Source organism: Nibribacter ruber (genome assembly GCF_009913235.1).
Lineage (GTDB): Bacteria > Bacteroidota > Bacteroidia > Cytophagales > Hymenobacteraceae > Nibribacter > Nibribacter ruber.
In genome coordinates, this window is sequence record NZ_CP047897.1 from 3,969,802 (window position 1) to 4,085,144 (window position 115,343).

A 115,343-nucleotide genomic window follows, 5' to 3' on the forward strand; every position below is an offset into this window, starting at 1 on the left:
CAAAGAATTGTAATATTTGAATATGTCTATTTAGAGCCGCCCGAAGAAGGGGAAGAGTCAATAATGTCATTGACCGGCGAGGTGGCCGGTATGGTGTCTTTCACGCCCTCAATCAACTCTATGGCCTCTTCATGGTCTTCCTGGTCCGCCACAGGCACATCATGCTCATCTGCTTCCAGGGGTTCATAGTTTAACCTGATGAAAATAGGGAAGTGGTCTGATCCAAACTTGGGCAGGCGTTGCAACCTGATTAACCTAAACGCCGGGTCATAGAAAATATGGTCCAGGGAGTACCTGAAAAAAGGAATCAAGGCATTGTAGGTGTTATAGAAACCACGGCCTATGCGCGGGTCCAACAAACCACTGATTTTTCTAAAGAGATTGGTAGAATAAGACCACGCTACATCATTCAAATCACCGGCTACAATGCTGGCCCATGGCGAGTCTTTTGCCATCTTGGCCACGGTCAACAATTCGGCCTCGCGGGTGTCTGTGTCCTTGTCAAAATGCGGGGGCTGCGGGTGCACCGTGAACAGGTCAAACTTCTTGCCGGTAGGCAGTTCCACTAAGGCATAAAAAGAAGGAATGCCTTCCTCTACCAGAAACCTGATGTCTACGTGACTCAACGGAAACTTGCTGAAGAACATCATGCCGTACGTGTTCTCCAAAGGCTTCTTGATGGCATACGGGTAGCGGGCGTCTAGCTCACTGAGCGCATCTGCCCACCGCTGGTTGGGTTCATTGATGAGCAGCATGTCTGGGTCTGTCTGCTTCACCAGTTTCAGGAAGCGTTCATAGCGTTTGTTGGACATGCGCACATTGGAAATCATAAACCCGAACGAGTTCTTGGGTGCCTTTATCTTAGACCGCAAGGCCTGCACCGGCACAAACGGCGTGTACCGGTACACGTGGATGATCTCATTCACAATGCCCAGCACCAGCAGCCCCGCAAACAGCTTGGCTGCTGTAGTCTCATACCCATAAAAATACCCGTACGCGCCCAGGATGAACGTGCTGAATAAGGCAATCTGTACACGTGGAAAGTCCAGTACCCTGATCCACCAGTAGGTGCTTTTAACCAGGGTGAGCAAGGAGGCTAGAATAAAGAAACCTCCGAAGAGTTCAAGGACGAATTTCATACGCAGGGCATTGATAGAGTCGGTACAAATACTCAGAAAAGCACAGGAAAGTTGCCCCCTGGAAAACACCAGAAAAGCCAACCCACCGCGAGGGGCGTTTTTAGCCTGTTTTCCGGAAAAATGACCAAAAACGAGGCTCGCGTTTACCTGTTAAAATTTATACGGCGCTAATGGGAGAGGGATAGAATTAAAAAGAAACCACCAGCGCTGAAAGCCAGGAAAGAAACAAAGTCCCATGAAAAAACCTCCGTTTTTGGCCTGAAATCTGGAAATCAGGCCAAAAACGGAGGTTGTAGAAATTTGTCAGTTTATTTACTGTGCGGCTTTCTCTACGCGCACGCCAATGGCCATGATGGAAGGCAACGGGTCCTGGCGCATGTACTGGCTTACCTTGAGCTTGTATTGGCCGGGCTTGGCAAACTTCACGCTCTTCAAGGCCCTGAACTGGTGGTCAAAGATATCACCGGCGCCGTTGCCTCTGGGTTCACCGGTTTTAGGGTCCATGAGGTACATTTCATGCAGCGCCGAACTGATCTGCTTGCCGTCTGGACCAACTAAATAATGCCGCAAGTACAGGTTATAGAACTGGTAGCCTATGGTATTGCGCACGTTAAAGAAGACATTGTACTGCTGCGTAGTGTCTGTGATCTCAAAGGTGAACGTGGGCGTGAGCTTGACCGGCCAATGGTTGTTGGGCAGGTCCTGGTTTTCTTCATACACCCGGTTGGCGTCACAGCTGCCCAGCGTCCAGCTTAGGCACAACAGCACCACTACGGTCAATAAACGGTTCAGGGTCATGAGGCGTCTGCGTTAGAAGGTCCAGATGGCGTGTCACCGCCTCCGTTGGGTTTGCGGTTACGGTTGTTTCTGTTGCGGTTGCGTCTTGGGCGGTTCTGGCCTTCTGGTCTGGGGCCGCGATCTTCTGGCGTACCCGTTGCCGCTGCTACCGGAGTTCCTTCTGCCGGAGTGCTACCCCCAGCGCCCGCCTGGGGCTGCGGACGAGGTTCGCGTTCGCCTTGGTTGAGACGTGGGCCACGCTCCTGTCTAGGCGGTCTGCCGCCTTCTGGCCGCGGTGGCCGGTTGCCGCCTTCGCGTTCAGGTCTGGGAGCCCGTTCTTCTCTTGGCGCACGGTCTTCTTGCGGGCCAGCCACTCGGTTTTGGTCGCGCTCTGGGCGGTTTCTGCCCTCAGGACGGTTGCCGGTTCTTTCTGGTCTGGCTGGTCTTCCTTCGCCTGAATTTCTTTCTGGTCTTCCCTGTCTTTCTGGGCGGCTGGTGGCTGTTCCGGCTTGCCCCGACGGGCGGTCACGGCGCACTTCTGGAGTTGGAGCGGCGTTGGCCAAAACCTCACCCGCCGTGGCTTCTGTGCCAGAGCCGCCTTTCTTTTTCTTTTTGCGTTTCTTTTTGCTTTTGCTGTATTGGTCGTCCAGGCGGTCCAAGTTGCCTTCCAGGGCTTCTACAAAGTCCACTACTTCTGGCTGCTGCTGCTTCACCTCTTCGGCCAGGTTCTCGGGCATCTCGCCGGCGGCGTTCATCTTCAAGACTTCATGCACGCGGTCTACGGTCACCGGGAACCAGTTGCTGTCGCCGCGGTACCCAAACCACATGATGCGTCTGAAGATGTCTGTCTTTTGCAAGAAAGCGTCTCCGGCCTTGGTCTGCAACGGGCGGTTCACGTTAGGAATGTCTTTGAGGGCATCCATGTACGTTTCCAGCTCATAGTTAAGGCAGCATTTGAGGCGTCCGCACTGACCAGAAAGTTTGCTGGGGTTCAAAGACAGGTTCTGGTAGCGCGCCGCCGTGGTGGAAACGCTCCTGAAATCGGTGAGCCAGGTAGAGCAGCACAGTTCGCGGCCGCAGGAGCCAATGCCACCTAAACGGCCAGCCTCATGGCGCAGGCTAATCTGGCGCATCTCAATCCTGATCTTGAACTCCTCGGCTAACTTTTTGATAAGTTCCCTGAAGTCCACGCGGTCATCCGCTGAGTAGAAGAAGGTGGCTTTGGTTTTGTCTGCCTGGTACTCTACGTCAGAGAGTTTCATTTTGAGCTTAAGCTCCTGGATGATGGCTCTGGCGCGGTACATGGTGGTAGATTCCTGCTCCCGGGCATGGTTGAACTTCTCCATGTCCTTCTCGGTGGCTACGCGGTAGATACTGCGGATCTCGTCGTTGTTCTGAACCTTCTTTTTGTTCATCTGCAGGCGCACCAATTCGCCTTTCAAAGACACGTGGCCAATGTGGTGGCCGTTGGGTACGTCTACTACCACGGCATCGCCGGTGATGAGGGGCAGGTGGTTTACGTTTCGGAAGAACTCTTTCCGTCCGCCTTTGAATCTTATTTCAACTATGTCAAACTCTTTAAACGACACGGGTATTTCCATGTCTGAGAGCCAGTCAAATACATTTAATCGGTTGCAGCCTCCCGTGCTACACCCGCCGTTGCTTTTGCAGCCCGCAACTACCTCTGTGCCATCTGCACTGGTCGTCTTGGTGCCGCAGCCGCCACTAGAACATGAACTACATCCCACAGGTAAATTCCTTTATATAGATAATTCTTGTTTTCAAACTATTGGTCTCCCTTGCACTTCGGCAACGCACGCCTTCCCAAACTAATCAGTGATTTTTTGCCTGACGGTGAAATGATGACAGCCCCAGGCAGTGGGGAAGGTAAGACAATCCGGTCCTTATACGGCCATTCCGGAGACCCTAATTAACAAATATAATAACTTAATCCGAATAGGCAGGCACTCTTTTGCTACTTATCCACAGGCCGTTTTTGGCTTGTTTTCTGGAAAATAGCCCAAAAACCAACTCTGAAGGACAGGGGTATCCGCTTGATTATCAGGATGACAGCCGCTCTTTGATTTGGATAATTACGTTTCTTTTATTTATTTTATATTATGAATATGTTAAGGTCTGTTTGGATTATCCCAGAAGATGAAAACAAACTGCCTTTACTACCAAAAAGGAATCTCTTTCTAAGTAGCGTCTGCTTATCCCGCTTGGGACTTTTCTCTTTTTCGCGTTCACTTTTCGCTTACCTGCCGTAGGTTGGTGCCCCAGTTTTTCTCCTGACGGCGGCATGTGAGGTTTTCGCAGGTACCCTACCTGCTTCCATTAATAGTAACCAAACCTGAATTCTATGAAGATAAAATTTACTCTAACCCTTCTTTTCTGTTGGCAGGTGCTGTATTGCGCGGCGCAGATAGGTTCTTTCACGGCAAAGAAGTCTTTGGGAAATGACATGATTGCCCGAGAGGCTGCCAGCATGGTTTCTCTCAACAACAAGCTCTACATTTTAGGAGGGTATAACACCTCTGGAGGTCCCAAGGATTTAACCGAATACAACCCGGCCACGGGCGAATTGAAAAAGCTGAAAAACCTGGGTACAGGTCCCTCCAATCCGCTTAGGGAGAAAACAATGTTCCTGGTAAAGGGCAAACTCTATAATTTTAGCGGCTATGGAACGGGAGTTTCTATTTATGACCCGGGCCAGGATATTTGGTCTGTAGCTCACGCTCAGTTAGTCCCTGGCCTTATTCCAGATGCGGGCTTTGTCATCAATGATACCATTTTCATAACCTCGCAATCCAGCAACAACTTTTATTCTTATAACATTGTCTCTAATACTTTTACCAAGAGAGCCGCTTTGCCCGGACCAACCAGTAGGAGAGGGGCTGTTGCGTTTGAGATTAACGGCAAGGGATACTGGGGTACGGGCACCAACGGAGGTACAGACTCTTGTCCGCAGGCCGGGTGTTTCTTTAATGATTTCTATGAGTATGACGCGGTAGCCAATTTATGGACCGCCAAAGCTCCTTTGCCAACTGGTTTCAAATATGGGTCAGGAGCCAGCGTAAATGGCAAGGGCTATGCTGGGCTGGGCGAAGGCTATTATGATAACTACATGCCCAGAAACATGCAGTATTGGTATGAGTACAATCCCACTACCAATGCCTGGACCAAAAAGCAGAACCTGATGAACGTAAGCGATGCCACTCTTGCTTCGCCATACCATATCAAACAAGCTGCAGTTGCCTCTTTAGGGGGTGACCTTTATTTGTTTGGCGGAAACAGAAGTGCCCTCTCAACCGTGTATACAGACGACCTTTACAAATACAACCCTGCCTCTAACACCTGGACAGTGGTGGACTCAGACCTGGGGAAAAACAGAACGTCTGCAGTTGGTTTCTACAGTAATGGGAAAATCTATGCCGGCGGCGGCAATGACAGCGAGCCTCTTCGAGACTTCTGGCAATATGATTTGTCCACAGACACTTGGTCACCAAAGAGCGGCTTTTCAAGCACGTACAGTGAGCGAGCGGCAGTAGAAATAAATGGGAAAGGTTACACGGTAGGAGGTTATGATGCTACAATGCCAGCCGGCTCTACCTACAATAACTATACAGACTCTTTGCTGGAATACAATATTGCTGCTAACCAATGGACCGTAAAATCCCCTTATCCAGGAGGTAAGAGAAGAAGTATGGTAGCAGTGGCCTATAATGGTAAATTGTATGCGGGAGCAGGTGTCAACGCTAACGGCCATGGAAACAATAAAGATTTTTACGAGTTCAACCCGGCCTCCAATGCCTGGAAAAAGTTGGCAGACTTCCCAACGGACTTTAATTTAGCCAATGAAATCAAAAGTTTTGTAGTAGGTGACACCGCCTATTTGTTTAATGAGATTTACAGCAATTGGATGGTCTACAAATATGCTTTTGCCACCAATACCTGGACCCAGAAAGACATACCGGACGGCATGTCCATTCACCAAGCTTTTACCTTTAAGGGTAAAGGGTATGCGGTTTATTATACTGCGTTCACATATGGCATCTACGGGAATTTAGCTGAGTTTAGCCCTGCTACCAACACCTTCAAAGACATACTTACCTTCCCCTTTGAAACGGTAGGTCAATTGGTAGTACCCACTGACAACAGCATTTACTTTGGCTTTGGGCAATACAACTTCACGCAGACAGGAGCGTCTAGGAGCAACGTATGGATGGAGCTCAAGTTTGATGCTGATGTCTCTAAGCAAACAGGTACCTACACATCTAAGTCGCAGAACACAGACAACACCTGCGGTCCCTTTTTAGGAGCTAATGTCTTCCAGAGCTTATATGACCAAGAAGGTAAACTATTTGCCAGCCTCAATACAGGGAATAGCAGCTCTACCAGAAGTCTTTGTATGGAAGTAAACTCATTGGATCCATTACAGCCTTACAGAACCGCTGTAGGAAAATTTGGCCAACTCTACAATGAGAAGGTCATGTTCTTTAACCGAAGCCTTTTGATAGATGGCGGAGTGCAAGGAGGTGGGGGAAGAATCTTCACCACGGCGGCAGAACTCACCAGATTTGTCCAAGCCTTTAACACAGCGCACGGCACCAATAAGACTCTCAATGACATAAGAATCATCAGTTATTTTGAACACCTAAAGAATGATCATGATCCTTTGAACAACATCAACTCCTCTGAATACTATGACGTGTTAACCCCAACCGTTCACACGTATGGTGCAGACAGGTACTTAGAGTTTTTCAACACCGCCAATGAGTCGGCCAGAGGCGAAATCTACATCACCCTTTCCATAGACGCCACGCCGCCGGCGCCTACAGTGACTTCACAGGTCATCCTATGCCAGAACCATACGGCCACTGCCTTAACGGCTACTGGCACCAGCCTGAAATGGTATACCAGCGCCACCAGTGGTACCGGTTCAAGCACCGCCCCTGTGCCTAATACCAATACAGTGGGTACTACTTCTTACTGGGTAACGCAAACCAAAGACAATACAGAAAGTGCCCGGGCCAAGATTGACGTGACAGTGAATCCGCTTCCGGGCGCGTTGACAGGCTCCAATACCTGGCCTTCTACTATGCCACACAACGTAGCCACTACCTTTGCCGTGAATGCGCAGGTAGGCGCCACCAGCTATACCTGGACCGTGCCTACTGGTTTTGTGATCAATGCAGGGCAGGGCACTACGTCCATACAAGTGACGGGCTCATCACCGGGTGCGTCAGGTGAAATCTCTGTAAGGGCAGGGAATGCGTGTGGTCAGGGTCCGGCGCTTTCTAAAATGATTACCGTGGGCAAAGCAACCCCAACGGTAACCTTTAACAATGTGACTAGAACCTATAGTCCGGGTGCTTTTACCCTGGCGGCCACCAGCAACTCTACCGGGGCCATTACCTACACTCTTGTAGAAGAACTGACCACCACCTATCCAGGCAACATCACCCTCTCCGGCACGGGCAATGCTACGGTGCAAGTGGTCAAGTCTGGTAAGGTTAAAGTAAAGGCCACCGTGGCCGAGGATGGCGCGTATGTTGCGGGTTCTAAGGAGATGGAACTGACCATTACCAAAGCCGCCGGCACCGTTACGCTGTCTAACTTGGAGCAGGCGTACAACGGCCAACCTAAACCAGTATCGGTGACTACAAATCCGGCCGGGCTACAGGCTACAGTCAAGTATGACGGCTCTGCCACCGTTCCCAGCGCCGTGGGTACCTACGCCGTGACCGCCAGCATTCTAGATGACAACTATACCGGCGAAGGCTCTGGAACCCTGGTCATCAAAAACCTGACTGCCGCCCCTGATGAGGTGATGCTCCAATCCATTAGCCTTTTCCCCAATCCTACCACCGGCAGAGCCATGCTAGACGTGAAGAACGGACTGGTGGTACAAGTGAGCATCACAGACCTTGCCGGCCGGATGGTGATGAGCCAAACCTTGGTGAAAGGCAAGATGGAAGTGAACCTGGAAGGCAAAGCGCCCGGCGTGTACCTGGTGAAAGTGCACTCAGAAAGCAGAGGTACGCTCACCTTTAAACTGTACAAGCAATAGAAACCTATCCTTGACCACCTGCCAAAAGAGCCGCCCTTGAGAACTTTCAAGGGCGGCTCTTTCATATTCTGGCAGGTTAATAAAAGTTCACCTGATGCCTAAGAAGATATAGGGTTTGCTTCGTTTTTAGCCTGTTTTGGGGGAAATAGGCCAAAAACGGGAGGAGTTCTGCTATTTCAGCTTACCCTTCTTAAAAACCAGCGATAGAATCCTGGGAATTGTAGTCTTGTCTTCTTCATCAAAAAACTCTTGCAGGGAGTCTACTACCAGCCCGTGCTGTTTGGCTGCGTTGGTGAAGTCTGACAAATGGTGGGTGAAACAGGTTAGTTCCGTCGTGCCTTCTTCAGAATCAAATCTGGCCTTGGTGCCTTTGTATTGTTTGAAAGGGTGCAGCTCTCCCACGTAAATGCGTCCGTTGGGCGCCAGTGCTTGGTTGGCTTTCTCAAAAATGGGAGACAACTGCTCAATATGCTCCAAGACTAGGCTAAAGGTAATCAGGTCATAGGCGTAGGTGGCAAAAGACCAGGGATGGGTAATGTCTGCCTGATGGAACTGGACGTGGTCTGCGGGCACCTTGGCTTTCGCTTTGGCCAGCATCTGTTCTGAGAAATCTACCGCCGTGACCTGTTGCGCACGTGTGGCTAACCATGTGGTGTTCTTGCCCGTGCCACAGCCAATTTCTAAACATCTTTTAAATTGGATTGGCTGTGTTATTTCCTGCAATGCCAACGCCTCTAAGTCTCTGGTTCTGTTTTTATTGGTGTCGTATTGGGCAGACCAGAGATTATAGGCTTGTTGAATGTCCATGGGAGATTATGGGAGCGGCTAATAAAATCTTGGTTTGGGACTAGCGTTAAGGTGTTTATGAAATTGTGGTCTTTGTAAAACGTCGGTTTCAATTAACCACAAAAGCAAAATAAGGTTTAAGCTGAAAGCTTAACGTAGAGCTACAAGGTTATAAACATTGTTAGTTGCCGCCGTTACTTAGGCAATTGATGAATAGTAATTATATACACTGTCCGAAAGTCAGTAGATTGTTATCTGGGTCCAGCAACGCAAATTCTTTTTGTCCCCATGGTTTTGTCTCTAATGCTCCATTCGGGTGAATGCTTATTTTATTGTCCAACAATGATTGATACAAATTGTCAATGTTGTCGGTTCTGATATAGACACCTGCATAGTTTTCTTTTGAATCAATTTCTTTAAACTCAAAAAAGTGGATTTCTATGCTGTCTTTTTGAACCATCAAATAGCCGTCATAGTCAGAAGTTCCTACATTCTGAAATCCTAACTTGTTTACATAGAAATCTTTTGTTGCGGTCTTATCCCGCATTGGCAATTTTGGGTTTACGTTTGTCAGCATATCTTCTTTTTTCTTACTAATTAAGGATTTTGCGCATCTATTCTGTGTCTAATTGTTACTCTTACCAAGGGTGGTGGTGTTACACATGGTTCCAACCAACGGCTGGGCTAAACGGCGGCGGAGGCCGTCGGCCGAGGGTGGCGTTTAGCTGTTGTTAGCTATAGAATTTTTATAAAAGGCCGTTAGCTATTGCATATTCCCTATCTTCTTTTACAAAGTCTGGCTCTTTATAATATTCATTGTTTCTTTTTAAAACATCAAGTTCATAGACAATTGGCTCGTCAATGTACTTATCTATGTCCTTTAGATTAATTTTAATAGTATCGTTTACCCTATTTCTGAAATCTGGGCAAAAGATAAGGAGTTCATCTTTATAAACTTCTATATCGGCTATGTAGGGAGATGAGTAGGATTCGAAAATCAGATCTTTGTTATTTTCCCCATCTTCAGAATATTTGATAAGCCATCTGCATGAGGTAGTTGCGCCCCCGTCTAATACTTCCCAAGAAATACGGTTATTGTTCCAGGTAATTTCTTTTAGTATCTCAGGTTCACTGCATGATATTAACAATATCAAAATCCATAAATACCATAATTTCATAAATTATTTTACAGCTAACTAGTGGCTAAACGAAGTTATTCGGTTTATATGCACTATGTGCGGAGTCAGACATACGGTTTATTGTCGTTTTTGACAGACAATCGTACCTAGACTACGAATATACTATGTAGAAATTCCTTAATGGAATGATTCCTTTTTTGGCTTCTTTTCCACAAAACAGCCCAAAAACGGCTACTTGCCCAGCCACTCCTTGAAGGCGTGGGCGCGCTCACTGCTAATGATGATTTCCTTATCAGTAGTAGGGCGAACGTAGACTTTTAAGCGGCCTTTCATGTAAGGGTGTATCTCGTCTATGGCATGAATGTGCGAGATGAACTGCCGGTTGAGGCGGTTGAAGTATTCTGGGTTGAGGATTTCCTGGAGCGTGTCTAGCGTGAAGTCTGTGATGAAGCGCTGGCCGGTGTTGGTGACCAGAAACACGATCTTGTCCTCGGCATAGAAATAGGCAATCTCTTCAATGGACACAGACCGTATTTTCTGGCCGCTCTTTACCAGAAAACGGTTCTTATAGACCGGGGCCGCCTGAGTGTTACCGCGGTGCAGCATGGCCATGACGGTTTCCATATCCAGCAACGGGGCGGCGGGTTGCTCCAACTGTCGGCGCAGAGATTTGAACTTGTCCATGGCCGCCGCCAGGTCCTCATTGCTGATGGGTTTGAGCAAGTAGTCAATGCTGTTCACCTTAAACGCCTTCACGGCGTACTCATCATAAGCCGTAGTGAAGATGATGGGGCATTTCACCTCTACCTTCTGGAAGATCTCAAAACTGTTGCCATCTGAAAGGTGAATGTCCAGAAAGGCCAGGTCTGGGGCCGGGTTGGTCTCAAACCACTTCACCGCGTTCCGGATGGAGTCTATGGTGCCCACAATCTTGATGGCGGGGTCATAGCGAAACAGTTGGGCTTCCAGTTTTTCTACGGCCAGGTACTCGTCTTCAATGAGGAGAATGTTCATGCGGAGCGGTTTACACGTTTCTTCTGCGCTGCCAACAGGTTATTAAAAGTCCTGTCTTGGCAATTTTCTCTAGTCATAGGTCGGCTAGGCGGTTTAAAAAACGCTTGGCCAGAACCTTATGCTTTTTGCTATCGCTTGCCAATCAAAATTGGAGGCAGGCGCTTAGGCAGCGTTGGTTAGAAGCGGTAATTTGGCAATAAAATTGGCATCTGTCACCTCTACATTCACTTTTTTATCTGTAATGAACTTGTAACGGTTGATGATGTTTTTCAAGCCCACGCCGGTAGACTCTTCGCGGCTCTCGCGCAACTGCAGGTTGTTCTTGATGATGATGTAGTCGCCTTCTACAAACACGTCTATGAACAGGGGCTCGTCCCGGCTGACGATGTTGTGTTTGATGGCGTTTTCCATGAGCAGTTGCATGGTCAAGGGCGCCACCATGTGGTTGAGCAGCTCATCGGGGACTTGTATGTTCACCCGCAGATTCTCCCTGAAGCGTATCTTGAGCAGGAACAGGTAGGAGTAGATGAAGTCAAGTTCCACGTGCAGCTGTACCAGTTCCTTGTCTTTGTTCTCCAACACATAGCGGTACACCTTTGACAGCTGCTCCACAAACTTGGCCGCCAGGTCCTGGTCTTTGTAAATTAGCGATGAAAGGGCATTTAAGCTGTTGAATAAGAAATGCGGGTTCACCTGCTGCTTTAAAGACTCAAACTGTACCTTAATGGTCTCTTTCTTGAGTTTTTCTGACTGCACCAGGTAGCGGTGCCACTGGTTGTAGAAGTAAATGCCTGACCGGATGAAGTGCACAAACAGCAGGATGATGGACCCGAATACAAACGCGGCCTTGATGTCACGGGAGGCCTCAGCGTCTGTGAAACTGTAAGACACCTGGCCCAGGATCAGGCGCGGCACAATCTCAAACAGCACCATTACCAGCAAGATGTAGGCCTGCACGGCAATCCACTCATAGACAAAGCGTCGCAGGCCATACTCGCGCCAGTCATACTTTTTGCTCAGGCGCTTGGCAATGCGACGGGTGCCTTCCAGAATCACGTTCACCATCACAGAGGTGTACATGAGCCGGAAGACGTCTGTGGGTTCAAAATCCTTCAGGCCGGTTCTATGGATGAAAAAGAACGTCCAGAACAAGACGAAGGCAATGCCGGTGTTGGCGGCGTAACGAAGCATCCGTTTGTGCTTCAGGTAAAAGGGTTTCTTCATATGGGGCAGCTGATGCGTCAGCCGGTCATGCGCTAATTCAGGAAGAAGGTACGTCATATTCGTTTTTGGCCTGTTTTCTGGAAAAGAAGCCAAAAACAGGGATGGGGCGGAGGTTAAAACCTACCAAACTTGGCGGTGAGCGTGAGGGCGGGGGCGCTTAAATCCTGATCGGTGGACTTGGGGAGTTGCACCCCGTACGTGAACCGATAGCTGAACGCCAGGCCCAACCGCATGAACCTGGCTAGGTTGAGTTCGGCCTGCAAGCCGGGTTCTATGACCAGGAACGTGTCTGTGTGGTAAATTTCATAGCTGTAGTTGCCGGTGTTCTGGTTGTCTGAGAAGTTGTCTGTGTAGGCCGCGCCGCCTATGCCCATGATCAGGGGAAAGGTTACGTGCAGCAATTGGTTGGGCTTGGGAATGTACTCCAGCAAAGCCCCGCCGTAGCCTACCTGCAGAAACGCGTTGTTGGTCTCGGGAATCTCGCCAATGTTGTTTTGGGTGGTGAGGGCGTATCCGGCCACGCCCAAGGCTACTTTGTGGTTAAGCAGCCAGGCCCCTCTGCCGCCCGCCAGAAATCCAGAGGTACCCTGAAACCTGGACAGCTGCAAAGACGGCGCCAGGTAAAAGCCGTGGTTCACCTCGCCCTCAAACACCACCTGCGGACTTTGCGGAAGCTGACCCGTATCCTGCGCCCAGGCGCCTAGCAGACACATAAAAAACAACAAAAACGCAAAAACCGTTTTTACCATAAGCGGGCAGCGGCAGGATGTCTCTAAAAAATGAACGAAGTTCTTTGCCTGCAAGTAAACGTTTTAGCTGTTGCTACACAAGCATTTCCTGACCAGAGCGGTAGAAGCCTCGCTGAAGTGGTTAACTTGCTCCTTGAAACCGATGTACCCTTTTACACTTTCTCTCTATGAACACTGCCTGGATATACCTGATATTGGCTGGTCTTTGTGAAATCGGCTGGGCCTTCGGCCTGAAATACAGCGAAGGTTTTTCCAAGCTGTGGCCCAGCGTCATTACCGTGGTGGTCATGATTCTAAGTTTCGTACTGCTGGCCCAAGCCATGAAAACGCTTCCCCTTGGTACGGCCTACGCCTCCTGGACGGGCATTGGCGCCGTGGGTACCGCCATCCTGGGCATTGTCCTACTTGGCGAACCCAGAGACGCCGTCCGGTTGATTTGCATCGGGTTGATTATTGCCGGGGTGCTGGGGTTGAAGTTTTTAGCGAAGGAGTAGGGAAGAGGGCTCTGTCCTTGCCTTGGCGTTTTTGGCGTGTTTTTCAGGAAAAGAGGCTAAAAACGGTTAGCGCCAGTGATAGGCGGTTAGGCCTTTGGCAGTAAGCAGGTACAAGAACCGGTTACCTACCAGAGCCTGAGTGTAAGGAGTAGGAGACTCTGGAAGAGTGACGGTGCGCTCTTTAAGGGTGTAGAGGTGTTGGAAGTGAAGTTGACCATCAGCCAAGTAGTACAATTCATCGCCTATAAAACCCACGTAGCCAAGATTGGGAAGCGGCAGGCGCTGTTGGTAGTTGCCTAGGTTGTCAAAGACGTAAATACCTGAAAGGCGGTCTACCATGTACAATCTGCCTTGGTACTCGCGCAGGAACCGGATGTCATGCTGCCGGCGGTCCAGCGTAAGCTCCAAGGCTGTTTCATGGGTAATGCGGGTAAGGCGCGTGTCAATCTTGAGCAGCCGGAAGGTGCTTTCATCAAAGAGCCACAAGCGGTCATCAGAAGCCAGAGTGGCGGCTCTGATGGTGCCGTCGGTGTAATCGCGGAGGTCTGCCAGGCCCAAAGGCGTCAGAAAGCGATCCAAGAGTTGAATGCGCTGTCGGTCATCATAAAAGGCCATGATCTTGGCCATGCTCCAGGCTTCCACGCTGGCTAAGCGGCCTTGCACCGTAGGCGAGAACCTGTTGAGGACTTTGCCCAGGGTGTCTAGCTGCAGAATGTTCTGCTTGGCATCTGCCAGATACACGCGGTCAAAACGGTCAATGGAAAGCAGGGCATGGTCCGGTGCCGGCAAAGTAAACGCTACCGGCAGTGGGGGGGGAGTCTGGGCCTCTGCACTAACCGCCAGAAGCAGCCATGCCAGGGCAACAACCAAGAAGTTAGGCGTCAGCTTTCTCAAAATACAGCAGGTTGAGTTCCTCTCCATCATAAACGGCGTATGAGCAAAAATTGACCCACTCTCCCAGGTTCAGGTAACGGCTGCGCTCGCCAATAGGTAAGTCTAAGGGCAGATGCCGGTGCCCGAACACGTAAAAATCATGGTGCTGGCGTTGTTCTACCCGGTTGCAGTAATGTACCAGCCACTCGTCATCGCCTAGAAACACCTCATCTGTACCTGTATTCTGCAACCTGCTTTTCCTGGACCAGAAATTTGCCAGGCCAATGCCCATGTTGGGGTGAAGGCGGGCAAACAGCCATTGGCTCACGCGGTTGGCGAAGATGCGTTTGAGTACTTTGTACGTGTAATCTTTGGGGCCAAGCCCATCGCCGTGGCCAATGAAAAAGGTATGCTTGCCAACCTGGGTAGAAATAGGTTTCCGGATGATGGGAATGTTGAGCTCCTTGGGGAAGTAGTCAAACATCCACATGTCATGGTTGCCCGTGAACAGATAAATGGGAATGCCGCTGTCGGCTATCTCGGCTAGTTTGCCTTGTAGCCTAATGAACCCTCTGGGAATGGCATGGCGGTATTCAAACCAGAAGTCAAAGATGTCTCCCAGGAGGTAGATGGCGTGGGCGTCTTCTTTCACTTGATCAAGCCAGCGCACAATCTTCTTTTCGCGGGCCAGGCTTTTGTCTGGGGTTGGTACTCCCAAATGAAAGTCAGACGCGAAATAAATCTTTTTCCCCGCCGGGAGCTGCTCAATCGGTGTGATCATCAATGAGGAAGAGGATTAATTCTTTAGGGCCGTGAGCGCCCATCACCAAGGTTTTTTCAATGTCGGCGGTGCGGCTGGGGCCGCTCACCAGAGAGATCATGGAAGGAATGCGCTTGCCGTACTTTTCGTCCATGAGGCGCAAACCGTCTTTGATCTCAGGTACCAGCTGTGAGAGTTTAGCTACCACTAAATGCATGGCCGGGTACACTGAAAGGCGGCGTCCGCTGCCCGTGGCCGAGGAAACCAATACGCTTCCCGTGCGGGCAATCAGGGCCTCGCAGGTAGTCAAAGCCGCCTCTGCTTTGCCAATGAAATCTTCCTCTGCACCGTTGAAATTGATACCGCCGGCGTGCAGTATTTTCTTAAGCGCCGACTCCCAGACATACAGATTGTCCAGGCTGCGTTCCCGCTTGAACTCAAAGAGCTGGTCAAAGAAGTCTTCCTCGCTCTCGCAGTAGATGAAGGTACCCGCATTTCTTATGAAGGTTTCTGCAAACTGCACAGACAGTTCCTCCAGCAAGGGGCCGTGCACAGACGTGGTAAAGTCTGGGGTAGGAGGCAGAAAAGGCGCTGACATAGCCAGCGCCTCTCTTACTTTGCGGAGCACAATCTCTTTGGATTTCGCTTCGTACATGAGAAAATTCTAAATGTTGGCCGGTAGTCCGGCAAGATACTAAGAATTAAACGTAGTACCCTCTCCCAAATTGGAGCTTGGTCTGCCGTCTGGCTCAGCGGCCGTAGGCGTGTCTTCCTGATTCTCCTGTGCCCCGGTGGGAGTCACAGTATGGGTTTCAGTGGCCACTTCGCTCTGGGTTTTGCTACGGTCTGTTCCGGCAGTGTGGGCCTGGTACGTTGTCAAGCCTTCAAACGGACGCTTGCCCACCAAACGCTCCAGGTCGTTCTGGAAGATGATTTCCTTCTCCAGCAATTCCTGGGCTACAATTTCCAGTTCATGGCGCTTCTCCGTCAACAATTGAATGGTACGGTTATACGCATCACTTACCAACAGGCGCACTTCAGAGTCAATGGTCTCTGCGGTGGCTTCTGAGTACGGTTTGGTGAACGCGTTGTCTGGCTGCTTAGAGTCATAGAAAGACAAGTTGCCGATGCGGTCGTTCATGCCATACATGGTGACAATGCTGTAGGCCATTTTGGTAATACGCTCCAAGTCACTCAAGGCACCGGTAGAGATTTTTCCGAACACGATCTGCTCAGCGGCACGTCCACCTAAGGCCATGCACATCTCATCTATCAACTGCTCTGTGTTGTACAGGAACTGCTCTTTTGGCAGGTACTGCGCATAGCCTAGAGCGGCAACGCCCCGTGGCACAATACTCACTTTCACCAATGGGTCACAGTGCTCCAAGAACCAACCCGCAATGGCGTGACCTGCTTCATGGTAGGCTACAATTTTCTTCTCTTCTGGGGAGATGATCTTGTTTTTCTTCTCCAAGCCCCCAATCACGCGGTCAATGGCGTCATTGAAATCTTGCATCTCAATGGCTTTTTTATTGCGGCGGGCGGCAATCAGAGCGGCTTCATTACACACGTTGGCAATCTCAGCACCGGCAAAACCAGGCGTCTGGGCGGCTAGTTTCTTGGCATCCACGTCTTCGGCTAAGGTCAAGGGACCCAAATGCACGTTGAAGATTTGCGTACGACCGTTTACGTCTGGCTTGTCAATGCTGATCTGGCGGTCAAAACGACCTGGGCGCAGCAAGGCAGAATCCAGAATGTCAGGACGGTTGGTGGCAGCCAGGATGATCACCCCAGAGTCAGTGGCGAAACCATCCATCTCTACCAAGAGGGAGTTCAAGGTATTTTCACGCTCATCATTTCCACCCGGCATTTGTCCGCGGCTACGGCTACGGCCAATGGCGTCAATCTCATCAATGAAGATGATACACGGCGCCTTGGCTTTGGCCTGCTTGAACAAGTCACGCACACGGGCTGCGCCCACGCCCACAAACATCTCTACGAAGTCTGAACCAGACAAAGAGAAGAAAGGAACGTCGGCCTCGCCGGCAACGGCTTTGGCTAATAAGGTTTTACCGGTACCCGGAGGGCCTACCAGCAAAGCACCCTTCGGGATTTTACCGCCCAAAATGGTGAACTTGGTAGGGTTCTTCAGGAACTCTACAATTTCTTCAATTTCTTCTTTGGCTTCCTCTAGACCGGCCACGTCTTTGAACGTGATTTTTACCTTGTTCTCAGCGTCAAATAGCGCGGCGCGTGACTTGCCAATGTTGAAGATCTGGCCGCCGGCTCCGCCACCCGCCATGCGGCGCATCAGGAACCAGAAGCCCACCATCAATAAGATGAAGAACGGCCAGCCCATGAGAATCTCCATTAAACCGGCACGTTTGGCCGTGTCTAACGGCAGACGCTGTTCTCTGGGAACGTTGGCTTGCAGTTTGTCAAAGTCTTCTTTGAAACTCTCAGCAGAGATGATGTCAAAGTGGTAATGAGGACCCGTGTTGGTGGCAAACGTGCCGCGGTTCTCTAACTGGCCTTTGTACTTGTCATTGTTGAGGGCCTCCTGCTTAAGGGTTACCTCTACCATGTTGTTGTTTACAACGGTCACCTTGCTCACGTCTTGGGCCAGCAGCATGTCTTCAAAGGCAGCCTGCTTAATCTCTACCGTAGAGTTAAGGTTGTTGTAATAGGTGAGACCAAAGATAAACAGCACCAGCGCGGCCAGAACCCACATTTGCATAGAGGGTTTAGGAGGCGTGTTCGGGATAATCTTGCGTCTCTTATTCTTATTGTCTGGTTTCTCAGTCATGGATTGTTTCTTCAATAAAAAGTAAACTTCCGGTAGGGGATTATGTTTACGCCACCGCCGTACTGCCGCTCTCCTCAGAGGCGACCTGCGTAATTTCCGCGTCTCCCCAGAGCTCTTCCAGGGCGTAGAAACTACGTTTTTCTTTCAGGAATACGTGGGCTACTACGTCTACGTAGTCCAATACCACCCATTCACGGTTGGTACGGCCTTCGCTCTGCCAAGGATACTCCTTGGTGAGTTTAAAAACTTCATCTTCAATGGAAGTGGCAATGGCATCCAGTTGCGTATCTGAACTGGCAGAAGCGATTATAAAATAGTCTGCAACGGCATTCTTCAAGGATTTCAGGTTTAAAACCACCACATCGGCTGCCTTTCTTTCCTGCATTCCTTTCACTACCAGCTCTGCCAATATGTCGGATTTATCCTGAATCGTGTTTTGTTTCATCTGGGAAATATAAATTTGATCTTCAATTATACGAATGTCTTTGCAAAATCTTTCGCTGAACACCCTGTTTGTAGGGCAACAACTGCTGTTTTTGCCTGAATGTGCCTCTACCAACACCGTGGCACACGAGCTTGTTAACAAAAATAACGCCACAGACGGTTCTGTCATAGTTGCTGGCGCCCAAACTACCGGACGCGGCCAACGTGGCAATACCTGGGACGTGGAACCTGACAAAAACATCACATTGTCTGTGTTTCTCAAGCCCACCTTTCTGGAAGCCAGCCGCCAGTTTGCCCTCAACATTGCCGTGTCACTGGCCGCGCTGGACCTGCTCAAGGCCAACCTGCCAGAGGGCTGCAAACTCAAATGGCCCAATGATCTTTACCATCAAGACCGAAAGGTAGGGGGTATCTTGATAGAAAACGCCATAAGTGGCAGATTCTTGCAACACAGCATTGTAGGACTGGGCATAAATATCAACCAGGTGTCCTTCCAGCATGAGCGGGCCGCCTCCTTTGCCTTGCTGACGGGCAAAGAATTCCATCTGGCAAGCATGGTGGCACAACTGCTGGAAAACATAGAGCGCCGCTACCTGGCCCTGCGCGCCGGTGGCCATGACCAGCAGAAGCAGGAATACCTGCAGCAATTGTACCGGTACCAGGAGTGGCATCCCTTTGAGGTGGAAGGCCAGCGGGTGATGGGACAGATTGCCGGTGTAGACGCCGTAGGGCGCCTGGCCGTCATTGTGGAACAGAAGTTGCAGTTCTTCCAGTTCCAGGAAATCAAATACCTTTTCTAGCGTCCGTTTTTGGCCTGTTTTCTGGAAAACAGGCCAAAAACAAGGCCTTGACAGACAGGCGTTTGCCGCTGCGTTAAGGAGATGTTAAATGTGGTTTTTTTGGTTTCTTTTATTTGGTTTTAACAATATAGGCGGTATATTTGACCAATTCAGGAATTAATCTACCCAACTGGAAGCACATATGGTATGAAAATTTTTACTCGCGTACTTTTAGGGTTTTTAGCGTTCTGCATGGTTTTTGGAAGCCAGGCGGTAGCTTTTGGGGTAGCTCCTGGGGTATTGCCCACAGGCGCAAAGTCGGTGGATGCCTCTAAATCAGATACGTTGCAGTTGAACTGGCGCAGCGGCGGCAGCCTGACCGTGATGGATTTTGGTATTTCTACGGCCCTTAACCTGCCTTCTTACAATCCTAACGCGAAGAAATATTCACCTTTCCTGCACGTTACCAGCAAAAAGAACAAGTCCTTTGCCATTAAGCCCAGCGTGCGCAACGTGGCCGCCTACAAAGCCCGCTTAAACCGAACGGTGAGCGCCAGCTTAAAAGAGCAGAAGGTGGTTCCTTCTTTGAGTGCCTACCCCAATCCATCCAACAGAATCATTAACTTTTCCCTGAACCCCGTAGGTGATGATAATTACAAGGTGCGCATTTCCAACACCATTGGCAAAGTGATCAGAACCTATGAGGTGGGCCAGCAGTCGTCGCTGCCGCCGGTAGATTTGTCTGAACTGCCCGCCGGCATCTATTTCTACAGCCTGCTGGTGAATGACAAAATGGTGGAGACCAAACGCCTGATCTTGCAATAGACCTTTCTTGACAACCGCTATACTTGAAGAGCCAGCAGACGCTGGCTCTTTTTTTTAATAATTGCCGGCACCACACGCTAGGCTTTCAGAAAATTGCTAATTTCGAGGGTTCAATCAATTACACATCATGCTTCAATACAAACGGATTAACAATCTGGTGGGATGGCTGGTATTTGCAGTGGCTACCATTGCGTACGTACTCACCCTGGAACCCACGGCCAGTTTCTGGGACAGCGGCGAATTCATAGCCTGTTCCTATAAGCTATTGGTGCCCCACCCGCCGGGAGCGCCTTTCTATTTATTGCTGGGCCGCATGTTCTCTCTGTTTGCCTTTGGAGACGTGACCCAGGTGGCCTGGTGGGTGAACATGCTGTCTGCCTTGTCCAGCTCGTTCACGGTGCTGTTCCTGTTCTGGACCATTACCATTCTGGCCCGCAAGCTGTTGGTGGCAGACAAAGATGTAGCGCCTACCTTGGGGCAGACCATTGCCATCATGGGCAGCGCCGCCGTTGGTGCCCTGGCCTTTACCTTCTCTGATTCTTTCTGGTTTTCTGCCGTAGAGGCCGAAGTATATGCCATGTCTGCCTTCTTCACCGCTTTTGTGGTGTGGGCTATGCTGCGCTGGGAAAGCCACGCCGACAGCCCGGCCTCAGACAAATGGTTGATTTTGATTGCCTACATGGTGGGCCTCTCCATTGGCGTCCATTTGCTGAACCTGGTGGCATTGCCTGCCCTAGCCTTCATCTTCTTCTTCAGACTTAAAAAATACTCTACCAAAGGGGCCATCTTGACCATGGTGGTGAGTGCTTTGGTGTTGGGCATCATCTTAGTGGGTGTCATCCCTGGCTTGCCGTCTATTGCGGGCAAGTTTGAGGTGCTGTTTGTGAACAGCTTCGGGTTGCCGTTTGGGGCAGGAGTGATTTTCTTTGTGGTGTTGTTCATTGCCTTGTTGGTATGGGCCATCAAATTTGCCACCCGCAAAGGAAACCGCACGCTGCACACTTCCCTGGTGTGTTTTGTGTACATCTTGATTGGGTACTCTTCATACCTTATCATTCCCATCCGGTCTGGTTATGACCCTACCATTGATGAGAACGACCCAGAGAACATCGTAAGCTTTGTTTCTTATTTAAAGCGCGAGCAGTACGGTGACCGTCCTTTGCTGGTTGGCCCGCAGTACAACGCCGAGCCAGTGGACCAGGAGACGGGTGCTGCCCAATACATCAAAGGCACAGACAACTACATTGAAATTGAGCCGAAGGTAGACCCGGTTTACAACAGCGCTGACAAAGTGTTGTTGCCGCGCTTGTACAGCAACGCGCCCGGGCACTTACAGCAGTATCAGAAATGGGTAGACGTGCAGCAAGGCCAGAAGCCAAGCTTTGGCGCCAACATGGAATTCCTGTTCAAATACCAGATGGGCCATATGTTCTGGCGCTATTTTGGGTGGAACTTTGTAGGCCGTGACGGCGACATCCAGAACTCTGGAGTGCTGTGGCCTTGGGAAGACAGCAACGGCCTGCCTGAGCGTGTAGCCGAAAGCAAGGCCCGAAACAACTTCCTGATGCTGCCTTTGATCCTGGGTATTCTGGGCTTGATCTACCAAATCAGACGCAAAGAGCGCGATGCCTTCATCATTGGCTTATTATTCTTCTTTACCGGTCTGGCTATTGTCATTTACCTGAACCAGCCGCCGGTAGAGCCGCGTGAGCGTGATTATACTTTCTCGGGAGCGTTTTACGCCTTCAGTGTCTGGATTGGATTGGGCGTGCTGGCTGTGGCTGACTTCCTTCGCCGAATCATGAAAGCAGACGTGGCCGCCGGTGCCCTGGCTTCGCTCTTGGGCTTGGCCATACCAGGCGTCATGGCGGCCCAGGGTTGGGATGATCATGACCGTTCAGACAGATACCATTCCGTAGACTCGGCGAAGAACCTGTTAAGCTCCGTGGCACCCAACGCCATCCTGTTCACCAACGGCGACAATGACACCTTCCCGCTGTGGTACGCCCAGGAGGTGGAAGGCTTTAGAACCGATGTGCGGGTGGCCGTTTTGAGCTACATGAACACTGACTGGTACATTGACCAGATGAAGCGTCAGGCCTATGAGTCTGCACCGTTCCCTATGATTCTGGAGAATGCCAACTACCGCCAGGGCATCAATGACTACCTGCCGTACATGGAGCGCCCGGAAGTGGCCGCCGGCATGGACCTGAAACAGTACATTGAGCTGGTGAAGGCCAACCATGAAGCCCTGCAGATTGGGGACCGCTCTGGCAGAACCTACCTGTCTTTCCCAACCAAGAATTTCTTCCTGAACGTGGATAAGCAGGCCGTCATTTCCAACAACGCCGTGGCCAAGGAATACCAGGACTCCATTGTGAGCCGCATGGCCTGGACGGTGAACCAGAACGGACTGGAGAAAAAACACCTGGCCATACTGGATTTGATTGCCAACAACAACTGGAAGCGTCCTGTCTACTTTTCTACCACCGCAGACAACTCAGACTTTGTGGGTCTGGAGAATTACCTGCAGCTAGAAGGCCTGGCCTACCGCGTGGTGCCTGTAAAGAGCGCCAACAAAGAGAACATGGGCTACATTGCCAAGAACATCATGTATGACAACATGATGAACAAGTTCTCCTGGCGCAACATGGACCGCGAAGACATCTTCTATGATGAGAACTACCTGCGCTTCCCGGCCAACGCCCGTGACAAGTACCACCAACTGGCCGTAGAATACCTGAAGGCAGGAGACACCGCAGCCGCCAAGAAGATTCTGTTGTACTCACTTGCCAAACTGCCAGACAACGCCATTCCGTATGACTACTATATACCGCCGTACGTGGTGCCTTTGTACCAGCTGGGAGAGCAGAAGAAGGCCCAGGAGATTGTGGAAGTGATGTCTAAACGCTCTGATCAGGCCTTGGCCTACTACTTCAACCAAGAGGCCCTGTTTGACTCAGAGATCAGAATCAACCTGTTCATCATGCAGCAGCTCATGCAGGTGGCCAAGCAGATTGGCATGAATGAGAAAGCCGCCCAGATTGAACAAAGCTTTATGCGCTACTACAGCCAGATGGGTAAATAACCTGTCACATTTTAATCATTTGAAAGAGAGGCCAGCTTTTAGTAGCTGGCCTCTCTTTTTTTACCGGTTCCTCATGCGATTTGGGTGAAGCGTCGTTTTTGGCCTGTTTTCCAGAAAATAAGCCAAAAACGGGCATTTCATTTTACGGGAAGAATGGATAGCAGGGAAGCCTGCTGGTTCTTAATTCCACGGGCCTGCCAGGCTCCTTTGCCGAAGTTTAAAGAAATCCCTCTACCTTTGCTGCCGCAGCCATGCCTTGTTTGAGGTATGCCGTAAGAAAAGACATTCATGGAGAACAGAAATTACAAAGATAGAGACGGGGGCAGACGCCCTAACTTCCATAAGCAGCCCAAAGTGGACAAGATGGAGATGGTGTTTGGCTTACGGCCCATCTTAGAGGCGCTCCATGCGGGCAAGACCCTGGAGAAAATCTACCTGCAGAAAGGCGTCAACCATAGCATTAGCCAGGAGATCAGTGAACTGGCGCGGGCCGCCGGGGTGCCTATCTCCATTGTGCCGCCAGAAAAGCTGGACCAACTCACGCGCAAGAACCACCAGGGCGCGGTGGCCTACCTGTCTTCGGTGACCTATCTGCCCCTGGATGAGATTGTGGCTTCCATCTTTGAGAAGGGCAAAGACCCGTTGCTGTTGGTGCTGGACCGTATCACAGACGTGCGCAACTTCGGGGCCATTGCTCGTAACGCCGAGTGTATGGGCGTAGATGCCATTGTCATCCCTAGCCGCGGAGCCGCTCAAATCAACGCAGATGCCTTGAAAACCTCTGCCGGTGCCTTGAACCTAATTGCCGTTTGCCGTGAGAACAACCTCAAAGACACGCTCCATTTCTTGAAGCAGTCTGGTATACGCGTAGTGGCCTGTACTGAGAAAGCCGAAGAAGAACTTACCGATGCCTCTGTAGACCTAACCGGACCTCTGGCCATCATGATGGGCAGCGAAGAGGACGGCATCTCCCCGGAATACCTGAAGAAGGCAGACGTACGCGTAAAAATCCCGATGACGGGCCAAATTCAGTCCCTGAACGTGTCTGTAGCCAGCGGCATTGTTTTATATGAAACATTAAGACAACGCAGCAAGGCCTAAACCACCAAGCCTTATACAACGGAACGGCCCGCTATCTCAACAATAGCGGGCCGTTCCGTTTTTAGCCTGTTTTCCGGGGAATAGCCCAAAAACGGCTTAGATGTATTGGTTGCCTTTTTGAGACTTGGCATCAGAGACAAAGTCCTTCACCTTCTGCTCGTCCTCGCGGCGGCAGATCATGAGCACGTTGTCATGTTCGGCAATGATATAATCTGTGAGGCCCTGCACTACCACCAGTTGGTCTTTGGGTGTTTTGATGATGCAGTTGTTCACGTCATATAGCAGAATATTGCCGTCTACCACGTTACCCTCAGAGGTTTTGTCTGTCACGCTGTAGAGTGAATTCCAACTGCCCAGGTCTGACCAGCCAAAATCGCCTTCAATCACAAACACGTTGTCGGCCTTCTCCATGATACCGTAGTCAATGGAGATGTTGCGCGAATGGGAATAAGCTCTATTGATGAAAGCTTCTTCCTTGTCTGTGTTCAACACGGCGCGTCCTTCTTCAAAGGTGTCGGCTAGTTCACCTAAATGCTCTTCAAAAGCCTGTACAATGGCCTTTACGTTCCAGATGAAGATACCAGAGTTCCAGACAAACTCGCCGCTGTCAATAAACATCTGGGCAATCTCCAGGGAGGGCTTCTCGGTAAAGGTTTTTACCTTTTTGAGGTCATCCTGGTGGTCATTGTCAAGGAACTGAATGTAGCCGTAGCCGGTGTCAGGACGAGTGGGTTTGATGCCCAGCGTTACCAGAATGTCTCGGTTTTTGGTGGCTTCCAGCGCTTGATTGATGCATTTCTTGAAAGACTCCTCGCGCAGGATCACATGGTCTGCCGGGCTCACCACAATATTGGCGTTGGGGTCTTTGGCCAGAATCTTATAGGTGGCATAGGCAATGCATGGCGCCGTGTTGCGGCCAATGGGCTCTAGCAGCAACTGCTCCTCTGCCAAATTGGGCAAATGCTCTTTTACCAGCGATGCGTACTCTTTATTGGTCACCACATAGATGTGCTCTGGCGGGCAGATGCCTTCAAACCGCTTAACGGTTGACTGCAACAGGCTTTCGCCAATGCCCAGCACGTCATGGAACTGCTTAGGGTGATTGATGCGGCTAAACGGCCAAAAACGGCTGCCAATGCCGCCGGCCATGATCACCACGTAGGTATTCGCGTTCATGTCTAAATTAATCCTTCTTTCAGCAAATCGTGCAGATGCACAAACCCCACAAAGGTACCAGATTTAGTGACAATGAGCTGCGTAATGTTTTTTTGTTGCATAATGGTCAACGCTTCGGCGGCGTACGCGTCTACGTCAATGGTGAGAGGAGAGGGCGTCATGATGTCCTGGGCATGAATTCCTTTAAGGTCTTCATGGTTGGAAAGCATGCGGCGCAAATCTCCATCGGTAATAATGCCTACCAATTCTCCCTGCGCGTCTACCACGGCTGTAGCACCAAGTCGTTTGGAAGAAATTTCAATGATGATTTCTTTTAGCGCTGCGTCTACCAACACTTTGGGAGCGGCGTTCAACAAGACTAAGTCATCTACTTTCAAATACAGGCGCTTGCCTAAGGATCCGCCCGGGTGTAAAGCGCCAAAATCTTCACTGCTAAAGTTTCTTGCTTCTAACAAGCAAACGGCCAACGCATCTGCCAAGGCCAGGTGGGCCGTGGTGCTGGTGGTAGGCGCTAAATTGTTAGGGCAGGCTTCTTTCTCAATGGTGGCGTTCAGGACGAAATCTGCCTGTTGGGCCAGGTAAGAATCTATGTTGGAGACAAGAGCCGCCAGCTGGGCACCCTTGCGCTTGAGGAGCGGCACCAGCACTTTTATCTCTGGGGTGTTGCCGCTTTTGGAGAGGCAGATGACAAAGTCCTCAGATTGTATCATACCAAGGTCACCGTGAATGGCGTCTGCCGCGTGCATAAACAGCGCAGGCGTTCCGGTGGAGTTGAGGGTGGCCACAATTTTGGTGGCAATGTTGGCGCTTTTCCCTATTCCAGTGACCACTACCCGGCCTTTAATGGCCAAAATAGCCTGCACACAGGCTTCAAACTCATCATTAATATAGTCTGCCAATTTTAACACCGCAGCCGCTTCTTGTTGCAGGACATTTTTTGCGATGTTTTTGATATTTTTCGTGATATTCAAGTTAAATTTGTATTAGACAAGACAACAAAAGACAGTTTACCAGAACCTGGTTTATAACACAGGAAACTCACATGTTAGTGAAACAAGACAATTTTTTAAAAAACAAATTAAAGGAAGTTTTTGGCTATAGTCAATTCAGGGGCAACCAAGAAGCTATAATTGAGAACATCATGGCAGGCAAGAACACGTTTGTGATCATGCCCACCGGCGCCGGCAAGTCGCTTTGCTACCAGCTGCCCGCGCTGGCTATGGAAGGGACGGCCATCGTCATTTCGCCTTTAATTGCCCTGATGAAGAATCAGGTGGACCAATTGAATGCCTTTGGGGTGAACGCACAGTTCTTGAATTCTACCCTGACCAAGGCAGAGATTAACCGCGTAAAGAGGGAGACCATCAATGGAGATGTGAAGTTGCTGTACGTGGCACCAGAATCACTAACCAAAGAAGAGACCCTGGACTTTTTAAAGCAGGCCAACATCACCTTCGTGGCCATTGACGAGGCGCACTGTATTTCTGAGTGGGGCCATGACTTCAGGCCAGAGTACCGCAAAATCAGAGGCATCATTGACAGCATTGGCAACCTGCCCATCATTGCCCTTACCGCCACGGCCACGCCCAAGGTGCAGCTGGACATCCAGCGCAACCTGCAAATGGACGACGCTTCTGTGTTCAAGTCTTCTTTCAATAGAACCAACCTGTACTACGAGGTGCGCCCTAAGCACCAGACCAAAAAGCAGGTCATCAAATACATCAAGAAAAACAAAGGCAAGAGTGGCATCATCTACTGCCTCAGCCGCAAGAAGGTAGAAGAGATTGCCGAGCTGCTGAAGGTAAATGACATCAAAGCCCTTCCGTACCACGCCGGTCTGGACGCCCCCATCAGGATGGCGAACCAGGATGCGTTTCTGAACGAAGAAGCCGATGTGATTGTGGCCACCATTGCCTTTGGCATGGGCATTGACAAACCAGACGTACGCTTTGTAATCCATTATGACACGCCTAAGTCCATTGAGGGCTACTACCAGGAGACGGGCCGGGCCGGACGTGACGGACTGGAGGGTAACTGCCTCATGTTCTACAGCTATGATGACATTGTCAAGCTGGAGAAGTTCAGCAAGGACAAGCCGGTGACGGAGCGCGACAACTCCAAGTTGTTGCTGCAGGAAATGGCCTCGTATGCAGACTCAGCGGTGTGTAGAAGAAGACAGCTGTTGCATTACTTCGGGGAGATGTACAACAAGGATTGTGGCTTCTGTGACAACTGCGTGCACCCTAAAGAGAAGTTTGAAGCCGAGAAAGAGTTAATCCTAGCCATTAAAGCCGTGCAGCAGACCAAGGAGCGCTTCCCGATGGACCACTTGGTACACGTGCTCATGGGCATGAAAGACCAGTACGTGGAGAGCTACAGCCATGACCAGCTGGAGGTCTACGGAGCCGGCAAGGAGCATGACGCCGCCTACTGGACCTCGGTGCTGCGCCAGGCCTTGTTGTTTGACTACCTGGAGAAAGACATTGAGAACTTCGGGACGGTGAAAATCTCTGCCAAAGGGGCAGAGTACCTCAAGAAGCCGCATCCCATCAAATTCGCGAAAGACCATAACTTTGAGGAAGAGGTACAGCAGGAAGAAGAGAAGGTAGAAACCCAGGCCGCGGCCGGGCATGATACCGTGCTGTTTGATATGCTCAAGTCCCTGCGCAAGAAAATGGCGAAGGAGCTAAGCTTGCCGCCGTACGTGCTCTTCCAGGATCCGTCCATCAAGGAAATGGCCACAACCTATCCCACCAACAGAGAAGACCTGGCGCACATTGCCGGGGTGGGCATGGGCAAGGTGCAGAAGTTTGGCAAGCCGTTCCTGGACCTCATTACCAAATACGTAGAGGAGAACGACATTGTCACCGCCGCCGATGTGGTGGTGAAGACCACCGTCAACAAGTCCAAGCTCAAGATTTACGTGATTCAGCAGATTGACAAGAAAATGGACCTGGAGGAGATTGCCTCTACCAAATCCATCACCATGGCCGAGCTGATTGAGGAGATTGAACACATCTGCTACTCGGGCACCAAGCTCAACCTGGACTACTACATCAACGGAGTTCTGGACCAGGAGCGTCAGCAGGAGGTAATGGACTACTTCATGCACGCCACCACAGACAACATGGCCGAAGCCATGAAAGAACTGGGCACCGATGATTACACCGAGGACGACCTGCGTTTGATGCGCATCAAGTTCTTGTCTAAATATGCCAACTAAGGCAGACCGTAAGCAGAAAAAAGAAAAAGCAGGTGGGAGTCACCTGCTTTTTTTGTTTCCTTTGTGGAGCACTTCGTTTTTGGCCTCTTTTCTGGAAAACAAGCCAAAAACGGAACAGGCTTCATTGTGTACCAAGCCTGGGCGGTTGCGCTCAGGTGCAAACTAAACGTGTATGAATGTCCTTATCATTGGGTCTGGCGGCCGCGAGCATGCCCTTACCTGGAAACTTCAGCAGAGCCCTTATTGTGAGAGAATCTACGTGGCGCCCGGAAACGCCGGCACGGCCCAGCTAGCCACCAACGTAGACATCTCCATCACCAACTTTGAGGAACTGGCCAAATTTGCCACAGACTTTAACATCATGATGGTGGTGGTAGGGCAGGAGGCCGCTCTGGTAGAAGGCATTCATGATTACTTTCAGGCGCAGGACTACCTCCGGCACATTCTGGTGGTAGGGCCGTGCAAAGCCGGTGCGCAGCTAGAAGGCAGCAAAGACTTCTCCAAGCAGTTTCTGCTAAAATACAATATTCCCACCGCCCAATACCAGACCTTTACCGCAGACACCATTGACCAGGGCCTGGCCTATCTAGAAAGACAATCTTATCCCATCGTCCTGAAAGCCGACGGGCTGGCCGCCGGAAAGGGCGTAGTCATTGCCAAGGATTTGGAAGAGGCCAGCTTCACTTTGAAGGGCATGCTGTTGCACAACAAATTTGGGAGCGCCGGTAACAAGGTAGTGATAGAAGAGTTTCTGCAGGGCATTGAAATGTCGGCGTTCATTCTCACAGACGGCAAGGAGTACGTGATGCTGCCCGAGGCGAAGGACTACAAGCGCATAGGGGAGGAAGACACCGGCCTGAACACCGGCGGCATGGGCGCGGTCTCCCCGGTGCCGTTCGCCAAGGAGGCGTTCATGGACAAAGTGCGCACGCGCGTGATTGAGCCCACGCTGGCGGGCCTGCAGGCAGAGAACATCCCGTACTCGGGCTTCCTGTTTATTGGCCTCATGAACGTGAACGGTGACCCCTACGTGATAGAATACAACGTGCGTTTAGGAGATCCAGAGACCGAAGCCATTTTGCCGCGCATCCAGTCAGATCTGTTTGAGTTGTTCAAAGCCCTGCATGATCATGAGTTGGGCCAGTACAATCTGCAGATGGATCCGCGCGCCGCCACCACCATCTTTCTGGTGAGCGGAGGATACCCAGAAGATTACGAGAAGGGCAAGGAGATTCAAGGCCTGGACAAAGAGCTGCCAGAGGACGTGTATTGTTTCCATGCAGGCACCAGGCAGAATGAGCAAGGCCAGGTAGTGACAGACGGCGGCCGCGTGATGGCCATCACCGCCTTAGGTTCAGACATGGAAGAAGCTTTGAAGAAGGCCAACCTGGCCGCCTCGCATATCAAGTGGCCGGGCCGCTACTTCCGGCAAGACATAGGCTTTGATTTAAGGAAATATGCAGCCGAGCGTTTTTAGGCTCTTTTCCCGGAATTACGCCAAAAATGACGAAGGCTAGCCGTTGGGCTGGCCTTTGTCATTTCCTGCAGGCAACGCCGTGGTAATTTTGCCGTTGGGTAAGAAGGTTCTTACACCCAATTCCGCACGTGCCATGATCAAATCCACAGAATACACCACCGCCGAAGAAGCCGTCAAACTCATAAAATCCGGGGACCGCGTGTTTGTGCACGGGGCCGCCATGACTCCGCTACGCCTGGTGAACGCCGTTTCTGCCCGCGCCTCAGAACTCCGGGAGGTAGAGTTCATCCACATCCATACCGAAGGCCCCGCGCCCTACACCTACCCAGAGAACGCCAAGAGTTTCAAGACCAACGCGTGCTTTGTGGGCGGCAACATACGGCAGGCCCTCAATGACGGCCACGCCGACTATATTCCCATTTTCCTGAGCGAGATATCCTTTCTGTTCAGAAGAAATATCCTGCCCTTGGACGTGGCCCTGGTACAAGTCTCTCCGCCAGACGCTCACGGTTACTGCAGCCTGGGAGCCTCTGTAGACGTAGCCCTGTCTGCCGTGGAGACCGCCAAGATTGTGATTGCCGAAGTGAACCCGCAGGTGCCCCGTTCCCATGGCGACGGCGTGGTGCACATGAAACGATTCCATGCCAAAGTATGGGTAGACGAGCCCCTGCCTGAACACCTGGGCAAACACACCGGCAGCGTAGAATTACAGATAGGCAGAATGGTAGCCGAACTGGTGGAAGACGGAGCTACCTTGCAGATGGGCATTGGCGGCATTCCAGATGCGGTGCTGGCCCAGCTCATGCACCACAAAGACCTGGGCATCCATACCGAGATGTTCTCAGACGGAATCATTCCGCTGGTGGAGAAAGGCATCATCACGGGTGCCAAAAAGCGCATCCTGCCCCATAAGATTGTATCCTGTTTTGTGAATGGCTCCCAGAAGGTGTTTGATTTTTTAGACGATAATCCGGGCGTGGTTTTGAAAGAGGCCATTTACACCAATGACACGTCCATCATAAGAAAGAACCCCAAAGTGACGGCCATCAACAGTGCCATTGAGGTGGATTTGACCGGCCAGGTCTGCGCCGACACCATTGGCACCTACCAGTTCTCTGGCGTAGGCGGACAGATGGACTTCATGCGCGGCGCAGCGCTCTCTGAAGGCGGAAAGCCCATCATAGCGCTACCCTCCATCACCAACAAAGGCGAATCCAAGATCGTGAACATGCTCAAGCCCGGCGCCAGCGTAACTACTACCAGGGCCCACGTGCGCTACATTGTCACTGAATACGGTATTGCAGACTTGTACGGCAAGAACCTGCGCCAGCGCGCCAAGGCCCTCATCCAGATTGCCCACCCAAGCCACCGCGAAGAACTGGAGCGCCTGGCCTTTGACCGGTTCAAGACCCTGTAAGTTTGGTACTCGTTATTGGTTGTTCCTTATTCTATTTTCACCATGTGCGTTTCTGGCTAGTTTTCCAGGAAACAGCCTAAAAACAGAAAAGCCTGACACAAATGCTGTGTCAGGCTTTTCTATGATCAATGCGTGGAGGCTACTTAGCGCAATAATCTTCAAAAGCGCCTTGCAGGCTATCTACAATTCTGGTCAGGTCGTTGCCTTCAATGTGGTGGCGCTCAATCATGTGTACCAGCTCGCCATCCTTGAACAAGGCAATGGATGGGGAAGAAGGAGGGTAGGGCAGCATGAACTCGCGGGCCTTGGCAACGGCGTCGCCTTCCATCCCGGCAAACACGGTTACCAGTTTGTTCGGCTTGGTCTCGCTGGAGGCTACGGCCATCTTTAAGGCAGGGCGGGCTTTAGATGCCGCACACCCGCAAACCGAGTTGATGGCTACCAACACGGTGCCCTCTTTCTGGTTCAAGACAGATTCTACTTCTTCTGGGGTCATCAATTGCTCAAAGCCAACAGACGTTAGGTCTTCCCTGATCGGGGCCACCATATATTCAGGATACATTCCCATGGTTCTTTCTAGATTAAAAATGCGTGAGTTCTGATTTTGTTGTAAATTTACAGAATCAAGGCTAGAACACCACACCTGCCGCTTTGGTTTCCAGTATACCTCAGGAAAGCTGAGTTGCGCGTTCTATAGGGAGAAGCGGAAATACGCGGATTGGAGGCTGTTTTGAGACTTGATGTGGGGAGAATATTAAATTTTAATTGTCTTCCTTCTTGGAATTTATCTGGTAACCGTGTAGTTTTGCAAACTCATTTAGAACCAGAAGTTAAAGCATTTATTTATATTCACTGTAAACCATGGCTAACCACAAGTCAGCAATAAAGAGAATCAGATCTAACAACGCGAAACGCTTGCTTAATCGTTATCAAGCAAAAACTACTCGTACGTTTGTAAAGCGTTTGAAAAACACCACCGACCAGGCTGAAGCGCAAGAGCTGTTCAAAACTGTGTCTGGTATGCTAGACCGTTTGGCCAAGAAGAACGTGATTCACAAAAACAAAGCGGCCAACAACAAATCAAAGTTGGCTAAGTTTGTAAATAAGTTAGCTGCCTAAGCTTAGGAGTTTCTCCTTTCTTATGCTGAATAAAAAGCCTTGCCTTGTGCAGGGCTTTTTGTGTTGTTACTAGTTTTCGTTTTTGGCGTATTTTCTGGGGAATAGCCCAAAAACGACGGTTCGTTTACGTGTTCTTATTGCTGCCGTCTTCGCATTTGTTAGTGTTGAATTGGGTAGAAACCAGCCTGCTGCTTCTCCAACTTCTTTCAACCGCTGTACTTCTGCCTTTCTCTGGCGTGGATGTTGCTTTCGTGACTTACTCTAAAGTGTGGAAGCATTTCCGTTGGCCGTTCCTGGAGAAGGTTCTTCCTTCCGGTGCCCTTATGCCTTTCGTTTCATTTATACCGCTAAGCGCTCGCGGCCGCGGGGCCCCGTCTTCCCGCCTCGCGCTGTACCAGCTTGCCTCCTCTGCGTGGTCGCTTCCTTGCCTAGCTAGCTAGCTAGCATTGCCTTGTCGTGGCAGCCGTTCTAGCCTGAGCCGGCAACCTGCTTAGTCGACTCGACGGAAAGACTGGAACGGGTGCGTTGAGTAGAAGCCTTTGTAGGTCCCAATTGGAACAGGTGCTAGTAGTAGAAGCCTTAACTAAACGCAGATTCCCCCCTTGAGGGGGGGCGAAGGGGGGTGTTGACAACCAGTAGAAGAAATTAGTTAAAGAGGACAATTCGTTTCAGGACAAGTCGCGACCAGTTCCTTCAAAAATCACCTATTTCATTTTCCTTAGAATGTGGTGGGGATGATTGTGAGTGCACTCGTGCAACATTTGAAGATGAATCAATCAGCCACCTGCAATCGTTAATTATCCTCGTTTTTTGCCTCATTCCTAAGAAACAAGCCAAAAACGACGTGGCTGCGTCTATCCTATAAAACAAGAATGCCCGTCTCATAGTGAGGCGGGCATTCTTGTTTGTAAAAGTCTAGCTGCTAACATCTAGTGTCTAGCATCCAATATTAATGGACAATACTCAGCTTGATCATATTGGCGCGTTTCTTTTCCATGACGGGCATGGAGCCGATGTTGATGAAGATGTCGCCGGTTTGCAGGTGTTCTTCCTTGATCAGAATTTCTTTCACGTCGGCAATAGTCTCATCAGTTGACACGAACCGGTCATAGTAGAAGCCTCTGATGCCCCACACCAGATTCAAAGTGTTCAGCAGGGTGCGGTTGTCGGTGAAGATGAAGATGTTGGCCTTTGGGCGGTGCTTGGCTAGTTGGAACGCGGTGTAACCAGACTTGGTCATTCCAATCAAAGCACGGCCATTGGTGTCACGGGCCAAGCCTACGGCGCTAGCCACCAGGGTGTCACTGTAGAAGGTGTCTGAGGTTGGGTTGAAGACAAAGTTGCGGTGAAACACCTCTGCCTGATTCTCCACTGATTGAATGGTGCGGTTCATGCTCCGGATGGTCTCAATCGGGTACATGCCGGCGGCAGTCTCGGCGCTTAGCATGAGAGCATCGGCCCCGTCCATCACGGCGTTGGCAATGTCATTGGTTTCGGCGCGGGTAGGGCGGGGGCTAGTGATCATGCTTTCCATCATCTGGGTGGCAATGATCACAGGCTTGCCAATGGCGGTACACTTCTCCACAATCATCTTCTGGAGCATTGGCACCTCTTCCATGCCAATCTCCACGCCCAGGTCACCGCGGGCTACCATCACAGCGTCAGTGGCCTCAATGATGGAGTCAATGTTGCGGATGGCTTCTGGCTTTTCAATCTTGGCCACTACGCGGGCGTCTTTGCCGCGCTCGGCTATGATGCGCTTGATCTCATGGATGTCTTCTACCTTTCTTACAAAAGAGAGGGCAATCCACTCCACATTGTTGTCCAGCCCGAAGTGCAGGTCCTGGATGTCTTTTTCTGTAAGCGAAGGCGCCGTCACCAGAGTATCTGGCAGGTTAATGCCTTTTCTAGGTTTCACGGTGCCGCCGTATACAACTTCGGCCTCTACTTCTTTGTCGCCGTCTGTGCTCAGCACGGTCAGCTCCAGTTTGCCGTCGTCAATCAGGATGGCGTCGCCGGGGCGTACGTCCTGCGCCAGGCGCATATAGCTGGTAGAGAGACGCTCTGCGGTGCCCATGGACTTGTCGCAGACAATCTTCACGGTCTGGCCCGCCACAATCTCCACGGCGCCGTTCTCTACGTCATTGATTCTGATCTTGGGGCCCTGTAAGTCCTGCAGCAGGCAGATGCTGGTGCCCATCTGGGCGTTCAGCTCCCGCACGGCGGTGATTACTTTGGCATGCTCCTCATGAGAACCATGGGAGAAGTTTAAGCGGAAAACATCTACGCCTTCTTCAATCAAAGCTTTCAGGCGATCTGGTGTGTTGCTGGCAGGGCCAACCGTTGCGATAATCTTGGTTTTGTTAAAATAGATAGCCATGGGCTAAAATAAAAGGTTTTCTCTGTAACGTAAACTGGCGGGGTCAAACGACCGCACATATTGCACCAGGGGCACCGCATGTAATTGTTGCAGCAGGCCCTGCTGGAAGGTGTCTAAGCTGCCAGACACTTGTATAACGTAATCATATTCTTTGATGTCTGGTACTAAAAAGGGCGAAGGCAGCGTGCTAAGGCCCACGGAGCGGTTGCGCAACAGGCGCAGGGAACCGTGTTCTGCACTGTGCAGGTAATTAGAAATAACCAACCGGCCCTTGTTTAAAAAATCAATGCACAGGTCTGCCTGCTTGATCAGGCGCAACCGAAACGACTTGTTCAATGCCCAGGCCAGCGTATGCTCCTTGCTAGAAGAAACAACCCCGTACAGGTCAAAGTCGTAATCGTAATCCACATCTAACCGGAAGGACTTCATGGTGGGTAGAGGCTTAATTTTAGGTTGGATGGGCAATTTAAAGAAGCGTTCTGTAAACGCAAGTATTGAATTTAGAAAAACCCCGAATAAAACTATTGAACACAATTTGTTTGACATTGTGTTTTCAAATCCATTTCTTTGCAACTGTGTTTTAAAAAACTTCTAAAAAAATGTCAGAAATCGCAGAAAAAGTAAAGGCTATCATTGTTGACAAATTAGGCGTTGAAGAATCTGAGGTAACGCCAGAAGCTAGCTTTACAAACGACCTGGGTGCCGACTCTCTTGATACCGTAGAATTGATCATGGAATTCGAGAAAGAATTCAATGTTTCTATTCCAGACGACCAAGCAGAGAACATTGGAACGGTAGGCCAAGCGATCAGCTACCTGGAAGAGCACGCGAAGTAATCTTCCGCAATTCCTTTTTACATCGATCCAATTTTTACAATCAATACAGGTTCTATCCTCTATTAGCAGCTTATGGAGCTTAAGAGAGTTGTAGTTACAGGCCTTGGTGCGCTTACTCCAGTGGGAAATACCGTTTCTGAGTATTGGGACGGCCTTATTAACGGGGTGAGTGGCGCAGCGCCTATCACGCGCTTTGACGCCTCTAAGTTTAAGACTCGGTTTGCGTGCGAAGTAAAGGGATATGATCCTGAGCAATATTTTGACCGTAAAGAGGCCCGCAAAATGGACCTCTTTACGCAATTTGCTATGGTTGTGGCCGATCAGGCCGTGAAGGACTCAGGCATTGATTCTGAAGCACTAGACAAAGACCGCATTGGTGTGATCTGGGGCTCTGGGATTGGTGGTCTGCGTACGTTCCAGGAAGAGTGTGTGAACTTCGCCAACGGTGACGGTACGCCACGCTTCAACCCGTTCTTCATCCCTAAGATGATCGCTGACATCAGTGCCGGGTCCATCTCTATTAAATACGGCTTCCGGGGACCTAACTTTGTGACGGTGTCTGCCTGTGCCTCTGCGTCTAACGCTATTATTGACTCTTTCAACTACATAAGGTTGGGGATGATTGACGTAGTAGTGACCGGTGGTTCTGAGGCGGCGGTGACAGAGGCGGGCGTTGGGGGCTTTAATGCTTTGAAAGCCCTTTCAGAGCGCAATGACTCTCCAGAAACAGCATCTCGTCCGTTTGACAAAGACCGTGACGGTTTTGTGTTAGGCGAAGGCGCTGGTGCCATCATCCTGGAAGAGTACGAGCATGCCAAGGCACGCGGTGCTAAAATCTACGCCGAGATCATTGGCGGTGGTATGTCTGCCGATGCGTACCACATTACCGCACCGCACCCAGAAGGTTTGGGCGCGCGCAACGTAATGAAGAACGCCTTGAAAGACGCCGGCATCAAACCAGAGGAAGTAGACTACATCAACGTGCACGGCACTTCAACTCCGCTGGGAGATGTGAGTGAGGCCATGGCCATTGAGTATGTATTTGGTGAGCATGCCTACAACCTCAACATTAGTTCTACCAAGTCTATGACAGGTCACCTGTTAGGCGCAGCGGGTGCTATTGAAGCCATTGCATGTATTCTGGCCATTCAAAACGGGGCAGTTCCTCCAACCATCAACCACTCAACGGATGATGAGCAATTCAACACCAAGCTTAACTTTACCTTTAACAAGGCACAAGAGCGCGAGGTGAACATTGCACTGAGCAACACCTTCGGGTTTGGGGGCCACAACACGTCTGTGATATTCCGCAAATTTGTTGACTAGTGTCTCCGATTAGACCGGTTCTCCGCGCTTTTCACAAATTCTTCTACAAAGACAAAGCCTTTGTCAACGCCATCACGCAGATTACGGGCATGGCGCCAGACAACCTGCACCTGTACCAACTGGCGTTCACGCACACGTCCTTCGTGCGCCTGAACCTCAAAGGGAACCAGGAGACCAATGAGCGTCTGGAGTTTTTGGGAGACGCCATTTTAGGCGCGGTAGTGGCCGAGTACCTGTTCAAGAAATACCCTTACAAAGACGAAGGCTTCCTGACGGAAATCAGGTCCCGCATGGTAAACCGGGAGTCTCTTAATGGCCTGGCCATGAAAGTGGGCTTGTCTACGCTCATCAAGGTAGACACCAGTTCCGGCATGTCTAGGCACAAGTTCATCAACGGCAACGCGCTAGAGGCATTGGTAGGCGCCGTGTACCTGGACAAAGGCTACAAGCAGACCAAGACGTTCATTCTGGACAAGCTGGTGAAGCCGCATTTTGATTTGCACCAACTCACCACCACTACCAGTAACTTCAAGAGCAAACTCATTGAGTGGGCACAGGGTCAGAACCGCAGCATTCGGTTTGAGATCATTGGGCAGAAACAGTCTGGCAGCAACACAGAATTCACGGCCGCCGTCATTGTAGACGACGAGGCCATTGGCACCGGCAGCGGTTTGTCTAAGAAGAAAGCTGAGCAGGCCGCCGCCGAAAAAAGTATGGAAGCCCTCAGAGCCACTGGTGCCATTGTAGGGTAATCCTCTCGTTTTTAGGCTGTTTTCTGGAAAATAAGCCAAAAACGGTTCTTCCTAATCTCCCGTTTCTCCATTTTTATTTATTCCTGGGTTAAAGGCCTGTCAACTTATTGGCACCATGGCGCAAGCGTCCGCTTGTGTCCGCACGCATATTGGATAAGAAATGGCTTTGTGTTTGGAATGCGGTGGGATAAGGAATGCGGTGGGCGTATGCGATACGACCCAACGTGATCTGGCATGCGCACGGCCGCTACAATAAGGCTGCATCCTTCTTAAAATAATCTCCTTCAAGCTTATAACTTGGAGCTTTCTATAGGGCAAGTTTACAAACTTGCAGAACCCGCACTCAACGGTTTCAATTCACGCAAGTTTGTAAACTTGCCCCAATAGTACCCACAAGCTACAAGCTTGCGGGAGAGTTAGTCTTTCTCATCTCCAAATTTCCTCATCTTCAAATCTTCACATCACTAACACATCAGCACCTTCAACCATTAGCACATTATACACAGGGTATTTTTAACTTGCGGCCCATTCTTGCGTTACAAACAGCAAAAGAAGTATGTCTATGAAACTTGCCGGCGCCGCCCTCAACCAAACGCCCCTTGACTGGGAGAACAACCTTAGCAACATCAAGAAGGCCATTGAGCAGGCCAAAGAACAACAGGTTGACATCCTGTGCCTCCCCGAGATGACCATTCCGGGCTATGGCTGCGAGGACTTGTTTTTGAGTGAATGGGTAGCCGAAGAATGTTTTCAACACCTCCTGCAAATCAAGGAATGGTGCGAGGGCGTGATTGTCTGCGTAGGCTTGCCCATCAGGTTAAATGGCATTACATACAACACGGCCTGCGTCATCAATGACAAGCAAATTGTAGGGTTCACGGCTAAGCAGTTTTTGGCCAATGACGGGGTGCATTATGAGCCACGCTGGTTTAGTTCATGGCCAGCCAATACGGTGCAGGAGTTTGAGATGCTGGGCCAGACGTATCAAATTGGTGACATTATTTATGAGCACCAGGGTGTCAAGTTTGCGTTTGAGATCTGTGAGGATGCCTGGCGCAATGAAGACCGTCCGGCCTATAGGCACAAACCCAAAGGTGTGCAGCTCATCATCAATCCCAGCGCCAGCCACTTTGCCATGAGCAAGACAGACGTGCGGTACCATCTGGTGGTAGATGCGTCCAAGCAGTTTGAATGCACCTACCTGTACGTGAACCTGCTGGGCAATGAGGCCGGCAAGATGATCTATGACGGCGAAATCCTGATCGCTCAAAACGGCAACGTGGTCCTCAGAAACCAGTTGCTGTCCTTTAAAGACGTGGACTTTGAGTGCGCCGAGGTCTTTTTTGAAAACCCATTGCCTTTGGTGGACGTGACGCCGTTGCCGCCGGTAGATGAGAACATGGAATTCATCTCTGCGATTACCGTGGCCTTATTGGATTACCTGCGCAAGAGCAAAAGCAAAGGCTTTGTCTTGTCGTTGAGCGGCGGGGCAGATTCTTCTTTATGCGCCGTGGCCGTCGCGGAGATGGTCTCTAGAGCCGTGCAGGAGATTGGACTGGAAGAGTTTGTGCGCAAAACCAATTGCCTTACCATTGAAGAACTACCTGAATTCCAGAAATTATCCGGCACAGAGCTCAGAAACGCGCTGGTGGGTAAACTGCTTATCACCGCCTACCAAGGCACTGAGAATTCCTCTGATGACACGTTTACCTCGGCCCAGGAACTGGCAAAATCCATTGGCGCCGTTTTCTATAACTGGACCATAGACCAGGAAGTCATCGGCTACCGTGGCAAGATTGAAAACGCCATTGGCAGGCCCTTGACCTGGGACCATGACGATTTAGCCTTGCAGAACATTCAAGCCCGCGTGCGCGCCCCCGGTATCTGGATGCTGGCCAATCTATCCAATTCCCTGCTGCTGGCTACTTCCAACCGCTCAGAGGCCTCAGTAGGCTACGCCACCATGGACGGTGATACGGCAGGCAGTATTTCCCCAATTGCGGGCGTAGACAAATCCTTTGTGAGGCAGTGGCTTATCTGGGCGCAGTTGAACCTTGGCTACGAAGGCTTGCAGTACGTGAACAACCTGCAACCCACCGCCGAGTTGCGTCCGCTAGAGCGCGCCCAAACCGACGAAAAGGACCTCATGCCGTATCCGCTGCTCAACCAGATTGAACGCCTGGCATTTTATGACCGTCTTTCACCGCAGCAGGTTTTTGACAAGCTGAAGGGCACCTACCCAGACGACCAACTCAAGCAATACGTGCAGCGCTTTTATTCGCTCTGGAGCCGCAACCAATGGAAACGCGAACGCTACGCCCCCGCCTTCCACCTGGACGACTACAATGTAGACCCACGCAGCTGGCTCCGGTTTCCTATCCTAAGCGGTGGTTTTAGACAAGAGCTGAGTGAGCTTGGTTAATGTGCTAATTATCTAATGTGCTATTTCTTTGATGTGGAGATTTAGAAATTTGGAGATTTGAAAATGTGAAGATGAATTGAATATCCATTTTTGGCCTAATTCTCAGAAAACAGGCTAAAAACGGATTTAGTCTTTAACTCAAAAAAAGCAATATGGAGCCGTTGGAATGTCCTTCTTTCTTGACCAGGCTGGAGCGCATCGCGTGGGAGTTTGCAGTAGAAGCGCACGGAGAGCAACGGCGAAAATTCACCAATGAGCCCTATGTCAAGCACCTGGAGAGGGTAGCGCATACGGTAAAGAAGTTTGACGGAACTACCGGCATGGTCATGGCTGCTTTGTTGCATGACGTGCTGGAAGACACGCCCGTCAGACCAAAGGAGTTAGAAGCTTTTCTGGAAGAGATTTGTGATGGTACCAATGCCAATGCCCAGGAAGTGTTGCTTTGGGTGCAGGAACTCACAGACCAGTTTATCAAATCTGCGTACCCAGGCCACAACCGCAAGCGGCGCAAAGAAATGGAAGTCCAGCGGTTGGGTTCTGTCTCGCTTCCGGCACAGGCCATCAAGCTGGCAGACATCATTGACAATACCAGAGACATCGCCCAGAATGACCGAAACTTTGCCAAGGTATATATTCCTGAAATTCTGGCCTTGGTGGAAGTCTTGAAGAATGCCCAACCCTTTCGGCTGTATCTTTTGGCGTGTTATGAAGTACAGAAGGCGCTGTTTCTCATCCAAAAAAAGAAAGACCCATATCCCGTTGAACAACCATTACCAGAACCAGAGGACCAATTCCCGGCTAGTGAATAGAAGAATCGTTTTTGGCCAGTTTTGGAGGAAATAGCCTAAAAACGGAAGCCCCGCCCTAATTGCTAGGACGGGGCTTCCGTTTTTAGGCTATAAGAAATTGGTTAGTTGCTTTCTCCGCCACCTTTGGCGTCATCGTTTCTAATGGATTTCTTGCGGCGCGGCTGCTGGTTCATGTCCATCTTGCCAAAGCGGTAAGAGAAGCTCACGCGCACGTTGCGGTTAAAGTTCTGGTTGACGGTGTTCTGCCTGAAATTGTCGTTAGCCAGGTCTGAGGTGAATTGGATGGACTTGGAGAACGGATTATCCACGCCTACGCTAATGCTTCCTTTCTTGTCCCAGAGGTCTTTCTTCACGCTCACGCTGCTGTAGTAGAAGCCTGAGAACTTGCCCTGGATGCTAGGCCTTGGCGAACTGTACGACCCAAACGCCTGCAAGGCCAAACCCTTCCCGAAGTCATAGCCCGTGTTCACGTTAAAGCTGTACTGCAGGGCCGCGTTGTTCTGGAGGTTGCTCTTCAGGTCAATGTAGTTCAGATTCACGCTCCCGCCCACGTTCCAGGCCGGAATAGGTTTGGTGTTGCCAGAGAAGCTGAGGCCGTAGGTGGCGTTCTTGCCAATGTTGTAGAAAGTAGTGTAGGAGTTGCCGTCCTTCCGCCACTCCACCTCTGGAGACGCGGGCAGAGCTCCTTCTTCGCCCACAATCCTGCGTACGTTTTCAATGGCGTTGTTGGTCTGGCGCCAGTACAAAGACACGTTCACAGAGCTGGTCTTAAAGTAATTGCTGTAGCCTAGTTCATATGAGTGCGTCAATTCTGGCGACAGTTCTGGGTTACCAAAGGAATAGTTGATTTTGTCTGTGGTGTTTACGTACGGGTTCAGGTACCAGATCTGCGGACGCTGAATGCGCTGGGTATAGCCCGCTCTCACGGTCTGCGATTTGAACGTGCGCGACACCATCACATTGGGGATTAAGTTGCTGTAGTTGTCCTTGAAAGAGGGCATAACCGGGGCAATATAATTAGCCTGCAAGTTGGTGTACTCAAACCGAACCCCAGATTTGATGTTGTAATTCTTTAGGGCTTTGAAACCGTAAGAAGCGTAGGTGGCATACACGTCCTGATCATAGCCAAAGGAGTTGGCGCGCTCCGTGGTTTGGTCTGTGTCTAGGTCAATGTCGCGGTAGATCGCGTCGCTTTCGGCGTGCCGAAGGATGGCTTTGGTGCCCACCTCCAACAGCGTCTTGTTCTGGAACGGGTGCGTGTAATCTACCTGGTAGGTCATCTCGCGGTTAAAGCCTTCATTGGTGTTGCGCACCAGGTTGTCCAGGAAGTCATTATGGTCAAGGGCGTTGTCCAGGTTAGAAGACGTGTTCATGCCGCCGTTCGTCCATTGGCCCAAGACTGCCAGTTCTTGCTGCGGCTTGAAGATGTGCGTGTAGCCCAGGTTTAGATCCAGTGAATTGTGTTGGTTTTTGTTCTCTGAGGTGGTTTCTACATAACGGTCTGGAGTAGTGGTGTTGTCTGTGAAATCTGTGAAGCTAGACTGGAAACCGCTGCTGTTGAACCGGCCTCTGTATAGGTTCACGCCCGCCGTGATGGAATTGCTGGAGTCAAGATCAGCGTCAAAGCCTATCTGCCCAAACACGCCGCCGCCCTGGCGCTGTGAGGTTCCCTGTTGGAGGAGCGTACTGGAAAAAGATGCAGGATCATGCTCAGGGTGTGTGGCTGGTAGCGCAAATAAGAAGCGTTCTAATTCATTCTCATTCTTGTTGTTGTATTGCTGGTGCGTGCCCAGGTTGGCGTTAAAGCCAAACTTACCTCTCCGGATGTTTATGTTCCCGTTGCCGTTGGCGTTCCTATTGCCGGCAGAGGCGTTTACGCTTCCGTTCACGCCATAGAGAGTGTTTTTCTTGGTGATGATGTTGATGATGCCGGCAGAGCCTTCGGCGTCATATTTGGCAGACGGGCTGGTGATCACTTCCACGGTCTTGATCATGTCTGAGGGAATCTGGCGCAGGGCGTCTGCCACGCTGTTGGCCATGATGCTGGACGGCTTGTTGTTGATGAGCACGCGCACGTTAGAAGAACCCCGCAGTTGCACGTTGCCGTCCAGGTCTACCGTCAAAGAAGGTACTTTCTTGAGCACGTCTGAGGCCGTTCCGCCAATGTTCGTGATGTCCTGCTCGGCGTTGTAGACCATGCGGTCCACTTTGTCTTCTACCAGCGGCTTTTCACCCACCACGGTCACCTCGCGCAGTTTGTTTTGCACCGGTTTTAAGACGATGTTGCCCAACTCCACCTCACTGTCTTTCTCAGACACGGTGAAAGCGCTGCGGGTATAGGTGTTGTAGCCAATAAAACTCACCTGCACGGTGTAAGTGCCAAACGCTACGCGGTTCAAAGTGAAGCGGCCGCGGTCATCTGTCACGGTGCCGTCCACGGGTTTGCCGGTGGCAGTGCTCACCAGAGAGATGGTGGCAAATTCAACGGCTTTGTTGGTGGTAGAATCTGTGACCACGCCAGAGACTTTGCCCCCCGCGCGCTGGGCACTTCCGCCGCCGGCTGCTGAGGTAGTGGTGGAAGGAGTAGGAACCGCAGACGGGCTTTGTGCCCAGGACGCCGAAATCAGGAACACCTGCAGCGTGGCAATCAAGAATAGAGAACGCATGTACTAAATAGGAAGGGAGTTATAAGTATAGGAAGTGTTAAGATGAAATAGCAGCTCAATGGTTTAATGGGCAGACTTTCATTTTTGACTTATTTTCTGGAAAAAAGTCCAAAAACGAAAAGACCGCCTAAATCTGGGAAGGTTGCATCAGTCAGGGCGCTGGACCTCCACGTTTAAGCCCACGCCCACGGCAGACATCTTGGCCCATTTGGCCTGGCTGGCGTTTTTGTAGAAGGTGGTATGAAAACCAGGCAGCATGGCCGCCAACGTCAAAGATTGAGGGGCTGTGCGCGGGGTGGCGTCCACCCATTCCAGGGCAATCACAAAATCCTGCGACACATACAGGTTGTAAGGCTCCAGGTCTACCTGCACCCAGCCTTTTTTTAGGTTCTTCACGCTGGTCAGAATCTCTTTAGAAGAAAGGCTTTCGGCGGGTTGGCCGTCTTTTACTGCGTACAGGTTAACTCTAAACTTGAGTTCCTCAAATTGATTGTTGCTGAGACAGAAATTTAGTTTGCTGAGAAAAGTCTGTTTGTTCCCGTTGGGGATGATGACGCCTACTTCGCGGCCCAGGCTTTCTTGGATGGGTCGTTGATAGGCGGTGAAGGTATGATGAAAGAAAGTGTTAGGCCCTGCGCTGCCACCCAGCTTTTTCTTCTTCCATTGGGTGGCTTTTACTTTGACTTCAGAGAGTTGAACGGGCTTGGCCTGAAGAGAAATTTTAAAGTTTTTGTGGGTAGTGGCCGCATCTGTAAGTTCTTGAAGGGGCACCTCCTTGGGTTCATACCCAATGGCTGAGATGCGCACAGGTTTGTTTGGGTAGGCAGCGGGTATGGTCAAAGTAAAGGCACCTTGCTCATTGGTAAGAGTTCCCAGGGGCTCTTCCAAAATGCCCACGCTGGCGTAGGCAAGGGGTTTCTGAGTTTCTGCATCTACAATTACCCCAGAAAGATGAACGGCTGCGGTTTGTTGTACACGCAGCTTGGTTAATTTGGCAGAGGGAGCCCAGGGAGTGACCGAAAAGAAAGTAACTAAAAGAGCCAGAAGTAAATTCATGAATAAAAACGATGGAACACTTAGGTAGCCGCAACAACTTTACAGAAGGCTTTGACAGGAAACGGACCCTATATTTCAATATTGTATATAGCCTATATTAATATTTTCGATTCGGCAGGCCGGGCTTCTGAAAGACTAGCTTACCGCGTTTTTAGCCTGATTTCCAGAAAAGGGGCCAAAAACGAAGAGCGCCGGCAGTGGTATGCTGCCGGCGCTCTCTAATGCGATAGGATGAATGGCTTATTGAACTCCGCCACCGTCGCCTTGTTTGGCGTCATCGTTCTTGATGGATTTCTTGCGTTTGGGCGGGCCTTGCTGCTGCAGTTTCCCGAAGCGGTATTCAAACGTCAGCCTGAAGCCGCGGTTGTACTGGGTCACGTTGGTTCTGGTGCTGAACGGCAAACCAGACGTCTGGCTGATGCCTTCCTGCAGATTTCTGAATTCCAACGCTTTCCTGAACGGGTTGTCCATGCCCAGGCTCAACGCGCCCTTCTTCGCGAACAACTCTTTTCTGATGGACAGGTTGTGGTACGAGAACGCTGACATCTGGCCTTGCAGGGCAATTCTTGGCGCGTTGAATCCGCCTGAGAACTGCGCACTCACGCCCTTGCCAAAATCATAGCCAGAGCTCAGGTTGATGTTGTACATGAAGCCTTCATTGGAGGCAAACGGCGCGTTCAGGTCTACGTAGTACAGGTTCACGTTTCCGTTGATGTTCCAGGCCGGAACGGGCTTGGTGGAACCTGAGAAGCTCATGCCGTAGGTCTTGTTCTTGGCAATGTTCTTAAACGTCAGGAAGGTGGTGTCATTGATCACATCCGTCACAGACTCAATGGCGTTGTCTGTCATGCGCATATAGGCAGACACGTTCAAAGAAGTAGTCTTGAAGAAGGTGCTGTAGTTCAACTCATACGCATCGGTGAGTTCGGCGTCCAACCCTGGGTTACCAAACACCACCAGGTTAGGTCCCTGCTGCTGGCGGTACGGGTTCAGGAAGAACAACTGCGGGCGCTGAATGCGCTGCGTGAACGAGGCACGTACTTTCATGGTTGGTTTCAGGTCATAGGCCACGGTCACGTTCGGGATGAAGTTGTCATAGTCCGTCTTGAAATCTGGCTGCTTGGCATCCACAAAGTCGGCGGCTACGTTAGTCAACTCATAGCGGCCGCCAAATTTCACCTGCGTCTTTTTGTTGATGTTGAAGCCATACGACAAATACGCCGCCTGCACGTCCTGGTCATACGAGAAGTCTCCGTTAGAAGCCAGGCCGTTGTAGAAGGAGCGGCTGGTCACGTCGCGCATGATGTTCTTGGCGCCAATTTCCAGCAAGGTGTTCTTTGGCATGGGGTGCGCGTAGTCTGCCTGGAAAGTAAGTTCCTTGTTCTCGCCTTCGTTGTTGTTGTTGGTATAAGAAATGGTGTTGCCTTCTAGGTCATAGCGCGTCTGGAACACCTCATTGTCCTGGTCAGTGGTGCTGTACAAGGTTAGGAAGGTGAACTCCTGTTGGGGTTTCTTGAACAAGTGCGTGTAGTCCAGGTTCAGGTCCATGCTCAGGCGCTTGTTGTTGTTCTTCATGGTGAGGTCATATTCGTTCACCAAGGTCTCATTGCCAAATTCAGAAGCGTTGCCGGCCAGTTGGTTGGCAGAAAACGCGGTGGCATGCTGCTGCGAGCGCATTTTAAACTGACCCGTGTTTACCCGTATGCCGGCGGCCAGGCTGTTCTTGTCATCCAGCTCATATTCCAGGCCCAGTTGCCCGAAGCCGAAACGACCATTGGTGCGGTTGCTTCCCAGTTGTTGGATGAGGCTCTTGGTCACATACTTGTTCTCTATCTCAGCCGTGCTGGGGTTGTCTCCTTCATTGGTCAAGAGCGTGTTGGGGTTGTCTTTTCTTTCGGCCTGGTTCATCTGGCTCAGGTTCATTTCGCCTTTGCCGTAGAACATGTTCATGCCGGCGTTCACGTTCACACCCAGTTTCCCCGACTTCACGCTTACGTTGGCGTTGCCGTTGCTGGCGCGGGTACCGGTGGTCAAGGTGGTGGAGCCCGTTACGCCCTGCAGGTTGTTTTTCTTGGTCACAATGTTGATGATACCGGCGGTGCCTTCAGCGTCATATTTAGCCGATGGGCTGGTCACCACCTCTACGTTTTTGATCACGTCTGCCGGAATCTGCTTAAGCGCGTCTGCTACGTTCCCCGCCATCATAGTAGACGGCTTGCCATTGATGAGCACGCGCACGTTGCCGCTGCCGCGCATTTGCAGGTTGCCGTCCTGGTCCAATGAAACCGACGGTACTTTGCGCATCACATCGGCGGCGGTGCCCCCGGTGTTGGTGATGTCTTTTTCGGCGTTGTAGACCATGCGGTCCACTTTGTCTTCAATGAGAGGCTTTTCACCGGTCACGGTCACTTCCTTCAGTCTGGTTTGAGACGGGCTCAACTCAATCTTATTGAAGCTGTGGTCTTGGTCTTTATCTGAGATGGTGATCTGGGTCAGTTCTTTGGTGTCATAGCCAATGAAGCTGATGGTGAGTTTGTAAGTGCCGTTGGGGATTTTGTTTAACGTGAAACGGCCTTTCTCATCGGTCACGGTGCCATCCACGGTTTTGCCGGTGGTGGTGTTCACCAACGCGATGGTGGCAAATTCTACCGGCTTGCTGCTGGAAGAATCAGCAACGGTTCCAGTAATCTTACCAGCGCCTTGCAGCGTGGCCATTGCCGGTGCAGCCCCAGTAGGAGCGCCCGCCGGACGGGCAGAGGGAGAAGGGGCCTGGGCCCAAATTGGAGCGGTGGTGGCGCAGCTTAACAGTGTTAAGAGCAGAAATTTTTTCATAGAAAACTTGAAGTGATACTTTCTCCTGAAGCCCGGGTGCGCTACAGCGTATGGGTTTAGCCGGCGTCCTGATTTGCTTTAGTTGGAGCATTAGTAGGCGCTTGTAAAGGATTATTACAGCCTGTTTCAGATAAAAGCTGATTTTAACAAAACGTTAACGTTTGGGCAGGAAAGGCAGATTTGGAAAGATGGGTTTAAACCGTTTAAAGCCGTTTTTGGCGTGTTTTACAGGAATTAGGCTAAAAACGACGTTTGGTTGATTAAAGGAATCACACTACGCTGAAAGGAAGATGGGCTTGTACTCCAAAGACCTCGTGGAGCCCACATGGACGTGCGAATGTCTGTGCCATGGACTGTTGCCATATGTGGATTTTTCCCATTGGGATTTCTCTTCTGTGCGGCGGATGTTCCATCTGTGACTTGCTATTACAGGTGATGCCTTTCCGTTGGCTATCCCCGAGCAATGCCGCTTGCTCCGGTGCCCTTATGCTTCCTTGTTGTATTGTCTCCGCTAAGCGCTCACGGCCGCGAGGCCCCGTCTTCCCGCCTCGCGCTGTACCAGCTTGCCTCTTCTGCGTGGATGCTCCTTTGGAGGTCAAGCTGCTTATGCCTTGTGGTGGCCGCCGTTCTAACCCGAGGCGGCAACCTGCTTAGGCGACTCGCCGGAAAGACTGAAACGGGTGCGTGTAGCTTAGGCCTTTTTAGGTCGCAATTGGAACAGGTGCACTAAGCAGAGGCCTTTGCCAGCCGCAATTGGAACATGTGCCCGTAGTAATGCCTTTACTAAACGCTGATTCCCCCCTTGAGGGGGGCGAAGGGGTGTTAACACAACAGATAAAATCAATCAATAACCAGCAATCCTTCCGTTTTTGGGCTGTTTCCTGAGAAATAGACTAAAAACGGAAGCCTCCTGCAGGCATGTCTGTTAGAATACACTTGCAGGAGGCTTGTTGGTTTTAGAAGAAGAACTGTTAATGATCAGACATAAGCCGGATCACGGTGCCGTCCAGGTCTGGGGTAACTTTGATTTGGCAAGAAAGGCGGCTTCCTTCTCTCAGGTTGGGCAGGTTCTCCAGCATGTATAATTCGTCATCAGAGGCTTCTGGGAGTTCTGGGGCTTGCAGAAGTTCCACGTGGCAGGTGGCGCAGAGGGCCATGCCGCCGCAAGTGGCTAGAATGTCAAACTCGTTGGCCTTTAACACTTCCATCAGGCTTAGGCCCATGTCTGTGGGGCGGGAACGGCAATGCGCTCACCGGCGGCATTCTCTACGTAAACGGTTATCTCGTCTTGCATGGCATTACATGGTTGGCACCCCGTTCACGGTAGTGTATTTGAGAACAAATTTCTTGTCTGGGTAAACAATGGAGTAGGCACTCTGGGCCATTAGGGCGGCTTCATGGAAACCACATAAAATCAACTTCAGCTTGCCGGGGTAGGTGTTAATGTCGCCAATGGCGTACACGCCCGGAATGTTGGTGCTGTAGTCTACGGTATTCACCACAATAGCCGATTTTTCCAGTTCCAGGCCCCAGTTTTCTAACGGTCCCAACTTAGGCACCAATCCGAAGAGCGGGATAAAGTAGTCTGCTTCTACCTGGTAGCCGTCGGCGCCGTCTGGCGAGATGGTCACAGATTCTAACTGGCCGTTGCCGTGCACCTGGGTCACGTTAGACTTCAAGAGTAGTTTCATGTGGCCTTCCTCTGCCAGGCTAGACACCTTGGCCGCCGATTCTGGGGCGCCTCTGAAGGTGGTTCCGCGGTGCACCAAGGTCAGTTCTTTGGCTACGTCTGCCAGGTAAATGGCCCAGTCCAGGGCAGAGTCTCCGCCGCCGGCCAGCACAATGCGCTTGTCTCTGAAGAACTCTGGGTCTTTGACCATGTAGGCCACGCCTTTGCCGCCTTCAAAGTTCTCCAGGTTCTCAATGGCCGGCTTGCGCGGCTCAAACGAACCCAGTCCACCGGCAATCACCACCACTTTGCAGGTGATTTCAGTTTTATCTGTAGTAATCAGTTTGAAAGAGCCGTCCTCTAGTTTTTCAATCTCCTCTACACGCTCGCCTAACGTGAAAGTGGGGTGGAAAGGCTCAATCTGCTGCATCAGGTTTTGCACCAGATCGCCGGCCAATACCATGGGATAGCCGGGGATGTCATAGATGGGCTTTTTAGGGTAGATTTCAGAGAGCTGGCCGCCCACCTGCGGAAGCGCGTCAACCACGTGGCATTTCATTTTGAGAAGGCCGGCTTCAAACACGGCGAACAATCCCACCGGGCCCGCCCCGATGATGCAAATATCAGTACTTATAGTTGACATGAGTGAGGTATATGGGTATAAAGGCAAGACTTTTACATCATTGCCGTTCTTAAACAGTGCCACCGTTTTCCCTTTTTTGGGTTTTGCGGTTTGCGCCTGCAAAGTAACATCAAAAAAGGCGAAAGTGTTCTGCCAGATTCTATCTTGGTGGTTGCCTCTCTTATATTAAATTGTAATTTTAGCGCTTTAACCTCTCTACCATGCTTGATTTTATCACCTGGGATGTGAACCCCAACCTTTTCTCATTAGGGCCTTTGACGGTGCGTTGGTACGGTCTGCTGTTTGCCATGGCCTTTGTGCTCACTCAACCCATTGAGAAATACATCTATAAAAAAGACGGCCGCTCTGAAGAAGACGTAGACGTGCTCACCTTGTACATGGTCATTGGCACCGTGATTGGCGCGCGCCTGGGCCACTGTCTTTTCTATGACCCGGTGTATTACCTCTCTAACCCCATTGAGATTTTCAAGATCTGGGAGGGAGGATTGGCCAGCCACGGCGGTACCATTGGTATTCTGGTGTCTCTGTACCTGTTCAGCCGCAAATACAAGTTTGATTACCTATGGGTGCTGGATAGAATTGTGATTGTGGTGGCCGTGGGCGGAGCGTGTATAAGGTTAGGCAACCTCATGAACTCTGAGATCATTGGCAAACCCGCCGACCTGCCTTGGGCCTTTAAGTTTGTGCGCAACACTGAACTGTTCAACGGTGTGCCGGCCTACATAGACCCGCGCCATCCTACGCAGTTGTATGAAAGCCTTTTCTGCGTGTTCCTGTTCATCTTACTTTATACGCTTTGGAAGAAAGGGGCCGGTAAAATGCGCGGATTGTTGTTTGGCCTGTTTGTGACGCTGTTGTTCACGTTCCGGTTTCTGGTAGAATTCCTGAAGGAAAACCAGGAGGCCTTTGAAGACGAGCTGGCCTTGAACATGGGCCAATGGCTGAGCATCCCGCTGATTTTGATTGGCATAGTGGTGCTCATCTACGCACTTCGTCAGCCCAGACAACCACAGCAAATGGTTAGCTAGCAGGTGTTTTTTGCCTGATTCTTAGAAAATAGCCTAAAAACGGTTCGGTCTCTGGAAGTAGATTTCCGGAGGCCGAACCGTTTTTAATTTGGGACAGTTTTTATAATGCGTATTGAAACAGATCGCCTTCTTCATTGCTCATGACCAGCGTCTTGTTGTCTTTGAAGAGAATGGCCTCAGACTTGCCGGCCTTGGGCAAGGTAATAATCTGCGGTTTCTGGCTGAAGAATTGGTTAGAACCTTTTTTGATGGGATACAGGTAGAGCTTGCCATACGTGAGGACGGCCATTTTGGAGCCATCTGGGCTTACATCTGCGGAGGTAACCTCGCCGGATATCTGGGTTTTGCTTACCAACTTGGCGGTATGCGTGCCAGCCTGGTCTGAGAGTTCGTAGAGTTTGGAAGTGCGTTTCTGGCCTCGGTCCTTGGAAAGCAGGTACAGTTTGTTGTTGTGCCAGAAGAAGCCTTCGCAGTCAAAGTTGCGCAGTTCCTTTTCTACTTTGCCCGTGGGCTGGTCCTGATACCTAAACTTGATGGTCTGCACCTTGAAGCCCTGCTTGGGCGCCACCTTGTAAATTTTCAGGTCCTGGCGCTCGTTCTTGTTGTTGCCCACGTCCCCAATGTACAGGTAGCCTTTGTTGTCCTGGGCAAGGTCTTCCCAGTCATTGTTGCTCACGTCCTGAATCTGGGTCTGGCTCAGGAGTTTGCCTTGCTCATTGACTTTATAGAGAATGGGCAGGTTGCCGGCATCATTGTGGGTCCAGTACTGTCCCGGTGAACCGGCCATCTCCAACCCAGAACTTTCCACAATTTCACCTGGCAATTTGGCTAGCAATTCCAGACTACCCAACGCGACAGGAATGGAGGTGTAACTGCTCAGGGCAGAGGCAAGGGGGAAGGCGGCGCAAGCCAATAAAAGCAACGGAGGAAATCGTTTCATTGGTGAACTGTTAGGTTAGTCTCTTGTATAAAATCCCGAATGCAGGAAATAGTGTAAACGAAGCGAAAACCCAGAAGTTGAGAAAAATATAGTCTAGAAAGTGATTTAATCCCTCAACAGCAAATTCAAAGAGATAAGAATTAGCCAGTGCCTTACTTGAGAAGACTGCTTCGTTTTTAGGCTATTTTGTGGGATTTAAGCCGAAAACAGGCTCGGTGCTTTAAGCTTTCAGGATAGGTTTTTCATGAATTGCCAAAGCTAGGCGCTACTCTGCTTTTTGGTGAAAACACACAATAAGGAAATGGTTTTTTTGGTGCTTCTAAAAGTCTCCCGTGAGTGAGTGAGTGAGTGAGTGTCGTTTTTGGCTTGTTTTCAGGAAATCAGCCCCAAAACGACACTTTGGAAATCACTACATCTTCCCATTCCCACATTTTCAAATCTTCTCATTTTCAAATCTTCAAATTCGCACCTTAGCGGAGCACCTTCGCTTTTAATTGAAAGATGTCTCTGAGGGCGCGGTCTGCAGCGTAATAGCCGCACATGCCGTGTACGCCACCGCCGGGAGGAGTGGAGGAAGAGCAGAGGTAAATGCCTTTGGCCGAGGTTCTGTACGGCGAGGCCCGAAGTGCCGGACGCGTAAACAACTGCCCCACGTCAATGATGCCACCGTTGATGTCGCCCCCGATGTAGTTGGGGTTGTAGGCTTCCATCTGGTGGGTGTTGAAGGCATGGCGGGCTAGAATCAGGTCTTTGAACCCCGGCGCGAACCGTTCTATCTGGTTTTCTATGGCCTGGGTCATGTCTTTAGTGGAGCCGTTGGGCACATGGCAATAGGCCCAGGCGGTGTGCTTGCCTTGCGGCGCCCGGCTGGGGTCAAAAACACTTTGTTGGGCCATCAAGGCAAATGGTTTTTCTGGGTACTGCCCTTGTGAGGTAAGTTTTTCTGATAGCGCTATCTCCTCCAGGGTGTTGCCCAAATGCACGGTGCCGGCCTGTCTACACTCGGGTGCAGTGAAGGGAACCGGGCCGTCCAAAGCCCAGTCTATCTTGAATACGCCCATGCCGTAACGGTACTTCTTCAACTGCCACTGGTAAATGGCGGAAAACGAATGACCCGCAATCTCCAGCAACTGCCTGGGTGTGACATCCAGCAACACCGCATGAGAGGAGGGTAATTGCTTTAAAGAAGTAACATGATAATTGGTCTCAATCTTTCCGCCCAAGGAAACGAAATGCGCTGCCAAGGCATTGGCAATGCTCTGCGACCCGCCTTTGGGCAGCGGCCAGCCGTGCAAATGCGCCTGCGCCAGCAACACCAAGCCAATGGCCGAGGTGGTCATATTAGACAAAGGCTGAATAGAATGCGCCGCCATGCCCGCCCACAGTCCTCTTGCTTTTTTAGTGGTAAAGACTAGGTTCGCCAAAGTAGTGGCCGGTGACATCGCTTTGATGCCAAATTTCGCCATGGCCAATGGATTCTTCGGGAATTGCAGTGGACCCAGAACGGTTGGCGCCAAGTTTGGCCAGTCCTTCACCAAAGCCGTCATCAATTGCTCATAGGCTTTTCTGTCCTTGCCCAGATGAAGCGCCGTTTCTGGTAAGGAATGCAGGAGCGCTGCGGCGGTGCCGCCGTCAAATGGGTGCGCGGCCGCTACCGGTGGGTAAATGTATTCCAGCCCGTGCTGGGCCAGGGGAAGCGTTTTAAAATAAGGAGACTCGGCGGCCAGGGGATGAATGGCTGAGCAGACATCATGCAGAAAGCCCGGCAAGGTTAGTTCTTTGGTGCGCAGGCCTCCGCCAATGGTGTCTTTGGACTCCACCAACAGCACAGACAATCCCTGTTCCTGCAAGGCAATGGCCGCCGACAAGCCATTCGGCCCAGAGCCGACCACTACTGCATCAAAATCCCGTTTTTCCAAAGGCGAGTCAGGTGTTTACTAGTTTGAGAAGCAAGATACGTATCCTGGCTGACGTGGCCGCCACCCATGACCTCCAATCCTCACGCTTTTATCTTCCCTCTCATCCTTTTGCTGTACTATCAGATTCTTTCCCGCGCTCACATTTTCACTCTCCTTTTGTCATCCTGAAAGGACCTTGTGGGCAAGCTGTAAAGACGGTTATTAAAAGAAACCTCCCGCAGGTTTGAGCGCAGCGGCAACTTATGGATAAGATTAGGGGAAGTTTTCCAATTTGCCATCTCTGCAGAACGGCCCACGCAAGTTACAAACTTGCGCCAATGCTTAGCTCCAAGCTATACGCGTGAAGCAGCAACGGAGAATGTGTTGTGTTTTTGGTCTGGTTTCTGGAAAACAGGGCAAAAACGAAAATTTGCGTTTAGCTAGCGCCTGTCTAGTTCGCCCAAAAGGTCCTTTCAGAATGACAAGTGGAGAAGAAGAAGAAGAAGAATGGTTGGGACTGAAAAAAAGGATCGCCTGTAGCACTAAAACAGCACACCAGGCGATCCTTGAGGATAGCAACAGTCTTACATCTTATGTCTTGCGTCGTAGGTCTATTTACTTAATGCACCTGCAAGCCGCTGTCGGGGACGAAGTCTAGGGAGACGGAGTTCATGCAGTAACGCTTATAGGTGGGCGGCGGGCCGTCGTCGAAGAGGTGGCCTAAGTGGGCATCGCAGCGGCCGCACAATACTTCTATGCGCTCCATGCCCATAGAATTGTCTTGCTCATAGATGACGGCGTTCTTTCTGAAGGTCTCAAAAAAGCTGGGCCAGCCGCAGTCTGAGGCAAACTTGGCATCAGAGGCGAAAAGCTTGTTGCCGCAGGCGGCGCAGTAATAAGTGCCTCGGCCGGTGTAGTTCCAGAGCTTGCCGGTGAAGGCGCGCTCCGTGCCTTTGCCGCGGGCAACGGCATAGACATCAGGGGGCAAGACCTTCTTCCATTCTTCGTCAGAAAGCCGCAGTTTGGTGGTGTCTGTGCGCGAGTAATACGGGTTCTTGGTTTGCCCAGGCGCGGAGGGCTGCGTGCTCACTGCGGTGGTTGCCGTGGGCTGGGTGCCCTGGTCAGAGGCGCTTTGGCAGCTGAGCAAAGGCAGGAGCAGTAATAGGTAAATTGAAAAAAGTAGTTTCATGGGTCTCATCTATAAGGGCAGCAACCTGCCTGCTATACAAACGAAGTCTACGCCCATATTAGTTTTCGGGCCGCTAGAAGTATTCCAGCGTTTTTGGCTTCTTTTCTGAAAAACAGGCTAAAAACGAGGCAGGTAGATAGGTGCCATCACCTGCTTTGCCCCGCCTGTACCTAGTGATGTCTATTTTCTCAATAGTCTCTTCACCAGCCCCACCAAGGCCAAATACAACACGCTCGGGATACCCACCCAAATAAGTTCGCTTTGGATGACGGCCAAGCCCTTCGGGCCGAGGAACTGCTTGATGCCAATAGGAGACACCTGGATGGGGCGCCAAGGCAGAAAATACCGGTTGTTGTCAAAAGGCGAGAAGACCGCCACGCCCAGTCCGCCGGTGGTCATGGCGTCCAGCAAAGAATGCGAGGCCGTGCATAGAAAGAAAATAAAGATGAGGAAGAGTCCCTGCCGACTCTGGAGCGGAACACCTCTGTAGAATACTTTGGTCACCAAAACGCCCAGCAACAACGCAAACGCCAGTGAGTGCGAAAAGCCCCGATGTCCCAGAAAATGCTCATACGGCACGCCAAACTTGAACATGACCACGTCTGCATCTGGAATGACGGCGCAGAATGCCGCCAAGGCACTAAACTTGAAAAGCTGTTTTTTACTGGTAGAAGTTTTGCTGATGGCCACCGCCAACAACGCATGCGCAAATGCAGATGCCATGTCTGTAAATTGAAGGAAGCCTGAAGCTACCTTTCTTTTACCAAGTAAAAAAGAAGGAGGCTCCAGGCTTCAGAATATTTTGTGGGCAGAACAACGTTTTTAGCCTATTTACCAGAAAACAAGCCAAAAACGCAAGTACGGTCTATACGCCAATGTCCTCGTTCCAAAGCGTGGGCTTTTCCTGAATGAACTGTTGCATGAGGTTGTAGCACTCCTGACTGTCTACCACAGTCACATCCACGCCCCTAGATTTGAGCAGATCCTCTTCGCCCATGAAGGTCTTGTTCTCACCCACCACTACTCTGGGAATGCCATACAGCAAGATGGTGCCTGAGCACATGGGGCAAGGCGAAAGTGTGGTATAGATAGTGCATTCCTTGTACACAGAGGCCGGTTGTCTTCCCGCATTCTCCAGCGCGTCCATCTCGCCGTGCAAGATGGGACTGCCGTTCTGCACCCGCTTGTTGTGCCCCCGGCCAATGATTTTGCCGTTGTGCACTAAAACAGAGCCGATGGGAATGCCGCCCTCTTGGTAGCCTTTCTGCGCCTCTTCAAAAGCCGCCTGTAAGAATTGGTCCATGATATGGTAGAAAGTTGGAGTTGCAGAGATGAAATTATGGCTATATACGTGAGTCTAAGAAATCAATATGGGTACACGATCTCCAATCCATTACTTATTTGTTTTCGATAGAGCAGGGAGACGATTCTTACTCAAAATCTACTAAGGGCCGAACTTCTGTGACAGTTGGTGTGCCAGTGCCCTCATTCCTCTCCACTATGAAGATGTGCTTAAGTTGCCGGAAGTACACACCTCCATAATAACTCTTATCCCCATGTTTGGGATAGTTTCTACTGATGAAATCAAAAAGTTGCTCCTCTGTTACAACGGGTAACTTCTTCAACTCCCAAGGTTGCAATCGCTGACGGCTTACCTTATCCTTGGAAATGAATTTTAGAGGATGCCCATCATAGAGAAACAAATTGTTGTACGCGTAGGTGTCCTCCCAACTTTCTTTGAGTGTAATAGGGTCAACTCCTTTAGTGTCTGTGAATTTATAATGCTTGCCCGGTTCATGCAATAAGTAGAGGACCGTGTCCTGCATAGAGGGCTGAGAAACTACCTCATGAGAACAAGTATTTATAAGAGAAACTAATATAAAAATTAAAAACTTCATTTACTTGTAATTTAAATTAATCCACACATGTCAAAGAGGTCCATGATTGCATGAAATCTAACTTTGAGTCAATTTCATTTTTTTCTTCAACTGTCTTATTGTTTTTAAAATGGTATGTGTCTTTTAGTCCGCCCCAAGCAAATGCTTTATAATGATCTAAGGTGATTTGCAAATTATTATGATTTCCAACATCAAACTGTTGTAATCCTTGAGCTATAAGATCTATATAGCGTTGTGCCATCTCTTCATGATGAGCCTTGTTTTGGACTTCTGTGAGAGTTGCGCCATTTTTCTTTTCATTCACATAAGTTTCCCATAGGATAGGAAAATTATCCTTATCCAAGTTTTCATAACCTTTAATTTGGCGCAGGTCTGAAAAAATTTTTGCGTGCACTGATTCGTGTAGAATTGTGCGTGCCACTTCAAGAGTTCGAGCACCATCAACATACTTTGAATTAATAGTTATTACAATATTTGTAAAAGTGTTATCGGTAGGTTGACATTGACCATTTAAAGACTCACCTTTTGAATTTGTGAGGTTAGGAGCAACTTTATAAGTTAGATTAATAGTCCCACCATTATCTAAATACGATGAAATTAAATTTTGCATCACTGTATTTCCACCAAGATCATTATACACACAATTTGTCTTTTGATGGGTTACAAGTGCAGAGGACGATACATCAAAGCTAGTACATCTGCAATTCTCATACACATCAATCAATTCAATATAACCCCCGTCATCTGAGGACCCGCCAGATGAACCTGGAGAGGGTCCTTCCGTGCTTAATTCATCATAAACTGTAATACATATAGGAACTGGCTCAAACCCTACAAAATATGGGGCAGAGCAATAATCGGGGCCGTCAGGGTTGACGGTGCAGGTGCGTTCCCAAATCTCTACAAACCCATAGCTATTGCAATAAGTACGTGAACCACTGCTCTGTTCAGAAGCCTTAATGGAAGAAACAATTTTGCCATTTTCATACCCATAACCATTTACAAACCAGCCTTCCAAGGAAGTGTAGATGACCGTTCCGCTAAAATCCTTTGGTAGGTTCCGGTAGTTCAACTCAGTCAGGTCAACGCCTTTTGCAGAGAAGGCGTGCATTAAAGCTGAGATTTGCTTACCAGTGACTTTATTCTTTAAAATGATAAGCTTGGTAATACCATTTGGGGCTGTATCTGTGCCTTGTAGTTTAAAAGCCAGTTTGGTCTCCATTTTCACTGGCGCTTCTACTAAATAGTAGGTCTTATCTGATACCTCCCGGGCTTTCTCCCATTGCGGCAAGACAGGCGGGAACTGCTTTTTCTTTTTGTTGGCAGGAGATGCCTTGACAAAGGGCTGTCCAGCTTCAAACCACTCCTGGGCCTGCTTCACGGTAAGCGCGTTAGGGTCTGTCTTAGGCTCTACCAGAAGTTCTTCTTGCTGGCAACCTGTCAAAAAGACCAGAAGTAACAGTGTGGTTAGTAGTAATGAATGAATGAATGAATGAATGAATGAATGAATGAATTGTTTTCATGTATTTGATTTTTTCTTGCAATTTTCAACCCTTAAAGTAATTGAAACAGGAAATAACAATCCTTTTTATAACATAACAAATTGACTCTTTTTTGGTTTGTATAAATAGTTAAGTCGTTTGGAAAGGATTAGTTAAGGTTTAAAATAGCTGTCAAAATATGATAAAAGAATAGATTTTGTAACATTAATGATTTCTAGGGCAAGGTAACAAATTTGGCGCAAACCCGTTTTTAGCCTCCTTTGGCCAAAACAGGCCAAAAACGCACCACCAGAAACTTCCCTTTCCGTGGGAGAGGGTAGCTTCTGCTGGGGGTCAGGCCCCTACGGCACCGGGTCATAGCCATGACCGCCCCAGGGGTTACACCTGCCAATACGCTTCAAGGCCATCCAGCCGCCTTTGAACGGGCCGTACTTGACAATAGCCTGGTGCGCGAAGGCGGAGCAGGTGGGCGTGAAGCGGCAACTGCCCGGTGTGAGCGGCGAGATGGTGTAGCGGTACAGCCACACCAAACCCAGAAACAACTGCTTAAACACCCAATTCAACCACTGCATAAACTAACTCCTTTTCTTTAACAACGAACCGAACTGGATATCAGCTAAGTCGCTTTTTCTACTTCTTCTGCTAGTATCGGCAAAAAAATGCACAAATGTGTATATTTGGCCTGTACTAACTAACAAACGTTATGCTTAAAAAGATATATGCATTTGTGTTAGCCATCAGTTTGGGCGCTTCTTTCTCTGCCAAGGCAGATGAAGGCATGTGGCTCCCTTTGTTGGTGAAACGCCTGAACATGGTGGACATGCAGAAACAAGGCCTGCAACTCACCGCCGAGGAAATCTACAACGTCAACAATGCCAGCTTGAAGGACGCCATCGTGCAGTTCGGGGGCTTTTGTACCGGTGAGTTCATCTCTAAAGAAGGTTTGCTCTTGACCAACCACCACTGCGGGTATGATGCCATTGCGTCTAACTCAACTCCAGAAAATAACCTGTTGCGTGATGGCTTCTGGGCCAAAACCCGCCAGGAAGAAAGAAAGAACGAAGGTCTGTTTGTAGACATTCTGGTGCGCATGGAAGACGTGTCTAGTCAGGTGTTGCAGGGCATCACGGCCCAGACCTCTGAGCAGGAGCGTACTAAATTGGTAGCTGAGCGCACCAAGTCTCTGGCAGATGCCGCCAAGAACAACGGCCAGTACGTGGCCTATGTGCGTGATTTCTACAATGGCAACGAGTTCTACATGTTTGTCTATGAGCGTTTCTCAGACGTGCGTCTGGTAGGCACGCCGCCAGAAAGCATTGGTAAATTTGGGGGTGACACTGATAACTGGATGTGGCCGCGCCATACCGGTGACTTCTCTATGTTTAGAGTGTACATGAGCCCAGACGGAAAGCCGGCTACGTACTCAGACAAAAACGTGCCTTACAAGCCTAAGCACCACCTGCCTATCTCTATGAGCGGCGTGAAAGAAGGCGATTTTTCTATGGTGTTCGGGTTCCCGGGCCGTACCACGCGTTTCATGGCCGGTTCTGGCCTGAGCATGGCGGTAGATCAGTCCAACCCAGCCCGTATCAAATTGCGCGAACGTCGTTTGGCCATCATGAAAGAAGCCATGGACGCCTCGCAGGCCAACCGCCTGAAACTGGCTTCCAACTACGCCAGCATCAGCAACTACTACAAGTACTACATCGGGCAGAACGAGGGCATCAAGCGCATGAAGACGCTGAACAAGAAAGCTACTGAAGAGAAAGCCTTCCAAACCTGGGCCGATGCCGATGCCACCCGCAAAGGATTGTACGGCAGCGCGCTTTCTGACATCAATGCCTCGTATGCTGGTCAGCGCGAGTACAACTTATCAGCGGTATACCGCTCAGAGGCTGCTCTGGCGCCTCAGTTGATGATGCACGCCTACCAGTACACGCCGGTCTACAACATGCTTAAAGACAACAAGGCAGACAAAGCCCAGCGCGATCAGATGTTGGCCGCCGTGAAGGAGATGAACGAAGAGTTCTACAAGAGCTATCTGGCTTCTACAGACCAAAAGATGTTTGCCGAGTTAATGCAGATGTACTACAATGACGTGCCCAAAGCACAGCATGGTGACATTTTCAAAGACCTGACTGGCAAGTACAAAGGAGACTTTAAGAAGTGGGCGGCAGACATCTACGGCAACTCTATCTTAAGCACTGAAGCGAAAGCCAACGCATTCCTGGCCAACCCAACGGCCAAGGCCTTGGAGAATGACCCGGCGTTCAAATTTGTGCGTGCCGTGAATCAGAACTACCAAACCAACATTCTGCCTAAACTAACCGAGTACAATGCGTCTCTGGCCAAGGCCAACCGTCTGTACGTGGCGGGTTTGCGTGAGATGAACCCTAACAAAGTGTACTACCCAGACGCAAACTCAACGCTTCGTCTAAGCTACGGTACCGTGAAAGGCTATGAGCCGCGTGACGGCGTGGAGTACAAGTATTACACCACGCTTGATGGTTTGGCCGCTAAAGAAGATCCCACCAACGAGGAGTTCATTGTACCTGCCAAATTGATGGAACTGGCCGCTAAGAAAGACTATGGCAAATACGCAGACAACGGCGAAATGCGTGTGGCATTCATCACCAACAATGACATCACGGGCGGTAACTCTGGTTCGCCGGTGATCAACGGCCGTGGTGAGCTGATGGGTCTGGCCTTTGACGGAAACTGGGAAGCCATGACCGGTGACCTGGTGTTTGACCCAGAGTACAAGCGCTGCATCAACGTAGACATCAAGTACGTGCTCTTTATCATGGACAAACTGGGCAACGCCAGTCACTTGATCAATGAGATGACCCTGGTGAACAATGGCAATCCCAACACCCAGTTCAACCCGTCCTTGAATGACGTGAAAATGGACGGCAAGACCGAGATTGAAACGCCTACCGAAGAGATCAAAATCAAGAAGAAAGGCAAAGAAACCAAGATCAAACGCGAAACTAAGAAGCAGAAGAACTAACCGTTTTTCGGCTGGTTTCCAGAAAATACCCAAAAAACGCCCGGTGCTCTAAGCGCCGGGCGTTTTTGTTTTAGATTAGAATAAGGGTTGGGCTCAAGCTCTATTGGCAATGTACGTAGCAAAGCACTTGCTCGCATTTTCCCCATTGCTTGTTCTTGCACTGTTTGCCGGTAGACTTGGCCGTGGCGGTGCATTGGGGATTGTAAGCAGATACGGCTTTAGGCGCGGCGCTGGGAGAAGAAAACGACAGCATCAAACCAACGCTGGCCGCCAGCGACAAAGAGGTAAAAAATCTTTTCATGACAGTTCTGGGTTAGGTAGGTTTTTCATAAATATAGTAAAAGTAAATATAAGCCGGGTACCAATTTTGGAGCAAAGCACGTAGGAGGAAAACTGTCCAACCCCCTGAGCCTATGATGCATACTCTACGCTTAGTCCTGCTTCTCTTCATCCTTCTATTTGGAGGGATCGCTCATGCTCAGTTATACAATGCGCCCGCTGGGGCCAGAAGCATGGGCTTGGGCGGCGCCTCGGTGACCTTGACAGACGTATGGGCTCTTTCCAATAACCCGGCGGGAACGGCTGCACTAAAACAACCCACATTAGGAGGCTTTGCCATCAACCGGTTTGGCCTGCAGGAACTCACCACCGTAGGGCTGTTGGCCGTGCTCCCGACTGCCAGGTGGGGGACGCTGGGATTGGACTTGCAGCGGTTTGGAGGCGAGTTGTACAATGAGCAACGCCTGGGTTTGGGTATTGCACATCAGTTGGGGCAGGTACGATTAGGGTTGAAGGCAGACGTGTTGCAGGTGCGGGTCAAAGAATGGGGCAGCCGAAAAGCCATCGCCCTGAGCCTGGGCGGTCAATCAGAAGTCATACCGGGGCTTACGTTTGGGGCGCACATCTACAACCTGAACCAAGCCAAACTGGCTGAGTTTGAAGACGAGCGCTTGCCCACGGTCATGAAGATGGGCATAGGCTACCAGGCGGCAACCAAAGTATTGCTGCTTTTAGAGGCTGAAAAAGAACTGGAGCACCCGGCCGCCGTGAAAGCTGGGGTGGAATACCAGGTCCTGCCAGCCCTGGCCTTTAGAACCGGCTTTCATTCGGGTACCCGCTCTGGTACGGCAGGGGTGGGGGTCACCTTCCAAAAGTTTCAGGTGGCCTATGCCTTGGGCGCGCAGAGCAGGCTGGGCTTGACCAATTCCTTGTCCTTGACCTATCAATGGGAGCGGCAGCCATGAAGCGTTTTTGGCTTGTTTTTCTGGTTTTAGCCCTAAAACAGCTGTCTTCCTGGGCGCAGGAAGTGCCGCGGCCGGCAGTAGATGTGGAACTGTTGGTGCAGGAGCTTTTTGCCGAGCAGACAGATGAAAACGCAGTGGCTTATGAAGACTTGTATGAAACGCTGCTGCAGTACTACCGCCAACCCTTAGACTTAAACATGGCCACCCGCGAAGAACTGCGCGGGCTTTGGCTGCTTTCTGAAGCCCAGATTAGCGCCCTGCTCCAGCACATAGCAGACAATGGTCGGCTCTTGACCCTGTATGAACTGCAGGCCGTGCCTACGTTTGACATGATCACCATCAGGCGGTTGCTGCCGTTTGTGACGGTGCAGTCCTTGGGGCAGGTGGGGCAAAAGACGTGGGCAGAACGGTTGCGGCAGGCCGAGAACCATTCATTGCTGCTACGGTATGACCGCACGGTGCAGGAGCGCAAAGGTTACACTCCGCCGGAGGGTCGCTCTCTAACGCGCTACATGGGCTCACCGGACAAGTATTTGCTGAGATATCGGCTAAGCCAGCCCAAGGACTTTAGCTTCGGGATTACCGCTGAGAAGGACGCCGGCGAGCAGTTTACCTGGCGCTCGGGCCAACGGCAGTATGGCTTTGACTTCTACTCCTTCCACGCGCAGTTGTATGACAGAGGCTCTTTTAAAACCATTGCCGTGGGGGACTATCAGCTGCAGTTTGGTCAGGGATTACTGCTTTCCAGCGGACTGGGCGTGGGCAAGGGTTCAGAAACCATCACTACCGTGCGCCGAAGCCAACTGGGTATCCGGCCTCATACCTCTGCCATGGAAACCAATTTCTTCAGGGGCATGGGCGCCACCCACCGCTGGCGAAGAGTACATACCACTTTGTTCTATTCCAACCGAAAAGTGGATGCCACCGTCAATGAGGAAGTTGAGCAAGAAGCAGAAGGATTGTCTGAAGTAGGGTTGGCGGGTAGCATCCAGACCTCGGGCCTGCACCGCACGCCCACCGAACTAGAAAATAGACAGCGCGCCCGGGAGCAGGTGGCCGGCGGAGATGTAACTTACCGCAATCCCACACAGACCTTGGGCATTGGCCTTACAGCTCTGGTGACGCATTACAACATCAACTTACAAAAACGCCCGGAGCCTTACAATCAATACACTTTCTCTGGTCGGCAGAATACGGGAGTGGGCGTTCATTACAGCTACCTGTGGCAGAATTTCAACTTCTTCGGGGAGACGGCCAGGTCTGACAATGGCGGCGTGGGTACGGTCAACGGTCTGCTGGCCAGCCTGTCTGAACGGGTGGAGATGGCCTTTGTCTATCGCTACTACGCCAGAGACTTCCAGAGTCTGTATGGGAACGCATTCGGGGAAAGCAGCCGCAACCAGAACGAGGCCGGTTTTTACACGGGCCTTAAGCTGAAACTCAGTACCCGCTGGCAGCTCACGGCCTTCTATGACAGGTTCAGTTTTCCCTGGCTCCGGTACCGCGTAGACGCTCCCTCAGATGGCCAAGAGTATCTGCTGCGCCTGCAATTTGTGCCTTCCAAAACCACCTTGCTCTACGTTCAGTTTCAGGAGGAGCGCAAGGCCCGCAATGAGACCGTAGAAGGGGAGGCCCTGGCCCTGGTGAGCGAGACCCGTGCCCAACGGATGCTGATGTTGCTGGACGTAAGCCCGCTGCCCTCGCTCCGGTTAAGGTCCCGTCTGCAGATGAGCCAATTTGAGCAATCGGGCAAGGTGGAGAAAGGCTACCTCATGGCCCAAGACGCCACCTGGGAACGAAACAAAACCCGTCTCAGCGCCCGCTACTCCCTCTTTGACACAGACGGTTACGATGCCCGCCAATACGCCCCAGAGCAGGATGTTCTCTTTGCGTTCTCCATCCCTGTGTTCACCGGCCAGGGTACGCATGTCTATTTTTTAGCTCAGCAGCAACTTTCCCGGCAGCTAGACATGTGGTTTAAACTCAGCCACACCCATTACAGAAATCAGGACACCGTCAGTTCAGGACTGGAAGAAATCCAAGGCCCCAGAAGAACGGACGTGCGGTTGCAAATTAGGTATCGTTTTTAGGCTGTTTTCAGGGAAATAGGCCAAAAACGATGGTGCGCTATTATAATCCTCCCACGGGTGGTTCTGCCGTTATCTGTTTCTTGGGTATTGGCAGAGGCGGAATCTCATAAATAAAAAAGGAGAAGGTGTTGATGTAGTTTCCTTTGTATTCCTTTAAAAGTATCACGGGCGTAGTATGCCATTGATAAGGAATTTCATTCCTGGAAATGTAAATCACAGGAGCCTGTCTCTGTTGGGCAATGGCCCCGGCCCAATCTAACAACACAAATTTGCGGGGGTTGTGGTCTTCTAGGAAATTCAGGACATAGAAGCTTCTGTAGTTCCCATTGGGCAGGTGGAAAATAGGCTGACCATAATAGGCTGTAATGTTGGAAGAGGTAACTTCATCTTCTGTCACTATGATGGCATGTGAAGGCAAGGTCTTCAGGTATTCGGCTACTTGTTTGCCTGGGAAAAAAGGGTATTTAACCTCTATATACAAGGCATAAACGCCAGCCGCTACCTGCAACACCGCGCAGACAAGCAATAGTTTAGCAAACCATTTCTTCGTCCAAAGGTGAAATCTTTGTAATAAAAGTGGATAAGAGGAATGCTCTTCCTTCTGATAAAAAGAAGCAATCCAATAAAAGGCCAGAGTGAAGATGAAATAATGGGCGTGATGGCGTAGGCTTCCTTCAAACTTCAAGTAAAAGAAGAAGAACAGCGTGGCAAAAAGCAGAAGGAATAAATACAGCAGCCTCTTAACCCCCAACAGACCGCCCGCAATCACTAGGAACAACACTCCGGAGAGGACTATTTCTTTGGAGTTGTTAAGCAGCGAGGTATTCCAAAAATTAACGATAAACGACGGAATGGGCACGAAGGCCTGCCACAAACGAGTCCCTGACTGGAAGAAGTAGTAGGGCATGGTAAGCGGGAAAAACTCCTTATGCGGCTCTACCGGGCGCAGCATGCTCCAAAAAGAAAAGCCACAACCCAAGGCCCAGAGGAAACCACCCATTATTTTCTGCGAGGTGGAAATAGGTGCCCAGTGGGGTGACTCCTTCCAGATTTTGAAAGCCTCAGAGAGCAGGAGCAATCCTAGCACGCCAGACATGAGAAACCCGAAGAGGTTGGTCTGGGCGTTGAGAATCAGCAACAGCACATAGCCATACCAGTGCGTGAAGCGCTTGGGGTAAAAGGTGCAGATGAGAAAAAGCGTAAGCAGTTCAATGGCATACAACCTGCTAATCAACCCATACTCAAACAGGCCATAGTACCCGAAGCAAATCAAAAGCTTGGTCACTCTGGGGAAAGGTGCGTTTCTGAGAAACACGAATACGAAACCCAACGCACAAGCCCATTGGGTTATTTTTAAGGCCTGCAGGTTGTCCGTGAAACGCGTGATGACATACAAGAGGCTGTACCAGAGATTGGGGTGTCCCTCAAACTGTTTGTTCGTGAGCAAGTCTGTGTAAGAATTGCTGTAGAGGGCCAGGAGCCAGGGTTCCGTTTCGTCAAACCAAAGCTCATGGTACTGCATGAAAAACGCCAGCGCCACGCCATACAGAGCTGTGAAGACAAGGGCAAACGTAGTGTGGTTGGGTAGGAACGGTTTATCGTTCGGCAGAGTCCTCATGGTATTCCTGTTCCGTGTTTACCTCCCAGAGGTTGGATTTGTCTGTGCGGCCGTTGGCGATGTTCTCAACCGCAAGCATGGCCGTAAGCATGGAGTGGTCTTGGTTGTTGTACTTGTGCATGCCGTTTCTTCCCACCAGAAACAGGTTCTCAATGCCGTCCAAGAACTGCTGTACCACCGGGAACTGCGCGTAAGACCCGAAGTAAGCCGGATAGGCCTTCGGCATTTTAAAAACGGTGCTGTCTATTACCTGATCAGAGGAGATGATGCCCAGTTTGTCAAGTTCATTGATGGCCAGCTCTTTTAACTCGGCCTCGGTCATGTGCCAGAGGGCGTCTTCTCCCTGGCAGAAATACTCTACGCCCAGCCACACCGTTTCTGGGTTTTGGACCAGATACGGGCTCCAGTTGTTGAAAATCTGTAATCGGCCGGCCAGCACGTCTGGTTCCTGAATGTAAATCCAGTTGTCCTGGATGAGTTCTGCGTCCCCTTCTTTGATGGCCAGCTTGTGCAGCAGGATGCCCACCGTTAGAAAATTTCGGTAGGGGAGGTGTTCACTGATTTCGCGCACCTCTTGCGGCGCGGCCTCGCCCAAGGCAATGACCAGGTCCCGGATGGGCATGGTAGAAATCACATAGTCCGGCGAGATGGTATAGTCTTGCTTGGTGGCGGCATCATGAATGGTTGCGGACGTAATCCTGTTCCCCTCCAACTGCAGACCCACTACCTTTTGCTGCAGGTGTACTTCGCCGCCCTGGGCCTGCACTTTGCGGCTCACCACTTCCCATAAATGCCCAGGCCCCAGTTTGGGATAGAGAAACTGCTCAATAAGCGAGGTCTGGGTTTTCTTCTGGGTGAAGTCTCCCTTGGGCGTGAAAAACTGCTGACGCAGGAAATGCTTGACCGCCTCTGTAATAGAAAGGGCTTTGATGCGCTGGGCGCCCCATTCGGCGCTTATCTGCTGGCAGGGCACGCCCCAAACCTTTTCTGTATAGGACTTGAAAAAGGTCTTGTACAGGTGCTTGCCAAACCGATTGATGAAAAAGTCCTCTAAGTTGCGTTCCTTCTTGAGGGGCAACACCACTTGCTTCATGTAGCTGAAGCCCGCCTTCGCCGACCATACCCAGCCCAACTGAGAAAGCGTAGCCAGGGAAAAAGAGAGCGGGTAGTCAAAAAACTGTCTTCTAAAGAAAATCCTGGATTTGCGCTGGCGCAGCAGCATCACATCTTCTGGGTTCTGACTGTCTACCGCCTCTTGTACCGGAACCACTCTTGATTTCCCCTGATAGGAGAGGTTGCCCACCGTCTGGCCCGGCTCCAGATGGAGGGGCAGAATGGACAGCCACCAGTCCATGACACGGTCAGACTTGGAGAAGAACCGGTGCCCGCCAATGTCCATACGGTTGCCCTTGTACTCAATGGTCGCTGAAATGCCGCCTACGCGCTCTGTTGCCTCCACCACCACCGGGTGCACCGAAGTGTGCTGCAAAAACTCAAAAGCAGCTGTAAGACCAGCAGGGCCGGCTCCAATGATGAGAGCCGTGGGTGATGAGGGCATAGCGTCAGGGAAAGTCAACTCAAAGATAATCAGTTTGCCCGTAACCCCTAAATCCTACCCCGGAGAATGAGATGAGTAAAGGGAAAGTTGAGTAGACTATTTAAGCACATGTATATCCCATCTGCCCTTAACCTTTTATAAATTTTGGCTGAACCCAATCGAGTCGTTTTTGGCCTGTTTTCCGGAAAACAGGCCAAAAACGACTCGATTGGGTATAATAGAAAGTAATTCTTTTAAGACTAGCAGTTTTGCAAGGCAGAACAATCTGGCCTAATCTCAGCGCTTACCAATCGGCCCTTTCGGTCAAGTTCCAGATGACAACATTCCAAGAAGACCGCTTTCAATTTCTCGCGCCCTCGTTGTATTCTTGACTTGGCGCCTGATAGAGAAAGACCCAGTTGGTTGGCAATTTCTTGTTGCGGGATTCCTTCTAAATCAGACAATCGCAAAGGCTCTGCGTACTTTTTAGGTATTAGGTTTAAGAGCGGAAGAATGCACGCTTCCAAGCTGTGAAACGGGTTTTCTTCTGTTATGTCCACCACGTCTGTTTCCTCTAGTAATGGACTTGTGTGTTTCTCTTTGCGGTAAAAATCAGTTACCACATGACGGCTAATCTCATAGAGCCAAGCCCGAACGTTCTTTACGTTGGGCAGGGTTTCGCAATGGCGGTGTACCTTCAGGAGTACTTGCTGTGAAAGGTCTTCGGCGTCTGCTGTATTGGCTACTCTGTTCTTTATAAATCCCAGCAGCGCCTTCTCATAGGAAAGAAACACCATGGCCGCCTCTGTACAAGGATCATGAGCAGCCGTGGTGGGTGATGGGCTGCAAGAAGAGTTATTGGTGCAATTTGGAGATGATGGAGCCATGGCATTATAGATGTAGATGAGGTGTTTTTAGTCTGTTTTGGCTGAAACAGGCCAAAAACGAAAATTTCTGAGTTTATAGTGAAAATAGAAATTCCTTGCCGCTTCGCAAGAAGGATTATAGCTGTTCCACTATGTTGGGTACTGAGAGGATGACGCAAGTATTCTTAAAAAGACGCAGGGAATAGTGAGGATTTTCGAAAATTCTATTGCTGGGTAGACCAAATTTAAGGAAAGGAGCGAGTCTTATGTTTTATTCAAGAGGCGCTTGGGATTCTTTTGTTCTTCCTCCGCATGATTTTGTACCTTGCTTACGTTTGTTTCGGCGAATATTTTCAATTAAGACCTTAATGTTTGCATGAACACCCAAGACAAAACAGATAAGAGAAGGCAGCCCTACCTGTTAGTGTTTCCAGAAATAGGAGCGCAAGAAGTGGGCTTTATTTCTGTTGCGGAGAATACGGGTTTTCTGCCCTTTGAGGTGAAAAGAGTATTCTGGACGTATCATACGCCAGAAAGTATACTGCGTGGGAGGCATGCGCACTATACCACAGAGCAGATTATTGTGGCGGTGCATGGCCGTATTCTGGTCACTACCGAGCAGGCAGATGGAGAAGTACAGGTTTTTGTGCTGGATACTCCTGGTCAAGGCGTGTATGTGCCGCCTAACGTCTGGCATACCATGCAATATTCTGGCAATGCCGTGCAATTAGTTCTGGCCTCAACCGTCTTTGACGAGGCCGATTACATACGAGATGTAGAAAAATTTAAGCAAGTATGGAAGTAGCATTCACTGATCTGTTGCAACACCGCGAACCTCTATTGGCTTTTTACAGCCCCTACAGTTTTGTGAGAGAGATAAAAGTGGCAGATCAGTTTGAGGTCTTTGTTAAAAGTAAGATTGACCAGTTTGGCAGTCATGATTACTTGCGCCAGTTTACGGTGTCTGTGCAAGGGAATGACTTTGTTTTTCTATATGAGTACCTCCCCTGGGATAGTGATTATTTCAAAAGGAATTGCTTTAAGTTATTTACCGTCCTTTTTGTCACCCAAAACGCAACGGCTTTGGTAGAAGCTATTTTCCTGTTTAAGCAGAAGCTGCAAGAGGTGGAGAATGTGTACTGTTTTATGGAAATTCCCACAGAAGACATATTCTTATTGCAATGTCTGAATGAAGCCGGACTGAAGTTGGTAGAAACCCGTTTCCATTACTTCAAAAAGAATTTGGCCGCTTTTGAAGGGCCTCGGTATTCTGTAAGAAAGGCCAATGCAGAAGATAGTGCTATGGTGGCCAAAATCGCTGCTGAAAATAGAAATGCCTATGATAGATTACATGCAGATCATGCTTTTTCTGAGCAGGAGGCAGATGAGTATCTGGGAACGTACGCTGCTGCAGCAGTGAACGGGTTTTGCCATCAGGTACTTGTACCCAATGTTCCTAATCTGCCTGTAGCCTCATTTATTGCCTATGATCACTACCGGAAAATATCGCCTAAGCATACTGTTAGCTTGGTATATGCCAGATTAGCTGCGGTATCTCCAGAAAATAGAGGGTGGTATGTAAAACTACTGACCGAAGTTATACACGCGGCCAAAGAGGAACAGGCTACCTACTTAAAGATTACCACCCAGTCTACCAACAAGGCCGTGATTAAGACCTTTGAGAGCCTGGGATGCAACTTTGGGGCAACCACTCATATTTTATCCTTCAATCGTTAATTTAGGAATGCCACTACTTTCTGTTATTGTCCCGTGCTACTTCAATGAAGCCAATATTCCTGTCACGGTGCCCAGATTGTTGGAGAACGAGAAGCTTTTCACGCAGGAGGTTGATTTTGAGTATGTTTTTGTGGACGATGGCTCTAAAGATAACACCCTGCAGCAACTGCTGCTAGCCAGGGAAAAATACGGCTCTAAAATTAAGGTTGTACAACTGGCTAAAAACGTGGGCTCTTATACCGCCATTATGGCCGGCATGGAATACGCCACTGGTAATTGCCTAGTCATTATCTCCGCTGACCTGCAAGACCCCCCCGAGCTCATGGTGAAGATGTATGACTATTGGCAAGCCGGAATCAAGCTGGTTTTAGGGAGTAGAGAAGATAGAAAAGACCCTTTTGCTAAGCGGCTGTTCGCCAACATCTTCCATAAAATCATGCAGAAAGTTGCCTTTCAGCACCTACCGCCTGGTGGTTTTGATTATGTTTTCTTTGACAAGAGAATAAAGGAGGAGGTTCTGAAAATAAAAGACCACAACAGCAATGTATTGTACTTGATGGCATGGCTTGGGTTTGATTACGTCACCATCCCGTATACCCGCGGAAGACGGGAGATAGGAACTTCAAAATGGACATTTAGTAAGAATGTGAAGCTATTTTTAGATTCTATCTTGTCTTTTTCTTACTTCCCGGTGCGGGTTATTTCTGGGGTTGGAATTGCCTTAGGATTGATTGCCTTCTGCTACGCCTTGTTTTTGATCATTGCCAAGCTGAGCGGTGCGTATATGGTGGAGGGGTGGTCTTCTCTCATGGTAGTATTGCTGTTCGTGTCGGCTTTCCAGATGATTGCTTTGGGGGTGATAGGGGAATATGTGTGGCGTGGGCTGGATGCTACCAGAAAAAGGCCTTTGTATATTGTAGAAAAGGCCTTTTTATAATTCCTTAGAGTTATGATGGTAACCGTCTTACTGGTAGGGAGCGCCTTCTTTATATTTTTTTATCTCGTTGGTACCTTCCTGCTGCATAAAAGCCTTAAAAGGAAGTTGAGCCTACTGCAGCACGTGCTCTGTTTTTGGGTAGGGCTTCTTTTCGCGGTTTCTTTGTATGCGGTGATAAAGACGGTTTTTGTAACGGTCCTTATCTTGGTGTTGCCGCTACTTTTCCTATACTGGAAGAATCTCCTCCAATACAATAGAGTAGAGAAAGGAGTATCGTCTCTTGCTTTTATTTTATCCTCCGTTGGTCTTTTCCTGCTGGTGTTCTTTTTACAGGTCAACTTTTCCCTGGAGGTGCTCCAAAACCCTGTTCCCTATATAGCGCATCTGCATCCCTTTCAAGGCGAAGTATACATCTACAGTACCATTCTGAGCTTGCTGCATTATGAAAGCGTTGAGACGGTAAGCCTAGAATCTGTCCTGCACGGTTTCACGGGAGTCTCTATGTACCATTTTCTGGAGTTCTGGCTAGGAAGTCTGTTCAAATTGGTCTTCAATGCCAAGAGTGATATTGTGCTTTTCTTTTTTGTGTACCCTGTGTTCAAAGCCTTTACGCTGCTCACCTTCGGGGCGGTGTTAGCAGGTGTCGTTAAGGATAGGGTAGGGTATGTTCTGGTAGGGATCCTCCTTTTCTGTTTTGCTGTGTTTGGTTTCCTCTGGATCACAGCTCCCATAGGGAAGATTCATTTAAGGGATATGATCATGCTGCCCATCCTGGTATTGGTGTTTAAAGCGCTATATGACAGGGAGTATGAAGTAGCCTTGTTTTTATTGTGTACAGCCACTGTTGAATACATCCTCTTTCTACCGGCGCTACTCCTCACGACAGCCATGTTCTGGACCAGATTAGAGAGAAAATCAATGTGGGTGCTACTGGGCTTCTTGGTAGGTTACGTTCTCTTTTATATTCTTTTTCAGGAGCGGGTGGAAAACAAGTATTTCCATACAGATTACATGTCTGTGTTGTATTCCTTCATAAGTCTTGAAAAACTCAAGGAACTGTATAGAGTGCTGTTAATGGCATTTTTAACCTATCCAATCAGAATTGTACTGGCCTTCTATATACTGCATAGCTTTGAGACTTTACGGGCGAGGAAGGTAGCCTTTGATGCAGCAGTTTGGATGGTCTTGTTTTTTGTTGGTTATCACATTGCCTCGGCCTTAATGGGGGACTTGTCACTAGATGCCTGGCAGCTAAAACAGGTAGCCGTTAATCTCTCTTTGGTGGCCTTTCTCTTTGTGCTATACCATTTACTTGCGAAAAGGCAGTATGCCTTCTGTATTATATTGATCCTCTTTTTGAGCGATTACAAATTTCCTTTTGAAAAAATCAGTTTTGAGGAGGAATATAGCATTGAACTGGAAAGTAAACTGGCTAGTATCAGTGGAAGTAAACCAGTGAAGGGCTTTTTCATTGATGAGAATTTAGGCTTGCCAGAGAAGTGGGCCTTGTTCTATTATCCTACACACGCTGTAAAGTATGCCCGGGCTAATGACTATAGGTTCTATTTGTTTAACTATGACATTGCGTACCTCAAAGAGTCTATAGATAACTACCCTCCCGCAGAGAAAAATATATTAAATAATATTATTTATCCTCTCTTTCCCACGGAAGTTGAAGTGCTCCAAAATGCCAGGCAAAATGATGTATCTGTAATCTGGGTTAGCAAAAAATCTAAGTATTTGAAGGCCTTTGTTGAAAAGAAGCCTCTATATGACCTTGGGGACTATTTAGTCTACCACATCAAATAATAGTAAGAAAATATACGGATGGAAAAGGCAAGTAAAAGAACAAAGCAACTATGCTCGTTTAGCTTTAAGTTTACGGCCTCGTTTTTGGGCTATTTTCCAGAAAATAGCCCAAAAACGAGGCCGTAAACTTAAACACCTACTGTGTGGCTTCTGCGCTCAAGTAAGTACGTATCGCGCCATTGGCCGTGTAGCTGTCCTATCCGCTCACGCAAGCCTACCATCCTAAAACCGTTTTTCAGATGCATGGCTACGCTGGCTTCATTTTCCTTCAGGATTCCTGCCTGTAGGGTCCAAATGCCGTTCTGTTCTGAGGAGGTGATTAGCGCCTGAAGCAAAAGACTACCTATGCCCTGGTTTCTAGCAGATTCTTCAATGTAGACGCTCACTTCGGCCACGCCTCCATACACGCATCTCCCAGAAACAGGGCTTAGCGCTGCCCAACCTACCACCTGACCAGTACCAGAGACTGCCACCCACCTACTATGAGGCAAGTGCCCTTGGTCCCAATATTGCCAAGTTGGAGCTTTTGTCTCAAGCGTAGCGTTCTGGCTGGCAATGCCTTGGTCATAAATAGACGTCACACTGGGAAAATGTGCGGCGGTTAATGGTTGAATGGCTGCTTTGGTCTGGGTTTCCATTTTACTTGTAGAATTAGGCGATTATTGATTCTTTGGGAGCGCAGCAGGAGGTGACGGCTTCCGTTCCTCCATAAGTGGTGCTTTCTCCAAATGTATAAAAAGCTTCCCATTCCACTCCTTGCGGGTCTTGGATCCAAGACTTTTCTGACTTTGCGTAACAGCACGTAGTCGTACCTTCCTCTCTAATTGTACCCTTTGCCTTCACCAGGCGGCTGTAAATTTCCTGAAGTTCCTCTGGAGATTCTGCCTGGATACCAAGATGTTCTATGCCCGTCTGGGTGCTTCGTTGCGAAATGGCAAAATTGATTCTGGGGTCTTCCAGCATCCATTTGGCATAGTCTGGTTTAACTACGGTAGGCTCTGCTGCAAATAAGGCGGTGTAGAAGGAGATGGAATCATGTAAGTTGGCAACGCTTAGATTAAGGTGGAATCTTTTCATGGCTTTGTTTTTTATGGTTTCTGTTGAGGAGACGGAGACCTTTGTGAAAAGACGCAGCTTTTCTTAAATATTTTGTCTGGTTCTTAAAGTAGGCAATAATAGAGCCTGAATGTGATGTCCAATGGTAGTAAAAGGAAGCTTTGACCCTTTTAATGACGCCACCAGAGTAGTCTGGTTTTGAAGTTCCTAGAGGATTTCTTTCTTTAAAATCTCGACCTTCTTTTAATATAGTATTTTTTAAATATTTATGTTTGGCTGATGCTGCCGTGCTCTCAAGCGTTTATTTTTTGTAATAAATTGAATCAATGTGCGTTGGGGGAATGTTAAGCAAGTTGCCACATCGAGGGGGTGGGAAGGCCGAATGGTAATCAGACAGCCCTTCAAAACCTTTTCGGTTATTAATCGTAACTTTGCGGCAATATGTGCGGAATATCAGGAATCTATGCTTTTACCGAAGAGGGCCGCAAAGCCATCGGACGTTTACCCCATACAACAGATGCCCTTCAGCAACGTGGACCAGATTCTCAGGGTCATTTTACCCACGGGAATGTAGGATTAGGCCACCGAAGACTCTCCATCATTGATGTTAGCGATGTGGCTTGTCAGCCTATGGTGGACGAGGCGGAGCGCTATGTCATAGTCTTTAACGGGGAGATTTTTAATTTCCAGGAGTTACGCCAACAGCTTATCTCTCAGGGATATTCTTTCTTCTCGCAGTCAGATACCGAAGTCCTTCTTAAACTATACATCCAACAGGGACCTGAGTTCTTAAAGAAGCTGAATGGTTTCTTTGCCTTCGCTATTTATGACAAGGAGGAGGAGACGCTTTTTGTGGCTCGTGACCGCATGGGGGTGAAACCGTTGTTGATGTTTCAGGACGAAGACAAGCTGGTTTTTGCTTCAGAAATGAAGTCCATACTGGAGTTTGGCATTCCGCGCAAGTTGGACTATGTGTCTTTATATGAGTACCTACAGCTAAACTATATTCCTGCGCCAGCCTCCATCTTCAAAGGAGTAAAGAAGCTCATGCCCGGGCACTATTTACGTGTAGGCAAAAAAGGAAAGACTGAGATTAAGCGCTGGTACAAAATTCCATATGACGAGAAGAAGGCCAAAAACAATTCTCTCTCTTATGAGGCCCAGCAGAAGAAGCTGGTTGATTTGATGGATGGGGCTGTGCAACGCCGGATGATCTCTGATGTGCCTTTGGGTGCCTTTTTGAGCGGTGGTATTGATTCTTCGGTAATTGTGGCTTTGGCCTCAAGACACACGCAGCACTTAAATACTTTCTCAATTGGGTACAAAGATGAACCCTTCTTTGACGAAACGAAGTATGCAAAGCTGGTGGCGGACAAGTACAAGACCAACCACACCGTCTTCTCCCTTACCAATAATGATTTGTATGAGCACCTGTTCAGGGCGCTTGATTATATAGATGAGCCATTTGCAGATTCATCTGCGTTGGCTGTGAATATTTTGAGTTATCACACCCGTCAAAAGGTGACGGTGGCTTTGTCTGGTGATGGCGCAGATGAACTGTTTGCCGGCTACAACAAGCACATGGCCGAGTACAAGGTACGGAAGGGCGGTTTTGTAGCAGAAACAGTAGCGGCATTGCTTCCTGTTTGGGAAATGATGCCTAAGTCGCGCAGTTCATCTTTCGGGAACCGCATACGCCAATTTCAGCGTTTCGGTGAGGGCATGAATTTGTCTGCCAAAGACCGGTACTGGCGCTGGGCCACTTTTGCTACTGAGGACGATGCCAAGTCATTGTTAAGTGGCAAGGTAAAGCGCACTCTATCTAAGGATGTGTATAAAAAACGGCGCCAGAAGATATTGAGTCACCTTTCGCAGAAGGGAGACATTAATGAGGTGCTCTTGACAGACATGAACCTGGTTCTGCCCAATGATATGTTGACCAAGGTGGATCTCATGTCTATGGCTAACAGCTTAGAGGTGCGTACGCCTTTCTTAGATTATAAAGTAGTAAACTTTGCCTTCTCCTTACCTCAGTCATCTAAGATTGACGGTGGTATGAAGAAGAAAATAGTGCAGGATGCTTTTAGAGGTATGTTGCCACCTGAACTATACAAACGGCCTAAGCACGGTTTTGAGGTGCCGCTCCTGAAGTGGTTCCAGAATGAGCTGAAGCCCATGATTATGGATGACCTGCTGTCAGATTCTTTTATAGAGGCACAAGGCATCTTTAATGTAAAAGAGATTCAAAGATTAAAGATGCAACTGTTCTCCAGCAACCTTGGTGATATCCATGCCCGCATTTGGGCTTTGGTGGTCTTCCAGCACTGGTGGAAAAAGTGGATGATGTAAACATGTAGTGAGTATGATCTAAACTTTACTAAAACCTGGTTTATGAAAATAGCAGTAATAGGAACAGGATATGTTGGCCTTGTTACCGGGGCTTGTTTTGCCGAAGTAGGTATTGACGTGACATGTGTAGATATAGACGCGAAAAAAATTGCGTCTTTAGAACAAGGAGTCATTCCAATATACGAGCCTGGTTTAAATGAAATAGTATCAAGGAACGTATCAAAAAACAGGCTTAGCTTTTCTACAGAGCTAGCAAAAGTTATTCCTGGCTGTGATGTAGTTTTTATTGCCGTTGGAACCCCTCCAGGTGAAGATGGAAGTGCTGATTTGAAATACGTGCTTGCGGTTGCTAGAGAAATCGGCAGATCAATGTGTGACTATTTAGTTGTAGTTACTAAAAGCACAGTGCCAGTTGGTACTGCCAAAAAAGTTAAAAGTTCTATTGAAGAAGAACTCAAATTACGAGATTCTACCTTAACGTTTGATATTGCTTCAAATCCAGAGTTCTTAAAAGAAGGTGCAGCCATTGAGGATTTTCTAAAGCCTGATAGAATCATCATTGGGGTAGAGTCTGAAGAAGCAGAAGATGTAATGCGTAAGCTTTATAAGCCATTTCTGCTAAATGGACATCCCATCATCTTTATGGATGTTCCTTCGGCTGAAATGACGAAGTATGCGGCTAACTCTATGTTGGCAACTAAAATTAGCTTTATGAATGATATTGCTAATTTATGTGAAATAATGGGTGCTGATGTAAACATGGTCAGGAGAGGCATTGGGAGTGACAGCCGGATTGGTAATAAGTTCATCTATCCAGGTATTGGCTACGGGGGGTCCTGCTTTCCGAAGGATGTGAAAGCGCTAATCAAGACGGCTGCTGAGCATGGCTATGATATGCAAGTGCTCAAATCAGTTGAGTCAGTAAATGAATTCCAGAAGTCCGTTATGTTTAACAAAATTAAGCGGCACTTTAATGGTGAACTCTCTGGGAAGGTAGTGGCACTTTGGGGGCTGTCATTTAAACCTAAGACGGATGATATGCGTGAAGCACCCTCCTTAGTAATCATAGAAAAATTGCTAGAGGCAGGTGCTCAAGTTAAGGCATATGACCCTGTGGCCATGAAAGAAGCTCAACATATCATCGGGGATAGAATTGAGTATGTTCATGATGAATATGAAGCACTCATAGACGCGGATGCTCTTATGGTAGTAACTGAATGGCCCGAATTTAGATCTCCGAACTTTCAAGTGGTTGGGAAACTGCTTAAGAATAAAGTAATCTTTGACGGCCGCAATATATATGATGCCAAAGAATTGCAGGAGTTAGGTTTTGCCTATCAAGGAATAGGCGTACATGAGGTTGTACCTATAATAGAAACTACCAATTAAATGGCAGAAAGAAAACGTGTTTTAATTACGGGTGGTGCTGGGTTTTTGGGATCTCATTTGTGTGATCGTTTCATAGCAGAGGATTATCATGTCATCGCTATGGATAATTTGATAACTGGAGATCTTAAGAACATAGAGCACTTATTCAAATTAGAGCAGTTTGAGTTCTACCATCATGACGTTTCTAAGTTTGTCTTTGTACCTGGACATTTAGATTATATACTTCATTTCGCGTCACCAGCCTCTCCCATTGATTACTTAAGGATTCCTATTCAAACATTGAAGGTCGGTTCTTTAGGAACGCACAATTTATTAGGTCTAGCAAAGGAGAAAAAGGCAAGGATTCTAATTGCCTCAACTTCTGAAGTTTATGGAGATCCTGAGGTGCACCCGCAAATAGAAGAATATTGGGGAAATGTAAACCCAGTGGGCCCGAGAGGGTGTTATGATGAGGCGAAGAGATTCCAAGAAGCTATTACAATGGCATACCATATGCATCATGGTTTAGAAACGAGGATTGTTCGCATTTTTAACACATATGGTCCCAGAATGCGTCTTAATGATGGACGTGTACTTCCAGCATTTATGAGTCAGGCATTGCGGGGAGAAGAACTTTCTATTTTTGGAGATGGATCGCAAACTAGGTCATTTTGTTATGTGGATGATTTAGTGGAAGGCATTTACCGATTATTATTAAGTGATTATGCTTTACCAGTAAATATTGGAAACCCAGATGAAATAACCATTAAGCAGTTTGCTGAGGAAATTTGCCAATTGACAGGAGTAGAACTAAAACTCGGCTACCAACAATTGCCTGAAAATGACCCGCAAAAAAGACGGCCTGATATCACCAAAGCAAAAGAAATTTTAGGCTGGGAGCCAAAGATAAGTAGATCTGAGGGGCTGGAGAAAACTTTAATTTACTTTAATGAATTTTTGAAAGTTACTTCTAATAATAAAGAGTACATCAATTAATCTGAGTCAAGAGAGGATAAAATAATTTTATGTGTGGAATTGCAGGAATAGTTTCTGTTAATAAGAGTAATGTTAGCAAGGGGCTATTAAAATCAATGACTGATGCAATCGCGCATAGAGGTCCTGATGGTGAAGGGCATTGGATTTCTGAAAATCAATTTGTAGGATTGGGGCATAGAAGGTTGGCGATACTTGATCTTTCAGATGAAGGATCCCAGCCAATGCACTTGGGCAGTCGGTATACAATTGTTTTTAATGGCGAAATTTACAACTATTTAGAAATTAAGGAATCATTATTAAGTAAGGGGTATAACTTTATTTCTAACACAGATACAGAAGTATTATTAACTCTTTACCATGAAAAAAAGGAGGCATGCCTAAATGCTTTAGATGGCATGTTCTCGTTTGCTATCTTTGATAGCTTAGAGAATACTATTTTTTGTGCTAGAGACAGATTTGGTGAAAAGCCATTTTTTTATGCCCTTAAAAAGGGGAATACTTTCATTTTTGGTTCGGAGATGAAAGCGTTATGGGCCGCAGGTGTTGAGAGAGAGAATAATGAAGGTATGATAATTAATTACCTGAATTATGGATTCTTAGAAAACCCAGAAGAAAAAGAAGAGACCTTTTACAAAGGAATTTTCAGGTTGCCTGCCTCATCTTTCCTTAAAATCACGTTAGATGATTTTAAAATTGAGAAAAAGACTTATTGGGATATTAACGCTTCCGTTCAAAATATAGAAATAAGTCTTGAAGAAGCAATACATAAATTTCGTGATTTGTTTCTTTCTTCAATTGCAAAAAGATTGCGTTCAGATGTAAAAGTTGGCAGTAGCTTATCAGGTGGGTTGGATAGCTCTTTAGTAGTTACCGCGATCAATACATTAGATGAAAAACTTGGAATTAAACGTAATACGTTTTCAGCTCGTTTTCCTGGATTTCATAAAGATGAAAGTACTTACCAAGATTTAATTATTGAAAAGACTAATGTTGCTCCATTTTTTGTAGAGCCTACCAAGGATTCTATGAATTCATATTTAGACCAAGTTGCCTACCATCAAGAAGAGCCATTTGGGTCAGCAAGTGTGATAGCACAATTTGAAGTATTTAAACTTGCAAAAGACCACCAAACAACTGTTCTTTTAGACGGCCAAGGAGCAGATGAAATCCTTGCAGGGTACCATTCCTACTTTCGTCCTTTTTTCATGGAGTTGAAAAATGCTAACAAGTTAGAATATTCTAATGAGTTTAACTCATATAAGTCACTTCATCAAAATAACGTAATAAACCCCTTGCTTGAATTTACTTTGAGAGATACCATTTATAGGAGGGTGTCAGATAAGTTGCATTCTCAAATTAAGCATGCTTATTCAAAAATAGAAAAGTTTAATTTTCTTAGTGGACAGAATATTTTAGCTTCCACAAGGAAGAAATACACTAAATTTAGTGTAGATACAGATTTTAGAACTTTAAATTCTGCTTTATATTATAGCACTAAGTCATATGGGCTTGAGCAATTATTGAGATATGCAGATAGAAATTCTATGGCTCATGGCATTGAGGTGAGACTACCATTTCTATCGCATGAATTAGTGGAATTTGTCTTCAGTCTTTCTAAAAATTATAAAATAAGTAAGGGCTGGACTAAATATCTTATGAGAATAGCTTTTAATGATCTTTTGCCAAAGGAAATTGCGTGGAGAAGTGATAAGATTGGATATGAACCACCTCAGAAGAATAAATTAAATGTTAGGTATTTTGAAGATAAGCTGGTTAGTTCAATTGAAAAGCTGAATAAAAACAATTATATCACCAATAAAGCAACACGTAATTTTAAGGATAGCGGCTTTAATGGCCTTGCTGATTTGCAAGTTTGGAGACTAGCTATGATTGATTACCTTTTAAAATGATGTAATTTATTATTAATCACCTTTGAATGTCACTATTAAGGTTTTTAAAGTGATAACCTTCCTGTGCTAATTAAAAAATTTAAGTATTCTAAATCTGCTGAGGTGTCAATGTTGACTCCTTCCTCCATTATATAAGGTAAGGATTGGTTGTCAATGATCTTACCGCTTTCTAGCATATTTTTAATTCTTATGATATATATGGCTCCATTAAGTTTGTATGCACTTGACATTGCTTGGCGTGGTATTTCCGAGGATGTTCCTTTAATAAAACTAGTTAAATAGCCTTTTTTAGAAATTTTTTTCAGTTTATATGGATGGGGTTCTATAAGTTTAGAAACAGAAACAATGCTTGAGGCTTGAGGGTTCTTGTTAAGAATCTGAAGCATATTGCTAATGTCTTCTGGTTTGCGAACTGGTGAGGTTGGTTGTAATAACACTAGATAATCAAATTCCTTGTTTATTTTTTTTAATTGCTTTACTATGTCTATAAGAGTATCAATAGTTTTAGCTGAATCAGAAGCTAAATCTGGGTTTCTCAACCCTAAAGATTTTGCTCCGCAATTAATAGCGGTTTCTTGATAAGTTTCTGAGTCAGTGCTAATATATGTTTCTGATATATCTGGGCAATTTTTGGCAGTTTCAATTGCATAACATAATAATGGTTTTCCATTTATAAGATAAATATTTTTATCTTTGACGCCTTTTGAACCACTGCGTGCTGGAATAACTGCAAATGCATCCATATTAATTGAGTTAGTTTTAATAGTTAAAATATTGCAATTGTTTAAAAATAGAACGTTTATATATTTTAACCTGCATATATTGGGTATAAATATAAGTTGTTTTAGTGACTTGTTTAAGTATTTTCCATCACATTTAACTAGATAAAGGTTAATGCAAGCAAACATCGTAGAAGTTATTGTTGAAATAGCTCAGGCTCATGAAGGCAGCTTGGGAATTCTACATTCTTACATAGATGCGGTTGCCGAAACTGGCGCCAATGTGATTAAATTTCAGACCCATATTGCCGAAGCCGAAAGTAGCGCGTTTGAGCCGTTCAGGGTGAAATTCTCGTATGAAGACACCACGCGTTACGATTACTGGAAGCGCATGGAATTTACCGAAGAACAGTGGAGTGGCATAAAGGAACACTGCGAGCGTGTAGGCGTGGAGTTTATGAGTTCCCCTTTTTCGCAGGCTGCCGTAGATTTGCTGGAGCGCCTGAATGTAAAGCGGTACAAAATTGCTTCCGGCGAACTGAATAATTTTCTGATGTTGGAAAAAATTGCCAAAACCGGTAAGCCAATCATTCTTTCTTCCGGCATGGGTTCTTATGCCGAAATTGAGCGTACCTTAGCCTTTCTGAAACCTTTCGGTAACGAACTTTCCCTGATGCAGTGCACTACTGCATACCCAACCCGTCCAGACCAAATCGGCTTGAACGTGATTTCTGAAATGCAGGAGAAATTTGGATTAAAAATTGGCCTTTCCGACCACTCCGGCACTATTTTCCCATCACTGGCAGCCGTTACCCTGGGGGCAGAATTAGTTGAGGTGCATGCCGTATTTCACAAAAAAATGTTCGGTCCAGATACTATTGCCTCCCTTACCCTAGAGGAGCTTACAGAATTAGTGCGTGGAGTGAAATTTATTTCCGAAGCTCGGGGCTGTACGATAGATAAAAACCAGAACCAGCAATACTCAGATCTAAAAAGGATATTTGAGAAATCATTGGCAGTAAATAAAGCCCTTCCGGAAGGGCATGTGTTGACTATGGAAGATTTAGAAAGTAAGAAACCAGCCAATCACGGAATTCCGGCAAATGAATATAAATCTGTAATTGGCAAGCGCCTGAAAAAGGGGTTAGTGAAATATGCTTTCCTTACCGCCGAAGACATTGAGTTATGAAGAAAAGAAATATTTGCGTAGTAATTACTGCCCGGCCGAGCTATAGCCGGGTAAAAACTGCCTTATTAGCTATCCGGGAGCATCCGGAACTTAATTTACAATTAGTAATTGCTGCCTCCGCCCTGTTAGATCGATACGGAAGTGTAGTAAAATACATTGAAGACGACGGACTGGAAATTACCCGGAAAATATACACGGTGCTGGAGGGGGAGAACCTGATCTCGATGGCAAAAACAACGGGTATTGGTATTTCCGAACTGGCAACTGTTTTTGATGACCTGAAACCGGACGTGGTAGTAACCATTGCCGACCGGTACGAAACCATTTCTACAGCTATTGCGGCTTCCTACATGAACATTCCGCTGGCGCATATTCAGGGTGGAGAAGTTACAGGTAACATCGATGAAAAAGTTCGTCATGCTATAACCAAGCTTTCTGACCTGCACCTGGTAACCACCCCAATGGCGGCCGAAAGGGTAATTAAAATGGGTGAAAACCCTGTAAATGTTTATACCACGGGTTGCCCGTCTATAGACCTAGCCGCCGAAGTAAAGGCAAATCCAGCCTTAGACTTTGACCCGATATCCAAATATGGTGGGGTAGGGGCCGAAATTAAAATTGAGCCAGGTAAGTATCTGGTAGTAATGCAGCATCCGGTTACTACTTCGCACGAACATGCACAAGAAGAAATAAATGCTACGCTGGATGCTATTCTGGAACTGGACATGCCAACCATGCTTTTCTGGCCAAACGTAGATGCTGGCTCAGACGGAACTTCCCGCGCGATCCGGATCTTCCGCGAAAAACACCGGGATAATAAATTGCATTATTTTAAGAATATGAAGGGCACCGACTTCCTACGAATATTAAGTAATAGTCTTTGCCTTATTGGTAACTCCAGCGTTGGAATCCGGGAGTGCTCTTACCTGGGTGTACCGGTAGTTAACTTAGGTAACCGACAGAACCGCCGCGACCGTGGCCCTAACGTGCTGGATGTAGACTATAATAAGGATGCCATTGTTCAGGCGGTACGCCACCAGATGCAGCATGGTCCTTATGAAAGCGATTATATTTATGGCAATGGAAATGCCGGAATAAGTATTGCCGAGGTTTTGGCAAATGCTCCCCTAGGAATTGAAAAAGTGTTAATGTATTAATTTATTTTAATTACCGGTGAAACATAAAGGGCTTTTAACAGTCCTTTATGTTTTTTAAGACTTAAGCAAATCTCGGTTTAAAATACAGGTGACTTTCGGCAACCTGATAAACCTAAAGGATGGTTGGCAGAATTTTCTAATAAAACTTAATTCTTTCACCAAAAAAAAAGCGATAAGCAGTTATTTCGTTAATAGATTTAGCCTTTCGGCTCTTCTTTGATTTTTTTCAGAAGCTTTTATGGCTGAAATTGATAAGTTTTTTGAATTAATTAATAAAATTGAACGCAAATATCCGGTTCAGGAATGGACAATAAATGGGATAGATGCATGGCCTTTTGTAAGGGTTCAGATTAGGGATATTGCCCTAAAGGTTAACGTTAAGGGAAAATGTGTAAAAAATGCCCATGTAAAATCAAAATCCGAATTAATTTTCGAAAAATTAAAAGTATTTATTGCTTCCATAAGGGCCATTTTTACTGTTTTTAATCCTTTTAAAAGGATCAAAGTTTTCTTACTTGGTTATGTTGCACACCGGCAGAATATAAATAATGTCTGGAATAACCGGTTTTATGAATTTCTGTTGCAAAATTTACATGGCAGAACGGCAGTTTTGCTTGAATTGAAGAAAACAGACTATGTAAAACCACGGTATAATGAGCAGTTTGTCTGTGAATTTAGTGAACTGGCTTTTCTTTATCGGAGTATAGCCAGAATGTTTGCTTCTAAAACTCCTAAATCTATTCTGCCTCAGTTCAGGGAGGTGATTGAGGATATTTCTGAAACGTATCCGGAGATTAATAGGATAACTGTCCCATTTATTGAAAATTACTTTAATGAAATCAGAAATTTAAAAGGTCTGTTTTCTGCAATTCTTAAATTTAATAAACCGGAGGCAGTTCTATTACTTTCTTATTATAGTTTCGAGGCAACTGCATTGGTTTTAGCGGCAAATGTACTTGGTATTCCCTCGGTAGATATGCAGCACGGGGTTCAGGGCGACTACCACATAGGATACGGTAACTTCTTTCTTAAAGAAAAGAAAAATTATAATACTTTGCCTGCTGTTTTTTGGAACTGGGATATGGGTTCTGCAAAGGCAATTAAAAAATGGTCGAAAGGGTCAAAACATAAACCATTTGTAGGCGGAAATACATGGCTGGAATTCTGGGGGAATAGCAAAGAGTTTAATGCTCTTTATAAAAATGAAATTTCGCAGGAAAAGAAGAATGTACTTATCTCCCTCCAGCCTTCCTTCGATTATAATAGTGAAGCTTTATTAAACTTAATTGCAAGTGCTACTATTAATGGAACCTGGTTTATTAGGGTGCATCCCCGGCAATTAGCTTTTTTTCAGGAAATACAAACTTATTTCACCGGACTGGCCAGAACTGGTGGTAAACAGATCGAAGTTTCAAAAGCAACAACTTTACCTCTGCCCGTTTTATTAGAAACCTCATTAGTTCATATTACCTTTCATTCTTCTGTGGCAATTGAAGCAGCCAGCTTTAACATTCCCACTGTTTTTCTTTTGGATGAAGCTAAAGATATGTACAAAGGCCTAATACCAGCGGAGCTATTATTTACCATAGAAAGCCTTTCTAAAAATGAACAAGTAGCCAGATTTGAACAAGTTTATTATAGTCAGGCTAAGGGAGTAAATAATAATAATAATAATAATAATGTAATACAGAAAAGTAAAACAATTGATGATTTCCTAGAATTCTGGAACACTAAAAATTAGTATTTAGGTTTATAATAATGTTAAAAAAGCTTTTTGGCCGGATTGGTTTGTATGGTTTAGCCCCCCATGTACCCAAGATTGCCAGTATTTTCATTTTACCCATAATTACCAAGAGCCTGACGCCGAGCGATTACGGTATTTATGGTCTGATCACAGCTTATACTGCAGCTTTAGGAGCCTTGCAAACATTAGGTATTAATGTGGTGCTGGCTAACTCTTTTTACAAATCTCCTAATCAATATAAGTGGCTATGGCGGCAAATCCATGGTTTTATGAGTTTGTATTCTGTTTTCTTTGCTTTCGTTCTGGCTACAATATTATATTTTGTAATACCCGAAGAAGCCAACGAAAACAAGTTAACCCTGATATTGCTTGTATGTTCCCCAATTGCGCTGTTTTCTGCCACAGAAACAATTGTATTCAGATTTTTTCATTTAAGCCAGAAGGCTTTAAACCTGGCACTCAGAACGGTCTTTATTGGGTTCCTGACGGTATTTTTAAACTGGTACACTATTTCGGTTCTTAAGTTAGGGTATATGGGTTGGTTCTACACCACCTTTATTACCAGCATCGTAAGCTTTGTTATTTATGCTTATGCCATTTATTTTAAATATAAACTCACGCCCATATTTAACTTTAAAAGGAAGACCATAAAAAATGTGTTGAGAATTTCCCTTCCAACAGTTCCGCATTTTTATTCCGGCTACCTGTTAAATACCTCTAACAGGGTGGTAATGGATATTAACAAAGTAAATGTAGGTAGCATTGGTTTATTTAACCTGGCTGCAACATTTGGCGGATATTTTTCTATTCTTGGCGATGCTCTGGGTATGGCAGTAAGTCCGATCTACCTGCAATTGTTTAAAAAAGCAGAAAAGCCAGATACCCGGGAAGCTGCGCTGGAGCAAGTCAGATTTATAACTTTTCTGCTTCAGGCAATTTTCTTTGTTCTGGCTTTTGTGGTTAGTATCTGGATAAAGGAGATATTTTTTGTTCTTATTAAAAATGAAGAGTTGCGGAAATCGTATGTTCTGGCAATTATTCTGATCATGGGTTATTGCTACCGTCCTATGTACCTAGGAGTAATTAACCGGTATTTCTATTTAGAGAAGTCCAAATCGTTGTGGAAGATATCCTTCGTTGCCGGGGTATTGAACGTTTTGCTCAATTTGATCTTTATTCCTCTGTTTGGTGTAAATGCAGCAGCCTTAGTTACCTTTTTTAGCTTATTGTATATGGGTTATTCCGGTTATTTCCTTAAAGAATACAAGGCTATTAGAACGCTTAACTATTATCCAGCTTATTGGCTGATTGCAAATATTGGTTTAGCTGTGCTGGCTTATGTGGTTGCTGAAACTTTTATTTATGTTAAAATATTAACTACCATAGCCTTGCTTGCAGTTCTTGGGTATTTATTCTTGAAGAATAAAAAGAATTTAGGCTTAGCATTAGATTAAGGCCTGAGGCTTTGGTTTTTTTATGAAAAGGAAAATTTTGAAATTAAACTTTAGGAGATAAAGAGCTTTCATCATTAAATGAAGGTGTTAAAAGCTGGATTGTTTTTATTGGATTAGTATGATAAAAGAATTTTTAAACAGGGTAATTTCATCCCTGAAGTTTAGAATTAATAATGCGAATTCAATATCGAAGGCGACAAAGATTCATCCATCTGCTACTATTATTGGTTCGGTGATAAATGGTAATAGCATCCACATTGAAGCGGGTACTAAAATTGTACATGCCAACTTAGTGGGTAATATCCGGGTTGGAAATAGCACCGCTATAAATGGACCAAATACCCTTCTAATTTCTAAAATCAATTCCATTAATATTGGCGCCTATTGCTCTATAGCTGCTAATGTTACTATTCAGGAGTATAATCACAATTTCGATACTATTTCCACTTATTACATCAACAAAAAGATATTCATGGCCGGGGAAGATCCGGATATTTTTTCTAAAGGTGATATTGTAATTGGAAACGATGTCTGGATTGGGGCGCATTCTATTGTACTTTCCGGCGTTACTATCGGCAATGGGGCAATAATTGGGGCAAACAGTGTGGTAACTAAAGATCTGCCTCCTTATTCTATTGCTGTTGGAACGCCGGCTAAAGTAATAAAATACCGGTTTGAGCCGGAAATAATAGAAAAGCTGCAACAGATACAATGGTGGAACTGGGATAAAGATAAGTTTAATAAGAACCGCCAATTGTTCCAGGGCAAATTAACCACCGACAAATTAGACACTCTTGTTTAATGATGATCTTTTACCGGAACAGAATGGCTCGGTTTTGAAATACTATAATGCTGGTGTAGGGCAAAAAATAAGTAAAGGAATTTTTACTGGTCTAAATTGTTCATTTGTATAGCAATCATTCAAAACGAATATGATTTCAATTATTATACCCACCTATAACCGCGATGAGATGCTAGGCTTAACCTTGGTATCGGTAGTTAATGCTATAGAGGGGATAAAAGCAGAAGTTCTGGTAATCAACGACTCTCCGGGCAGAATCCCGCATGTACCCGCGGAAATTGCCTCAAAAGTTCAAGTTTTACAGAATCCAAAACGGGGTGTTGGGGCAGCTAGGAACTTTGGAGTAGAAAGCAGCAAAGGTGATTATATTATTTTTCTAGACGATGATTTTCTAGTAACCCAGGAATGTCTGCTTGGTTTGCGTCAGCTTTTGATTGAGCACCCAGATAAGATATTCAATGCTGCCTGGATCTATCCACCCGACCTTTTAGATGAGATCAGGAATCAGAAGTTTGGCCGCTACCTGATAAGCGAAGGATTTACTTCGCTGCAAGATAGAATGAAAGGGTTGAGTTGGAATAATGAAACAATTTTTGAAAGATCTAAGGGTGTAAGCAGCGGGATCTTAGCTATTAGCCGGGAGAATTTCATAAAGACTGGTGGCTATGCAGCCGAAATGGTTTTTGGGAATGATGGAGATTTCTCTCTCCGGATCAAGTCTGCTGGGTTAAAGCCTTATATTGCTCCAACAATTACTGCCTTTCATAACGAACGCGATAAAATGAAGCTGGAGCTCTGGCTAAACCGGAGAAAATTTGGAATCAGGCAATTGGTGAAACACAATATGGTAGAACAGCCCCAATTTCCTCTCTATAAAAAGGCTGTATTAAGCTTTCTGAGTAAAAATAAGGGCATTCTTAATGCCTTGGAAAAGGCTGTACCCAATATGTCCGCATTCGATTGGGCCTATAAATCGGTAGTAAATGCATTATTTGCAGTTTATTTATTTGAAGCCTATACCTCTGAAAACTAGTGAACGTTTTACTTATTACGCAAACGCTTACCAAAGGCGGGTCTGAAAGAACAGTAGCCAAGCTAAGTAATTTACTAGCTCCCATTTTTAATGTTTATATCCTGATCATAGATAAGTCTAAACCCATAGATTATCCTTATGCCGGCCAATTGCTTTTTTTTGAAGACTTTAAGCCTGGAAATAAAACCGGCCTTTGGTCTAAGATCAAAACTTTTAAAGCGATCAAGAAAAAGTTTGCTATCAATACCTCGATAAGTTTCTTGGAAGGACCAAATTTTAATAATATCCTTTCGCGAAACGGTGATAAAGTGCTGGTAAGTGTAAGAGGTCATAAATCTTCTTTTTTTAAAACCAAGGGCCTGAAATGGAAAGCCGAAGAATACGCCATTAAATTACTTTATAATTTTTCTGATGCTGTGGTAGCGGCTAGCCAAGGAATTGCTGAAGACTTGGTCACTAATTTTAACCTAAAGCCAGCCAAGGTCCGTGCTATCCCCAATTTTTACGAAATTCCAGAAATTGAATCGCAAGCCCAACAAAGGTTACCAGAATACGATTTTATTTTTGCGAATTGTCAGGTATTGGTTACTAGCGGTCGGTTATCTTTCTCAAAGGGGCAAAACCATTTACTGAAGATTTTTTTGAACCTTAAGACACAATATCCAAAGCTTAAGTTAATGATTTTAGGTGATGGTGAACTTTATGAGTACCTCTTAAAATTTGCGGTTGAGCACAATTTGAAAGTATATTCTTGGAATGATTCCGTGGTACCTGATGAGTCTTATGACTTGTTTTTCCTGGGCTTTGTTTCTAACCCTTTTGCCTTTATCTCTAAAAGTACGGTTTTTGTTTTTACCTCTTATTGGGAGGGTTTTCCGAATGCGCTAGCAGAAGCAATTGTTTGTAATACTCCTGTAATTAGTAGTGATTGTTTAAGCGGTCCTCGAGAAATTCTCTTTTCAAATTTATCTTATACTGAAACTGTATCTTATCCTTTAAAAAGTGCTAGTGGTTATCTTCTTCCTAATTTAAATGTAGCAAATGGTAGTGAATTAGAGGAGGTGTATACTATTTGGCAAACAAGTATAGCTTCTGTTTTAGATTCTGGAAGGAATAGCGAATTATTATTTACTAATGAAGAGTTCTTGCAAAGATTTAATAAAGAGAAGATTGGTAAAATGTGGATTGATTTGATAAATGAATAGTTTTATATATTATAAGATTCATGATTAAGTGATTCTTTTAAAGGTCATTCTAAATGAAAATATCTTTGTATTAATTTATGCATGAAATAAAGAGTGTCTTATTTATATCATATGATGGTATGACTGACCCTTTGGGGCAGTCCCAAGTCTTGCCTTATTTGGCAGGGTTAAGCAAAAAAGGGTATGAAATTACCTTGTTGTCCTGTGAAAAAAAGCAACGCTATGCCCAAACCAAAGGCATTATTGAAAAAATCACAAAGGAGCATAATATTGACTGGCGGCCCATTTTCTTTACCACCTCCCCTCCGGTGCTGGCGAAGTATTATGATCTATATCAGTTGAAAAGGAAAGCCGAGGTGCTTCACAAAGAGAAGTTATTCAGCTTAGTCCATTGCCGTAGTTATGTTAGTGCTGCGGTAGGCCTATACCTGAAGAAGAAGTACCAAATAAAATTGCTGTTTGACATGCGTGGCTTCTGGGTGGACGAAAGAGTTGATGGAGGCGCTTGGAACCTGAAGAATCCTCTTTTTAAGTTTGCTTACCGGCAGTACAAAATTAAGGAGGCGGAATACATTGCCAATTCAGATGCTATTATTAGCTTAACAGAGGCTGGGAAAAAAGAAATTCAAACATGGGACAGTTACCAACAGGCCCGTATTCAGGTAATTCCCTGCAGTGCTGACTTTCAGCATTTCAGTTTATCCACTCCTTCCATTAAAGCCCAGGCAAGAAATATGCTAGGCTTGCATGAAGGGGCACTGGTCATCAGTTACTTAGGATCAGTTGGAGCTTGGTACATGTTGGAAGAAATGCTAGAACTTTTGGCCCTGATCAAGCACAACTATCCCAAGGCGGTTTTCCTATTTGTTACCCCGGAGCCTGCCTCCCTTATATTGCAACATGCTGAAAAACATGGTTTTTCTAGCAAAGATTTTGTCATTAAATCAGCCTCTCGGGCCGAAGTTCCTTTGTTTATAGCTGCGTCTGATGTTAACCTATTTTTTATAAAGCAGAGTTATTCAAAGATAGCAAGTTCCCCCACAAAGTTAGGGGAAATATTGGCTATGGGGATTCCTGTCATCTGCAATTCTAAGGTGGGGGATGTAGAACAAATAGTCAATGATACTAACTCTGGTGTTGTTATTAACTCTTTTGACAAAGAGAGCTATAAGCGCGTAGTTGCTGCAATTCCTTCCCTTTTAACCAAGGCACCAGAAACTATAAGGGCCAACGCCTTTGAGTACTATACATTAGATAACGCCATTGAGAAGTATGCTGAAGTTTACAGCGAATTGCTGAGCTAATAGTACTCTTACACTATTTCTGGTAATTGTTATAACGGTGCCACAGTTTTGCCCTGCCTTTTTTTTCGGAAAGGTTTGGGTTATTGTGGCTTATTTTTACCTTATATGAAAATTCTTTTTGTAGTGCCTTATCCTTATGGAAAGGCGCCTTCCCAACGGTTCAGGTTTGAGCAATATTTAGGGCTTTTGGAAGAGGCCGGTGGTGAGTATGAGTTTGCCCCATTCCTAGATGTACATACGTGGCAAATCCTCTACAACCCTGGACATGTGATTCAGAAAGTGGTCGGAATTTTAAAAGGCTTCCTTAAAAGAATAAGCCTGCTATTCTCGTTGGCTAAGTTTGATTTCATTTTTATTCATCGGGAAGCCACCCCTATAGGACCTCCTTTCTTTGAATGGATTGTGGCCAAGGTATTTGGGAAGAAAGTCATCTATGATTTTGATGACGCCATTTGGGTGCCTAATACCTCTGTGTCAAATAAGATAGTTGCAGGAATCAAATGGCACCACAAAGTAGAGTCTATCTGCAAATGGGCCTACAAGGTGAGCTGTGGCAATAGTTACCTTCAAAGTTATGCCCTCCAATTCAACCCAAACTCTATTGTAAACCCTACAACCATTGATACCGTTCACCTGCACAACCAAATAAAGGACCAGCACACTTATGATGTTGTAATAGGATGGACTGGCACTCATTCTACTATGAAGTACTTGGACCTTGTAATTCCTGTGCTTAAAAAGTTGGAAGAGAAATATAAATTTATTTTCAAAGTTATTTCAAACCAGCCTCCTCAATTTAATCTGAAATCTCTGGAATTTACGCCGTGGCAGAAGGAAACAGAGATACAGGACCTATTATCATTTAACGTAGGTATCATGCCTTTGGAAGATGACCAGTGGGCCAAAGGGAAGTGTGCTTTTAAGGCTTTGCAATATATGGCTTTGGGTATTCCTGCAATAGTATCACCCGTAGGTATGAATACCGAAGTAGTAGATGATGGCATAAATGGTTTTATATGCCAATCAGCTGATGAGTGGTATATAAAGTTAGAAGGTATTATTTTAGATTCTGAGATGAGAAGTAAATTAGGTAGGGCTGCAAGAAAAAAAATTGAAAATCACTATGCTGTGACAGCTAATCGCTTAACCTTCTTAGGTCTTTTTAAGTGAGATTGCATAATGTACAAAGCAGCCAAGTAAAATGGCATAATTGGTATTTTGTATCTCACAAGCGTGCCGAAGTTGCCACTATTTGTGCCTACGCCAAAGGCAAGGATAATAGAGAATATTAAGCAAAAGCTTAAGATAGGCTTTGAAGCAATGAATTTTATACTTTTAAAGAATCCCACTTTATAGAAAAATATAAAAGTAAGGTATATAAACAAGCTAGACTCTATAGCTGACAATAACATTATGGGGTTCCTCACTTCCCAAATGAAAGGTCTGTAAAGTGCCACCACTACCGCTTGGGGTCCAACAGTAGCCAAGCTGGCTAAGCTACCATCAAATATACCAATATCATAGGCAGATCCAGTTACTACCTGTTTGGTAAGGTATATACTATTGATTTTACTTTGCTCTCCCAATTTTTCTACATCATACTTCTCATCTCCTTCTGTTAACCCCGTGGCGCTTAAATAAGCAAAGGCAACGCCTAGTAAAATAGCGAAAGGTTTAGTGACGGCTCTTATTGTAGCGTTTTTTATGCGTTTATTGTTCTCATTAAATACCCACAGCAAGGCGGGGGGAATGAAAGCAAGTAGGATATAAATTTTTATGGAGGCTAGAAAGTAAATTGAAATAAGTACTATTACCCCTGTCTGAAAAATTTGCTTTTTCTCTATGAATAGTTTGTAAAAACCATAGAACGCCCAGCCCAAAAAACCAATTGCTAAAGAGTCTTTTAATAGTCCAGAGCCCCAAAAAAATACCGAAGGGAGAAAAAAGACGGAAATCGCCAGTCTTCTATGGAGGGATGGGTATAACTTATGGAAGGTAATGTACATTTGCCACATTCCTGTAAAGCTTATGAATGCAAAACATAAGGCTATTGAGGAATAGGTGTGAAATGTTAATATTGAAAAGAATGAGGTTATTTTAAGGATGATAAACTCTGTTGGTGCTTTGTACCAGATCATAGGGGTGGTATACACTAATGTCTCTTGGTCATATTGACCGTAAGCAAGCATCAATTTAAACCATAGCCTAGGCGAATCTATAAAAGCAGCATGGAGTAAATTGCTTTGATGGAAATAAAGAAAAGTATCCCCACTGCCTTTGCTAGTGCCATTGCCATAGTAGAATTGATAAATTATTCCTACTCCAATTGCGCCTATAAATTTTACCGAAAGAGCGGGTATGAAATATTTTTTGTTTAATTTATTAGTAAATTTTGGTCTAGCCCAAAATGCAATTGCATATAAAATAATAAGAAAAATTGGAGTAATTAATAAGTCCTTAAAATCCATTTTTGTACTTGCGCTATCTTACCCTTTTATTTTTTCTTAAATACGCCTTCGCCTCTTTTTCGGCATCAGATTTACCACCTGCCAGTTTGAGGACGGTCTCATAATAAGCTTTCGCCTGCCTTACGTTCTTCTCCTTGTCGCTCATTCTAGCCAAGTTCACAAAAGAGGCAATATAATACCCAGACTCCTGTTCACCACTCTGCTCAGCAAAGCTAATGCATTGTTTGTAATAGTCCTTGGCGGCCGCAAAGTCTTTGTATTTGTTCTGATAGATATAGCCCAGGTAAAAACTAGCATAGCGTCCGCTGATGGCTTCGTAGCCAAACGTCTTTTTCTTGACCTTTTCCAAAATGGCCAAGGAGGTGGATTCTACCGCCGGGAAGTTACCCTGGGTAAAGGCCATGCGGGCGAAAAACCGTTGGAAGTAGGGGTTGTCTGGATACGTAGCCGCTAGGTATTGCGCTAAGGACATGGCGGCGGCGTCATTCTTGGCATCGTTGGCATAGATCTTCATCAAGAAGAACTTAGACTCGGTGCCGGTATAGAAGCCGTTGAAGGCCACTTGTTGTAATTGACGCAGGCCTAGTGCTTTGTTGCCGTTCGGGAAGAAGAGGAGAACTGGCCGTAAAAGCTTGTAATTCTCCTTGATCCACACGGCATAATAATTGAACAAGCCTTCGCCAAAGAGAAATTCATCACTCAAGCCATTCGCCTTTCTACTTTTCTGCAAGTAATCCAACGCCCGGTTGCTCATGATGGCCGCCTTGCGCCAGTTCTTTCGCTCGGCTTGTAGCCGTGCGCCAAAGCCATTGGCCGCCGACAAGAAGAAAGCCGCCTCCAGATTGTTTTTGTCTGCATCGTAGAGGTTCTCTGCGTATGTGATAGTAGTATCCATATAGGCCATGAAGGTGGCGTCATAGCGGGTGTCCCTGATGTTAGAAGGTACCATTTTCCACCAGTTGCTCAAGCCCAGCAGGAAATAGGGCATGGGGTGCTTAGGGTACCGGCGTTTCAAGGACTTAAACTGCTTTTCAGCGGTCTCAAACTTGAAGTTGTACATGTTGTCTACCGCACCGCCCAGCTCGTTTTTAATGTCCTCATTCAGCAAAAGCCACCCTTTAATGTTCAAGGCCTGCGGAAGAACTTCCACGGAATCCAGAATAATTGACCGCTTCAAAGAGTCCAAGAGTTGCTGGTCGATCTGCTGTTGTTTAGTGGTGTCCTGAACTTGCGCAAAAGCTGTAGAAATACAGAAGAAGGGCAGTAGGAAGAAAAATATCTTTTTCATTCAATTTCTCGAAAACAGGCCAAAAACGGTTATATAGCCCGCCAAGGTAAAGGGTTTAGGGTAAGACGTATCAGCTCCCACAACAAGTACATGCTAAACTAGGTTTCATACCGAGGTATCAGCTAGAATGTTTTTGCCTTGTTTTGGTAAAAGTAGGCTAAAATTGACATTCTGCAGAGACATGTCCTGCTTAAAATACAATTCCTTGATTGGGCCTTCTTATATTTAAGCCATATTTCCCAATGTCAGCAAAGACCCTTGGCAATCTAGCCTGTGCATGGATAATTAAACAATCAATTATGAAACTACTCAAACAGCTCTGCCAGGTACATGCCCCATCGGGGAACGAGGTTCAAATGAAAGAATTCCTGTTGAACTATGTGAAAGAGAATCAAAAACATTGGAAGGTGCATCCTCAGGTTATCCACGGAAAAGGCTTTCAAGACTGCCTGTTGTTAGTGTTCGGGCAACCGCGCACCGTCATCTTCGCCCACATGGATTCCATCGGGTTTATGGTTCGGTACGGCAAGCAGTTAGTTAGAATTGGCGGTCCGGTAGCCGAGGACGGTTTTACCTTGGTAGGGGAGGACAACCAGGGAAAAATAGAGTGCACGCTAAGGATAGACGAAGAAGAGCGTCAACTAACCTATGAATTTGAGCGCGAAATAGAACGCGGCACCGAGCTGGTATTTAAGTGTGATTTCAGGGAGACCGAAGAAACCGTTCAGTCTTGCTACATGGACAACAGGTTGGGTGTCTGGAGTGCTTTACAGGTGGCCGAAACGCTGGAGAATGGCATTCTGGCCTTCGGGTGCTGGGAAGAGACCGGCGGCGGTTCTGTAGGCTACTTGGCCAAGTACATTCATGAGCAGTTTGGAGTGACGCAGGCGCTCGTCTCAGACATCACGTGGGTAACCGAAGGCGTGCAGGCCGGGAATGGAGTGGCAATCTCACTTCGGGATTCTTTGATTCCTCGCCGGAGCTATGTACAGAAGATTATCCAGATAGCCAAAGAAGCGCAGATTCCCTTCCAGGTGGAAGTGGAGGACGCTGGCGGTTCAGATGGTAAGGAACTGCAGTACGGCAACATCCCCTGGGATTGGTGCTTTATTGGTGCGCCAGAAGACTATGTACATTCACCAGATGAGATAGTTCACAAACGCGACATTCAGGCGATGGTAGATTTGTATAAGGTCTTGATGCAGAAACTATAATCCTGCGTGCATAGAGTATAGAGGATATTTGTTTTTTAGTAGAGAAACATTAGCTTGCACAACAGACATAACCAATGTCTGACGTCAAAGTTACCAGTATCACTGCTAATGATTTGATTTTACAAGCCGATTGATTGGTCTCCAGTTTTCCGTTTTTGGCCTGTTTCCTAGAAAACAGGCCAAAAACGGCGAAAGGCAACAAGAAGTCTTAGAAAGAGAATCCAGAGACAAGCACGGAGAAGAGGGGAGTTAGGCCATTGGCAGGGAAGAAACAGCTTACGCGTACGCTTACCATTACCTTTTACTAACACACAAACCAACCAATTCTCTATGCAGACCATTCTTTACGCGATTCCCGCTTTTGGCCTGCTGGCACTTTTGTACACCGCCGTGAAATCGGCGTGGGTGAGCAAGCAGGACGCCGGCCATGAGCACATGAGCACCATTGCCCGCTACATTGCTGAGGGCGCCATGGCCTTTCTCAAGGCCGAATACAAAGTCCTTACCTATTTTGTCATCATCGCCTCGCTCTTCCTGTTTTATCTGGGGTTTGCAAGTGAGAAATCTTCGCCATTAATTGTCTTGGCCTTCGTTATCGGGGCTTTCTTTTCGGCTTTGGCCGGATTTATAGGTATGCGAATTGCCACTAAAGCCAACGTGCGTACTGCCCAGGCGGCACGTACCAGCTTGTCCAAAGCGCTTGATGTATCATTTGGCGGCGGTGCCGTGATGGGCATGGGCGTGGCAGGTTTGGCGGTTCTGGGCTTAGGCTCCCTGTTCATTGCCTTCTATTACTACTTCGTGCAGCAACATGGGGCCGGAGCCAGCAGTGAGGAAATGGAACGCGCCTTAGAGGTGTTGACTGGTTTCTCTTTAGGTGCCGAAAGTATTGCCCTTTTTGCCCGCGTGGGCGGCGGTATTTACACCAAAGCCGCCGACGTAGGAGCTGACCTGGTAGGAAAAGTAGAAGCCGGCATCCCCGAAGATGACCCTAGAAACCCCGCTACCATCGCAGACAACGTAGGCGACAACGTGGGTGACGTGGCCGGAATGGGCGCCGACTTGTTCGGGTCTTATGTGGCCACCATTCTGGCTACTATGGTATTGGGCCGTGAGATAACCGTGACAGATGACTTCGGAGGTTTGTCTCCTATCATTCTTCCTATGCTGATTGCTGGTCTGGGAATCATCTTCTCCATGATTGGCACCTTGTTCGTGCGCGTAAAAGAAGGCGGAAGCGTGCAGGCGGCCTTGAACATGGGCAACTGGTCATCTGTGGCGCTAACTGCCATTGCTTCTTACTTTATAGTGGATTTTATGTTGCCAGAGCGTTTGAGCCTGCGCGGGTTTGAGTTCACCTCCAAGGACGTGTTCTATGCCATCATCATCGGGCTGATTGTAGGCACGCTTATTTCTCTTATTACTGAATATTACACGGCTATGGGCCGGAAGCCGGTGAATTCCATCGTGCAACAGTCCTCTACGGGCGCGGCTACCAATATTATTGCCGGTTTGAGCGTGGGGATGATGAGTACCTGCATGCCGATTATCGTGTTGGCGGCGGGTATTGTGTTCTCTTATGCCGTGGCGGGAATCTACGGCGTGGCGATTGCGGCGGCTGGCATGATGGCCACCACGGCCATGCAATTAGCCATTGACGCCTTCGGACCTATTGCCGACAACGCTGGTGGTATTGCAGAGATGAGTGAACTGCCCAAGGAAGTGCGCGAGCGCACCGATATTCTGGATGCCGTTGGAAACACCACTGCCGCTACCGGTAAAGGATTTGCCATTGCCTCTGCGGCCTTGACGTCCTTGGCCTTGTTTGCCGCATTCGTGGGAATCTCAGGCATCAGCACCATTGACTTGTACAAAGCGCCAGTGTTGGCTGGTCTGTTCATTGGTGGTATGATTCCATTTGTGTTCTCTGCTTTGGCTATCAGTGCGGTGGGTAGAGCGGCCATGGCCATGGTGCAGGAAGTGCGCCGTCAATTCAGAGAGATTCCGGGCATCATGGAAGGAACGGGCAAACCCGAATATGACAAATGCGTGGCCATTTCTACCAAAGCGGCTATCAGGGAAATGATGTTGCCAGGTGCTATTGCGCTCATCGTGCCTTTGATTGTAGGTTTTGGATTGCGCGGTGTTTTTGACGAAGTATCCAGCGCCGAGATTCTGGGCGGTGTTCTGGCAGGCGTTACAGTTTCTGGCGTGTTAATGGCCCTGTTCCAATCCAACGCAGGCGGTGCCTGGGATAACGCGAAGAAGTCGTTTGAGAAAGGCGTGATGATTAACGGTGTGATGGAATACAAAGGCTCAGACCCGCACAAAGCGTCTGTAACCGGCGACACCGTGGGTGACCCGTTCAAAGATACCTCTGGCCCGTCCATGAACATCTTGATCAAATTGATGTCCATCGTTTCTTTGGTGATTGCCCCGCACATCGCTGTGCGTGACACAGCCGCTCCGGCGCCTGAGAACCGCTTGGATGCCACCGAAACTACGGGTCAACTACATAAAGTAGATGCTGAGAAAACAATTGAATACAAAGCACCCGCTACTCCGGTAAAAGGCTAAGCCTCTGCCGGTCATAGTCCATATAAAAGCCCTTTTCTCTGGAAGAGGGCTTTTTGCTTTTATATTCAAGCGGTTTTCCCCATTTTTGAATTCGTCTTTCGTTACTGCAATGCTTCAACCCATCACCATCCACGATAAACAGTTCAGTCTTTACATACCCGAGCGCCGCATCCAGCACAGCGTAGAAGTGGTGGCCGCCCGAATTAGCCATGACTACCGGGGCAAACAGCCCTTGTTTCTGGCGGTGCTCAACGGTTCGTTCATGTTCGCCTCTGACCTCATGAAGGAGATGAGCATACCGTGTGAGATTTCTTTCATCAAGCTTTCTTCTTATGCAGACATGAAAAGCACGGGTAAGGTCAAAGAAATCATGGGCCTGAACCAGGAAATTGAAGGCCGTCATGTGGTAATAGTGGAGGATATTGTAGACACCGGAAACACCATTGCCGGTTTGTTGCCGCAGTTACGTGAGAAAGGCGTGGCATCGGTAGAAGTGGCTACTATGCTCATCAAGCCAGAGTGTCTGGAGCACAACCTTTCCATCAAGTATCCGGCCATCTCGGTACCGGGTGAGTTTGTGGTAGGCTACGGGCTAGATTACAACGGCTTGGGACGTAACCTTAGAGACATCTATAAAGTAATGTAGCGTCTAAAGCCTTCCGTTTTTGGCCTGTTTTCCAGAAATCAGTCCATAAACGCGAGCCCCCTGCCAGGAACTCTTCCTATAGTCCTGTGGTTTGCAAGATTTAATTCTTATTTTTGCTCTTTCTCTACCAATCAACACATGCTGAACATCGTACTATTTGGTCCTCCAGGTGCAGGCAAAGGCACACAAAGCCAGAAACTGATTGAAAAGTATCAGCTTATCCACCTGTCTACTGGTGATTTGCTGCGCTCTGAAATCGCGCAAGGAACCCAATTGGGTCTTCAGGCGAAGAAACTCATGGACGAGGGCCTTCTGGTGCCAGATGAAGTGGTGATTGGCATGATTGAAAGCAAAATTGCTGACAACCGGACTGCCGCTGGTTTTATCTTTGACGGCTTCCCACGTACCGTTCCTCAGGCCGAAGCGTTAGACCAGCTCTTGGAGAAATACGACCAAGGGATCAGCTGCATGATTGCTCTGCAAGTTGATGAGGAGGAACTGACAAAGCGTCTATTGCTACGCGGTAAGACCTCAGGCAGACCAGACGATGCTGATGAGACTCTAATCAGAAAGCGCGTGCAGGAATACAACACCAAAACCACTCCGGTGGCCGACTATTACGCCCAACAAGGCAAGTTCTATGCGGTAGACGGAATTGGCGAGATAGAAGAAATCTTCACTAAGAGTTGTGAAATTATAGAGGCTTGCCAAGTGGCTTAACCTCCTTTTAAAATAAACCTATTGTCTAAAAACCATCTGGTACTCCAATGCCAGATGGTTTTTATGTTATTAATCTGTTAGGAGTTAAGGTTGCCATAGACTGCTTAAGAGTAGTTTACAAAGTGCAAAGCGTCAAAAATCTTACATCTTTTGGCGCAACTCTTAATTTCTAATTTCTAATTTTTAATTAAAGAAATGTCGTCATCCAATTTCATCGACTACGTTAAAATATGTTGCCGTTCTGGGCACGGTGGCGCAGGCTCTGCCCACTTGCACCGGGACAAAAAGAACGCCAAAGGCGGGCCTGACGGGGGCGATGGTGGCCGTGGTGGTCATATCATCCTCAAAGGAAATTCTCAGCTTTGGACCTTGTTGCACTTGCAGTTCCAAAAACACGTGATTGCCAAGCCAGGCGGTTCTGGCGGGTCCAGCCATTCTACGGGTGCTAATGGTGATGATATCATCCTAGAGGTGCCCATTGGGACTATTGCCCGTGATGCAGAAACCGGCGAGATGAAAGCTGAAATCACGGAGCATGACCAAGAGATAATCATTACGCCCGGCGGAAGGGGAGGCCTGGGCAACGCCCACTTCAAGTCGCCTACCAACCAGACGCCGCGCCACGCCCAACCCGGCGAGCCCGGCTTAGAGGAATGGACCATTCTGGAGTTGAAATTGTTGGCAGACGTGGGTCTGGTAGGCTTCCCGAACGCCGGTAAGTCTACGTTGCTGTCTGTGGTATCGGCGGCTACGCCTAAAATTGCCAATTACCCGTTCACCACCTTGGTGCCTAACCTGGGCGTAGTGGCGTACCGCGACTACAAATCCTTCGTGATGGCAGACATCCCGGGGATTATTGAAGGCGCCTCTGAGGGTAAAGGATTGGGGATTAGGTTCTTGAAACACATTGAGCGCAATTCCATTCTGCTGTTCATGATATCTGCAGAAAGCCCAGACATAGCCGCCGAATACGAGGTATTGGTAAACGAATTGCGCACGTTTAACCCAGAACTCTTGCAGAAACAACGCCTTCTGGCCGTGACCAAGTCTGATTTGTTGGACGAGGAACTGGAAGCCGAAATGCGCGCCACTCTGCCCAAAGACCTTCCGGCCATTTTCATTTCCAGCATGACCAACAAGAACATCATGCAGTTGAAGGACATGATTTGGAAAGCCTTGCAAGAAGCATAACAAGCCTCACCCCCTAACCCCCTCTCCAGTTGAGAGGGGGAACTCACCATGCCGTTTTTAGCCTGATTTCCAGAAAACAGGCCAAAAACGCCGAAAGAGAAAAGTCCCTCTCCACGGGGGAGGGATTTAGGGTGGGGCTACTGCCAAGTCTTCGGCCCGAAACCAGACCTAATAGAGGAGAATTGTGTCAGAATGACAGAAGAACGGGTTTGGCAAAGTAGTTGCCTTTCCTTTGGCACCAAGAGAACACTAATTGATTAGAAAATATAATCTGTCAGGATAGATATGAGTAAAGCAACCGAACAACATCCTCAAGAACAAGAAAATATACAACCAGAACACCATGAAGGCCTTGAGGCTCCCACTCCAGAGCACGAGGAAGAGCAGATTGGTGAAACAGAAGGACCGACGGCAGAAGACAAAGGCGTCTCTGAGTTGGATGAACTGAAAGATAAGTTCCTGCGTCTGCAGGCCGAGTTTGACAACTTCAGACGCCGCACTTCTAAGGAGCGCCTGGAGCTGTTCAAGACTGCTAACCAAGAGCTAATGGTTGCCTTGATTCCGGTGCTGGATGATTTGGAGCGTGCCCAGGCTGCCATGAAAGATGCCCAGGACGTGAACGCGGTACGGGAAGGTGTAGAACTTATTTTCGCCAAATTCTTAGGGCTGCTCCAGCAGAAGGGCTTAAAGCCAATGGACGCCGTTGGGCAGCCGTTTGACGCCGATATTCATGAGGCCATCACCCAGATTCCGGCGCCCAATGAAGACATGAAAGGAAAAGTTATTGACCAGGTGGAGAAAGGCTATTACCTCAATGAGAAGGTAGTTCGCTTTGCGAAAGTGGTGATAGGAGCATAAGAAGCCATGGCAACTAAGAGAGATTATTATGAAGTGCTAGGCGTCTCTAAGGGGGCCGCGCAGGATGAAATCAAGAAGGCGTACCGCAAGATTGCCATCAAGTTTCACCCTGACAAAAACCCAGACGACCCTACCGCCGAGGACAAGTTCAAAGAGGCCGCAGAAGCCTATGAGGTCCTGAGCGATGAGCAGAAACGCCAGCGCTATGACCAATTCGGGCATCAGGGCATGAACGGCGGCTTCGGTGGTGGCGGCGGTGGCATGAACATGGAGGACATCTTCTCCCAGTTCGGTGACATCTTCGGTGGCGGCGGTGGAGGCGGCTTTGAAAGCTTCTTCGGCGGCGGACAGCGTGGCGGCAAGAGAATGCGCAAAGGCAGTAACCTGCGCATCAAGCTTAAGCTGAACCTGGAAGAAGTAGCCAAAGGCGTTGAGAAGAAAATCAAAGTAAAACGCTACGAAGCCTGTAATACCTGTGATGGTAACGGTTCTAAAAACGGAACCGCCTTACAGACTTGCGGTACCTGCCAAGGCCAGGGCCAGGTGAAACGCGTTGTGAACACCATGCTGGGTCAGATGGTGTCTGCGTCTACTTGTCCTACTTGTCACGGTGAGGGCAAGATGGTCAGCCAGAAGTGCGATGTGTGCCACGGCGAAGGTCGTCAGTTGCGTGAAGAGGTTATCTCTATCAACGTACCGGCGGGTGTAGCAGACGGCATGCAACTCTCAATGAGCGGCAAAGGTAACGTGCCAGAGCGTGGCGGTATCCCGGGTGACTTACTGATTCAGATTGAAGAAGAAGAGCATCCAACCCTGCGCCGTGACGGCAACAACGTCATGTTTGAGCAATACGTGAGCATTGTAGACGCTACCTTGGGCACCAGCCTGGAAGTACCAACCATTGAAGGCAAAGTGAAGATTAAGATTGACCCAGGCACGCAGTCGGGTAAAATTCTTAGATTGCGCGGCAAAGGTATTCCAGAGGTGAACGGCTATGGCAAAGGTGACCAGTTGATTCACATCAATGTCTGGACGCCAAAAAACGTGAACGCCGAGGAACGCCAGATTCTAGAGAAACTACGTGACTCTCAGAACTTCGCGCCAAACCCAGGCAAGAACGAGAAAGGCTTCTTCGAGAAAATGAAGGAGTACTTTCAATAGGTAGTCGCGAGTCTTGAGTCGCGAGTTCTGAGTTTAGATAGACATATCTAACGGCTGCTTTCCATTTGGAGAGTGGCCGTTGTCGTTTTCGGGCTATTTTCTGGGAATCAGGCCAAAAACCCACTCGCTTGCCTCTGGCAAGTGTGAGCAACGGCTGGCCTCTGGCCGACTAAAGATAAAACCCATGATTCACTAGCGGCGAGACGCCGCATGCTCCTCACACTCGCCAGAGGCGAGCGAGGGAATGCAACAGTCCTGTCCTCAAGTAAAAAGCCATTTATAAAGTTTTTCAAGGACACATCACCTGTATAGCCTTACTCTGTATATCACGCAAATCTCGTTTTGGGCTTAAATTCTGGAAATCAGGCTAAAAACAGTGTGGATTCGCTTTGCACCATGCCTTGCTTTGAAGTAGCTTAGCATATTGGATTTAAACCACTTTGCATTGCAACCAATTCTACAAATAAAAGGCGTCAGCAAGCAGTATGAAGCCCACAGAGCCCTCAATAACGTTTCCTTTGACGTGCCCACGGGAAGCATCTTCGGGTTGCTGGGGCCTAACGGGGCGGGCAAGACCTCGCTCATCAGAATCATTACTCAGATTACCGCCGCTGATGAAGGCCAAGTGCTATTAGACGGTGAGCCATTACGACCTGAGCACATTCAGCAAGTAGGCTATTTACCTGAGGAGCGTGGCCTTTACAAAAAGATGAAGGTAGGCGAGCAGTTAATCTACTTAGCCAGGCTCCGGGGCCTGACCAAAGCCGATGCCACCGCCAAAATCAAAACCTGGGCAGACCGCCTGAATCTGCGAGAGTGGCTCAACAAAAACGTGGAGGACCTCTCTAAAGGAATGCAACAGAAGGTGCAGTTCATTGCCACTGTCTTGCATGAGCCCAAGCTGTTGATTTTGGATGAACCGTTTTCGGGCTTCGACCCAGTCAACGCCAACATCATCCGGGATGAAATCCTGAAGCTGAAGGAACAGGGCTGTACCATCATTTTCTCTACCCACCGCATGGAATCTGTAGAGCAGTTGTGTGACCACATTGCGCTCATCCATAAGTCTGAGAAGGTGCTAGACGGAAGCCTGAAATCCATCAAAGCCGATTACAAGAACCATCTTTACACGCTAGAGGGCGAAGGCAAACTTCTCATCACCTCGCCAGATTTCAAAGTCATTCAGCAACAGCAGGAGGGCAATCATTTCAAGGCCGAGGTGCAGTTGGAACCCAACATCAGCCCGAATGACTTGCTAAGATATTTATTAGACCGCGTGGAGGTACATTGCTTTCAGGAGAAGGTGCCCAGCATTCATGATATTTTCATTAAAACCGTAACAGAGGAGGTACACCATGGGTAAGATTTGGTTGATTTTTCAGCGCGAGTACCTGGTGCGGGTAAGAAAGAAAAGCTTCATTGTCATGACCATCCTAGGGCCTCTGCTCATGGCCATGGTGATGGTGATACCCATTTGGCTGGCAACCATGTCAGATGACGCCAAAGTGATTCAGGTGCTGGATGAGAGCGGCATTCTGGCAAGTAAGTTAAAGTCTACCGAGGAGATTAAGTTTGTCACCGTGGGCGGCCCAGTGCAGAAAGCCAAAGACGAGTACCTGAAAACCGAGGACGCGGCCTTGCTGTATATTCCGCAACTGAACTTAGACAAGCCGCAGGGTATTCAGCTGTTCTCGCAGAAAAGCGCCAGCATTTCTCTGGCCTCTAAACTGGAGCGCCAAGTACAAAAAGAGGTGGAGGCCATCAAATTCTCTAAGTCGGGCATTGACCAGAAAGTGCTGGACCAGATTAAGACCGATGTCAACATCAGCACCATTAACCTAAGCGCCGAGGGTGAGAAAAGCAGTAACGTGGGCGTGAACTCGGGGGCAGGCTTCTTTGGGGCGTTCCTGATTTACCTGTTTATCTTCATCTACGGCGCCCAGATTATGCGCGGCGTCATTGAGGAGAAAACCAGCCGAATTTTGGAGGTAATGGTGTCCTCAGTGAAGCCTTTCCAATTGATGGCCGGTAAGATTATGGGCATTGCGGCCGTGGGGCTCACGCAGTTCCTGCTCTGGATTATCCTGACTACTACCATCACCTCGGTGGTGTCCTCGCAGTTTGAGCTGGACCGTTTCTCGCAGGCTAACATTGGGCAGACCATGCAACAGATGGAAACCGAGAAGGACGCGACTCAAGCGCAGGAGGTGTCTGAAGTTTTGGGTGCCCTGGACAACCTCAACGTGCCCTTGCTGGTAGGGTGCTTCCTGTTCTACTTTTTAGGTGGCTATTTGCTGTATGGTGCCTTGTTCGGGGCGGTGGGCGCGGCCGTAGACTCAGAAACCGACAGTCAGCAGTTCATGCTTCCCATCACCATCCCGCTCATTTTATCCTTTATAGTGGCCCAGACCATCATCATCAAAAACCCGAACGGCGCCGTGGCTTTCTGGATGTCCATGATACCTTTCACTTCCCCGGTGGTCATGATGTTGCGCCTTCCGTTTGGCGTACCGGGCTGGGAACTGGCCTTGTCTATGCTGTTGCTCATCTTCGGGTTTATTGGAACCACCTGGGTAGCCGCCCGCATTTACCGCGTAGGTATTTTGATGTACGGCAAAAAAGTCAACTATAGAGAACTCTCTAAGTGGCTGTTCTATAAGGGGTAATTTTTGCGAGTAATGATTAACGATGCTAGTTTAAACGCATTTGGATTATGGAAGAATTCTCAATCAAAGGCGAGAACGGCAATTACTTGAAAATCACATTTCAAGAGATATTTGGGTTCCCAGAAAAAACTTGCCATTGGGGCGGATATGAATTAAGAGCCACTCTTGAAATTAAATCAGGTGATTTTACTGCAAAATCAAGTCTTTATACATCAACTGGTGAAATCTACGAGTTTTATACGATGCTTAGAGACTGCAATGAAAGGCTTTCAGGTTTAGCTAGTTTGGAGAACTTTGAAGGAGAACTGAAGCTGTCCATTCAATTTACGAATCTAGGGCAAGTTAATGTCTCAGGAAGCCTTTCTAAGGTGGATGCACTGCACAATGAATTGAATTTTGAATTGAATTCCGACCAATCCTACATTACTGGAACTATCGATGAGCTTAAAAAGATTGTTGCCAAGTATGGAGGTATGAGTGGGCTTAAGAGTTAGTCTAAACTGATTTTAGTATAAAATTCTATTGGTTTTCATTAGTGTCATTTTTGTCTTGTTTTCATGAAATCAGGCCAAAAACGACACTATTAAAATTCCTCTTCCTGCATTTGAAATAAGCATTTGTTTTCAGATTGACTATGAAAAAACTGCTGTCACTATTAATGGCCACTTTGTTTCTAATGTCTTTTAAGACAGACAAGCCGGCCTATAGATTATTCACTGGTAAAGGTAAGGCGGTGACGTATCAGAAGATGCTGAAGGAGCTGGCTAAGGCAGACGTGGTCTTCTTCGGGGAACAACACAATGACCCCATTGCCCACTGGCTACAACTGGAACTAGCCCAAGACCTGCACTTACTTCATAAAGGCAACTTGGTCATAGGCGCCGAAATGTGGGAAACTGACACCCAATCCGCGGTAGATTCCTTTTTGCTGGACCAACTGGATGAACCTGTCTTTGTAGAGAGAAGTCGCGCCTGGCCCAACTTCGCCACCGACTATAAACCTATTCTTGCCTTCGCGAAGGAGCATCAAATCAAAGTGATTGCCACCAATGCCCCTCGCAGGTTAGCCCGAATGGTAGCCAGAGAAGGACTGAAAGGCTTGGATGCTCAACCACAGACAGAGAAACAGTGGTTGGCGTTGTTGCCGCTCACGGTAGACATGGAATTGCCAAGCTACAAGAAAATGCGCGGCATGTTTGGCGATGCGCACGGTGCCTCTGCCTCGGCTAGCCAGATTATTGAAGCCCAAGCCCTGAAAGACGCGACTATGGCCCAGTCCATTCACCAGAACATCAAGCAAGGCCAGCGCTTTCTGCACCTCAATGGCTCGTATCACTCAGACCACCACGAGGGCATTCTCTGGTATTTGAAACGACTTCGGCCGGAGTTAAAGGTGATGACCATTTCCACTGTATCGCAAGGACAGTTGGATAAGCTGGAGAAAGAACATCTATCCAGAGCTGACATTGTTTTAGCTGTGCCAGCTACTATGACGAAAACCTATTAAGGTGCTAATGATTTAATGAGCTGATGTGCTAATTTTTTGATTTGAAAATGTGAAAACGAAGTCAAGTTGTCGTTTTTAGCCTGTTTTCTGGAAATCAGGATAAAAATGATTTTAAAAAAGTGATTCACTCGCTCGCGTCCCGCGAGTGTGAGCTACGAATGGCGTCCCGGCGCTTGTATAGCTGTTCTGATAATTTAAAGAAACAGCCAGAGGCTGATTGTTCCCCACACTCGCGGGACGCGAGCGAGTGCTTAAAGTTTTTGTTTTTGGCCTGATTCCCAGAAAACAGCCCAAAAACAAAAGGCCTGCTCTTAAAGCAGGCCTTTTGGCTATAAAAGAAAGGAGTGTTATGCAGAGAAAGAGCTTCCGCAACCGCAGGTGCTTTTGGCTTGGGGGTTGTTGAAGACAAATCCGCGGGCGTTCAAGCCGTCCTGGAAGTCTACCTCCATGCCCAGCACATACATAGCGTGCTTCTTGTCCATAATCAACTGAACACCGTCCAGCTGGAAAATCTCATCGGCGTCTTTGGGCTTGTCAAAACCCAGCAAGTACGACATGCCTGAGCAACCGCCGCCTTGTACCCCAATCCGAAGGCCGTATTCGGCCGGAACGTTCTTATCTTTCAAAATCACTTTCACCTCTGCCAGTGCGCGTTCGGTGAGTGAAATAGGAGCTGTTTTTACAGTTGTGCTTTCCATAGTAAATTGGCTTATGCGTGGCAAAGGTACTAAAAACTAGGCTGTTTTTATAAATCAACGCTATACTATAAGTAACCTGAAAACCCGTAAAATGATTCAGTAAAACGTTCTTCGTTTTTTAACGATATTTACAACCTAAACCTTCGCCAAACCTATGACCTTAGATACCTCCACCTTGCTGTTAATCCTCGCCCTAAGCCTCATTCCAGCCTTGTTAGTGGGCGGCGGCATGTACCTGCTCACCCAGCGGTACATGGAGCGCGACTACCGCAAACGCCTTTTGGAGATTCGCCTGAAGAACAGCGACGTCATCCTGCCCATCAGACTGCAGGCCTATGAGCGCGTGATTCTGTTTTTAGAGCGCATCACGCCTAGCAACTTACTTATCAGAGTAAGCCCGTCGGGCATGACCGCCCCCGAATTTCAGGCCCAGTTGTCCCAAGAAATTAGAGCCGAATACACCCACAACCTGTCCCAGCAACTGTACATGAGCGAAGCGGCTTGGCAACAGGTGAAGAAGGCCAAGGAAGACGTGGTGACCATGATTAACCAGAATTACCAGACCCTACCAGAAAACAGCCGCGGCACCGACCTAGCCAAACGCGTCTTGGAAAATGTCCTGCACAATGACATTGACCCCACCGCCCAAGCCCTTCAGTTCCTGAAAAGAGAACTGCACGAGATTTTCTAATTCTCGGGCTCCCCCAGATGAAAAAGAACTATTGGCTTATGGCCGCGCTGCTTTTTTTAGCCTCTGCCTGTGAGTCTCATAAAAAGACAGAAAGTGTACCCGTTCTCGCAGTGGCGCAACATGAGGCACATATGACAGAGACTTCGCATGAAGTAGATTTATTGAAGTTGTTCTCTCCTTACATCAAAGGTGTCTGGGTAAAGGCAGATTATATAGCAGAAGTAAGAAAGACGAAATCACCATTAGCGGCATTTGCTAAGGTGGGAGAGATAAGCACCGTGCTTATTGACCCGAGTAAAGCAGTAGGCGATAGCTTAGAGGTGGGCTTCAGTCTTGGTAATCATGAAGGCGGCAGTTTCCAACTTCTTTTTAGGCCCGGAAGCCGCCAGAAATTTCTTCAAACCAACTATCCTGATTATGAGCATACTGGCCAGGCCAAGGAATTAGGGTTTCAGGTGGTTGGGAAGGATACTTTCCTGCTTATTGAAACCCTTAATAAGAATAAAGAACTGCTTAGGTCAGATAAGTATGTGAAAGCTTTTACTAGTCAAAGTGAAGAAGATGATGCATCCAGTGGACTTGACTACTTGGTTCGGAAAAATCTTATAGCAGGTACCTATGGTTACAGAGATATAAAGGGCAAAAGCATGAAAGTTGATTTTACCTCATCAGGCGGAGTAAAAGGCTTTCCCGGCTTTAAAAGTTATACCGTGATTACTGACTTTGCAGTGGCCATTGAAAACAACCTAGATGTCCTCATTTTCAATTACGATGAAGAGAATCAAAAGAGCTTTGCCTACACCATTAAAGCTGACACTTTACATCTGTTTGATTATTATCTTGGAAAAGACAGCCTGCATCTAGTAGAAGGAGCCTTAAAATACAAGCTTATCAGAATTGCTAAGTGATTCAACTGTTTACAAGTCCTTCATCATTTTCAAGGAGTACATCATAGGCAGTTTCTCGTCCATGCCTTTAATACGCCAATAGCCGTCATTGCCTTGCTCCATGTTGGCGAAGCAGTTGTAATAGGAGTAAGGCAGTTCTTTAAACTCCACCAATTGCAGCCTCTGTTGAAGTAGAGCGGTCATTACTTCACTTAAGGCGTGGTTCCAGGAATATTCGGTGTACTGGATAGGCGCGTCCCTGTCGGTGTAAGTACCGGTAGACTCTTCAATAATGGGGCCGCCGGTGTTAAAGTAGGGGTATTGAATGTGGCTGAAGTTATTGTCAAACATCCAAATGGCCGGATGAAATTCTGCTATGAAAAACGTCCCGCCGGGCTTCAGGAAATGATTAACCACTTCTGCCCACTTGTCTAAATTTGGAAGCCAGCCAATGGTGCCGTAAGAGGTGAACACGATGTCATACTCGCCTTGCAGGTGTTGCGGCAGGTCATATACGTTACAGCAGACAAACTCGGCATCTAAGCCAAGTTCTTGGTTTAACTGCTCCGCCAATTCAATCGCCGCATCTGACAAATCTACCCCCGTAGCCTTCGCGCCCAACCTGGCCCAAGAAAGGGTGTCTTGCCCGAAATGGCATTGCAAATGCAGAAGTTTCTTGCCGGTTACATCGCCCAAAGCCTCTAGCTCCAGCGCATTCAGACTGCTCTTACCCTGCTTAAAAGCTTCCAAATCATAGAATGCAGAGTCTTTGTGGACACCCGTTCTCAGGTTCCAGGCGTGTTTGTTCTGGGTGATGTAGTCTGGTTGGGTTTCCATGGCGTTTTTGGCTTATTTTGGTGAAAATAGACAAAAAACGGAAAATGAAGATGCTTCTCACAATTGTCATCCTGAAAGGACTTAGTGGGCGAATGAGATGATCGTTTGAACAAGTGCCATTACAATTAAACACAGATTTCCCTTTGTAGAGACAACGGCACTGCCTTGTCTCCCGCGTATTCCTATCTTTTCATTCATTCACCTTCTAGCATAAACACCCCTCTGCGCTCCCCTCAAGGGGAGAATCTGCGCTTATGCTTGGGCCTATCTAGTTCGCTACCAAGGTCCTTTCAGGATGACAGAGAAGGAAAGGTTCTAGGATTAATTGACTATGATTAGAATGGGTCATTCATGATTTTAAAAAGTCTAATATCTAAATACTAGCTTCTAACATCTATTCTCAAAAAGGAAAAGACAGCTGGCCGCTTTGCTGTTGGCCGTAGCTCAGGTTAGATACCGTGATTCCCAGAAGTCGAATGGGTTTGGCCGGAAAGGCAGGGGAGTGTAACAGTTCGGCGGCGATGTCTAAGATCACGTCTTCGGTGCGGACGTTGGAGAAGAAGGTCTTACTGCGGGTGTTCAAAGTAAAGTCTTGGTACTTGAGTTTGAGCGTGACGGTTTTGCCAGAGGCTTCCAGGCGGTGCAGGTCATAGGCCACTTCCTCGGCAATACGTCTAAGTTCAGGGAGCATCTCTTCCTCGGTTTCCAAATCCTGGCCAAAGGTGCGTTCAGAGCCAATGCTTTTCCGAATGCGGTTGGGCTCTACCAGACGGTCATCCTGGGCGCGGGCAATCTGATAAAAGTAGGAGCCTGATTTACCGAAGTGCCTCCGCAAATCGGCCTCAGATCTTGCCTTTAAGTCGGCTCCGGTATGAATACCCAATTGTTTCATTTTGGCCGCGGTCACATCGCCAATGCCGTAAAATTTCTCAATGGGCAGGGCTTCTACAAAGGCCTCGGCCTCATCTGGCATGATGACCGTGATGCCGTCTGGTTTGTTGGTGCCAGAGGCTACCTTGGCCAGAAACTTATTAAACGACACGCCCGCCGAAGCCGTCAGTCTGGTCTCCTGCTGAATCTCCTGCTTAATGCGCAAGGCAATGTACATGGCAGACTTCAGCCCGAATTTATTCTCGGTCACATCCAGATAGGCCTCGTCCAGAGAAAGCGGTTCTACCAAATCTGTGTAGCGCAGAAAAATCTCGCGTATCTGCCTAGAGACTTGCTGGTACACCTCAAACCGCGTGGGCACCATGATCAAGGTAGGACACTTTCTAAAGGCAATGGAACTGGGCATGGCAGAATATACCCCAAACTGCCGTGCCTCATAACTGGCCGCCGCCACCACACCCCGGGCCTTAGTGCCGCCTACTGCCACCGGCTTTCCGCGCAGCGCTGGGTTGTCCCGTTGCTCTACAGAGGCATAGAAAGCGTCCATGTCTATATGGATGATTTTGCGCACGCAGTCTTAATAATTGGGGTAAGGGAATACAGTGAGTAGCCAACCTGATCTGAAAATTTTCTTATAGAAAAACAGATTATACCATATTTCCAGAACCAGACGTTATGCCACACGTACTTACTGCGAATTTAACTCACTTATTCTACACCGTCTGCGAAAGACTACGTAATCCTGTTATTTTTGCACCAGAACATTCTTAATCCCTTTCACTATGAAGATCAAATCTTTACTTTCCTTGGTAGTTTGCGGCGTGGCCAGCCAGTTCATGATTGGCTGTAGCTCAGGCCAGTATTTTGACTATACGGTTGCCTCTAAGCCTGCCTATACCAAAGTAGCCCCCCAAGAAAACCTGATCACGGTGGCTCAAACCGAAGAAACCAGCCAGCCAGCAACGGCTCCTGTTGCGCCGGTAGCGCCCGCGCTGGAGGCCAGTGCCGCCACCGCCACTAGAAGCGCATCGGTGGCCCGTACTGCTCCCCTGACCACTGCCGCCGTTGAAAGAGCCGCTGCCTCCAACACCACTGCCAATGCTTTGGCCAGTGAAATGGCCGCCGCTAAGAGCGCCAAAGAGGTGAAGGCCGTTGTCAAGAAAATGAAGCGCGAAGCCAAAGAGTCTAAAAGACGTCTGGCCCTGAATCAATACGTGAAAATTGGTTTGATCTTATTGATTGCCGGTTTGCTGTTTAGTGCCGTAGTATCTGGTCCGGTGGGCGCCATTGTAGCCATTGTCGGCTTGGTGTTCATCTTGCTGGGTGTGCTGGAGATGTAGACCGTTTTCTCATTTGATAAAAACAGAAAAGCCCCGCTCTTGAGCGGGGCTTTTCTGTTTTTGGGCTGTTTTAGCCAAAATAGGCCAAAAAAGAATGAACGGCAGAAGATAGAATTACAGAAACGTAGAGTCTGAAATCTTGCTGCTTGTCTCTAAAAATTAGTTGCTGTTGTCATACACGCCACTCTTCAAGCCGGGAGCTCCGCCCGGAGCGGCACCGGGTTCGGTAGAAAGGCCCATCTTCTTTTCGCGCTGCTGTTGGTATTTTAAGAACTGCGGCTGGGTCATTTGCTCCTTGAGGGCCATCAGGCGGGTGTTGCTAATCTGGTCCATCATGGTCTTCAGCTTTCTAGGATCGCCTTTCAGGTCTTTCCTGGCTTGTTCCATCTGCTGGATGGCACGCAGGTTGATTTCCTCAATCTTCACTACCTGGGCACCGGTCAAACCCAAATGCTGACGCATGGAACTGGTCATGGCCTTGGCGCGGGCCTCCGGGGTGGTAGGAGTTGCAGTTTGCGCCGAGGCAGTATAAGAAGCTACCACTAAGGCGGCCAGTAAAAACAGTTTCTTCATTTGGTGTATCGTTTTAAGAAGTCTAGGGCAAAGGTTGTTAGATAGTATGTCAAAGCCGAAGCCTTGCTAAATAGTTCCGGTTCTGGAGTAGCCAAAGGTACAAAAACCAAGCCATTTTTGAGCGTCAAACCAAGGCAATTGTGAGGTGTATAGACTGTGGTTTGTTCTAATTAAGCCTTATCTTTGAAGTCTGTACAGCACGCAAAACGCCTGCTTTATTGAGTATTTGAATCATTTGTATTCCCCATGTCAGAAATCCATTTCAAGAAGATTGCGGCTGAGCTGCAAGTGAGTGTGCGCCAGGTAGAAGCCACCGTCCAGCTGTTGGACGAAGGAGCCACGGTGCCCTTCGTGGCCCGTTACCGCAAAGAGGTGACTGGTAGTTTAGACGAAGTGGCCATCGCCTCCATCCGGGACCGCATAGAGCAGTTGAGAGAACTGGACAAGCGCCGCGAAAGCATTCTCAAGTCCCTCAGAGACCAGGAGAAACTCACACCAGAACTAGAAGCCCAGGTCCTGGCCGCCGATACCATGGCCGTGCTGGAAGATATTTACCTGCCCTACAAACCCAAGCGCCGTACGCGTGCCACCATCGCCCGTGAGAAAGGCCTGGAGCCGCTGGCTACTTTGTTATTTGAGCAAGCCAACGTGGACGTGACCGCAGAGGCCGCCGGTTATGTAAGCGAAGAAAAAGAAGTGAAGTCCACGGAGGAAGCCTTAGCCGGTGCCCGTGACATCATAGCCGAATGGGTAAACGAAAACCCAGAAGCCCGCGCCAACATAAGGACGCTGTTTGAGAAGAAAGGCGTGTTCAAGGCGCGTGTCATGCCAGGCAAAGAAGAAGAAGGCCAGAAGTTCAAAGACTACTTTGAGTGGGACGAACCCATTGAGAAAGCCCCAAGCCACCGTATTCTGGCCATGCGTCGCGGCGAAAAAGAAAACATTCTCATGCTAGACGCTCAACCCGAGGAAGAAGCTGCTATCAATATCTTAGAAGACCAGTTCGTGAAAGGCCACAATGCCGCCGCCGAGCAGGTGAAACTGGCTATTAGAGAAAGTTATAAGCGCATGCTGCGTTTGAGCATGGAAACCGAGGTGCGCATGTCTTCCAAGAAGCGCGCCGATGAAGAAGCTATTAGAGTCTTTGCGGATAACCTTCGTCCCATGCTCTTGTCTGCGCCGCTGGGCCAGAAACGCGTGTTGGCCATTGACCCCGGCTTTAGAACCGGTTGTAAAGTAGTTGCCCTGGATGAGCAAGGCAAACTGTTGCATTATGAGGCCATCTTCCCGCACAACGGCGCCGGACAAGCCACCACGGCCGGTCACCAGGTTATGGCCATGTGCGCCAAATACCAGATTGAAGCCATCGCCATTGGCAACGGAACCGCCAGCCGCGAGACCGAGACCTTCGTGCAAAAACTAGGCTTACCCAAGGAGATTGCCGTGGTGATGGTGAACGAAAGCGGTGCCTCCATTTATTCGGCCTCAGACGTAGCCCGTGAGGAATTTCCAGACCAGGACATCACCGTACGGGGCGCGGTTTCCATCGGTCGCAGACTCATGGACCCTTTGGCCGAACTGGTAAAACTAGACCCTAAATCTATTGGCGTAGGCCAGTACCAGCACGATGTTGACCAGAATGCCTTAAAGCACAGTCTGGACGATGT

General features: G+C 47.9%; 96 protein-coding genes (1 of these 96 running past the window's edge). 51 read left to right on the plus strand and 45 right to left on the minus strand.

The window, feature by feature from the left end; genetic code table 11:
• Nucleotides 1-26 precede the first annotated feature (26 nt).
• The 3 genes from GU926_RS16745 to ricT all read right to left on the minus strand — a co-directional run bounded on the left by GU926_RS16745 (nucleotide 27) and on the right by ricT (nucleotide 3,517).
• The gene (locus GU926_RS16745; protein ID WP_160693909.1) at nucleotides 27-1,139 is read right to left on the minus strand and encodes an endonuclease/exonuclease/phosphatase family protein; all 1,113 of its coding nucleotides are present in this window, start codon (nucleotides 1,137-1,139) and stop codon (nucleotides 27-29) included.
• Between the two features lie 312 nt (nucleotides 1,140-1,451).
• Nucleotides 1,452-1,937, minus strand: a complete 486-nt coding sequence (locus tag GU926_RS16750) for a gliding motility lipoprotein GldH (RefSeq protein WP_198001431.1) — start codon at nucleotides 1,935-1,937, stop codon at nucleotides 1,452-1,454.
• The gene (ricT, locus tag GU926_RS16755) at nucleotides 1,934-3,517 is read right to left on the minus strand and encodes a PSP1 domain-containing protein (RefSeq protein WP_198001432.1); all 1,584 of its coding nucleotides are present in this window, start codon (nucleotides 3,515-3,517) and stop codon (nucleotides 1,934-1,936) included. The genes GU926_RS16750 and ricT overlap by 4 nt, the downstream gene beginning before the upstream one ends.
• A gap of 761 nt (nucleotides 3,518-4,278) precedes the next feature.
• Here ricT and GU926_RS16760 point away from each other — a divergent pair.
• Nucleotides 4,279-7,989, plus strand: a complete 3,711-nt coding sequence (locus GU926_RS16760) for a kelch repeat-containing protein (RefSeq protein ID WP_160693913.1) — start codon at nucleotides 4,279-4,281, stop codon at nucleotides 7,987-7,989.
• A gap of 171 nt (nucleotides 7,990-8,160) precedes the next feature.
• Here GU926_RS16760 and GU926_RS16765 read toward each other — a convergent pair whose 3' ends face one another.
• The 6 genes from GU926_RS16765 to GU926_RS16790 form a co-directional block, all read right to left on the minus strand.
• Entirely contained in the window at nucleotides 8,161-8,796 is a 636-nt protein-coding gene (locus GU926_RS16765; RefSeq protein ID WP_160693915.1) for a class I SAM-dependent methyltransferase, read from the minus strand.
• Between the two features lie 199 nt (nucleotides 8,797-8,995).
• Complete coding sequence (locus tag GU926_RS16770; protein WP_160693917.1) at nucleotides 8,996-9,352, minus strand: bleomycin resistance protein; 357 nt, start codon at nucleotides 9,350-9,352, stop codon at nucleotides 8,996-8,998.
• A 169-nt stretch (nucleotides 9,353-9,521) separates the two neighbouring features.
• Nucleotides 9,522-9,953 (minus strand): hypothetical protein, encoded by a 432-nt coding sequence (locus tag GU926_RS16775; RefSeq protein ID WP_160693919.1) that lies wholly within the window; start codon nucleotides 9,951-9,953, stop codon nucleotides 9,522-9,524.
• Between the two features lie 192 nt (nucleotides 9,954-10,145).
• A complete protein-coding gene (locus GU926_RS16780) occupies nucleotides 10,146-10,928 on the minus strand; it encodes a LytR/AlgR family response regulator transcription factor (protein ID WP_160693921.1) in 783 nt (260 codons plus the stop codon).
• Between the two features lie 162 nt (nucleotides 10,929-11,090).
• Nucleotides 11,091-12,209 carry a sensor histidine kinase gene (locus GU926_RS16785; RefSeq protein ID WP_160693923.1) on the minus strand — a complete coding sequence of 373 codons (1,119 nt, stop codon included), beginning with the start codon at nucleotides 12,207-12,209 and terminating at the stop codon, nucleotides 11,091-11,093.
• A 56-nt stretch (nucleotides 12,210-12,265) separates the two neighbouring features.
• Nucleotides 12,266-12,901, minus strand: a complete 636-nt coding sequence (locus GU926_RS16790) for a hypothetical protein (protein WP_160693925.1) — start codon at nucleotides 12,899-12,901, stop codon at nucleotides 12,266-12,268.
• A 167-nt stretch (nucleotides 12,902-13,068) separates the two neighbouring features.
• Between GU926_RS16790 and sugE the strand changes: the two genes are divergently transcribed.
• Nucleotides 13,069-13,395 carry a quaternary ammonium compound efflux SMR transporter SugE gene (gene sugE / locus GU926_RS16795; protein ID WP_160693927.1) on the plus strand — a complete coding sequence of 109 codons (327 nt, stop codon included), beginning with the start codon at nucleotides 13,069-13,071 and terminating at the stop codon, nucleotides 13,393-13,395.
• 66 nt (nucleotides 13,396-13,461) lie between these two features.
• Here the strand turns inward: sugE and GU926_RS16800 are convergent, their stop codons facing one another.
• From GU926_RS16800 to rsfS, 5 genes are read right to left on the minus strand one after another with little or no spacing between them, the layout of a single operon-like run.
• Nucleotides 13,462-14,289 carry a hypothetical protein gene (locus tag GU926_RS16800; RefSeq protein ID WP_160693929.1) on the minus strand — a complete coding sequence of 276 codons (828 nt, stop codon included), beginning with the start codon at nucleotides 14,287-14,289 and terminating at the stop codon, nucleotides 13,462-13,464.
• Nucleotides 14,270-15,049 carry a UDP-2,3-diacylglucosamine diphosphatase gene (locus tag GU926_RS16805; RefSeq protein WP_160694878.1) on the minus strand — a complete coding sequence of 260 codons (780 nt, stop codon included), beginning with the start codon at nucleotides 15,047-15,049 and terminating at the stop codon, nucleotides 14,270-14,272. Before GU926_RS16805 ends, GU926_RS16800 begins: the two co-directional genes overlap by 20 nt.
• A complete protein-coding gene (locus tag GU926_RS16810; protein WP_160693931.1) occupies nucleotides 15,033-15,683 on the minus strand; it encodes a LutC/YkgG family protein in 651 nt (216 codons plus the stop codon). Before GU926_RS16810 ends, GU926_RS16805 begins: the two co-directional genes overlap by 17 nt.
• Before the next feature lie 39 nt (nucleotides 15,684-15,722).
• On the minus strand, nucleotides 15,723-17,834 hold the full coding sequence (ftsH, locus tag GU926_RS16815) for an ATP-dependent zinc metalloprotease FtsH (protein WP_160693933.1): 2,112 nt from the start codon (nucleotides 17,832-17,834) through the stop codon (nucleotides 15,723-15,725).
• A gap of 46 nt (nucleotides 17,835-17,880) precedes the next feature.
• Nucleotides 17,881-18,279, minus strand: a complete 399-nt coding sequence (gene rsfS, locus GU926_RS16820; RefSeq protein ID WP_160693935.1) for a ribosome silencing factor — start codon at nucleotides 18,277-18,279, stop codon at nucleotides 17,881-17,883.
• A 34-nt stretch (nucleotides 18,280-18,313) separates the two neighbouring features.
• Here rsfS and GU926_RS16825 point away from each other — a divergent pair, with 34 nt between their 5' ends.
• From GU926_RS16825 to rlmB, 4 genes are all read left to right on the plus strand, one after another.
• Complete coding sequence (locus tag GU926_RS16825; RefSeq protein WP_160693937.1) at nucleotides 18,314-19,078, plus strand: biotin--[acetyl-CoA-carboxylase] ligase; 765 nt, start codon at nucleotides 18,314-18,316, stop codon at nucleotides 19,076-19,078.
• Nucleotides 19,079-19,264: 186 nt separating this feature from the next.
• Entirely contained in the window at nucleotides 19,265-19,882 is a 618-nt protein-coding gene (locus GU926_RS16830; RefSeq protein WP_232058367.1) for a T9SS type A sorting domain-containing protein, read from the plus strand.
• A 127-nt stretch (nucleotides 19,883-20,009) separates the two neighbouring features.
• Complete coding sequence (locus tag GU926_RS16835; RefSeq protein WP_160693939.1) at nucleotides 20,010-22,970, plus strand: protein O-mannosyl-transferase family; 2,961 nt, start codon at nucleotides 20,010-20,012, stop codon at nucleotides 22,968-22,970.
• A gap of 288 nt (nucleotides 22,971-23,258) precedes the next feature.
• Entirely contained in the window at nucleotides 23,259-24,071 is an 813-nt protein-coding gene (rlmB, locus tag GU926_RS16840; RefSeq protein ID WP_160693941.1) for a 23S rRNA (guanosine(2251)-2'-O)-methyltransferase RlmB, read from the plus strand.
• Between the two features lie 96 nt (nucleotides 24,072-24,167).
• Here rlmB and GU926_RS16845 read toward each other — a convergent pair whose 3' ends face one another.
• Nucleotides 24,168-25,247 (minus strand): mannose-1-phosphate guanylyltransferase, encoded by a 1,080-nt coding sequence (locus GU926_RS16845; protein WP_160693943.1) that lies wholly within the window; start codon nucleotides 25,245-25,247, stop codon nucleotides 24,168-24,170.
• Between the two features lie 2 nt (nucleotides 25,248-25,249).
• A complete protein-coding gene (locus GU926_RS16850) occupies nucleotides 25,250-26,218 on the minus strand; it encodes a KpsF/GutQ family sugar-phosphate isomerase (protein WP_160693945.1) in 969 nt (322 codons plus the stop codon).
• Between the two features lie 71 nt (nucleotides 26,219-26,289).
• On the opposite strand from GU926_RS16850, the gene recQ reads away from it, so the two are divergent.
• From recQ to GU926_RS16865, 3 genes are all read left to right on the plus strand, one after another.
• On the plus strand, nucleotides 26,290-28,470 hold the full coding sequence (gene recQ / locus GU926_RS16855) for a DNA helicase RecQ (protein WP_160693947.1): 2,181 nt from the start codon (nucleotides 26,290-26,292) through the stop codon (nucleotides 28,468-28,470).
• A 172-nt stretch (nucleotides 28,471-28,642) separates the two neighbouring features.
• Nucleotides 28,643-29,947: a phosphoribosylamine--glycine ligase gene (purD, locus tag GU926_RS16860; protein ID WP_160693949.1), complete on the plus strand. Its 1,305-nt coding sequence runs from the start codon at nucleotides 28,643-28,645 to the stop codon at nucleotides 29,945-29,947.
• 133 nt (nucleotides 29,948-30,080) lie between these two features.
• Nucleotides 30,081-31,364, plus strand: coding sequence for an acetyl-CoA hydrolase/transferase family protein (locus GU926_RS16865; protein ID WP_160693951.1), 1,284 nt, complete (start codon nucleotides 30,081-30,083; stop codon nucleotides 31,362-31,364).
• 139 nt (nucleotides 31,365-31,503) lie between these two features.
• Here GU926_RS16865 and GU926_RS16870 read toward each other — a convergent pair whose 3' ends face one another.
• The gene (locus GU926_RS16870) at nucleotides 31,504-31,926 is read right to left on the minus strand and encodes a BrxA/BrxB family bacilliredoxin (RefSeq protein ID WP_160694882.1); all 423 of its coding nucleotides are present in this window, start codon (nucleotides 31,924-31,926) and stop codon (nucleotides 31,504-31,506) included.
• Between the two features lie 299 nt (nucleotides 31,927-32,225).
• Here GU926_RS16870 and rpsT point away from each other — a divergent pair, with 299 nt between their 5' ends.
• Entirely contained in the window at nucleotides 32,226-32,483 is a 258-nt protein-coding gene (gene rpsT, locus GU926_RS16875) for a 30S ribosomal protein S20 (protein WP_066509191.1), read from the plus strand.
• 949 nt (nucleotides 32,484-33,432) lie between these two features.
• Here rpsT and pyk read toward each other — a convergent pair.
• The gene (pyk, locus tag GU926_RS16880; protein WP_160693953.1) at nucleotides 33,433-34,863 is read right to left on the minus strand and encodes a pyruvate kinase; all 1,431 of its coding nucleotides are present in this window, start codon (nucleotides 34,861-34,863) and stop codon (nucleotides 33,433-33,435) included.
• A gap of 3 nt (nucleotides 34,864-34,866) precedes the next feature.
• On the minus strand, nucleotides 34,867-35,292 hold the full coding sequence (locus GU926_RS16885) for an IPExxxVDY family protein (protein WP_160693955.1): 426 nt from the start codon (nucleotides 35,290-35,292) through the stop codon (nucleotides 34,867-34,869).
• Nucleotides 35,293-35,462: 170 nt separating this feature from the next.
• Between GU926_RS16885 and GU926_RS16890 the strand changes: the two genes are divergently transcribed.
• The 5 genes from GU926_RS16890 (at nucleotide 35,463) to GU926_RS16910 (ending at nucleotide 41,008) form a co-directional block, all read left to right on the plus strand.
• Nucleotides 35,463-35,699, plus strand: coding sequence for an acyl carrier protein (locus GU926_RS16890; protein WP_160693957.1), 237 nt, complete (start codon nucleotides 35,463-35,465; stop codon nucleotides 35,697-35,699).
• A gap of 72 nt (nucleotides 35,700-35,771) precedes the next feature.
• Nucleotides 35,772-37,025 carry a beta-ketoacyl-ACP synthase II gene (gene fabF / locus GU926_RS16895; protein WP_160693959.1) on the plus strand — a complete coding sequence of 418 codons (1,254 nt, stop codon included), beginning with the start codon at nucleotides 35,772-35,774 and terminating at the stop codon, nucleotides 37,023-37,025.
• On the plus strand, nucleotides 37,025-37,777 hold the full coding sequence (rnc, locus tag GU926_RS16900) for a ribonuclease III (protein ID WP_232058368.1): 753 nt from the start codon (nucleotides 37,025-37,027) through the stop codon (nucleotides 37,775-37,777). The genes fabF and rnc overlap by 1 nt, the downstream gene beginning before the upstream one ends.
• Nucleotides 37,778-38,339: 562 nt before the next feature.
• Nucleotides 38,340-40,199: an NAD(+) synthase gene (gene nadE, locus GU926_RS16905; protein WP_160694886.1), complete on the plus strand. Its 1,860-nt coding sequence runs from the start codon at nucleotides 38,340-38,342 to the stop codon at nucleotides 40,197-40,199.
• A 152-nt stretch (nucleotides 40,200-40,351) separates the two neighbouring features.
• Nucleotides 40,352-41,008 carry an HD domain-containing protein gene (locus GU926_RS16910; protein WP_232058370.1) on the plus strand — a complete coding sequence of 219 codons (657 nt, stop codon included), beginning with the start codon at nucleotides 40,352-40,354 and terminating at the stop codon, nucleotides 41,006-41,008.
• A gap of 101 nt (nucleotides 41,009-41,109) precedes the next feature.
• On the opposite strand, the gene GU926_RS16915 is transcribed toward GU926_RS16910, so the two are convergent.
• From GU926_RS16915 to GU926_RS16935, 5 genes are all read right to left on the minus strand, one after another.
• Nucleotides 41,110-43,674 carry a TonB-dependent receptor domain-containing protein gene (locus GU926_RS16915; protein WP_160693961.1) on the minus strand — a complete coding sequence of 855 codons (2,565 nt, stop codon included), beginning with the start codon at nucleotides 43,672-43,674 and terminating at the stop codon, nucleotides 41,110-41,112.
• Between the two features lie 147 nt (nucleotides 43,675-43,821).
• Nucleotides 43,822-44,730, minus strand: coding sequence for a carboxypeptidase-like regulatory domain-containing protein (locus tag GU926_RS16920; RefSeq protein WP_160693963.1), 909 nt, complete (start codon nucleotides 44,728-44,730; stop codon nucleotides 43,822-43,824).
• Nucleotides 44,731-44,970: 240 nt separating this feature from the next.
• Nucleotides 44,971-47,562: a TonB-dependent receptor domain-containing protein gene (locus GU926_RS16925; RefSeq protein ID WP_160693965.1), complete on the minus strand. Its 2,592-nt coding sequence runs from the start codon at nucleotides 47,560-47,562 to the stop codon at nucleotides 44,971-44,973.
• Nucleotides 47,563-48,533: 971 nt separating this feature from the next.
• Nucleotides 48,534-48,770, minus strand: coding sequence for a 2Fe-2S iron-sulfur cluster-binding protein (locus GU926_RS16930; RefSeq protein ID WP_317165586.1), 237 nt, complete (start codon nucleotides 48,768-48,770; stop codon nucleotides 48,534-48,536).
• 90 nt (nucleotides 48,771-48,860) lie between these two features.
• Nucleotides 48,861-49,874: an NAD(P)/FAD-dependent oxidoreductase gene (locus GU926_RS16935; protein ID WP_160693967.1), complete on the minus strand. Its 1,014-nt coding sequence runs from the start codon at nucleotides 49,872-49,874 to the stop codon at nucleotides 48,861-48,863.
• Nucleotides 49,875-50,074: 200 nt separating this feature from the next.
• On the opposite strand from GU926_RS16935, the gene lgt reads away from it, so the two are divergent.
• Nucleotides 50,075-50,902: a prolipoprotein diacylglyceryl transferase gene (lgt, locus tag GU926_RS16940; RefSeq protein WP_160693969.1), complete on the plus strand. Its 828-nt coding sequence runs from the start codon at nucleotides 50,075-50,077 to the stop codon at nucleotides 50,900-50,902.
• 100 nt (nucleotides 50,903-51,002) lie between these two features.
• On the opposite strand, the gene GU926_RS16945 is transcribed toward lgt, so the two are convergent.
• The 8 genes from GU926_RS16945 to yidD form a co-directional block, all read right to left on the minus strand.
• Nucleotides 51,003-51,842: a hypothetical protein gene (locus GU926_RS16945; RefSeq protein WP_160693971.1), complete on the minus strand. Its 840-nt coding sequence runs from the start codon at nucleotides 51,840-51,842 to the stop codon at nucleotides 51,003-51,005.
• A gap of 470 nt (nucleotides 51,843-52,312) precedes the next feature.
• Nucleotides 52,313-53,761, minus strand: a complete 1,449-nt coding sequence (locus tag GU926_RS16950) for a phytoene desaturase family protein (protein WP_160693973.1) — start codon at nucleotides 53,759-53,761, stop codon at nucleotides 52,313-52,315.
• Between the two features lie 598 nt (nucleotides 53,762-54,359).
• Nucleotides 54,360-54,929: a peptide-methionine (R)-S-oxide reductase MsrB gene (msrB, locus tag GU926_RS16955; protein WP_198001434.1), complete on the minus strand. Its 570-nt coding sequence runs from the start codon at nucleotides 54,927-54,929 to the stop codon at nucleotides 54,360-54,362.
• 180 nt (nucleotides 54,930-55,109) lie between these two features.
• Nucleotides 55,110-55,652: a metal-dependent hydrolase gene (locus tag GU926_RS16960; protein ID WP_160693977.1), complete on the minus strand. Its 543-nt coding sequence runs from the start codon at nucleotides 55,650-55,652 to the stop codon at nucleotides 55,110-55,112.
• 142 nt (nucleotides 55,653-55,794) lie between these two features.
• Nucleotides 55,795-56,232 carry a nucleoside deaminase gene (locus GU926_RS16965; protein ID WP_160693979.1) on the minus strand — a complete coding sequence of 146 codons (438 nt, stop codon included), beginning with the start codon at nucleotides 56,230-56,232 and terminating at the stop codon, nucleotides 55,795-55,797.
• 127 nt (nucleotides 56,233-56,359) lie between these two features.
• Nucleotides 56,360-56,755, minus strand: coding sequence for a hypothetical protein (locus GU926_RS16970; protein ID WP_160693981.1), 396 nt, complete (start codon nucleotides 56,753-56,755; stop codon nucleotides 56,360-56,362).
• 88 nt (nucleotides 56,756-56,843) lie between these two features.
• Nucleotides 56,844-58,208, minus strand: coding sequence for a hypothetical protein (locus GU926_RS16975; RefSeq protein WP_160693983.1), 1,365 nt, complete (start codon nucleotides 58,206-58,208; stop codon nucleotides 56,844-56,846).
• A gap of 462 nt (nucleotides 58,209-58,670) precedes the next feature.
• The gene (yidD, locus tag GU926_RS16980; protein ID WP_160693985.1) at nucleotides 58,671-58,901 is read right to left on the minus strand and encodes a membrane protein insertion efficiency factor YidD; all 231 of its coding nucleotides are present in this window, start codon (nucleotides 58,899-58,901) and stop codon (nucleotides 58,671-58,673) included.
• A gap of 131 nt (nucleotides 58,902-59,032) precedes the next feature.
• Between yidD and GU926_RS16985 the strand changes: the two genes are divergently transcribed.
• A complete protein-coding gene (locus tag GU926_RS16985; RefSeq protein ID WP_198001435.1) occupies nucleotides 59,033-61,339 on the plus strand; it encodes a S46 family peptidase in 2,307 nt (768 codons plus the stop codon).
• 100 nt (nucleotides 61,340-61,439) lie between these two features.
• Here the strand turns inward: GU926_RS16985 and GU926_RS16990 are convergent, their stop codons facing one another.
• Nucleotides 61,440-61,640, minus strand: coding sequence for a hypothetical protein (locus GU926_RS16990; protein ID WP_160693987.1), 201 nt, complete (start codon nucleotides 61,638-61,640; stop codon nucleotides 61,440-61,442).
• A gap of 112 nt (nucleotides 61,641-61,752) precedes the next feature.
• Here GU926_RS16990 and GU926_RS16995 point away from each other — a divergent pair, with 112 nt between their 5' ends.
• Nucleotides 61,753-62,583: a PorV/PorQ family protein gene (locus GU926_RS16995; RefSeq protein WP_160693989.1), complete on the plus strand. Its 831-nt coding sequence runs from the start codon at nucleotides 61,753-61,755 to the stop codon at nucleotides 62,581-62,583.
• Entirely contained in the window at nucleotides 62,580-64,673 is a 2,094-nt protein-coding gene (locus GU926_RS17000) for a ComEA family DNA-binding protein (protein WP_160693991.1), read from the plus strand. Before GU926_RS16995 ends, GU926_RS17000 begins: the two co-directional genes overlap by 4 nt.
• 40 nt (nucleotides 64,674-64,713) lie before the next feature.
• On the opposite strand, the gene GU926_RS17005 is transcribed toward GU926_RS17000, so the two are convergent.
• The 3 genes from GU926_RS17005 to sigZ all read right to left on the minus strand — a co-directional run bounded on the left by GU926_RS17005 (nucleotide 64,714) and on the right by sigZ (nucleotide 68,715).
• Nucleotides 64,714-66,291, minus strand: coding sequence for a hypothetical protein (locus GU926_RS17005; RefSeq protein WP_160693993.1), 1,578 nt, complete (start codon nucleotides 66,289-66,291; stop codon nucleotides 64,714-64,716).
• Nucleotides 66,269-67,849: an NAD(P)/FAD-dependent oxidoreductase gene (locus tag GU926_RS17010; protein WP_160693995.1), complete on the minus strand. Its 1,581-nt coding sequence runs from the start codon at nucleotides 67,847-67,849 to the stop codon at nucleotides 66,269-66,271. The genes GU926_RS17005 and GU926_RS17010 overlap by 23 nt, the downstream gene beginning before the upstream one ends.
• A gap of 239 nt (nucleotides 67,850-68,088) precedes the next feature.
• On the minus strand, nucleotides 68,089-68,715 hold the full coding sequence (gene sigZ / locus GU926_RS17015) for an RNA polymerase sigma factor SigZ (protein WP_160693997.1): 627 nt from the start codon (nucleotides 68,713-68,715) through the stop codon (nucleotides 68,089-68,091).
• A 355-nt stretch (nucleotides 68,716-69,070) separates the two neighbouring features.
• On the opposite strand from sigZ, the gene GU926_RS17020 reads away from it, so the two are divergent.
• The 4 genes from GU926_RS17020 (at nucleotide 69,071) to GU926_RS17035 (ending at nucleotide 73,177) form a co-directional block, all read left to right on the plus strand.
• Complete coding sequence (locus tag GU926_RS17020; RefSeq protein WP_160693999.1) at nucleotides 69,071-69,499, plus strand: sugar 3,4-ketoisomerase; 429 nt, start codon at nucleotides 69,071-69,073, stop codon at nucleotides 69,497-69,499.
• Between the two features lie 77 nt (nucleotides 69,500-69,576).
• The gene (locus GU926_RS17025; protein WP_160694001.1) at nucleotides 69,577-70,431 is read left to right on the plus strand and encodes a hypothetical protein; all 855 of its coding nucleotides are present in this window, start codon (nucleotides 69,577-69,579) and stop codon (nucleotides 70,429-70,431) included.
• A gap of 7 nt (nucleotides 70,432-70,438) precedes the next feature.
• Entirely contained in the window at nucleotides 70,439-71,368 is a 930-nt protein-coding gene (locus GU926_RS17030) for a glycosyltransferase family 2 protein (RefSeq protein WP_160694003.1), read from the plus strand.
• 171 nt (nucleotides 71,369-71,539) lie between these two features.
• Nucleotides 71,540-73,177: a hypothetical protein gene (locus tag GU926_RS17035; RefSeq protein ID WP_160694005.1), complete on the plus strand. Its 1,638-nt coding sequence runs from the start codon at nucleotides 71,540-71,542 to the stop codon at nucleotides 73,175-73,177.
• 128 nt (nucleotides 73,178-73,305) lie between these two features.
• Here GU926_RS17035 and GU926_RS17040 read toward each other — a convergent pair whose 3' ends face one another.
• Complete coding sequence (locus GU926_RS17040) at nucleotides 73,306-73,815, minus strand: GNAT family N-acetyltransferase (RefSeq protein WP_160694007.1); 510 nt, start codon at nucleotides 73,813-73,815, stop codon at nucleotides 73,306-73,308.
• Nucleotides 73,816-73,828: 13 nt separating this feature from the next.
• Entirely contained in the window at nucleotides 73,829-74,254 is a 426-nt protein-coding gene (locus GU926_RS17045; RefSeq protein WP_160694009.1) for an ArsI/CadI family heavy metal resistance metalloenzyme, read from the minus strand.
• A 420-nt stretch (nucleotides 74,255-74,674) separates the two neighbouring features.
• On the opposite strand from GU926_RS17045, the gene asnB (GU926_RS17050) reads away from it, so the two are divergent.
• From asnB (GU926_RS17050) to asnB (GU926_RS17065), 4 genes are read left to right on the plus strand one after another with little or no spacing between them, the layout of a single operon-like run.
• On the plus strand, nucleotides 74,675-76,582 hold the full coding sequence (asnB, locus tag GU926_RS17050) for an asparagine synthase (glutamine-hydrolyzing) (protein ID WP_160694011.1): 1,908 nt from the start codon (nucleotides 74,675-74,677) through the stop codon (nucleotides 76,580-76,582).
• 42 nt (nucleotides 76,583-76,624) lie between these two features.
• Nucleotides 76,625-77,971 carry a UDP-glucose dehydrogenase family protein gene (locus GU926_RS17055; RefSeq protein WP_160694013.1) on the plus strand — a complete coding sequence of 449 codons (1,347 nt, stop codon included), beginning with the start codon at nucleotides 76,625-76,627 and terminating at the stop codon, nucleotides 77,969-77,971.
• Nucleotides 77,972-78,946, plus strand: a complete 975-nt coding sequence (locus tag GU926_RS17060) for a UDP-glucuronic acid decarboxylase family protein (RefSeq protein ID WP_160694015.1) — start codon at nucleotides 77,972-77,974, stop codon at nucleotides 78,944-78,946.
• Nucleotides 78,947-78,975: 29 nt separating this feature from the next.
• Entirely contained in the window at nucleotides 78,976-80,856 is a 1,881-nt protein-coding gene (gene asnB / locus GU926_RS17065; protein WP_160694017.1) for an asparagine synthase (glutamine-hydrolyzing), read from the plus strand.
• 44 nt (nucleotides 80,857-80,900) lie between these two features.
• Here the strand turns inward: asnB (GU926_RS17065) and GU926_RS17070 are convergent, their stop codons facing one another.
• Nucleotides 80,901-81,599 (minus strand): acylneuraminate cytidylyltransferase family protein, encoded by a 699-nt coding sequence (locus GU926_RS17070; protein WP_160694019.1) that lies wholly within the window; start codon nucleotides 81,597-81,599, stop codon nucleotides 80,901-80,903.
• A gap of 151 nt (nucleotides 81,600-81,750) precedes the next feature.
• Between GU926_RS17070 and GU926_RS17075 the strand changes: the two genes are divergently transcribed.
• The 9 genes from GU926_RS17075 (at nucleotide 81,751) to GU926_RS17115 (ending at nucleotide 92,633) form a co-directional block, all read left to right on the plus strand.
• Nucleotides 81,751-82,764 (plus strand): N-acetylneuraminate synthase family protein, encoded by a 1,014-nt coding sequence (locus GU926_RS17075; RefSeq protein WP_160694021.1) that lies wholly within the window; start codon nucleotides 81,751-81,753, stop codon nucleotides 82,762-82,764.
• Complete coding sequence (gene neuC, locus GU926_RS17080; protein ID WP_160694023.1) at nucleotides 82,761-83,921, plus strand: UDP-N-acetylglucosamine 2-epimerase; 1,161 nt, start codon at nucleotides 82,761-82,763, stop codon at nucleotides 83,919-83,921. Before GU926_RS17075 ends, neuC begins: the two co-directional genes overlap by 4 nt.
• Nucleotides 83,922-84,159: 238 nt before the next feature.
• Nucleotides 84,160-85,662, plus strand: coding sequence for a hypothetical protein (locus GU926_RS17085; RefSeq protein WP_160694025.1), 1,503 nt, complete (start codon nucleotides 84,160-84,162; stop codon nucleotides 85,660-85,662).
• 17 nt (nucleotides 85,663-85,679) lie between these two features.
• The gene (locus GU926_RS17090; RefSeq protein WP_160694027.1) at nucleotides 85,680-87,119 is read left to right on the plus strand and encodes an oligosaccharide flippase family protein; all 1,440 of its coding nucleotides are present in this window, start codon (nucleotides 85,680-85,682) and stop codon (nucleotides 87,117-87,119) included.
• Nucleotides 87,120-87,237: 118 nt separating this feature from the next.
• Nucleotides 87,238-87,921 (plus strand): CatB-related O-acetyltransferase, encoded by a 684-nt coding sequence (locus GU926_RS18420; protein ID WP_198001436.1) that lies wholly within the window; start codon nucleotides 87,238-87,240, stop codon nucleotides 87,919-87,921.
• 130 nt (nucleotides 87,922-88,051) lie between these two features.
• Nucleotides 88,052-88,954 (plus strand): glycosyltransferase family 2 protein, encoded by a 903-nt coding sequence (locus GU926_RS17100; RefSeq protein ID WP_160694029.1) that lies wholly within the window; start codon nucleotides 88,052-88,054, stop codon nucleotides 88,952-88,954.
• Nucleotides 88,954-90,159, plus strand: coding sequence for a glycosyltransferase (locus GU926_RS17105; protein WP_160694031.1), 1,206 nt, complete (start codon nucleotides 88,954-88,956; stop codon nucleotides 90,157-90,159). Before GU926_RS17100 ends, GU926_RS17105 begins: the two co-directional genes overlap by 1 nt.
• A 119-nt stretch (nucleotides 90,160-90,278) precedes the next feature.
• Nucleotides 90,279-91,463 (plus strand): glycosyltransferase, encoded by a 1,185-nt coding sequence (locus tag GU926_RS17110; protein WP_160694033.1) that lies wholly within the window; start codon nucleotides 90,279-90,281, stop codon nucleotides 91,461-91,463.
• A gap of 105 nt (nucleotides 91,464-91,568) precedes the next feature.
• Nucleotides 91,569-92,633: a glycosyltransferase family 4 protein gene (locus GU926_RS17115; protein WP_160694035.1), complete on the plus strand. Its 1,065-nt coding sequence runs from the start codon at nucleotides 91,569-91,571 to the stop codon at nucleotides 92,631-92,633.
• On the opposite strand, the gene GU926_RS17120 is transcribed toward GU926_RS17115, so the two are convergent.
• Complete coding sequence (locus GU926_RS17120) at nucleotides 92,585-93,931, minus strand: hypothetical protein (RefSeq protein ID WP_160694037.1); 1,347 nt, start codon at nucleotides 93,929-93,931, stop codon at nucleotides 92,585-92,587. The genes GU926_RS17115 and GU926_RS17120 overlap by 49 nt on opposite strands.
• Before the next feature lie 13 nt (nucleotides 93,932-93,944).
• A complete protein-coding gene (locus tag GU926_RS17125; RefSeq protein ID WP_160694039.1) occupies nucleotides 93,945-95,219 on the minus strand; it encodes a tetratricopeptide repeat protein in 1,275 nt (424 codons plus the stop codon).
• Nucleotides 95,220-95,518: 299 nt separating this feature from the next.
• Here GU926_RS17125 and GU926_RS17130 point away from each other — a divergent pair, with 299 nt between their 5' ends.
• The 11 genes from GU926_RS17130 (at nucleotide 95,519) to GU926_RS17180 (ending at nucleotide 107,759) form a co-directional block, all read left to right on the plus strand.
• Nucleotides 95,519-96,433, plus strand: coding sequence for an aminopeptidase (locus tag GU926_RS17130; protein ID WP_160694041.1), 915 nt, complete (start codon nucleotides 95,519-95,521; stop codon nucleotides 96,431-96,433).
• 330 nt (nucleotides 96,434-96,763) lie between these two features.
• Complete coding sequence (locus tag GU926_RS17135; RefSeq protein WP_160694043.1) at nucleotides 96,764-99,010, plus strand: sodium-translocating pyrophosphatase; 2,247 nt, start codon at nucleotides 96,764-96,766, stop codon at nucleotides 99,008-99,010.
• A 109-nt stretch (nucleotides 99,011-99,119) separates the two neighbouring features.
• Entirely contained in the window at nucleotides 99,120-99,656 is a 537-nt protein-coding gene (hpt, locus tag GU926_RS17140; RefSeq protein ID WP_160694045.1) for a hypoxanthine phosphoribosyltransferase, read from the plus strand.
• Nucleotides 99,657-99,794: 138 nt separating this feature from the next.
• On the plus strand, nucleotides 99,795-100,376 hold the full coding sequence (locus GU926_RS17145) for an adenylate kinase (RefSeq protein ID WP_160694047.1): 582 nt from the start codon (nucleotides 99,795-99,797) through the stop codon (nucleotides 100,374-100,376).
• Between the two features lie 195 nt (nucleotides 100,377-100,571).
• A complete protein-coding gene (gene obgE / locus GU926_RS17150; RefSeq protein WP_160694049.1) occupies nucleotides 100,572-101,567 on the plus strand; it encodes a GTPase ObgE in 996 nt (331 codons plus the stop codon).
• A gap of 285 nt (nucleotides 101,568-101,852) precedes the next feature.
• On the plus strand, nucleotides 101,853-102,425 hold the full coding sequence (locus tag GU926_RS17155; protein ID WP_160694051.1) for a nucleotide exchange factor GrpE: 573 nt from the start codon (nucleotides 101,853-101,855) through the stop codon (nucleotides 102,423-102,425).
• A 6-nt stretch (nucleotides 102,426-102,431) separates the two neighbouring features.
• The gene (gene dnaJ / locus GU926_RS17160; RefSeq protein WP_160694054.1) at nucleotides 102,432-103,586 is read left to right on the plus strand and encodes a molecular chaperone DnaJ; all 1,155 of its coding nucleotides are present in this window, start codon (nucleotides 102,432-102,434) and stop codon (nucleotides 103,584-103,586) included.
• 445 nt (nucleotides 103,587-104,031) lie between these two features.
• A complete protein-coding gene (locus tag GU926_RS17165; RefSeq protein WP_160694056.1) occupies nucleotides 104,032-104,949 on the plus strand; it encodes an ABC transporter ATP-binding protein in 918 nt (305 codons plus the stop codon).
• Nucleotides 104,942-106,252 (plus strand): ABC transporter permease, encoded by a 1,311-nt coding sequence (locus GU926_RS17170; RefSeq protein WP_160694058.1) that lies wholly within the window; start codon nucleotides 104,942-104,944, stop codon nucleotides 106,250-106,252. Before GU926_RS17165 ends, GU926_RS17170 begins: the two co-directional genes overlap by 8 nt.
• Nucleotides 106,253-106,299: 47 nt before the next feature.
• On the plus strand, nucleotides 106,300-106,746 hold the full coding sequence (locus GU926_RS17175; protein ID WP_160694060.1) for a WapI family immunity protein: 447 nt from the start codon (nucleotides 106,300-106,302) through the stop codon (nucleotides 106,744-106,746).
• A gap of 140 nt (nucleotides 106,747-106,886) precedes the next feature.
• Complete coding sequence (locus tag GU926_RS17180; protein ID WP_160694062.1) at nucleotides 106,887-107,759, plus strand: ChaN family lipoprotein; 873 nt, start codon at nucleotides 106,887-106,889, stop codon at nucleotides 107,757-107,759.
• 347 nt (nucleotides 107,760-108,106) lie between these two features.
• On the opposite strand, the gene GU926_RS17185 is transcribed toward GU926_RS17180, so the two are convergent.
• Entirely contained in the window at nucleotides 108,107-108,457 is a 351-nt protein-coding gene (locus GU926_RS17185) for a HesB/IscA family protein (protein ID WP_066509309.1), read from the minus strand.
• 154 nt (nucleotides 108,458-108,611) lie between these two features.
• Here GU926_RS17185 and GU926_RS17190 point away from each other — a divergent pair, with 154 nt between their 5' ends.
• Nucleotides 108,612-109,148: a DUF7935 family protein gene (locus GU926_RS17190; RefSeq protein ID WP_160694064.1), complete on the plus strand. Its 537-nt coding sequence runs from the start codon at nucleotides 108,612-108,614 to the stop codon at nucleotides 109,146-109,148.
• A gap of 17 nt (nucleotides 109,149-109,165) precedes the next feature.
• Nucleotides 109,166-110,056, plus strand: coding sequence for a hypothetical protein (locus tag GU926_RS17195; protein ID WP_160694066.1), 891 nt, complete (start codon nucleotides 109,166-109,168; stop codon nucleotides 110,054-110,056).
• Between the two features lie 9 nt (nucleotides 110,057-110,065).
• Here the strand turns inward: GU926_RS17195 and GU926_RS17200 are convergent, their stop codons facing one another.
• Together GU926_RS17200 and dinB are read right to left on the minus strand one after the other, a co-directional pair.
• A complete protein-coding gene (locus GU926_RS17200; protein ID WP_160694068.1) occupies nucleotides 110,066-110,872 on the minus strand; it encodes a class I SAM-dependent methyltransferase in 807 nt (268 codons plus the stop codon).
• A gap of 400 nt (nucleotides 110,873-111,272) precedes the next feature.
• Complete coding sequence (dinB, locus tag GU926_RS17205; protein WP_160694070.1) at nucleotides 111,273-112,334, minus strand: DNA polymerase IV; 1,062 nt, start codon at nucleotides 112,332-112,334, stop codon at nucleotides 111,273-111,275.
• A gap of 211 nt (nucleotides 112,335-112,545) precedes the next feature.
• Here dinB and GU926_RS17210 point away from each other — a divergent pair, with 211 nt between their 5' ends.
• Nucleotides 112,546-113,103, plus strand: coding sequence for a hypothetical protein (locus GU926_RS17210; RefSeq protein WP_160694072.1), 558 nt, complete (start codon nucleotides 112,546-112,548; stop codon nucleotides 113,101-113,103).
• A 159-nt stretch (nucleotides 113,104-113,262) separates the two neighbouring features.
• On the opposite strand, the gene GU926_RS17215 is transcribed toward GU926_RS17210, so the two are convergent.
• Nucleotides 113,263-113,676, minus strand: a complete 414-nt coding sequence (locus GU926_RS17215; RefSeq protein WP_160694074.1) for a hypothetical protein — start codon at nucleotides 113,674-113,676, stop codon at nucleotides 113,263-113,265.
• Between the two features lie 246 nt (nucleotides 113,677-113,922).
• Here GU926_RS17215 and GU926_RS17220 point away from each other — a divergent pair, with 246 nt between their 5' ends.
• Nucleotides 113,923-115,343: the 5' portion of a Tex family protein gene (locus GU926_RS17220; RefSeq protein ID WP_160694076.1), read on the plus strand. The gene runs 832 nt beyond the window's last position; the window shows 1,421 of its 2,253 coding nt (coding positions 1-1,421); the start codon lies at nucleotides 113,923-113,925; the stop codon falls past the right edge of the window.

Coding starts and splice junctions, on each gene's coding strand:
- GU926_RS16745 (WP_160693909.1), bottom strand. CDS start 1,139: ATGAAATTCGTCCTTGAACTCTTCGGAGGTTTCTTTATTCTAGCCTCC.
- GU926_RS16750 (WP_198001431.1), bottom strand. CDS start 1,937: ATGACCCTGAACCGTTTATTGACCGTAGTGGTGCTGTTGTGCCTAAGC.
- ricT (WP_198001432.1), bottom strand. CDS start 3,517: ATGGAAATACCCGTGTCGTTTAAAGAGTTTGACATAGTTGAAATAAGA.
- GU926_RS16760 (WP_160693913.1), top strand. CDS start 4,279: ATGAAGATAAAATTTACTCTAACCCTTCTTTTCTGTTGGCAGGTGCTG.
- GU926_RS16765 (WP_160693915.1), bottom strand. CDS start 8,796: ATGGACATTCAACAAGCCTATAATCTCTGGTCTGCCCAATACGACACC.
- GU926_RS16770 (WP_160693917.1), bottom strand. CDS start 9,352: ATGCTGACAAACGTAAACCCAAAATTGCCAATGCGGGATAAGACCGCA.
- GU926_RS16775 (WP_160693919.1), bottom strand. CDS start 9,953: ATGAAATTATGGTATTTATGGATTTTGATATTGTTAATATCATGCAGT.
- GU926_RS16780 (WP_160693921.1), bottom strand. CDS start 10,928: ATGAACATTCTCCTCATTGAAGACGAGTACCTGGCCGTAGAAAAACTG.
- GU926_RS16785 (WP_160693923.1), bottom strand. CDS start 12,209: ATGACGTACCTTCTTCCTGAATTAGCGCATGACCGGCTGACGCATCAG.
- GU926_RS16790 (WP_160693925.1), bottom strand. CDS start 12,901: ATGGTAAAAACGGTTTTTGCGTTTTTGTTGTTTTTTATGTGTCTGCTA.
- sugE (WP_160693927.1), top strand. CDS start 13,069: ATGAACACTGCCTGGATATACCTGATATTGGCTGGTCTTTGTGAAATC.
- GU926_RS16805 (WP_160694878.1), bottom strand. CDS start 15,049: ATGATCACACCGATTGAGCAGCTCCCGGCGGGGAAAAAGATTTATTTC.
- GU926_RS16810 (WP_160693931.1), bottom strand. CDS start 15,683: ATGTACGAAGCGAAATCCAAAGAGATTGTGCTCCGCAAAGTAAGAGAG.
- ftsH (WP_160693933.1), bottom strand. CDS start 17,834: ATGACTGAGAAACCAGACAATAAGAATAAGAGACGCAAGATTATCCCG.
- rsfS (WP_160693935.1), bottom strand. CDS start 18,279: ATGAAACAAAACACGATTCAGGATAAATCCGACATATTGGCAGAGCTG.
- GU926_RS16825 (WP_160693937.1), top strand. CDS start 18,314: ATGTCTTTGCAAAATCTTTCGCTGAACACCCTGTTTGTAGGGCAACAA.
- GU926_RS16830 (WP_232058367.1), top strand. CDS start 19,265: ATGAAAATTTTTACTCGCGTACTTTTAGGGTTTTTAGCGTTCTGCATG.
- GU926_RS16835 (WP_160693939.1), top strand. CDS start 20,010: ATGCTTCAATACAAACGGATTAACAATCTGGTGGGATGGCTGGTATTT.
- rlmB (WP_160693941.1), top strand. CDS start 23,259: ATGGAGAACAGAAATTACAAAGATAGAGACGGGGGCAGACGCCCTAAC.
- GU926_RS16845 (WP_160693943.1), bottom strand. CDS start 25,247: ATGAACGCGAATACCTACGTGGTGATCATGGCCGGCGGCATTGGCAGC.
- recQ (WP_160693947.1), top strand. CDS start 26,290: ATGTTAGTGAAACAAGACAATTTTTTAAAAAACAAATTAAAGGAAGTT.
- purD (WP_160693949.1), top strand. CDS start 28,643: ATGAATGTCCTTATCATTGGGTCTGGCGGCCGCGAGCATGCCCTTACC.
- GU926_RS16865 (WP_160693951.1), top strand. CDS start 30,081: ATGATCAAATCCACAGAATACACCACCGCCGAAGAAGCCGTCAAACTC.
- GU926_RS16870 (WP_160694882.1), bottom strand. CDS start 31,926: ATGTATCCTGAATATATGGTGGCCCCGATCAGGGAAGACCTAACGTCT.
- rpsT (WP_066509191.1), top strand. CDS start 32,226: ATGGCTAACCACAAGTCAGCAATAAAGAGAATCAGATCTAACAACGCG.
- pyk (WP_160693953.1), bottom strand. CDS start 34,863: ATGGCTATCTATTTTAACAAAACCAAGATTATCGCAACGGTTGGCCCT.
- GU926_RS16885 (WP_160693955.1), bottom strand. CDS start 35,292: ATGAAGTCCTTCCGGTTAGATGTGGATTACGATTACGACTTTGACCTG.
- GU926_RS16890 (WP_160693957.1), top strand. CDS start 35,463: ATGTCAGAAATCGCAGAAAAAGTAAAGGCTATCATTGTTGACAAATTA.
- fabF (WP_160693959.1), top strand. CDS start 35,772: ATGGAGCTTAAGAGAGTTGTAGTTACAGGCCTTGGTGCGCTTACTCCA.
- nadE (WP_160694886.1), top strand. CDS start 38,340: ATGAAACTTGCCGGCGCCGCCCTCAACCAAACGCCCCTTGACTGGGAG.
- GU926_RS16910 (WP_232058370.1), top strand. CDS start 40,352: ATGGAGCCGTTGGAATGTCCTTCTTTCTTGACCAGGCTGGAGCGCATC.
- GU926_RS16915 (WP_160693961.1), bottom strand. CDS start 43,674: ATGCGTTCTCTATTCTTGATTGCCACGCTGCAGGTGTTCCTGATTTCG.
- GU926_RS16920 (WP_160693963.1), bottom strand. CDS start 44,730: ATGAATTTACTTCTGGCTCTTTTAGTTACTTTCTTTTCGGTCACTCCC.
- GU926_RS16925 (WP_160693965.1), bottom strand. CDS start 47,562: ATGAAAAAATTTCTGCTCTTAACACTGTTAAGCTGCGCCACCACCGCT.
- GU926_RS16930 (WP_317165586.1), bottom strand. CDS start 48,770: ATGGAAGTGTTAAAGGCCAACGAGTTTGACATTCTAGCCACTTGCGGC.
- GU926_RS16935 (WP_160693967.1), bottom strand. CDS start 49,874: ATGTCAACTATAAGTACTGATATTTGCATCATCGGGGCGGGCCCGGTG.
- lgt (WP_160693969.1), top strand. CDS start 50,075: ATGCTTGATTTTATCACCTGGGATGTGAACCCCAACCTTTTCTCATTA.
- GU926_RS16945 (WP_160693971.1), bottom strand. CDS start 51,842: ATGAAACGATTTCCTCCGTTGCTTTTATTGGCTTGCGCCGCCTTCCCC.
- msrB (WP_198001434.1), bottom strand. CDS start 54,929: ATGAAACTACTTTTTTCAATTTACCTATTACTGCTCCTGCCTTTGCTC.
- GU926_RS16960 (WP_160693977.1), bottom strand. CDS start 55,652: ATGGCATCTGCATTTGCGCATGCGTTGTTGGCGGTGGCCATCAGCAAA.
- GU926_RS16965 (WP_160693979.1), bottom strand. CDS start 56,232: ATGGACCAATTCTTACAGGCGGCTTTTGAAGAGGCGCAGAAAGGCTAC.
- GU926_RS16970 (WP_160693981.1), bottom strand. CDS start 56,755: ATGCAGGACACGGTCCTCTACTTATTGCATGAACCGGGCAAGCATTAT.
- yidD (WP_160693985.1), bottom strand. CDS start 58,901: ATGCAGTGGTTGAATTGGGTGTTTAAGCAGTTGTTTCTGGGTTTGGTG.
- GU926_RS16985 (WP_198001435.1), top strand. CDS start 59,033: ATGCTTAAAAAGATATATGCATTTGTGTTAGCCATCAGTTTGGGCGCT.
- GU926_RS16990 (WP_160693987.1), bottom strand. CDS start 61,640: ATGAAAAGATTTTTTACCTCTTTGTCGCTGGCGGCCAGCGTTGGTTTG.
- GU926_RS16995 (WP_160693989.1), top strand. CDS start 61,753: ATGATGCATACTCTACGCTTAGTCCTGCTTCTCTTCATCCTTCTATTT.
- GU926_RS17000 (WP_160693991.1), top strand. CDS start 62,580: ATGAAGCGTTTTTGGCTTGTTTTTCTGGTTTTAGCCCTAAAACAGCTG.
- GU926_RS17005 (WP_160693993.1), bottom strand. CDS start 66,291: ATGAGGACTCTGCCGAACGATAAACCGTTCCTACCCAACCACACTACG.
- GU926_RS17010 (WP_160693995.1), bottom strand. CDS start 67,849: ATGCCCTCATCACCCACGGCTCTCATCATTGGAGCCGGCCCTGCTGGT.
- sigZ (WP_160693997.1), bottom strand. CDS start 68,715: ATGGCTCCATCATCTCCAAATTGCACCAATAACTCTTCTTGCAGCCCA.
- GU926_RS17020 (WP_160693999.1), top strand. CDS start 69,071: ATGAACACCCAAGACAAAACAGATAAGAGAAGGCAGCCCTACCTGTTA.
- GU926_RS17030 (WP_160694003.1), top strand. CDS start 70,439: ATGCCACTACTTTCTGTTATTGTCCCGTGCTACTTCAATGAAGCCAAT.
- GU926_RS17040 (WP_160694007.1), bottom strand. CDS start 73,815: ATGGAAACCCAGACCAAAGCAGCCATTCAACCATTAACCGCCGCACAT.
- GU926_RS17045 (WP_160694009.1), bottom strand. CDS start 74,254: ATGAAAAGATTCCACCTTAATCTAAGCGTTGCCAACTTACATGATTCC.
- asnB (WP_160694011.1), top strand. CDS start 74,675: ATGTGCGGAATATCAGGAATCTATGCTTTTACCGAAGAGGGCCGCAAA.
- GU926_RS17055 (WP_160694013.1), top strand. CDS start 76,625: ATGAAAATAGCAGTAATAGGAACAGGATATGTTGGCCTTGTTACCGGG.
- GU926_RS17060 (WP_160694015.1), top strand. CDS start 77,972: ATGGCAGAAAGAAAACGTGTTTTAATTACGGGTGGTGCTGGGTTTTTG.
- asnB (WP_160694017.1), top strand. CDS start 78,976: ATGTGTGGAATTGCAGGAATAGTTTCTGTTAATAAGAGTAATGTTAGC.
- GU926_RS17070 (WP_160694019.1), bottom strand. CDS start 81,599: ATGGATGCATTTGCAGTTATTCCAGCACGCAGTGGTTCAAAAGGCGTC.
- GU926_RS17075 (WP_160694021.1), top strand. CDS start 81,751: ATGCAAGCAAACATCGTAGAAGTTATTGTTGAAATAGCTCAGGCTCAT.
- neuC (WP_160694023.1), top strand. CDS start 82,761: ATGAAGAAAAGAAATATTTGCGTAGTAATTACTGCCCGGCCGAGCTAT.
- GU926_RS17085 (WP_160694025.1), top strand. CDS start 84,160: ATGGCTGAAATTGATAAGTTTTTTGAATTAATTAATAAAATTGAACGC.
- GU926_RS17090 (WP_160694027.1), top strand. CDS start 85,680: ATGTTAAAAAAGCTTTTTGGCCGGATTGGTTTGTATGGTTTAGCCCCC.
- GU926_RS18420 (WP_198001436.1), top strand. CDS start 87,238: ATGATAAAAGAATTTTTAAACAGGGTAATTTCATCCCTGAAGTTTAGA.
- GU926_RS17100 (WP_160694029.1), top strand. CDS start 88,052: ATGATTTCAATTATTATACCCACCTATAACCGCGATGAGATGCTAGGC.
- GU926_RS17110 (WP_160694033.1), top strand. CDS start 90,279: ATGACTGACCCTTTGGGGCAGTCCCAAGTCTTGCCTTATTTGGCAGGG.
- GU926_RS17115 (WP_160694035.1), top strand. CDS start 91,569: ATGAAAATTCTTTTTGTAGTGCCTTATCCTTATGGAAAGGCGCCTTCC.
- GU926_RS17120 (WP_160694037.1), bottom strand. CDS start 93,931: ATGGATTTTAAGGACTTATTAATTACTCCAATTTTTCTTATTATTTTA.
- GU926_RS17125 (WP_160694039.1), bottom strand. CDS start 95,219: ATGAAAAAGATATTTTTCTTCCTACTGCCCTTCTTCTGTATTTCTACA.
- GU926_RS17130 (WP_160694041.1), top strand. CDS start 95,519: ATGAAACTACTCAAACAGCTCTGCCAGGTACATGCCCCATCGGGGAAC.
- GU926_RS17135 (WP_160694043.1), top strand. CDS start 96,764: ATGCAGACCATTCTTTACGCGATTCCCGCTTTTGGCCTGCTGGCACTT.
- hpt (WP_160694045.1), top strand. CDS start 99,120: ATGCTTCAACCCATCACCATCCACGATAAACAGTTCAGTCTTTACATA.
- GU926_RS17145 (WP_160694047.1), top strand. CDS start 99,795: ATGCTGAACATCGTACTATTTGGTCCTCCAGGTGCAGGCAAAGGCACA.
- obgE (WP_160694049.1), top strand. CDS start 100,572: ATGTCGTCATCCAATTTCATCGACTACGTTAAAATATGTTGCCGTTCT.
- GU926_RS17155 (WP_160694051.1), top strand. CDS start 101,853: ATGAGTAAAGCAACCGAACAACATCCTCAAGAACAAGAAAATATACAA.
- dnaJ (WP_160694054.1), top strand. CDS start 102,432: ATGGCAACTAAGAGAGATTATTATGAAGTGCTAGGCGTCTCTAAGGGG.
- GU926_RS17170 (WP_160694058.1), top strand. CDS start 104,942: ATGGGTAAGATTTGGTTGATTTTTCAGCGCGAGTACCTGGTGCGGGTA.
- GU926_RS17175 (WP_160694060.1), top strand. CDS start 106,300: ATGGAAGAATTCTCAATCAAAGGCGAGAACGGCAATTACTTGAAAATC.
- GU926_RS17180 (WP_160694062.1), top strand. CDS start 106,887: ATGAAAAAACTGCTGTCACTATTAATGGCCACTTTGTTTCTAATGTCT.
- GU926_RS17185 (WP_066509309.1), bottom strand. CDS start 108,457: ATGGAAAGCACAACTGTAAAAACAGCTCCTATTTCACTCACCGAACGC.
- GU926_RS17190 (WP_160694064.1), top strand. CDS start 108,612: ATGACCTTAGATACCTCCACCTTGCTGTTAATCCTCGCCCTAAGCCTC.
- GU926_RS17195 (WP_160694066.1), top strand. CDS start 109,166: ATGAAAAAGAACTATTGGCTTATGGCCGCGCTGCTTTTTTTAGCCTCT.
- GU926_RS17200 (WP_160694068.1), bottom strand. CDS start 110,872: ATGGAAACCCAACCAGACTACATCACCCAGAACAAACACGCCTGGAAC.
- GU926_RS17210 (WP_160694072.1), top strand. CDS start 112,546: ATGAAGATCAAATCTTTACTTTCCTTGGTAGTTTGCGGCGTGGCCAGC.
- GU926_RS17215 (WP_160694074.1), bottom strand. CDS start 113,676: ATGAAGAAACTGTTTTTACTGGCCGCCTTAGTGGTAGCTTCTTATACT.